At 69.4% G+C, this 111,717-nt stretch carries 112 protein-coding genes, 1 tRNA gene and 3 pseudogenes (1 of these 116 only partly in view); 66 read left to right on the forward strand and 50 right to left on the reverse strand.

The features are described 5' to 3' along the window. Window positions 1-90: 90 nt before the first annotated feature. The 7 genes from ACGFR7_RS09510 to ACGFR7_RS09540 form a co-directional block, all read right to left on the reverse strand. The gene (locus ACGFR7_RS09510) at window positions 91-288 is read right to left on the reverse strand and encodes a DUF397 domain-containing protein (RefSeq protein WP_393315387.1); all 198 of its coding nucleotides are present in this window, start codon (window positions 286-288) and stop codon (window positions 91-93) included. Between the two features lie 7 nt (window positions 289-295). Beyond that, window positions 296-1,156, reverse strand: a complete 861-nt coding sequence (locus tag ACGFR7_RS09515; protein ID WP_393315390.1) for a Scr1 family TA system antitoxin-like transcriptional regulator — start codon at window positions 1,154-1,156, stop codon at window positions 296-298. Window positions 1,157-1,240: 84 nt separating this feature from the next. Next, window positions 1,241-2,275: a hypothetical protein gene (locus ACGFR7_RS09520; protein ID WP_393315392.1), complete on the reverse strand. Its 1,035-nt coding sequence runs from the start codon at window positions 2,273-2,275 to the stop codon at window positions 1,241-1,243. A 160-nt stretch (window positions 2,276-2,435) separates the two neighbouring features. Further along, complete coding sequence (locus tag ACGFR7_RS09525; RefSeq protein ID WP_393315395.1) at window positions 2,436-5,177, reverse strand: N-6 DNA methylase; 2,742 nt, start codon at window positions 5,175-5,177, stop codon at window positions 2,436-2,438. 101 nt (window positions 5,178-5,278) lie between these two features. Beyond that, complete coding sequence (locus ACGFR7_RS09530) at window positions 5,279-6,019, reverse strand: RloB family protein (RefSeq protein ID WP_393315398.1); 741 nt, start codon at window positions 6,017-6,019, stop codon at window positions 5,279-5,281. Beyond that, window positions 6,019-7,281 carry an ATP/GTP-binding protein gene (locus ACGFR7_RS09535; protein ID WP_393315401.1) on the reverse strand — a complete coding sequence of 421 codons (1,263 nt, stop codon included), beginning with the start codon at window positions 7,279-7,281 and terminating at the stop codon, window positions 6,019-6,021. Before ACGFR7_RS09535 ends, ACGFR7_RS09530 begins: the two co-directional genes overlap by 1 nt. Window positions 7,282-7,375: 94 nt before the next feature. Further along, window positions 7,376-8,662 (reverse strand): adenylosuccinate synthase, encoded by a 1,287-nt coding sequence (locus ACGFR7_RS09540; protein ID WP_086717212.1) that lies wholly within the window; start codon window positions 8,660-8,662, stop codon window positions 7,376-7,378. A gap of 206 nt (window positions 8,663-8,868) precedes the next feature. Between ACGFR7_RS09540 and ACGFR7_RS09545 the strand changes: the two genes are divergently transcribed. Beyond that, window positions 8,869-9,840, forward strand: coding sequence for a hypothetical protein (locus ACGFR7_RS09545; protein WP_393315404.1), 972 nt, complete (start codon window positions 8,869-8,871; stop codon window positions 9,838-9,840). A gap of 85 nt (window positions 9,841-9,925) precedes the next feature. On the opposite strand, the gene ACGFR7_RS09550 is transcribed toward ACGFR7_RS09545, so the two are convergent. Then, on the reverse strand, window positions 9,926-10,495 hold the full coding sequence (locus tag ACGFR7_RS09550) for a GbsR/MarR family transcriptional regulator (RefSeq protein ID WP_393315407.1): 570 nt from the start codon (window positions 10,493-10,495) through the stop codon (window positions 9,926-9,928). Window positions 10,496-10,588: 93 nt separating this feature from the next. Between ACGFR7_RS09550 and ACGFR7_RS09555 the strand changes: the two genes are divergently transcribed. The 3 genes from ACGFR7_RS09555 to ACGFR7_RS09565 all read left to right on the forward strand — a co-directional run bounded on the left by ACGFR7_RS09555 (window position 10,589) and on the right by ACGFR7_RS09565 (window position 14,040). After that, a complete protein-coding gene (locus ACGFR7_RS09555) occupies window positions 10,589-11,545 on the forward strand; it encodes an ATP-binding cassette domain-containing protein (RefSeq protein WP_393315410.1) in 957 nt (318 codons plus the stop codon). After that, window positions 11,542-13,182, forward strand: coding sequence for an ABC transporter permease (locus ACGFR7_RS09560; RefSeq protein WP_393315413.1), 1,641 nt, complete (start codon window positions 11,542-11,544; stop codon window positions 13,180-13,182). The genes ACGFR7_RS09555 and ACGFR7_RS09560 overlap by 4 nt, the downstream gene beginning before the upstream one ends. A 393-nt stretch (window positions 13,183-13,575) precedes the next feature. Beyond that, window positions 13,576-14,040 carry a calmodulin-binding protein gene (locus ACGFR7_RS09565; RefSeq protein WP_393315416.1) on the forward strand — a complete coding sequence of 155 codons (465 nt, stop codon included), beginning with the start codon at window positions 13,576-13,578 and terminating at the stop codon, window positions 14,038-14,040. A gap of 81 nt (window positions 14,041-14,121) precedes the next feature. Here the strand turns inward: ACGFR7_RS09565 and ACGFR7_RS09570 are convergent, their stop codons facing one another. From ACGFR7_RS09570 to ACGFR7_RS09635, 14 genes are all read right to left on the reverse strand, one after another. Then, on the reverse strand, window positions 14,122-14,778 hold the full coding sequence (locus ACGFR7_RS09570) for a response regulator transcription factor (RefSeq protein ID WP_088798580.1): 657 nt from the start codon (window positions 14,776-14,778) through the stop codon (window positions 14,122-14,124). Further along, window positions 14,775-16,145: a sensor histidine kinase gene (locus ACGFR7_RS09575; protein WP_393315420.1), complete on the reverse strand. Its 1,371-nt coding sequence runs from the start codon at window positions 16,143-16,145 to the stop codon at window positions 14,775-14,777. Before ACGFR7_RS09575 ends, ACGFR7_RS09570 begins: the two co-directional genes overlap by 4 nt. A 67-nt stretch (window positions 16,146-16,212) precedes the next feature. Next, window positions 16,213-17,031, reverse strand: coding sequence for an alpha/beta hydrolase family protein (locus tag ACGFR7_RS09580; protein ID WP_393315423.1), 819 nt, complete (start codon window positions 17,029-17,031; stop codon window positions 16,213-16,215). Continuing rightward, complete coding sequence (gene kynU / locus ACGFR7_RS09585) at window positions 17,028-18,338, reverse strand: kynureninase (protein WP_393315426.1); 1,311 nt, start codon at window positions 18,336-18,338, stop codon at window positions 17,028-17,030. The genes ACGFR7_RS09580 and kynU overlap by 4 nt, the downstream gene beginning before the upstream one ends. After that, the gene (locus tag ACGFR7_RS09590; protein WP_393315428.1) at window positions 18,331-19,239 is read right to left on the reverse strand and encodes a tryptophan 2,3-dioxygenase family protein; all 909 of its coding nucleotides are present in this window, start codon (window positions 19,237-19,239) and stop codon (window positions 18,331-18,333) included. The genes kynU and ACGFR7_RS09590 overlap by 8 nt, the downstream gene beginning before the upstream one ends. A 232-nt stretch (window positions 19,240-19,471) precedes the next feature. After that, a complete protein-coding gene (locus ACGFR7_RS09595; RefSeq protein WP_393315431.1) occupies window positions 19,472-19,885 on the reverse strand; it encodes a DUF3151 domain-containing protein in 414 nt (137 codons plus the stop codon). Between the two features lie 290 nt (window positions 19,886-20,175). Further along, window positions 20,176-21,750 carry an MFS transporter gene (locus ACGFR7_RS09600; protein WP_393315434.1) on the reverse strand — a complete coding sequence of 525 codons (1,575 nt, stop codon included), beginning with the start codon at window positions 21,748-21,750 and terminating at the stop codon, window positions 20,176-20,178. A gap of 209 nt (window positions 21,751-21,959) precedes the next feature. Then, window positions 21,960-22,982 carry a class II fructose-bisphosphate aldolase gene (gene fbaA, locus ACGFR7_RS09605; protein WP_393315437.1) on the reverse strand — a complete coding sequence of 341 codons (1,023 nt, stop codon included), beginning with the start codon at window positions 22,980-22,982 and terminating at the stop codon, window positions 21,960-21,962. Between the two features lie 218 nt (window positions 22,983-23,200). Next, window positions 23,201-23,743, reverse strand: a complete 543-nt coding sequence (gene pyrE, locus ACGFR7_RS09610) for an orotate phosphoribosyltransferase (protein WP_393315440.1) — start codon at window positions 23,741-23,743, stop codon at window positions 23,201-23,203. A 144-nt stretch (window positions 23,744-23,887) separates the two neighbouring features. Next, entirely contained in the window at window positions 23,888-24,751 is an 864-nt protein-coding gene (locus ACGFR7_RS09615) for an aldose 1-epimerase (protein ID WP_393315443.1), read from the reverse strand. 95 nt (window positions 24,752-24,846) lie between these two features. Next, complete coding sequence (locus ACGFR7_RS09620; protein ID WP_393315445.1) at window positions 24,847-25,953, reverse strand: carbon monoxide dehydrogenase subunit G; 1,107 nt, start codon at window positions 25,951-25,953, stop codon at window positions 24,847-24,849. A 181-nt stretch (window positions 25,954-26,134) separates the two neighbouring features. Next, window positions 26,135-27,859, reverse strand: coding sequence for a polyamine aminopropyltransferase (locus tag ACGFR7_RS09625; RefSeq protein ID WP_393315448.1), 1,725 nt, complete (start codon window positions 27,857-27,859; stop codon window positions 26,135-26,137). A 265-nt stretch (window positions 27,860-28,124) separates the two neighbouring features. After that, window positions 28,125-28,646 carry a DUF2617 family protein gene (locus ACGFR7_RS09630; protein ID WP_393315451.1) on the reverse strand — a complete coding sequence of 174 codons (522 nt, stop codon included), beginning with the start codon at window positions 28,644-28,646 and terminating at the stop codon, window positions 28,125-28,127. Window positions 28,647-29,035: 389 nt separating this feature from the next. Beyond that, a complete protein-coding gene (locus ACGFR7_RS09635; RefSeq protein WP_393315454.1) occupies window positions 29,036-29,329 on the reverse strand; it encodes a hypothetical protein in 294 nt (97 codons plus the stop codon). A gap of 198 nt (window positions 29,330-29,527) precedes the next feature. On the opposite strand from ACGFR7_RS09635, the gene ACGFR7_RS09640 reads away from it, so the two are divergent. Next, window positions 29,528-30,706 (forward strand): pyridoxal phosphate-dependent aminotransferase, encoded by a 1,179-nt coding sequence (locus ACGFR7_RS09640; RefSeq protein WP_393315457.1) that lies wholly within the window; start codon window positions 29,528-29,530, stop codon window positions 30,704-30,706. 36 nt (window positions 30,707-30,742) lie between these two features. Here the strand turns inward: ACGFR7_RS09640 and ACGFR7_RS09645 are convergent, their stop codons facing one another. The 5 genes from ACGFR7_RS09645 to clpB all read right to left on the reverse strand — a co-directional run bounded on the left by ACGFR7_RS09645 (window position 30,743) and on the right by clpB (window position 35,425). Continuing rightward, window positions 30,743-30,892: a hypothetical protein gene (locus tag ACGFR7_RS09645; protein WP_393315460.1), complete on the reverse strand. Its 150-nt coding sequence runs from the start codon at window positions 30,890-30,892 to the stop codon at window positions 30,743-30,745. Window positions 30,893-30,976: 84 nt separating this feature from the next. Beyond that, the gene (locus tag ACGFR7_RS09650; protein WP_393315463.1) at window positions 30,977-31,339 is read right to left on the reverse strand and encodes a hypothetical protein; all 363 of its coding nucleotides are present in this window, start codon (window positions 31,337-31,339) and stop codon (window positions 30,977-30,979) included. Window positions 31,340-31,384: 45 nt separating this feature from the next. After that, complete coding sequence (locus tag ACGFR7_RS09655) at window positions 31,385-31,849, reverse strand: hypothetical protein (protein ID WP_393315466.1); 465 nt, start codon at window positions 31,847-31,849, stop codon at window positions 31,385-31,387. A gap of 241 nt (window positions 31,850-32,090) precedes the next feature. Then, a complete protein-coding gene (locus ACGFR7_RS09660; RefSeq protein ID WP_086718879.1) occupies window positions 32,091-32,627 on the reverse strand; it encodes a YbjN domain-containing protein in 537 nt (178 codons plus the stop codon). Window positions 32,628-32,794: 167 nt separating this feature from the next. Next, window positions 32,795-35,425 carry an ATP-dependent chaperone ClpB gene (gene clpB / locus ACGFR7_RS09665; RefSeq protein ID WP_393315470.1) on the reverse strand — a complete coding sequence of 877 codons (2,631 nt, stop codon included), beginning with the start codon at window positions 35,423-35,425 and terminating at the stop codon, window positions 32,795-32,797. A gap of 257 nt (window positions 35,426-35,682) precedes the next feature. On the opposite strand from clpB, the gene ACGFR7_RS09670 reads away from it, so the two are divergent. From ACGFR7_RS09670 to ACGFR7_RS09680, 3 genes are all read left to right on the forward strand, one after another. After that, entirely contained in the window at window positions 35,683-36,255 is a 573-nt protein-coding gene (locus ACGFR7_RS09670) for a Uma2 family endonuclease (RefSeq protein WP_393316506.1), read from the forward strand. A 29-nt stretch (window positions 36,256-36,284) separates the two neighbouring features. Further along, the gene (locus ACGFR7_RS09675; RefSeq protein ID WP_366580789.1) at window positions 36,285-36,689 is read left to right on the forward strand and encodes a pyridoxamine 5'-phosphate oxidase family protein; all 405 of its coding nucleotides are present in this window, start codon (window positions 36,285-36,287) and stop codon (window positions 36,687-36,689) included. Between the two features lie 443 nt (window positions 36,690-37,132). Beyond that, window positions 37,133-37,537: a hypothetical protein gene (locus ACGFR7_RS09680; protein ID WP_393315474.1), complete on the forward strand. Its 405-nt coding sequence runs from the start codon at window positions 37,133-37,135 to the stop codon at window positions 37,535-37,537. A gap of 138 nt (window positions 37,538-37,675) precedes the next feature. On the opposite strand, the gene ACGFR7_RS09685 is transcribed toward ACGFR7_RS09680, so the two are convergent. The 4 genes from ACGFR7_RS09685 to dnaK are packed head-to-tail and all read right to left on the reverse strand — an operon-like array spanning window position 37,676 to window position 41,851. Further along, window positions 37,676-38,128: a heat shock protein transcriptional repressor HspR gene (locus ACGFR7_RS09685; protein ID WP_088798603.1), complete on the reverse strand. Its 453-nt coding sequence runs from the start codon at window positions 38,126-38,128 to the stop codon at window positions 37,676-37,678. 1 nt (window position 38,129) lies between these two features. Beyond that, window positions 38,130-39,302: a molecular chaperone DnaJ gene (gene dnaJ, locus ACGFR7_RS09690; RefSeq protein WP_393315478.1), complete on the reverse strand. Its 1,173-nt coding sequence runs from the start codon at window positions 39,300-39,302 to the stop codon at window positions 38,130-38,132. Between the two features lie 45 nt (window positions 39,303-39,347). Then, window positions 39,348-39,998, reverse strand: a complete 651-nt coding sequence (gene grpE, locus ACGFR7_RS09695; RefSeq protein WP_393315481.1) for a nucleotide exchange factor GrpE — start codon at window positions 39,996-39,998, stop codon at window positions 39,348-39,350. Then, the gene (dnaK, locus tag ACGFR7_RS09700) at window positions 39,995-41,851 is read right to left on the reverse strand and encodes a molecular chaperone DnaK (protein WP_159744689.1); all 1,857 of its coding nucleotides are present in this window, start codon (window positions 41,849-41,851) and stop codon (window positions 39,995-39,997) included. The genes grpE and dnaK overlap by 4 nt, the downstream gene beginning before the upstream one ends. 288 nt (window positions 41,852-42,139) lie before the next feature. Here dnaK and ACGFR7_RS09705 point away from each other — a divergent pair, with 288 nt between their 5' ends. The 4 genes from ACGFR7_RS09705 (at window position 42,140) to ACGFR7_RS09720 (ending at window position 47,624) form a co-directional block, all read left to right on the forward strand. Further along, the gene (locus ACGFR7_RS09705; protein WP_393315485.1) at window positions 42,140-44,407 is read left to right on the forward strand and encodes a heterodisulfide reductase-related iron-sulfur binding cluster; all 2,268 of its coding nucleotides are present in this window, start codon (window positions 42,140-42,142) and stop codon (window positions 44,405-44,407) included. Window positions 44,408-44,578: 171 nt separating this feature from the next. Further along, a complete protein-coding gene (locus ACGFR7_RS09710) occupies window positions 44,579-45,901 on the forward strand; it encodes an FG-GAP repeat domain-containing protein (protein WP_393315488.1) in 1,323 nt (440 codons plus the stop codon). A gap of 72 nt (window positions 45,902-45,973) precedes the next feature. Next, a complete protein-coding gene (locus ACGFR7_RS09715) occupies window positions 45,974-46,537 on the forward strand; it encodes a GNAT family N-acetyltransferase (protein ID WP_393315491.1) in 564 nt (187 codons plus the stop codon). Between the two features lie 142 nt (window positions 46,538-46,679). Continuing rightward, window positions 46,680-47,624 (forward strand): YIP1 family protein, encoded by a 945-nt coding sequence (locus ACGFR7_RS09720; protein WP_393315493.1) that lies wholly within the window; start codon window positions 46,680-46,682, stop codon window positions 47,622-47,624. A 139-nt stretch (window positions 47,625-47,763) separates the two neighbouring features. Here the strand turns inward: ACGFR7_RS09720 and ACGFR7_RS09725 are convergent, their stop codons facing one another. Together ACGFR7_RS09725 and ACGFR7_RS09730 are read right to left on the reverse strand one after the other, a co-directional pair. Beyond that, complete coding sequence (locus ACGFR7_RS09725) at window positions 47,764-49,260, reverse strand: ricin-type beta-trefoil lectin domain protein (protein WP_393316509.1); 1,497 nt, start codon at window positions 49,258-49,260, stop codon at window positions 47,764-47,766. Between the two features lie 361 nt (window positions 49,261-49,621). Then, window positions 49,622-49,915: pseudogene (locus ACGFR7_RS09730) on the reverse strand (phosphoribosyltransferase); the annotation flags it as partial. Window positions 49,916-49,948: 33 nt separating this feature from the next. Between ACGFR7_RS09730 and ACGFR7_RS09735 the strand changes: the two are divergent. Further along, window positions 49,949-51,697, forward strand: coding sequence for a recombinase family protein (locus tag ACGFR7_RS09735; protein WP_393315496.1), 1,749 nt, complete (start codon window positions 49,949-49,951; stop codon window positions 51,695-51,697). A 55-nt stretch (window positions 51,698-51,752) separates the two neighbouring features. On the opposite strand, the gene ACGFR7_RS09740 is transcribed toward ACGFR7_RS09735, so the two are convergent. Further along, on the reverse strand, window positions 51,753-51,965 hold the full coding sequence (locus tag ACGFR7_RS09740) for a hypothetical protein (protein ID WP_393315499.1): 213 nt from the start codon (window positions 51,963-51,965) through the stop codon (window positions 51,753-51,755). 120 nt (window positions 51,966-52,085) lie between these two features. Further along, window positions 52,086-52,565 carry a helix-turn-helix domain-containing protein gene (locus ACGFR7_RS09745; RefSeq protein ID WP_393315502.1) on the reverse strand — a complete coding sequence of 160 codons (480 nt, stop codon included), beginning with the start codon at window positions 52,563-52,565 and terminating at the stop codon, window positions 52,086-52,088. A 164-nt stretch (window positions 52,566-52,729) separates the two neighbouring features. On the opposite strand from ACGFR7_RS09745, the gene ACGFR7_RS09750 reads away from it, so the two are divergent. From ACGFR7_RS09750 to ACGFR7_RS09910, 33 genes are all read left to right on the forward strand, one after another. Further along, on the forward strand, window positions 52,730-52,870 hold the full coding sequence (locus ACGFR7_RS09750; RefSeq protein ID WP_393315505.1) for a hypothetical protein: 141 nt from the start codon (window positions 52,730-52,732) through the stop codon (window positions 52,868-52,870). Window positions 52,871-52,884: 14 nt separating this feature from the next. Then, complete coding sequence (locus ACGFR7_RS09755) at window positions 52,885-53,160, forward strand: hypothetical protein (protein WP_393315508.1); 276 nt, start codon at window positions 52,885-52,887, stop codon at window positions 53,158-53,160. Between the two features lie 41 nt (window positions 53,161-53,201). Further along, on the forward strand, window positions 53,202-54,212 hold the full coding sequence (locus tag ACGFR7_RS09760; RefSeq protein WP_393315511.1) for a YqaJ viral recombinase family protein: 1,011 nt from the start codon (window positions 53,202-53,204) through the stop codon (window positions 54,210-54,212). Next, window positions 54,209-55,120 carry a recombinase RecT gene (locus ACGFR7_RS09765; RefSeq protein ID WP_393315514.1) on the forward strand — a complete coding sequence of 304 codons (912 nt, stop codon included), beginning with the start codon at window positions 54,209-54,211 and terminating at the stop codon, window positions 55,118-55,120. Before ACGFR7_RS09760 ends, ACGFR7_RS09765 begins: the two co-directional genes overlap by 4 nt. Before the next feature lie 246 nt (window positions 55,121-55,366). Beyond that, a complete protein-coding gene (locus ACGFR7_RS09770) occupies window positions 55,367-56,104 on the forward strand; it encodes a hypothetical protein (RefSeq protein ID WP_393315517.1) in 738 nt (245 codons plus the stop codon). Beyond that, on the forward strand, window positions 56,101-56,922 hold the full coding sequence (locus ACGFR7_RS09775; protein WP_393315520.1) for a hypothetical protein: 822 nt from the start codon (window positions 56,101-56,103) through the stop codon (window positions 56,920-56,922). The genes ACGFR7_RS09770 and ACGFR7_RS09775 overlap by 4 nt, the downstream gene beginning before the upstream one ends. Continuing rightward, window positions 56,919-57,164, forward strand: coding sequence for a hypothetical protein (locus tag ACGFR7_RS09780; protein ID WP_365195997.1), 246 nt, complete (start codon window positions 56,919-56,921; stop codon window positions 57,162-57,164). Before ACGFR7_RS09775 ends, ACGFR7_RS09780 begins: the two co-directional genes overlap by 4 nt. 163 nt (window positions 57,165-57,327) lie before the next feature. Then, on the forward strand, window positions 57,328-57,672 hold the full coding sequence (locus tag ACGFR7_RS09785) for a hypothetical protein (protein ID WP_393315523.1): 345 nt from the start codon (window positions 57,328-57,330) through the stop codon (window positions 57,670-57,672). Continuing rightward, complete coding sequence (locus ACGFR7_RS09790; RefSeq protein WP_393315526.1) at window positions 57,669-58,475, forward strand: hypothetical protein; 807 nt, start codon at window positions 57,669-57,671, stop codon at window positions 58,473-58,475. Before ACGFR7_RS09785 ends, ACGFR7_RS09790 begins: the two co-directional genes overlap by 4 nt. A 113-nt stretch (window positions 58,476-58,588) precedes the next feature. After that, a complete protein-coding gene (locus ACGFR7_RS09795) occupies window positions 58,589-59,035 on the forward strand; it encodes a hypothetical protein (protein ID WP_393315529.1) in 447 nt (148 codons plus the stop codon). Continuing rightward, entirely contained in the window at window positions 59,035-60,267 is a 1,233-nt protein-coding gene (locus ACGFR7_RS09800) for a PBSX family phage terminase large subunit (RefSeq protein ID WP_393315532.1), read from the forward strand. Before ACGFR7_RS09795 ends, ACGFR7_RS09800 begins: the two co-directional genes overlap by 1 nt. A 64-nt stretch (window positions 60,268-60,331) precedes the next feature. Then, window positions 60,332-60,763 (forward strand): HNH endonuclease signature motif containing protein, encoded by a 432-nt coding sequence (locus ACGFR7_RS09805; protein ID WP_277413405.1) that lies wholly within the window; start codon window positions 60,332-60,334, stop codon window positions 60,761-60,763. Then, window positions 60,750-62,225, forward strand: coding sequence for a phage portal protein (locus tag ACGFR7_RS09810; RefSeq protein ID WP_393315536.1), 1,476 nt, complete (start codon window positions 60,750-60,752; stop codon window positions 62,223-62,225). Before ACGFR7_RS09805 ends, ACGFR7_RS09810 begins: the two co-directional genes overlap by 14 nt. A gap of 16 nt (window positions 62,226-62,241) precedes the next feature. Beyond that, the gene (locus tag ACGFR7_RS09815) at window positions 62,242-64,485 is read left to right on the forward strand and encodes a phage minor capsid protein (protein WP_393315539.1); all 2,244 of its coding nucleotides are present in this window, start codon (window positions 62,242-62,244) and stop codon (window positions 64,483-64,485) included. 9 nt (window positions 64,486-64,494) lie between these two features. Further along, window positions 64,495-64,671: an Rmf/CrpP fold protein gene (locus ACGFR7_RS09820; RefSeq protein WP_393315542.1), complete on the forward strand. Its 177-nt coding sequence runs from the start codon at window positions 64,495-64,497 to the stop codon at window positions 64,669-64,671. Window positions 64,672-64,750: 79 nt separating this feature from the next. Continuing rightward, window positions 64,751-65,467, forward strand: coding sequence for a hypothetical protein (locus ACGFR7_RS09825; protein WP_393315545.1), 717 nt, complete (start codon window positions 64,751-64,753; stop codon window positions 65,465-65,467). A gap of 17 nt (window positions 65,468-65,484) precedes the next feature. Further along, window positions 65,485-66,495, forward strand: coding sequence for a major capsid protein (locus tag ACGFR7_RS09830; protein ID WP_393315548.1), 1,011 nt, complete (start codon window positions 65,485-65,487; stop codon window positions 66,493-66,495). After that, the gene (locus tag ACGFR7_RS09835) at window positions 66,495-66,722 is read left to right on the forward strand and encodes a hypothetical protein (RefSeq protein WP_393315551.1); all 228 of its coding nucleotides are present in this window, start codon (window positions 66,495-66,497) and stop codon (window positions 66,720-66,722) included. Before ACGFR7_RS09830 ends, ACGFR7_RS09835 begins: the two co-directional genes overlap by 1 nt. Before the next feature lie 2 nt (window positions 66,723-66,724). Continuing rightward, a complete protein-coding gene (locus ACGFR7_RS09840; RefSeq protein ID WP_393315554.1) occupies window positions 66,725-67,123 on the forward strand; it encodes a hypothetical protein in 399 nt (132 codons plus the stop codon). Next, window positions 67,117-67,440 (forward strand): hypothetical protein, encoded by a 324-nt coding sequence (locus tag ACGFR7_RS09845; RefSeq protein WP_393315557.1) that lies wholly within the window; start codon window positions 67,117-67,119, stop codon window positions 67,438-67,440. Before ACGFR7_RS09840 ends, ACGFR7_RS09845 begins: the two co-directional genes overlap by 7 nt. Next, window positions 67,437-67,796, forward strand: coding sequence for a hypothetical protein (locus ACGFR7_RS09850; RefSeq protein WP_393315559.1), 360 nt, complete (start codon window positions 67,437-67,439; stop codon window positions 67,794-67,796). The genes ACGFR7_RS09845 and ACGFR7_RS09850 overlap by 4 nt, the downstream gene beginning before the upstream one ends. Beyond that, window positions 67,789-68,211 (forward strand): minor capsid protein, encoded by a 423-nt coding sequence (locus tag ACGFR7_RS09855; protein WP_393315562.1) that lies wholly within the window; start codon window positions 67,789-67,791, stop codon window positions 68,209-68,211. The genes ACGFR7_RS09850 and ACGFR7_RS09855 overlap by 8 nt, the downstream gene beginning before the upstream one ends. Before the next feature lie 11 nt (window positions 68,212-68,222). Then, window positions 68,223-68,744 carry a phage tail tube protein gene (locus ACGFR7_RS09860; RefSeq protein ID WP_393315565.1) on the forward strand — a complete coding sequence of 174 codons (522 nt, stop codon included), beginning with the start codon at window positions 68,223-68,225 and terminating at the stop codon, window positions 68,742-68,744. Then, window positions 68,741-69,202, forward strand: a complete 462-nt coding sequence (locus tag ACGFR7_RS09865) for a hypothetical protein (protein WP_393315568.1) — start codon at window positions 68,741-68,743, stop codon at window positions 69,200-69,202. The genes ACGFR7_RS09860 and ACGFR7_RS09865 overlap by 4 nt, the downstream gene beginning before the upstream one ends. 251 nt (window positions 69,203-69,453) lie before the next feature. Then, entirely contained in the window at window positions 69,454-71,874 is a 2,421-nt protein-coding gene (locus ACGFR7_RS09870) for a phage tail tape measure protein (protein ID WP_393315571.1), read from the forward strand. Between the two features lie 10 nt (window positions 71,875-71,884). Further along, the gene (locus tag ACGFR7_RS09875; RefSeq protein WP_393316512.1) at window positions 71,885-73,198 is read left to right on the forward strand and encodes a phage distal tail protein; all 1,314 of its coding nucleotides are present in this window, start codon (window positions 71,885-71,887) and stop codon (window positions 73,196-73,198) included. A 14-nt stretch (window positions 73,199-73,212) separates the two neighbouring features. Then, entirely contained in the window at window positions 73,213-74,229 is a 1,017-nt protein-coding gene (locus ACGFR7_RS09880; protein WP_393315573.1) for a hypothetical protein, read from the forward strand. A gap of 12 nt (window positions 74,230-74,241) precedes the next feature. Beyond that, a complete protein-coding gene (locus ACGFR7_RS09885) occupies window positions 74,242-75,342 on the forward strand; it encodes a hypothetical protein (RefSeq protein ID WP_393315576.1) in 1,101 nt (366 codons plus the stop codon). Next, entirely contained in the window at window positions 75,342-76,070 is a 729-nt protein-coding gene (locus ACGFR7_RS09890; protein ID WP_393315579.1) for a hypothetical protein, read from the forward strand. Before ACGFR7_RS09885 ends, ACGFR7_RS09890 begins: the two co-directional genes overlap by 1 nt. A gap of 36 nt (window positions 76,071-76,106) precedes the next feature. Further along, window positions 76,107-77,693 (forward strand): phage tail protein, encoded by a 1,587-nt coding sequence (locus ACGFR7_RS09895; RefSeq protein WP_393315582.1) that lies wholly within the window; start codon window positions 76,107-76,109, stop codon window positions 77,691-77,693. Between the two features lie 74 nt (window positions 77,694-77,767). Further along, the gene (locus tag ACGFR7_RS09900) at window positions 77,768-78,562 is read left to right on the forward strand and encodes a peptidoglycan-binding protein (protein WP_393315584.1); all 795 of its coding nucleotides are present in this window, start codon (window positions 77,768-77,770) and stop codon (window positions 78,560-78,562) included. 81 nt (window positions 78,563-78,643) lie between these two features. Further along, entirely contained in the window at window positions 78,644-78,907 is a 264-nt protein-coding gene (locus ACGFR7_RS09905; RefSeq protein ID WP_393315587.1) for a hypothetical protein, read from the forward strand. Further along, a complete protein-coding gene (locus tag ACGFR7_RS09910; RefSeq protein WP_393315590.1) occupies window positions 78,904-79,242 on the forward strand; it encodes a hypothetical protein in 339 nt (112 codons plus the stop codon). Before ACGFR7_RS09905 ends, ACGFR7_RS09910 begins: the two co-directional genes overlap by 4 nt. 132 nt (window positions 79,243-79,374) lie before the next feature. Here the strand turns inward: ACGFR7_RS09910 and ACGFR7_RS09915 are convergent, their stop codons facing one another. The 3 genes from ACGFR7_RS09915 to ACGFR7_RS09925 are packed head-to-tail and all read right to left on the reverse strand — an operon-like array spanning window position 79,375 to window position 80,329. Further along, window positions 79,375-79,704 carry a hypothetical protein gene (locus tag ACGFR7_RS09915; RefSeq protein WP_393315593.1) on the reverse strand — a complete coding sequence of 110 codons (330 nt, stop codon included), beginning with the start codon at window positions 79,702-79,704 and terminating at the stop codon, window positions 79,375-79,377. Further along, a complete protein-coding gene (locus ACGFR7_RS09920) occupies window positions 79,701-79,892 on the reverse strand; it encodes a hypothetical protein (RefSeq protein ID WP_393315596.1) in 192 nt (63 codons plus the stop codon). Before ACGFR7_RS09920 ends, ACGFR7_RS09915 begins: the two co-directional genes overlap by 4 nt. After that, on the reverse strand, window positions 79,889-80,329 hold the full coding sequence (locus ACGFR7_RS09925) for an ATP-binding protein (RefSeq protein WP_393315599.1): 441 nt from the start codon (window positions 80,327-80,329) through the stop codon (window positions 79,889-79,891). Before ACGFR7_RS09925 ends, ACGFR7_RS09920 begins: the two co-directional genes overlap by 4 nt. A 250-nt stretch (window positions 80,330-80,579) precedes the next feature. Here ACGFR7_RS09925 and ACGFR7_RS09930 point away from each other — a divergent pair, with 250 nt between their 5' ends. The 8 genes from ACGFR7_RS09930 to ACGFR7_RS09965 all read left to right on the forward strand — a co-directional run bounded on the left by ACGFR7_RS09930 (window position 80,580) and on the right by ACGFR7_RS09965 (window position 85,793). Continuing rightward, on the forward strand, window positions 80,580-81,434 hold the full coding sequence (locus tag ACGFR7_RS09930; protein ID WP_393315602.1) for a helix-turn-helix domain-containing protein: 855 nt from the start codon (window positions 80,580-80,582) through the stop codon (window positions 81,432-81,434). A gap of 10 nt (window positions 81,435-81,444) precedes the next feature. Next, entirely contained in the window at window positions 81,445-81,645 is a 201-nt protein-coding gene (locus tag ACGFR7_RS09935) for a DUF397 domain-containing protein (protein ID WP_362603234.1), read from the forward strand. Between the two features lie 281 nt (window positions 81,646-81,926). Next, window positions 81,927-82,355, forward strand: a complete 429-nt coding sequence (locus ACGFR7_RS09940) for a hypothetical protein (RefSeq protein WP_393315605.1) — start codon at window positions 81,927-81,929, stop codon at window positions 82,353-82,355. Next, the gene (locus tag ACGFR7_RS09945) at window positions 82,352-83,179 is read left to right on the forward strand and encodes a hypothetical protein (RefSeq protein ID WP_393315608.1); all 828 of its coding nucleotides are present in this window, start codon (window positions 82,352-82,354) and stop codon (window positions 83,177-83,179) included. The genes ACGFR7_RS09940 and ACGFR7_RS09945 overlap by 4 nt, the downstream gene beginning before the upstream one ends. Then, window positions 83,142-84,263 (forward strand): radical SAM protein, encoded by a 1,122-nt coding sequence (locus ACGFR7_RS09950; protein WP_393315611.1) that lies wholly within the window; start codon window positions 83,142-83,144, stop codon window positions 84,261-84,263. The genes ACGFR7_RS09945 and ACGFR7_RS09950 overlap by 38 nt, the downstream gene beginning before the upstream one ends. 13 nt (window positions 84,264-84,276) lie before the next feature. Then, window positions 84,277-84,444, forward strand: coding sequence for a hypothetical protein (locus ACGFR7_RS09955; RefSeq protein WP_393315614.1), 168 nt, complete (start codon window positions 84,277-84,279; stop codon window positions 84,442-84,444). A gap of 89 nt (window positions 84,445-84,533) precedes the next feature. Continuing rightward, window positions 84,534-85,334, forward strand: coding sequence for an aminoglycoside phosphotransferase (locus ACGFR7_RS09960; protein ID WP_393316515.1), 801 nt, complete (start codon window positions 84,534-84,536; stop codon window positions 85,332-85,334). A gap of 12 nt (window positions 85,335-85,346) precedes the next feature. Then, complete coding sequence (locus tag ACGFR7_RS09965) at window positions 85,347-85,793, forward strand: hypothetical protein (RefSeq protein WP_393315617.1); 447 nt, start codon at window positions 85,347-85,349, stop codon at window positions 85,791-85,793. A gap of 63 nt (window positions 85,794-85,856) precedes the next feature. Here ACGFR7_RS09965 and ACGFR7_RS09970 read toward each other — a convergent pair whose 3' ends face one another. From ACGFR7_RS09970 to ACGFR7_RS09985, 4 genes and pseudogenes are all read right to left on the reverse strand, one after another. Continuing rightward, complete coding sequence (locus ACGFR7_RS09970; protein ID WP_393315620.1) at window positions 85,857-86,354, reverse strand: phosphoribosyltransferase; 498 nt, start codon at window positions 86,352-86,354, stop codon at window positions 85,857-85,859. Between the two features lie 212 nt (window positions 86,355-86,566). Then, a pseudogene (locus tag ACGFR7_RS09975) lies at window positions 86,567-86,791 on the reverse strand (phosphoribosyltransferase); the annotation flags it as partial. A gap of 84 nt (window positions 86,792-86,875) precedes the next feature. After that, window positions 86,876-87,451, reverse strand: a complete 576-nt coding sequence (gene dcd / locus ACGFR7_RS09980; protein ID WP_129295524.1) for a dCTP deaminase — start codon at window positions 87,449-87,451, stop codon at window positions 86,876-86,878. Window positions 87,452-87,602: 151 nt separating this feature from the next. Next, a complete protein-coding gene (locus ACGFR7_RS09985; RefSeq protein ID WP_016573140.1) occupies window positions 87,603-87,761 on the reverse strand; it encodes a hypothetical protein in 159 nt (52 codons plus the stop codon). A gap of 302 nt (window positions 87,762-88,063) precedes the next feature. On the opposite strand from ACGFR7_RS09985, the gene ACGFR7_RS09990 reads away from it, so the two are divergent. Beyond that, window positions 88,064-88,137: transfer RNA gene (locus ACGFR7_RS09990), tRNA-Gly, on the forward strand. A gap of 756 nt (window positions 88,138-88,893) precedes the next feature. Here the strand turns inward: ACGFR7_RS09990 and ACGFR7_RS09995 are convergent. Continuing rightward, a protein-coding gene (locus tag ACGFR7_RS09995) for an IS3 family transposase (protein WP_393315624.1) occupies window positions 88,894-90,056 on the reverse strand; the annotation gives its coding sequence in 2 pieces (ribosomal slippage) (window positions 88,894-89,769 and window positions 89,772-90,056; 1,161 coding nt in all). 429 nt (window positions 90,057-90,485) lie between these two features. Here ACGFR7_RS09995 and ACGFR7_RS10000 point away from each other — a divergent pair. Beyond that, the gene (locus ACGFR7_RS10000; protein WP_393315627.1) at window positions 90,486-91,250 is read left to right on the forward strand and encodes a hypothetical protein; all 765 of its coding nucleotides are present in this window, start codon (window positions 90,486-90,488) and stop codon (window positions 91,248-91,250) included. A 333-nt stretch (window positions 91,251-91,583) separates the two neighbouring features. Beyond that, on the forward strand, window positions 91,584-91,760 hold the full coding sequence (locus ACGFR7_RS10005; RefSeq protein ID WP_393316518.1) for a GNAT family N-acetyltransferase: 177 nt from the start codon (window positions 91,584-91,586) through the stop codon (window positions 91,758-91,760). 144 nt (window positions 91,761-91,904) lie between these two features. On the opposite strand, the gene ACGFR7_RS10010 is transcribed toward ACGFR7_RS10005, so the two are convergent. Genes ACGFR7_RS10010 through ACGFR7_RS10025 form a run of 4 tightly spaced genes read right to left on the reverse strand, consistent with a single transcriptional unit; the run spans window position 91,905 to window position 97,584 of the window. Next, entirely contained in the window at window positions 91,905-92,240 is a 336-nt protein-coding gene (locus tag ACGFR7_RS10010) for a hypothetical protein (RefSeq protein WP_393315629.1), read from the reverse strand. 53 nt (window positions 92,241-92,293) lie between these two features. Next, window positions 92,294-96,721: a putative T7SS-secreted protein gene (locus ACGFR7_RS10015; RefSeq protein ID WP_393315632.1), complete on the reverse strand. Its 4,428-nt coding sequence runs from the start codon at window positions 96,719-96,721 to the stop codon at window positions 92,294-92,296. A gap of 27 nt (window positions 96,722-96,748) precedes the next feature. Beyond that, window positions 96,749-97,198, reverse strand: a complete 450-nt coding sequence (locus tag ACGFR7_RS10020) for a WXG100 family type VII secretion target (protein ID WP_393315635.1) — start codon at window positions 97,196-97,198, stop codon at window positions 96,749-96,751. Next, window positions 97,198-97,584 carry an SseB family protein gene (locus tag ACGFR7_RS10025; protein ID WP_393315638.1) on the reverse strand — a complete coding sequence of 129 codons (387 nt, stop codon included), beginning with the start codon at window positions 97,582-97,584 and terminating at the stop codon, window positions 97,198-97,200. Before ACGFR7_RS10025 ends, ACGFR7_RS10020 begins: the two co-directional genes overlap by 1 nt. 712 nt (window positions 97,585-98,296) lie before the next feature. Between ACGFR7_RS10025 and ACGFR7_RS10030 the strand changes: the two genes are divergently transcribed. After that, entirely contained in the window at window positions 98,297-98,542 is a 246-nt protein-coding gene (locus ACGFR7_RS10030; RefSeq protein ID WP_393315641.1) for a hypothetical protein, read from the forward strand. A gap of 252 nt (window positions 98,543-98,794) precedes the next feature. Here ACGFR7_RS10030 and ACGFR7_RS10035 read toward each other — a convergent pair. Further along, window positions 98,795-99,149, reverse strand: a pseudogene (locus ACGFR7_RS10035) (IS5 family transposase); the annotation flags it as partial. A 513-nt stretch (window positions 99,150-99,662) separates the two neighbouring features. On the opposite strand from ACGFR7_RS10035, the gene ACGFR7_RS10040 reads away from it, so the two are divergent. The 5 genes from ACGFR7_RS10040 to ACGFR7_RS10060 all read left to right on the forward strand — a co-directional run bounded on the left by ACGFR7_RS10040 (window position 99,663) and on the right by ACGFR7_RS10060 (window position 107,013). Further along, window positions 99,663-100,397: a WXG100 family type VII secretion target gene (locus ACGFR7_RS10040; protein ID WP_393315644.1), complete on the forward strand. Its 735-nt coding sequence runs from the start codon at window positions 99,663-99,665 to the stop codon at window positions 100,395-100,397. Continuing rightward, window positions 100,394-104,239, forward strand: a complete 3,846-nt coding sequence (locus tag ACGFR7_RS10045; protein ID WP_393315647.1) for an RHS repeat-associated core domain-containing protein — start codon at window positions 100,394-100,396, stop codon at window positions 104,237-104,239. The genes ACGFR7_RS10040 and ACGFR7_RS10045 overlap by 4 nt, the downstream gene beginning before the upstream one ends. An 11-nt stretch (window positions 104,240-104,250) precedes the next feature. Further along, on the forward strand, window positions 104,251-104,808 hold the full coding sequence (locus tag ACGFR7_RS10050; protein WP_393315649.1) for a hypothetical protein: 558 nt from the start codon (window positions 104,251-104,253) through the stop codon (window positions 104,806-104,808). A gap of 2 nt (window positions 104,809-104,810) precedes the next feature. Then, on the forward strand, window positions 104,811-105,434 hold the full coding sequence (locus ACGFR7_RS10055; protein ID WP_393315652.1) for a DUF4291 domain-containing protein: 624 nt from the start codon (window positions 104,811-104,813) through the stop codon (window positions 105,432-105,434). Between the two features lie 865 nt (window positions 105,435-106,299). Further along, window positions 106,300-107,013, forward strand: coding sequence for a hypothetical protein (locus ACGFR7_RS10060; RefSeq protein ID WP_393315655.1), 714 nt, complete (start codon window positions 106,300-106,302; stop codon window positions 107,011-107,013). Between the two features lie 539 nt (window positions 107,014-107,552). On the opposite strand, the gene ACGFR7_RS10065 is transcribed toward ACGFR7_RS10060, so the two are convergent. Next, on the reverse strand, window positions 107,553-108,503 hold the full coding sequence (locus ACGFR7_RS10065; RefSeq protein ID WP_393315658.1) for a LysR family transcriptional regulator: 951 nt from the start codon (window positions 108,501-108,503) through the stop codon (window positions 107,553-107,555). Between the two features lie 136 nt (window positions 108,504-108,639). On the opposite strand from ACGFR7_RS10065, the gene ACGFR7_RS10070 reads away from it, so the two are divergent. The 3 genes from ACGFR7_RS10070 (at window position 108,640) to ACGFR7_RS10080 (ending at window position 111,131) form a co-directional block, all read left to right on the forward strand. After that, window positions 108,640-109,560 carry a zinc-binding dehydrogenase gene (locus tag ACGFR7_RS10070; RefSeq protein WP_393315661.1) on the forward strand — a complete coding sequence of 307 codons (921 nt, stop codon included), beginning with the start codon at window positions 108,640-108,642 and terminating at the stop codon, window positions 109,558-109,560. Window positions 109,561-109,702: 142 nt separating this feature from the next. Beyond that, window positions 109,703-110,140, forward strand: coding sequence for a nuclear transport factor 2 family protein (locus ACGFR7_RS10075; protein ID WP_393315664.1), 438 nt, complete (start codon window positions 109,703-109,705; stop codon window positions 110,138-110,140). Between the two features lie 295 nt (window positions 110,141-110,435). Further along, a complete protein-coding gene (locus ACGFR7_RS10080) occupies window positions 110,436-111,131 on the forward strand; it encodes a DUF4232 domain-containing protein (protein ID WP_393315667.1) in 696 nt (231 codons plus the stop codon). A 422-nt stretch (window positions 111,132-111,553) separates the two neighbouring features. Here the strand turns inward: ACGFR7_RS10080 and ACGFR7_RS10085 are convergent, their stop codons facing one another. After that, window positions 111,554-111,717 carry the 3' end of a hypothetical protein gene (locus tag ACGFR7_RS10085; RefSeq protein WP_393315669.1) on the reverse strand. The gene runs 166 nt beyond the window's last position, so the window shows 164 of its 330 coding nt (coding positions 167-330); its start codon lies off the right edge, out of view — the gene reads right to left on this strand; it ends in the stop codon at window positions 111,554-111,556.

The raw sequence follows: 111,717 nt of genomic DNA on the forward strand, positions 1-111,717 counted from the left end.
TCCCACTCCGCATTCGTCAGATCCCCACGGCCCATACAGCCAGCCTGACGCCAACACTCCACCCGCGTCAGGAGATCCGAGAAACAGTGCCTAGGTCAGGAGGCCATCGAACTCTCCGGCCTTTGCGCCTGCGAGGAAGGCCCGAAGCTTCTCCGGCGTGGTCCTGACGATCACATCGGGTATGTCGCTCTCGCGCACAAGGACCTCGCCCTTGTGCAGAGCGAGTTCCACACAGTTGTCACCCTGCTCGGAGAACGAAGACTTGCGCCACTCAATGTGCACTCTCATCACACCCTCATAGGTCCTGCATCACATCGTGAATGAAGTCCCGGGAAGAGTCCGGGCCGAGGCAACGCTCTTCCATGCGGTCCAGCACGGAACGGTAGTTCGCAAGATGAGTCTCTGCGGACAGGAAGGCCGACCCTGTAGGGATGTCCAGCTGCACGGTGTCGAGCTGACGTACCGGCCCGCTCACATAGAGCGTCGAACTTCCCGCGCTGGGAAATCCACCTGCCGCGAACGGCATCACGCGAATCGTCACGTTCTCCCGGTCGGGCTGCTTCAGCAGATGATCCAACTGACTCTTGATCATCCTCTTCTCGCCGAACCGCATGCGCAGCGCGGCCTCATGGATGAGGAAGGTGCACTCCGGCGCCCCGTGCCCGTCAAGCACCTCGCGGCGCCGCATCCGGAACGCGATCCTGCTCTCAAGCGCTTCGGGGGTCAGCGGCGGTACGGCTTCCTGGAAAACAGCGCGGGCATAGTCCTCGTGCTGCAGAAGCCCAGGCAGGTGAGTGATCTGCGCTCCACGAAGGGCAAGCGCGTGATGCTCCATCTCGGCGAGGTCCAGGGCGGTGACGGCGAGCTTGTCACGGTACGCGTCCCACCAGTTTGCAGTCGCCGTGCGCCGCTCTCTGGCGATCTGCGAGAGTGCGTCGATGTACGCGGTGTCGGGACACGAGTAGTTGGCCGCCCAGACGCGCACGCGGTCAGCGCTTACGCCGAAGCGGCCGGCCTCGATATTGCTGACGGTGGTCCGGTCTGTGCCGTGCAGCGCGGCCGCCTCGGTCAGCGACAGCCCCACATGCTCACGCATCTTGCGCAGCTCGGCTCCCAACCGGCGCTGGCGTTCGGTCGGGGGCTTCCTCACCGCCATCAGTCACCCTCTTCTCGCCTCACCGTCTGGCCCGCGTCCCGATACGGGGCCACTCACCTTCCCCGCATAGCGGAGACACCCTGCCTACGCCACTGCACCGACCCGGACCCTTCCACTGAGCAGGTCATCCGTCAGCCCTCGATGTAGCGTGCGCAGCTTGGCAAGAGCCTCAGTCTCCATGGCAATTCTCTTCTCAAACTCACCAACTACGCGCAGCAAACGTGCTTGCTCATCCAGCGCTGGTAGAGGAATGGCAATCTTCTTGAGCGAGTCGCCCGAGATCTTCACCATGCTCTCCGATGTCCCTTGCGCCAGCCCGGTGATCTGACGCCGAGCACGAGAGGACCGAAGCACCAATTCGAGAAACCCGGCATTCGTTCTCTCGCTAGGCACAACGCGCATCATGAGATCTGGGTAGATGCACGGCGTACCGATGCCCCTGTAGACCCCCACCAGCCCAACCAGGTCACGTGTATTGGCGCGGCTCATCAACAAGTCGCCATCTGCAAGTACCGCGGGGTGATCGACTGCCACTGTCACAGGTGCGTTCTTTAGCTGACGCGGGCAGAACCCCCTGGGGGTCAAGCATCCCAACCCCAGCATCTGCACACCCGTCCATGCCGCGCTCTCCACAGGAGAGAATCCATTGCGTACCGGCGCGCCCAACGCGTCCGGCAGGCGCATACCCCAGTCCATGTGCCCAAGCATGGACTCAACAGCAGCATCACGAACGGCTCCCAGCTTGGCGATTATCGCCTCGCCAGCATGCTCCGCCTCGGTAACCGCGTCCAGCACCTCAACGATGCGCCGCTGCTCCTCCACCAATGGCCACAGAAGGTTGAGGTTTTCCACCGACCTCTGAGAGATGTTTTGCATACTCCGGCTACTGCCAGAGGCCGCTACCTCGATTTGCCGCCGCACCTCGCGCCCTGCGAGGGAAATGCTAGTAAACCGGGCATCCGCTAGCTCGGGATTAATGACCAGCCGCAACGTTTTATCAGAGAGCAAGAGCCGCTCCGAAGAGGGAGTAGCGATACACGCAGAACCCACCAATTCAGGCGTATTGGCTCGCGAAAAGAGCAGGTCACCGGGAAGCACCTCAAGCCGCTCGTCAGCCATAGCAGCAGACGTCACGGACTTGTTCTCCCGGGGACGAAAACCACTTGAGTGGACAGCGCTAACCTTGAGCACGCCCCACCCACCAGGTCCGGCAGGCACATCAGGCAAGTCGGGACTACGCCCAGCGTCGATACGTAGCAACCGGCTCTTCAGGGGAGCCTCAGTCCACATAACCCAGCTCCTTGAGGTAGTCGTTCACGCGGTGCGCCACCGCCTCGCGGCAGGTCTCGATATCGCTGAACGACACGGCGTACTTGTCCTCCCAGACGCGATACGCATCGATCAGCTCACGGCGTCGCCGTACGACATGCCCCTCCAACTTCGAGGCGAGATCGTCCCGGAGGATGCCCAGCACCGTCTCGCGGCGGCCCACGTCACCCAGGTCGTCTCGGGCCCGGTACAAGCGGGGATCAGGGGTCTTTTCCTCGTCACCGCCGCTGTCCTCAGCAACGACGATGTCCAGCGCCGTCTGTGCCGCCGCCCCACCAGCACCGGCCTCCGCCGCCACCGCCCGCTTCCCCTTCGCCGCCGTCTTTTTCGGCTTGGCCGAGCGACGGCCGCTCTCCAACGGCCAGAAGTCGTCTTCGAGTTCCTTGACTGCCTTGGCGGCCGCTGTCCGGTCCCGCTTCAACTTCTTCAGCTCGGCGTCGCTGAGCAGGTTTTCCGCCACGGCCGGGTCAAGGGCAGTCGGCGCGACCGACGCCTCGTCCTCCGCCGCCGCCTCGTCCCCGTCCTCGGCAGACACCCCAGCCGCAGCCGCTGCCCGCGCCGCCTCCGCCTCCTCCGCGACCTTCAGCTTGGCATCCAGCTCCGCCTTCTTCCGGTCGGCTTCCACCAGCTCACGCAGGAAGCCCGGATCGATCTTGGCGACCACCTTGTGGTCGTACGCATGACGGCGCTCGGCGGCCGAGCGCTTGCGCGCGCCGCCCGTGCGCGGGTCCGGCTCAGGCGACAGCAGCGTTTCGACCATCTCGACCCAGCCTTCGACCACACCACGGAACCCGTTCGTGGAGAGAGCCTTCAGGTCGTTGCGGGCCTCCTGCCACCAGCCCGCCACCGCGCCCGCGAGCGCGTGCTCGTCGAGGAGGCCGACGCCGAGCAGACGGTCACGGAACGAGGTGATCAAGTCGGCGCGGAGACGGGCCAGTTGGCCGCGCTTCTCGAACTCTGTACGGTCGTCCTCGTCGTACGGGGCAAGCGCCTCGATCTGTTCGGTCTCGGACGTCCACCACTTCTCGAAGGCTTCCCAGAGCACCTGCTCCCGGGCCTCGGCCAGCTGAGCGAGCCGGTCGGCATCGGGGCGCCGGTCCTCCGGCAGAAAGTCGAGATACGCAGGGTCGTCCGCGCGCTCCGAGAAGAGATCTTCGATTCCTACCCCGTACGCATCGAGCAGCGACTTCTTCGCCTCGATCTCCGCACGCGGCACGCCGCCCACCAGATGTGCCCGCACATCCTGCGGCTCCGGCGGCGGGGTGTTGTCCACGTACCGGCGGATGTTGAGGTTGTAGTCGTTGGCGGCCAGCTCTTCCTTGCTGACCACACGGGAGAAGCGGTCGACCTCGCAAGAGTCGAACGGCAGGTGGAAGGTGGAGACGATCTTTTCCACATGCTCCGGCAGCAGGACGTTCTGTGCCCGCTCGGCGTGGCACTCGCGGTCCGCGTTGATGAAGAGGACCTTGCCGCGGCGCTCCGGTGACTTGCGTCCGGGAGCGCGCAGCACCAGCACACACGCCGGGATACCGGTTCCGTAGAAGAGGTTGGGTGCCAGGCCGATCACGGCCTCCAGCAGGTCGTGCTCGATCAGCTTCGACCGGATGGCCTGCTCGGCGCCGCCGCGGAAGAGCACGCCGTGCGGCATGACCGTGAAGACCGAGCCGCCGCGCCCGCCGACCATGTACAGCATGTGCTGCAGGAACATCAGGTCGGCCTTGCCGCGCTCGGAGGTCGCGCCGTGCGGCATCCGCTCCTCAAGCAGCTCGACATCGTCCGCCGTGTAGTCCATGGAAAACGGCGGGTTGCTCAGGACGATGTCGTACGACCTGTCCAGGTGCTGCGGGTTGCTGAGCGTGTCACCGGTCTTCAGGTTGAAGTGACGGGCGCTGTGGAAGAGCATGTTCATGGTGGCCATGACCCAGGAACCGCCGTTGGCGTCTTGGCCGGCGAGCTCCAGGTTGTCGGAGTCACCGCCATGCTCGTCGATGTACTCCTTGGCGTGGATGAGCATGCCGCCGGAGCCGACGCAAGGGTCGTAAACGTGCTGGCCGGCCTTCGGCTGTGCCAGCTCGACCATCATGCGCACGACGGCACGCGGCGTATAGAACTCACCGCCCTTGGCGCCGGCCGAGTCCGCGAAGTCCTTGAGCAGGTACTCGTAGGCCGCACCGATCATGTCCGGGAACTCGAAGTCACCGCCGCGCAGCCGCAGGCTGCCGAAGTGCTCGATCAGCGCCGCGAGACGCTTGTCGGCGAGCTTGGCAGCCGAGGCGCCGCTGCCACCGCCTCCGCCGATGCGGTTGAAGTTGACGTGGGTGAACAGGCCGCGAAGCCCCTGGTTGTGGGCCTCCAGCTCCGCGAGTGCGGGCTGCAGGTGCCGGGTGGCGACGTCGTCGACAGCGCCCGCGAGCTTGGACCAGCGAGCCTTTTCCGGGACGTACATGACCTTGCGGTACGTGTAGTTCCTGGGTTCCCCGGCCTCTTCCGCGGCTTCTTCCTCGGAGCAGCGCTGCTCCCGGGCCTCCGCGATGATCGCCTCACGCGCGGCCTCGTACTCGTCGTTGACCCGTTTGAGGAACAGGAGGACCAGGATGTAGTCGCGGTACTCTGCGGCGTCCATGGTGCCGCGCAGAATGTCGGCCGCCGCGAAGAGGTGACGCTCCAGTTGGGCGAGAGTGAGCTTGGCCACGTACGGCTCCCTGAATTCCTGGTACTGAACGAGAGGGGGCTGGGGAGGGAACCGGTAGATCCGGCTCGCTGCACGCCGTCCACACGGCGTGCCCATGCAGCCTAGTAGTCGCCGAGCAGCAGCCCTTCCTCCACGAAGCGCCACATATCGGTGTACGTATCCCAGTCGTTCGGATTCGCCCCGTCGTGCCGTTTACTCATCGCCTCGGCGAACCGCTTGGCGGTGGCATAGCGGCTGCGGCCCTGCACTTTCCCCGTGATCTGCCCCGGGTGCACGTGCTTCGACTCCTGCACGCTGACCTTCTTCACGTTCTTCCCGTATGTCTGGGCAAATCCGGGCTGCTCCCGCAGCTTGTCGTTGGCACTGTCGCAGACGCCGCCGAAGGTGCTGGTGTAATTCTTATAGTGGAGCAACCGCCACAGCTCGAAGCAGGGGTGGGAATAAGCGATCCGCACGCCGGCCTTCTTCGCCATGTCGAATGCCTCGGTAATGTCCTTGTGTGTGTCACGGTCGAAGAGGACCCAGACCTGTGGCCAGCGCCAGTCGTGCTCGTCCAAGTCGTTGCGCTCCGCGTCGCGCTCCATCTGGCGCAGCACCTTGACTGCCTGCTTCACCATGGGCAAGGGCTTACGACCGTCCCCTGCAGCCGTCGCATTCATGAAGTGGATCTCGACCTCTTCACCCGGCTTCTTCGGAATGCCTTCCTCATGGATGAGGTCGATGTATTCCTTCTCGGTGACCTTGCCCTCGGTGTAGACATACACCCGGCGTTTTTCGGTATTTCCGACCCACTTGGCAGGACGCTCGCGCTGGAGCTTGTCCCTCCCCTTGTCCCTGGCCATCAGACCTCTTCCGTCTCCATCTGCAGCGCCGCGGCCGTCCGCAAGAGCCTGCGCCCCACCTTGCCTTCGGTCATCCGTGGCACACCGCCGAAGGCGCCTTCGAGATAGGAGGTCATCAGGTCCTCCTCCTCGGCAGGTTGGAGGTCAGAGACAGGGAACAGCTCTGTGGCCCCGTGCTTGTCCTTCTCCGTCAACCAGATCTGCCCTGGGGCCAGGGAGCGCTCACCGGCGGGGCCCCTCAGCAGCGACGGATCATGCGCCGTGAAGATCAACTGCGCGCCCTTGGGGTTCACCCACGGTGCCTGGAAGAGGCGGACGACCTCGGCCGCGAAGCGGGAGTGCAGGCTGGCGTCCAGCTCGTCGATGAGCAGGACGGCGCCCGTGTCGAGGGCTAGCAGGAGCGGGCCGATCAGGGCGAACCAGGAGCGGGTGCCGAAGGATTCCGCCTCCCAGTCCAGTACGGTCTCCTCGCCGCTGCCGGCGTGGATCAGCCGGACCCTTGGGCGGCCTGCGGAGTCGCGTTCCACCTCGGCCCCCGAGATGCCCAGGTCGGCGACGCGCAGCAGCTCCTCCACCCCCCGCCGTGACTCCTCGCTCTCCAGGAGACGCTGCGCGGTGAACGCCTCGCGCTGGCGTCGCTCGGTCTCCGGGGTGACGTCCCAGAGATTCTGCTTGAACCAGTCGTAGACGGGGGTGAGCTGCGGGTGACCGTCGTTGGCCGCGCGGGTCAGCAGCAACGCGTTGGGGCGGGTCATGCGTGCCAGCAGTGTGCGGTCCTGCAGCCGATCGCCAGGAAAGTCGAATTCCTTCTCGCGGGAAGCGTCCCGATCGAACCAGACCTGCCGCCGTCCCTTGGGGTACGCGAAGAGCCATTCCGCCTCGACCCTGCGCTCGCCCAGTTCGAAGCCGTACGACCAGCGGACCCCGTCCGCCATGACGAAGTCCACCTCGTAGAGAGTGGTCTCCGCCGCTGCTTTGGGGTCGAGCGCGAACTCTTCACGCGGGATGCCCTCGTAGGACGTCCATGCCGCGTACGAGCTGAGGACGGCCTCCCGCATCTTCTTCAACGCAGCGATGACATTCGACTTGCCGGAGGCGTTGGCGCCGAAGATGCCGAGGACCGGGTAGACAGGGAGCTGCTTGCCGTCGGAGAGCGGGAGCAGCTTGGCGGCCGCGCCTTCCTCTTCTTCGGGCACGACAAACGACAACTCCTGCTCCGCACGCAGGGACCGTACGTTTGCCGTCCGGAATCTCAGCAGCATTCCGTCTCCTTCATGGAGCACAGCGTAACGATGTTGCCCCGTGCCCGCCTGCCTCTTGCGAAGCAGACGGGCACAGCGCTGGTGGGCAACGGCACTACGACAGGAACGAGTTGATCTCGATCGTCTCGTCGCGGCCGGGGCCGACGCCGATCGCGGAGATCGGGGCGCCGGACATCTCCTCCAGCGCCTTGACGTAGGCCTGGGCGTTCTTCGGCAGGTCGGAGAAGGACTTCGCCTTGGTGATGTCCTCGGACCAGCCCGGCAGCGTCTCGTAGACCGGCTTCGCGTGGTGGAAGTCGGACTGGCTGTAGGGCAGCTCCTCGACGCGCTTGCCGTCGATCTCGTAGGCCACGCAGACCGGGATCTGCTCCCAGCCGGTGAGCACGTCGAGCTTGGTCAGGAAGAAGTCGGTCAGGCCGTTGACGCGGGTGGCGTAGCGGGCGATGACCGCGTCGAACCAGCCGCAGCGGCGGTCCCGGCCGGTGGTGACACCGCGCTCGCCGCCGATCCGGCGCAGCGCCTCGCCGTCCTCGTCGAACAGCTCGGTCGGGAACGGACCGGCGCCGACGCGCGTCGTATAGGCCTTGAGGATGCCGATGACGCGGTTGATCTTCGTGGGGCCGACGCCGGCACCCGTGCAGGCGCCGCCCGCGGTCGGGTTCGAGGACGTGACGAAGGGGTACGTGCCGTGGTCGATGTCCAGGAGCGTGCCCTGGCCGCCCTCGAAGAGGACCACCTTGTCGTCGTCGAGCGCCTTGTTGAGGATCAGGGTGGTGTCGGCGACATAGCCCTTGATCTTGTCGGCGTAGCCCAGCAGCTCCTCGACGACCTGGCCGGCCTCGATGGCGCGGCGGTTGTAGAGCTTGGACAGGAGCTGGTTCTTGACCTCCAGGGCCGCCTCGACCTTCTGCATGAGGATCGACTCGTCGTAGAGGTCCTGCACCCGGATGCCCACGCGGTTGATCTTGTCGGCGTAGGTCGGGCCGATGCCGCGCCCGGTGGTGCCGATCTTCCGCTTGCCGAGGAACCGTTCCGTCACCTTGTCGACGGTGATGTTGTACGGCGTGATCAGATGCGCGTTACCGCTGAGCAGCAGCTTGGACGTGTCGACGCCGCGCTCGTTGAGTCCGCTCAGCTCGGAGAGCAGGACCGCCGGGTCGACCACGACACCGTTGCCGATGACCGGGGTGCACCCCGGGGAGAGGATTCCGGAAGGGAGAAGGTGCAGCGCGTACTTCTGGTCGCCGACGACGACCGTGTGGCCGGCGTTGTTGCCGCCCTGGTAGCGCACCACATAGTCAACGGACCCACCGAGCAGGTCGGTGGCCTTTCCCTTGCCTTCATCACCCCACTGAGCACCGAGCAGCACAAGTGCGGGCACAGGCGTACACCCCTTCCGGGCGGGGCATGTCCAACGTGCGTGGATGGCGTCGGCGTGCGTGTTCACGCGTACGTCATCGCTGGAGACGTCGGACCGGTGCCCCGGAATAGACGAAGCCCCTGGCGCAATAGCGCAAGGGGCTCTTGCACCGAGATGCTACCTGAGGAAGGACCGAGGTGTCGGCGCAGCCTTCTGGGCACTCTCCCGTGGACTCCGTTCGGGGGCACCCCCTGCTCGTGGTCATCGACCCGGTCGCCCGCAGTACGGACGGCGAGTCCGTACGGATCGCGAAGGATGTCCTGTGCGCGGGCGCGGGGGCGAAAATCTGCCTTCCGGACGGGCCGGAGGAGTTCGCGCGGATCCTGGCCCGGCGCGGTCACCGGCGGCCGGTGGTGATCGGTGACGACCGGGCACTGCTGCGCGTGGTGGGCCTGCTGCACAAGGAGCGCGAGCTGGCCGCGGTGCCGCTGTCGATGGTCCCGGTGGGCGCTCCGGCCGCCGTGGCGCTGAGCCGCGCGCTGGGCATCCCCACGGACACGGTGGCCGCCGCGCGCACCGTCCTGGACGGCGGGGAGCGGCCGCGGGATCTGCTCACGGACGACAGCGACGGCATCGTGCTCGGCGGGCTGCGGATCCCCTGCGGGAGCGCGGCGGCCCGGCAGGGCGGCGGGGTGTACGTGCCCGCGGCGGTCCCCGCGGCGGCCCCGGCGGATCCGCGGGAGGCCGTGGAGGCGCCGGACGGCCTGGCGGGCGGGCTCGACGGGCACCGGCCGTGGTGGCAGCCGGCCGCGCGGACCGCCCGTACGGCGCTGGCGCTGCTGGCGGCGCCGGCCGCCGGGCTGGGCGGGCGGCGCGCACGGGTGCCGGGGCAGCGGCTGCGGATCGAGGCGGACGGGGTGCTGCTGGCGGATCTGGACCGGCCGGTGCGCGGGGTGTCGGTGGTGCCCGGCGGACGGGCGGGGGCGGACGGGCCGCGGCCCGGGGCCGGTGACGCGCTGGCCGAGGTGGTGGTGCACTGGCCGGGCGGGGGCCGGCCGGTACGGGCCCGGGCGCGGGCGGTGACGGTGTCCGGCGCGGACTTCCACTACCGGGCGGACGCGGTGGTCGGCGGGCCGGTCAGGACCCGTACCTGGACCCTGCAGCCGGGGGCCTGGCGGCTGCAGCTGCCCCGGGGGTGAGCGCCGGCCGGCGCCGCAGCGGGCGGTGTTGCCGGTGCCTCGGCGCGCGGCGTTGTCGTACTCGGCGGGCAGTGTTCCCGGTGCCTCAGCGCGCGGCGTTGTCGTACTCGGCGCGCATCCGGTCGCGGTGCTCGCGCCAGCGCTGCAGCATCCCGGCGAGCTCTTCCTGCAGGAACTCGAAGAAGACCAGCGTCTCGCTCATCCTGCGGCCCGCCGGGGAGTTCTCGCCGAGGCTGTCGACGCCCTCGCGCAGGGTGCCCTCCCAGCGGGTGAGGACGTTGTCCCGGCGGGCCAGCGCCTCGTACCACTGGTCGCTGTGCACGCGGTAGCGGTCGCGGCGGGAGCCCGGCTCCCGCTCCCTGCTGACCATGTCGACCTGGGAGAGGTAGCGGATCGCGCCGGAGACGGCGGCGGGGCTGACCTGAAGGCGCTCACCGAGTTCGGCGGAGGTCAGTACGCCGGAGTCGGAGGCCAGCAGGCAGGCGAAGACGCGGGCGGACATCCGCTGCATGCCGGCATCGACGAGCTGGGCCGCGAACCGCTCGACGAACTGCGAGACCGCCTCGTCGTCGCGCTTGTCCTGGGCCGCGTCCGGGACCGCGTCCTGGACCGTTCGGGCGGTCCGGCCCCCGCCGTGCTGTCGCTGCTCGCTCATGTCCGCATCATCTCCCCTGATCAGAGCCACTCCCCCAACTTTATACGTTTTCTTAACTTCACAAATTTGTGAAACTAACGTAGCTTCCGAAGCATGACCAAGGCAATCTCTCCCGCCCCCGCGGTCCGGGTCGACGGTCTGGACAAGTCCTTCGGCCGCACCCGGGCACTGGACGGCCTCGACCTGCACGTCGAGGCCGGTGAGGTACACGGCTTCCTCGGACCCAACGGCGCCGGGAAGTCCACGACGATCCGCGTCCTGCTCGGCCTGCTGCGCGCCGACGGCGGCACGGCCCGGCTCCTGGGCAAGGACCCCTGGCAGGACGCCGTCGAGCTGCACCGCCGCCTCGCCTACGTCCCCGGTGATGTGACGCTGTGGCGCAATCTCTCCGGCGGCGAGGTCATCGACCTCTTCGGCCGGCTGCGCGGCGGACTGGACCGCGCCCGGCGGGCCGAGCTCCTGGAGCGGTTCGAACTCGACCCCACCAAGAAGGGGCGGACGTACTCCAAGGGCAACCGGCAGAAGGTCGCCCTGGTCGCCGCCTTCGCCTCCGACGTCGACCTGCTCGTCCTCGACGAGCCCACCTCCGGACTGGACCCGCTGATGGAGGAGGTCTTCCAGAGCTGCGTCGCCGAGGCGCGCGACCGCGGCCGTACGGTGCTGCTCTCCAGCCATGTGCTGTCGGAGGTCGAAGCGCTCTGCGACCGCATCAGCATCATCCGCAAGGGACGGACCGTCGAATCCGGCTCGCTGGGAGAGCTGCGGCATCTGACCCGCACCTCGGTCATCGCCGAACTCGCGGGACCGCCCGGGCAATTGGACTCCCTCCCCGGCGTCCACGGCCTGGCCGTCCAGCCGATCCGGGGGAGCCGGGGCCACCGCGTCGAGCTCCAGGCCGACACCGACAAGCTCGACGCCGTCCTGCGCTCGCTCACCGCCGCCGGCGTCCGCAGCCTCACCAGCACCCCGCCCACCCTGGAAGAGCTCTTCCTGCGCCACTACCAGGACGACACCCGCGACACCCGCGACGCAGCGGCGGTCGCGCGATGACCGCCGTGGCCGCGGCCCTCCCCGCGCCCGCCGCACACTCCCGTCAGCTGGCGGGCACCGGCACCCTGTTGCGCCTCGCGCTGCGCCGCGACCGGGTGATGATCCCGGTCTGGGTGCTGTCCCTCGCACTGGTCGTCGCCGCCACGGGCTCGTCCTTCGAGGCGGTGTACGGCACCGCCGCCGAGCGCGCCCGGCTGGCCGTCTCGATGAACGGCAACGGCTCGATGCGCGCGCTGTACGGGCCGGTCTTCAGCGACTCCCTCGGCGGCCTGGTCGCCTGGCGGATGGCCGGCTTCGGCGCCGTCCTCGCCGCGGTGATGAGCCTGCTGATCGTCGTCCGGCACACCCGCGAGGAGGAGGAGACGGGCCGTCAGGAGCTGCTTTCCGCCGCCATGACGGGCCGCCGCGCGCCACTGACCGCGGCCCTGCTGACGGCCCTGCTCGCCAACGCCGGGCTCACCGTGCTGATCGCGGGCGGCCTGACCGCCTCCGGCCTGCCCGCCGCCGGCTCCCTCGCGCTCGGCGCCGCCATCGGCACCGCCGGCCTGCTCTTCGCCGGTCTGGCCGCCATCGCCGCCCAGCTGACCGAGAGCGCGCGCCTCGCCAAGGGCCTGACCGGCGCGGTCCTCGGCCTCGCCTTCGCGCTGCGCGCCGCGGGCGACGCCGCGGACCCCGCGGCCGCGTCCCCGCTCACCTGGGTCTCACCGATCGGCTGGTCGCAGAACCTCCGGCCGTACGCCGGCGAGCGCTGGTGGATCGTCGCGCTCTTCCTGGCGGCGGCCGCCCTGGCCGCCCTTGCCTCTTACACGCTGACCGCCCGCCGTGACCTCGGCATGAGCTTTCTGCCGGCCCGCCCCGGACCGGCCGTCGCGCCGCGCTCCCTGAGCGGCCCCTTCGGTCTGGCCTGGCGGCTCCAGCGCGCCACCCTGCTGGGCTGGAGCCTCGGCTTCCTGTGTGCCGGCGGGATCTTCGGCGGCATCGCCGAAGGCGCCTCCGATCTGGTCGGCGGCAACCGGCAGACCCGCGAGATCGTCGAGCGGATGGGCGGTCAGCAGGGCCTGACCGATGCCTTCCTGGCCACGATGACCGGCATGCTCGGGATGGTGGCGGCGATCTACGCGGCCGGTGCGGTGCTGCGGCTGCGCGGTGAGGAGACCGGGGAGCGCGCGGAGCCGGTACTGGCCGGCGCGGTGGGGCGGCTGCGCTGGGCGGCCGGCCATCTGGCCTTCGCCTACGCGGGCACCGTCGTCATCCTGGCCGTCGGCGGCCTGGGCCTGGGCCTCACCTACGGCCTCTCGGCCGGCGACCTCGGCGGCGCACTCGGTCCGGTCCTGACCGCCGCCCTCGCCCAGGTCCCGGCTGTCTGGACGCTCACGGGCCTTGCGGCCCTCGTCTTCGGCCTGCTCCCCAGGGCCACCGGCGCCCTCTGGGTCCTGGTCGGCGGCTGCCTGGCCCTCGGCTGGATCGGCCCCTCCCTCCGGCTCCCCGGGTGGGCCATGGACCTCTCCCCGTACAGCCACCTCCCCAAGCTGCCCGGCGCGGAGGTCACCGCCGCCCCGTTCGTCTGGCTGTCGGCCCTCTCCGCCCTGCTCGCCCTCGTGGGGCTGGCGGGCCTGCGCCGGCGCGACATCGGCTGATCCCGCGGCGGCCGGCTCTTCCGCGCCGGGCCGCCCCCGCATACGTGCGCCGCCGGAGCTGTAGCGGACTCCGGCGGCGCACTTGCGTCCGCCGTGGCACCGGGCCGGCGTGCTGCATGCACGGCGCCGGGGAGGGGTTCCGCTCGTACGGCGGCCGGGCCGGCGTCTCCCGCTCGTACGGCGGCCCGGCCGGCGTCCGGCCGTGCGGCGCCACGTCGGCGCGCTCTGTCCACAGGGTGTGGACAGAGCACAGAAAGGCGCCGACATCCAGTCACTCTTCGCGATTTCACCTGCCCGCGCGTTAACCCGTAGTAACTCTGGAGCAATAAGTGACATTGCCGTTACTTTCCGCATGCACGGCCGTGACCACGGCCCGCGGCACCGGAGGGGTTCATGCCACGCATCACCACCAAGATCGGCATGCTGGCGACGGCAGTACTGCTCGCCGTCGCGGCGGCCGGGCCCGCCCAGGGCAAGCAGGCGGGCGACGCCGCACACCGCACCGGGGGCGCGTCGGAGGCCTACTTCGTGATGACCGACGTCACGCGCGAGGAATTCGTCATCAAGCTCACCGACCCCCGCAAGATCCAGCACGCCCGGGACCTGCTGAGCGGCGCGTCCCATTCGGAGCCGCATGTCATCGGCCGGATCGAGAAGCGCCCCGCCCCGTACAACTGGCGCTGGAGCTTCCATCTCCGCCCGGAGACCATCGACTTCTTCGACTTCGCCATCGAGGTCTGTGACGCCACCACGCCCTATGTCGAAGAGCATCTGGACGAGGCCGGCGGGCCGTTCCTGCCCGGGCTGGTCTGGTGTCCCTGGACGTCGAGGCTGGTGCGGGAGGTCCCCCAGCCGTAGGGCCTGAGGTGACGGGCCGCCGGCCGGGCACCGCCCGCCGGCGGCCCGCGCCGTGCGCCCCGCCACACGCCGCCGCGGGCCTCAGCCCCCCGGTGTCACCAGCCGCGCCTCGTACGCGAACACCGCCGCCTGGGTGCGGTCGCGCAGCCCCAGCTTCACCAGTATCCGGCTGACGTGCGTCTTCACCGTCGATTCGGCCACCACGAGATGCTCGGCGATCTCGCCGTTCGAGAGCCCCTGGGCCACCAGCACCAGGACCTCGGTCTCGCGCTCCGTGAGATCGGCGATGCGCTCCTGGGCGGGGGCGCGAGGGGTGCCGAGACGGGAGAACTCGGAGATCAGACGCTTGGTGACGGTGGGCGCGAGCAGCGCCTCCCCGGAGGCGACGATGCGGACGCCGTCGGCGAGCTGGCCGGCCGAGGCGTCCTTGAGCAGGAAGCCGCTGGCCCCGGACCGCAGCGCCTGGTAGACGTACTCGTCCAGGTCGAAGGTGGTCAGCACCAGGACCTTGGCGTCCGCGTCGGCGGCCACGATCTCGCGGGTCGCCTCCAGACCGTTCATCTCCGGCATCCGGATGTCCATCAGGACGACATCGGGCTTGAGGACCGCGACCTTGTGCACCGCCTGGCGGCCGTCCACCGCCTCCCCGACGACCTCGATGTCCGGCATGGCGTTGAGCAGGACGGAGAAGCCCTCACGGACCATCACCTGGTCATCGACGATCAGTACCCGGATCATGCCTTGCCCCCCACCGTGTTCTCGCCGCCCGTCGTGCGCACCACCGGGAGGAACGCCGCGACCTCGAAGCCGCCGTCCTCGGTGGGCTCGGCCGTCAGCTCGCCGCCCAGCATCTGTACCCGCTCCCGCATGCCCAGCACCCCGTGGCCCGCGCCCGGCGAGGGCTTGGCCAGGCGGCTCGGCGGACCGTTGACGATCCGTACGCCCAGCCCGCCCAGCACATAGGAGATCTCCACCCGTGCCTCGGCGCCCGGCGAGTGCCGCAGCGCATTGCTCAGCGCCTCCTGCACGATCCGGTACGCGGACAGCTCCACGCCCTGCGGCAGCGGCCGGGGCGCGCCGGTGATCACGGACTCGACGGTCAGCCCTGTGCTGCGGAGGCTGTCGAACAGCGCGTCGAGGCCGGCGAGCGTGGGCTGCGGGGCCTCCGGGTCGTGCTCGACGAAGGCGTCCGGGTCGGCGGAGCGGACCACACCGAGGATGCGGCGCAGCTCGGCGAGCGCGGCGACGGCGTTCTCCCGGATCGTCGAGAAGGACATGGCGAGCTCGGGCGGGGTGTCCTTGACGCGGTAGGGCGCCGCCTCGGCCTGGATGGCGATCACGGACATGTGGTGGGCGACCACGTCGTGCAGCTCACGGGCGATAAGGGCGCGCTCCTCCAGGAGCGTGCGCCGGGAGCGCTCCTCCGCGGTGACGGTCAGGGTCTCGACGACCTGCCGGCGCTCCTCGCGCCAGGCGCGGACCGCGGCGGCGCAGGCCAGCACCACCCCGCAGAACACCGCGACCGCCGGCAGATCGCCCAGGTCCCTCCCGAGGGCCGCCGTGATCACGGCCGCCGTGGCGAAGGTGACCAGCCACATCTCGATGGCCAGCCGGGGCCGGGTGCGCAGCACCACGAGGACCGTCACGGCGAGGTGGGTGGGGAAGGACGACTGTCCGAAGACGCTGACGAACGGGGACGAGAAGCCCGCGTAGACGAGCACCGACATCACGAACGCGCCCAGCGACAGCCAGTAGGCGCCCACCGGGCGGAAGAGCGTGAGCAGCGGGCCCGCGGCGACCACGGCGCTGAAGCCGGTGACCAGGAGGCCGCGCAGCGAGCCGCCACCGTCGGCGTCGGCGAGGGTCGCCAGGAAGACGCACACCGAGAAGAAGCCGATGGCGAAGTGCGGCAGCCAGCGCGCCCAGTGCCGCAGCCGCTCCGGGAGCCACGGCACCCAGCGGGACACCTTGGCGTCCTCCAGCGGCGGCATCGGACGGAAGGCGAAGGCGCCGACGAACAGGTCCTGGCGCAGCCGGTGCAGCGCCCCATGGGCTATCCGGGCCTCGGAACGCAGGTGGCTCTGCGTCTGGGTGGTGTCGTTCACGCTGACAACGGTAAGCAACGACGGGCCCCCGGGCGTCCCCACCAGTGGGGATCTGCCGAGGTCCGCCTCAAGTACTACAGGTTCGGTGCAATTGGGCAAAGAGTGTGTGACAGCTGGGGCTGCCGGGAGTGACGGGGCCGTAGTGGCCGACACCGGGCAGCTCGTGCAGGTCCGTGGTGCCGGGGCTGTGTGCGGCGTAGCGGCGGGAGAGGTCGAGCGGGACGTCCGGGTCATCGGTGCCGTGCAGGATCGTGACCGGGACGCCGGCGGGCGGGTGGCACGCCGGGTCGGCAGCGGCGATCCGTTCCGCGAGGCCGGGCCCGTCACCGAGCAGTTCGGCGACCGCGCCGTTGCTCAGGCCCAGCGCATGGGCGCGGGCGAGGTCGGCGACCGGTGAGACGGCGAGGACGCGGGAGACGCGGGTGCCGGGGCGGGCGGCGGCGAGCAGCGCGAGCTGGCCGCCCGCGGAGTGGCCGACCAGCACCGGGCCCCCGCCACCCGGCAGCGCGCGCACCGCCGCCGCGAGGCCCGCCGTCACGTCGTCGAAGGTCTGCGGTGCCCCGCCGCCCGCGCCGACCCTGCGGTACTCGGCGAGCGCGACCGGCAGCCCCCGCCCGGCCAGTTCGGCGGCGAGCGGCGACAGATGGCGGCGGTCGTAGGCGGCGCGCCAGAAGCCGCCGTGCAGGAGGACGACCAGCGGGGGCCCGGCCGCCTGCGCCCGTGCGCCCTCGGCCGCCCGCTCACCGCCGGTCACCCCCTCACCGCCGGCCGCCCGCGGCAGGTACAGATCGACGATCTGGTCCGGATGCGGCCCGTACGCCACCGTCCGGTCCGGCGCCACCGGGGCCAGCCCCAGCAGCGCCGCCTCCTCGTCGGCCACGCTCACCCGCCGGCCCCGGCCGCCCCGGACTCGACGTCGGGCAGCGCCCTGAGCACCTCGCCGAGCACCCACGCGGCCCGCTCCGCGTCCGCGAAGGAGGTGTAGAGCGGGGTGAACCCGAAGCGCAGCACGTCGGGCGGGCGGAAGTCGCCGACCACCCCGCGCCGGATCAGCTCCTCCATCACCTCTTCCGCCGCGGGGGAACACTCCAGCGACACCTGGCTGCCGCGCCGCTGGTGGTCGTACGGCGTGACGGAGCGGGCCCGGCCCGGTGGTACGTAGGCGTTCACGCACTCCAGGAAGAAATCCGTCAGGGCGAGGCTCTTGGTGCGTACGGCCTCGATGGACACCCCGTCCCAGACCTCCAGCGCCGCCTCCAGCGCGAGCAGCGACAGGATGTCGGGGGTGCCGACCCGGCCGCGCGCGATGCCCTCGGCGGGGACGTATGCGGGGTCCATGGCGAACGGATCGCCGTGCGAGTTCCAGCCCGGCAGCGGCGATTCGAACCGCTCCTGGAGGCTTTCGCGGATGTAGAGGTAGGCGGGCGCCCCCGGGCCGCCGTTGAGGTACTTGTACGTGCAGCCCACGGCGAGGTCGACGTGGTGCGCGTCGAGGCCGACCGGCAGCGCACCGGCGCTGTGGCACAGGTCCCAGACGGCGAGCGCGCCCGCGGAGTGCAGCGCATGGGTGATGCCGGGCAGGTCGTTGAGCCGTCCTGTGCGGTAGTCGACGTGGTTGACCAGCGCCAGCGCGGTCCGCTCGGTGACCTCGTCGGCGATCCGCGCGGGCTCGACCGGGCGCACCGCGAGGCCGGTCATCCGGGCCGCGGACCGGGCGATATAGCCGTCGGTCGGGAAGGTCGTGGCATCGACCAGGATCTCCGTACAGCCCTTGCCGGCCATCCGGACGCCGCCCACCACGGCCTTGAAGAGGTTGACGCTGGTCGAGTCGCCGACCACCACCCGGCCCGGTGCCGCTCCGATCAGCGGTGCGATCTTGTCGCCGACCCGCTCGGGCGCGGTCCACCAGCCGGACTCGGCCCAGGACCGGATGCGCAGTTCGCCCCACTCGCGGGCGATGACATCGGCGATCCGGCCGGGCACCGTACGGGGCAGCGCGCCGAGGGAGTTGCCGTCCAGGTAGACCCCGGCATCGCCGGAGGCATGATCGGGCGCGGCGTCGAGGACGAAGCGGTCGCGGATCGCGGCGAGCGGGTCGGCGGCGTCCCGCTCCGCGGCGCGCGCGGCCTGTTCACGGGCGCCGGACGGCTCCTGGAGGCCGGTGTGGTCGGGGTATTCCGGGGTCTCAGACATGGCTGCGCGCCGTCCACAGCTCCGGGAAGACATTCTTGCGGGCCCGCTTCTCCAGCCAGGCCACCCCCGCGGAGCCACCGGTGCCCATCTTCGCTCCCATGGCCCGCCGGGTCGCGACCAGGTGGTCGTTGCGCCAGCGCCAGACCAGCTCGGCCACATCGGTCAGCGCCTCGCCGAGCCGCACGAGGTCGGACTCCTGCGGCCCGGCGTAGATCCCGGCCCAGATGGCCTCGACGGCCGGGTCGGCCTCGTAGCGCAGCGCGGGGTCCCGCCGGAGCACGGCCTCGGGCACGGCGTGGCCGCGGCGGGCGAGCAGCCGCAGCACTTCGTCCCACAGGCTCGGCTCCTGGAGGGCCTTCTCCAGTTCGGCGTGCTCCCGTGCGGCGCCGCGGTGCGGCACCAGCATCGACGCGGACTTCTCGCCGAGAAGGAACTCCATCCGCCGGTACATGGCGGACTGGAAGCCGGAGCCGTCGCCGAGCGCGCTGCGGTAGGAGTTGAACTGCGCCGGGGTCAGCCGGGCGAGCGGTTTCCAGGCGGCGTTCAGCGCCTCCAGCTCGTAGGTGGAGCGGCGCAGCGCCTCCTCCGCCGTCGTCAGGTCGTCGCGGCGCAGCGCCTTGGCGGCGGTGCTCCACTCATGGACGATGACCGTGAACCACAGCTCCATGACCTGGGTGGTGACCAGGAAGACCATCTCGCCGGGGTCGTCGGAGAGCGGGTGCTGCAGGTGGGTGAGGACATCCGCCTGGACATAGTCCTCGTACGGGGTCGTACTGCTGCTGCCGATGCTGAGATCCGGGGCGAACGGCGGGTCGGGCTCGGCGGTGGCGCCCGGTGCGGGACCCGCTGCGGGTGCGGTCGACGCGCTGTCCACGGGGTCGATGGGAGACGGCTGCGACATGAGGGACTCCTCAAGTGCGAACTACCGGGTAGCGGTCCGCCCCTTCCTCGTCGGCTCGGGAGCCCCGGTCCCCTCGGGCGCGGGATCACCCGGCCCACTGGAAATCATCCGTGCTGGGCAGCGACCGCGCAAGGGCCGACCGCGATCACGCGGCCGGCCCTTTGATCTTGCCCGGCGCTCCCCGGCGGAAAGGCCCGCGCCCCTCCCTGCGGGGAGAACTGCCGGCAGCCCCTCAGCTGAGGGTTTCGGCCGCGGTCGGCGAGGAGTCCCGCAGGAAGGCCGAGCAGCGCTCGTACTCCTCCTGCTCACCGATCGTTTGGGCGGCGCGGGCGAGGGCGTGCAGCGCCCGCAGGAAGCCGCGGTTGGGCTCGTGCTCGAACGGCACCGGGCCGTGGCCCTTCCAGCCGGCCCGGCGCAGCGCGTCCAGGCCGCGGTGGTAGCCGGTGCGGGCGTAGGCGTACGACTCCACGACCCGGCCCTGCTCGAAGGCGTCATCGGCCAGCTGAGCCCAGGCCAGAGAGGAGGTCGGGTACTTCGCGGCGACATCGGACGGCGCCGTGCCCGAGGCGAGCAGTTCGCGGGGTTCCGGGTCGTCGGGCAGATGGGTCGGGGGCGGTCCCCCGAGCAGATTCTCGTGAATGGCCATGGTCCCCAGTCTGCCTGGTCGCCGGGGCGGGGCGGGCGGCGGCCGGGATCTTGCGCCCCGGGTGGCACGGCGGGACGGGGGCGGATACGGACGGGAGGCGGATACGGACGGGAAGCGGATACGGCGGCCGGAGGCCTGGGCTTACCGGCGGCCGGCGCCGGCGGCCTGGGCGGATGCCGGCCGGAGGCCCGGGTCCGGATCGGGTCCGGGTCCGGGCCCGGGTCCAGTCCGGGCCCGGGTCCGAGTCCGGGCCCGGGTCCGAGTCCGGGCCCGGGTCCGAGTCCGGGCTCCTAGGGGGTGTCTCCCTCAGCCGGCCGGCCCGGCTGTCCCCCGGTGCCCGGCAGCCGCTCCGCGCCCCGGACCGTGGTCTCGCCCGGATCCAGCGGCGGTGCGCTCACCCCGCAGTGGTAGGTCGTCTCCGCCCGGCACGGCTCCTCGGCGCCCGGTGCGGCACGCAGCACGTTGGTGCGTACGGTCAGCACGGTGATCAGCGCGCCGATCACCAGGATGCCCGCGCACAACGGCATGGCCCGCTTGAAGGCCGCGCCGAATGCGTCCGCCGAGCGGTAGGCCTCCGGGCCGATGCCCGCCAGCAGCGGCAGCGCGGCCACCGCCATCAGGCTCGCGGCCCGCGCCGCCGCATTGTTGATCCCGCTGGCCAGGCCCGCCCGGTCCACGTCCACCGACGCCAGCACGGTCGAGGTGAGCGGCGCGACCAGCGTCACCATCCCCGCGCCCAGCACCACCAGCGCGGGCAGCACATCGGCGAAGTACGAGGCGCCCCGGCCCACCCGCGTCATCAGCAGCATCCCCCCGGCGCACAGCAGCGGTCCGACGGTGAGCGGAATCCGCGGCCCGATCCGCTGCCCCAGCTGGCCCGAGCGGGCGGACAGCAGCAGCATCAGCACGGTGGTGGGCAGCAGCGCGGTACCGGCCTGCAGCGCCGAGTACCCCACCACGACCTGGAGCTGGAGCACGGCGAGGAAGAAGAAGCCGCCGAACGCGGCGTAGACGCATACCGTCACGGCGTTGACGGCCGAGAACAGCCGGATGCCGAAGATCGCCGGGGGCAGCATCGGGTCCTTCCGCCGCCGCTCGACATGGACGAAGAGCACCCCCAGCAGCACCCCGGCCACCGCCGGAACGATCACGCCGGGCCCGGCGCCCCCGCCCGGGGCGGCGATCAGCGCATAGGTCACCCCGGCCAGCGCCAGCGCCCCCAGCACCGCGCCGGACGCATCGAAGCCGCGGCGCTCGCGGGCGTCCCGCTCCCGGGTCTCGGGGACGTGCCGCAGTGCCACCGGTACACACACCGCCGCCAGCGGCACGTTCAGGAAGAACACCCAGCGCCAGCCGGCCCCGTCCACCAGCCAGCCGCCGATGAACGGGCCGACCGCCGCGGCCACGCCACCGAGCCCCGACCAGGCCCCGACCGCCCGTGCCCGGTCATCGGGGTGGAAGACGGCCTGGATCAGGGCCAGCGAGCCGGGGGTGAGCAGCGCCCCGCCGACGCCCTGCAGCGCCCGGGCCGCGACCAGCACCCCGGCGTTGGGCGCGAGCCCGCACAGCAGCGAGGCCGCCGCGAACCACACCACGCCGATCACGAACACCCGGCGCCGGCCGAAGCGGTCACCGAGGGCGCCGCCCAGCAGGATCAGCGAGGAGAGGGTGAGCATGTAGGCGGTGACGGTCCACTGGAGGACCGCCAGATCCGCGTTGAGGTCCTCGCCGATCCTGGGCAGGGCGACATTGACGACGGTGCTGTCGAGCATCGCCATGCCGGATCCCAGCACCGCCGTCGCCAGCACCCAACGGCCCTGTGTCGAGGCCAGCCGGACCCCACCGGGCGCACTCGGTTCGCTCATACCGCGAGCATGCCCGTATCCGCGCCCGCTCGCCCGCCCTGAGCACAGACAGGGCACCGGGCCCGGGCACACGGCAGGCACCGGGCCCGGAGACGGTGAAGGCACCGGGCCCGGACGCACCGAAGGCTCCGCATCACACCGAAGGCCCCGCATCACGGCGGATGCGGAGCCTTCGTGCGCAGCGGGACCGGCCGTGCGGCCGTCCGCGCTTACTTGATCTTGGTGCCGGTGGAGCGCAGGTTCTCGCAGGCCTGGGTGACGCGCTGGGCCATCCCGGCCTCGGCCAGCTTGCCCCAGCTGCGCGGGTCGTAGGCCTTCTTGTTGCCGACCTCGCCGTCAACCTTCAGCACACCGTCGTAGTTGCGGAACATGTGGTCCGCGACCGGGCGGGTGAAGGCGTACTGGGTGTCGGTGTCCAGGTTCATCTTGACCACGCCGTTCTCCAGCGCGGTGGCGATCTCCTCCGGGGTGGAGCCGGAGCCGCCGTGGAAGACGAAGTCGAACGGGGCGGTCTTGCCGTACTTGGCGCCCACGCCCTCCTGCAGGTCCTTCAGCAGCTCGGGGCGGAGCACGACGTTGCCCGGCTTGTAGACACCGTGGACATTGCCGAAGGAGGCGGCGAGCAGGTAGCGGCCCTTGTCGCCCAGGCCCAGCGCCTCGGCGGTGCGCAGCGCGTCGTCGACCGTGGTGTAGAGCTCGTCGTTGATCTCGTGGGTGACGCCGTCCTCCTCGCCACCGGTCGGGGTGATCTCGACCTCAAGGATGATCTTGGCAGCGGCGGCCTTGGCCAGCAGCTCCTGGCCGATGGCCAGGTTGTCTGCCAGGTTCTCGGCCGAGCCGTCCCACATGTGGGACTGGAACAGCGGGTTCTGGCCCTTGGCCACCCGCTCCGCGGAGATGTCCAGCAGCGGGCGGACATAGCCGTCGAGCTTGTCCTTGGGGCAGTGGTCGGTGTGCAGCGCGACGGTGACGTCGTACTTCTCTGCCACGACGTGGGCGAACTCGGCGAGCGCGACCGCGCCGGTCACCATGTCCTTGCTGTACTGGCCGCCCAGGAACTCCGCACCACCGGTGGAGATCTGGATGATGCCGTCGCTCTGCGCCTCGGCGAACCCACGCAGCGCGGCGTGCAGCGTCTGCGTCGAGGTGACGTTGATGGCCGGGTAGGCGAACTTTCCTGCCTTCGCCCGGTCAAGCATCTCGTTGTAGACCTCGGGGGTTGCGATGGGCATCTGTCCGCTCCTTCAGGTATGCGGGTGTGCTTTCTTGGCCCTGACCAGGGGGCGAGGACTTCGCCGAGCACATCTTCCCAGACTCGGCGGATTGCTCCACATCCCGCGCCCGGCCGTCCCGCAGTGTGGGCGGCCGGTTTCACGTGAAACCAGCCGCCCCTCGGTAAAGCCGCAGCTCAGCGCGGTTTTTCTGGATTTCGCACGGCCCTCGGCCGAGGTCAGCTCAGGCCGAGGTCGCCGAGCTGGTAGCCGGTGATGTAAGGGAGTCCGGCCTCCGCGATCGCGGACTCGGCACCCCGGTCGACGATCGTTGCCACCGCAACGACCTCGGCACCCGCCTCACGCGCCGCCTCGACGGCGGTCAGCGGGGAGCCGCCGGTGGTGGAGGTGTCCTCGACGACCAGAACCCGGCGGCCCTTGATGTCCGGACCCTCGATACGGCGCTGCATACCGTGCGCCTTCTGCGCCTTGCGGACCACGAACGAGTCCAGCCGGCCGCCGCGCGCGGCGGAGGCGTGCAGCATCGAGGTCGCGACCGGGTCGGCACCGAGCGTCAGCCCGCCGACGGCGTCGTAGTCGAGGTCGGCGGTGATCTCCAGCATCAGCTGTCCGACCAGCGGCGCGGCCTCGCCGTCCAGGGTGATCCGGCGCAGGTCGATGTAGTAGTCGGCCTCCTTGCCGGAGGAAAGCGTCACCTTGCCGTGCACCACGGCCTTGTCCTTGATCTGCTGCAGCAGCTCGCCGCGCACGTCGTCACTCATGCGCACGAGCTTAAGGGCTGCCCCGTCACCCCTGGCAGCCGCACACAGCCCCGCGGCGGGCACACGCAGCCCCGCGGCAGGCGCACGACGACGGCCCTCGGGCGACTGTCCCGCGCCGGCCCTCGGGCGGTGTCCCGCCGGCCCTCAGGCGGTGTCCTGCGACAGGCTCCGCCAGCGCCAGGTCGTGGAGATCTCCAGCGGGTCGATGGGCGTGACCAGGCGCGGCACGGTGTTGAGGCCGTTCGGCGGGCCGGACTGCGGCTCGACGCAGACCGCGGCCTCCTGCTCGTCGTAGACCACGACCCACTCGCCGCGGCTGCTGACCGTCAGCTCCAGCCGGTCCGGCCAGGTGAGGGTGGCCTCGACCCCTTGCGGCATCCCGAAGCAGTCGTCCCAGGGCCCCGGCTGCGGCGTGATCCGCCGGCCGGTCGGGAGGTGGTCCTCGCCCCGCTCCTCCTGCCATGCGGGCGTGAAGTCGAGCCGTGCGTCCGCACCGCCCTCACCGAGGTTCCGCAGGAACCAGGGGTGCCATCCGGCCTGCGCGGGGAAGGAGTCGTCGGTCGCCTCGACGCACAGGGTGAGGGTGAGCGAGCCACCGTCCGCGGCCAGCTCGACGAGCTGGGTCACCCGCCCCGGATACGGCCAGGGCGCCGCCGGATCGGCCAGGTCGTAGGTGAAGACCGCCTCCGTGGCGCTCGAACGCGCGGTCCGCCAGCGGAGGTTGCGGCCGGTGCCGTGGATGGCGTGCGGCGCGGCGTTGAGGGGCATCTGGTGCAGCTCGCCCCCGTTGCGGAACTGCCCGTGCGCGATCCGGCCGCACCACGGAACCATCGGGAAACAGCCGTACTTGTCGCCCTGCCGCAGCAGCTCCGTACCGCCGACCCGCAGGCCGGCGATCCGGCAGCCGTTGTCCGGCCGGACGGTCACTTCGGTGTCTCCGGCGGCCAGCCGTACGCCTGGTGACGCCTGCTCCGGCGCCGCGTTCTGCGGGGTGTTGTCGGTGCTCACGGGACCGACCCTAACGGTGCGTCGGCGCCCGGCGCGGGACGCCGGGACGGCGCGGGACACGGGGACGGCGCGCGGGCAGCCGGCGAACGACGGGGTCAGCGCCGCCGGCGCAGCACCCGGCCGACGACCACGGCGGACGCCAGCACCACGGCGGCGGCGGGCGCCGCCCAGCGCAGGGCCACCGAGGTGGCATGCGGCTCGGGCGCGGGCACCGGTGCGTACCGCCCGCGCGGCGGGGCGTGGTCGACCTCCTCCGCGCTGCGCCCGATCATCGTCCGGCGGGCGTGCGCGGCCTCGGCGGGGCCGAGGCCATCCGGATCGTGGCCGTAGGCGTGCTCGGGGTGCCCGTCGCGCGCCGCGCGGAAGGCGTCCTCGGCGTCCTCGGCATCGAGATCCCCGCCGTCCCCGGCCGCCTCACCGAGGCCCGCCGCCTCCACGGCGCCCTCGTCACGGCCCGCACCCTTGTCACGGCCCGCACCCTCGTCGCTGTCCGCGCCCTTGTCACGGCCCGCACCCTCGTCGCTGGCCGCACCCTTGTCACGGCCCGCACCCTCGTCGCTGTCCGGCTCCAGCGAAGACGGCGGCACCTCGGTGCCGAACACCCCCGGCCCGGCCGCGCCGGCGGCACCCCCGGCCGAAGGGCCGTCGCCGGTCCGCCCCGCCACCGGACGCTGCCGCAGATCGGCCGCCAGGTTCTGCGCGAAGCGGTCCAGCAGCCGGCGGCCGGCGGTCCGGGCGGACTGGTCGGTGGCCTCGGCGAGCCGGCCGTCGCCGTGGACCGTGCCCGAACAGGCCAGTGTCGTCCCCGGACCCGGTTCGGTGGCCGGGGAGAGCCGTACGGCCAGGGTCAGCGCGACCGATCCGTCGCCCCGCGTCTCGGTGCCCTTCGCCTCGACGGTGACCACGGCGGCCGCACCGCCGTCACCCGGGCCATCGTCGCGCGCCCCGCCGCCGCCCGGTCCGCCGTCGCGGGACCCGTCGTTGCCGGACCCGTCGTCCTCGGTGGCGGCACTGACCGTCAGCGTGCCGCGGTAGGTGATGGTGGAGCTCCCGATACGCAGCCGCAGCCTGCCCACCGGGGTCCGGGGGGCGGTATCGGCGTCGAGCTGGACTCCTGGGACACAGCGCGCCACCCGCTCCGGCTCGGTGAGCGCCTGCCGCACGGTCCCGACGGGAAACGGAACGTACACCTCATGCTCCATGACATGGGAGCCTACCCAGCACCCCCGCACCCCGTGCCGCCCGGACAGAACTTTCTGCGCGGCGGGCCCGGCTCCCGCGCCGCCCCCGCGTCCGCCGCGCCTTCCCCGGCCCTCACCGGCCCTCACCGGCCCCTCGCTGACCCTCACCGGTCCTTCCCGCCCCCGTACAGCGCCCGCCCGCTCAGTCGAGATACCGCGGATGCATCAGCGTTGACGCCGGCAGCCCGGGCATCCGGTCGTGGGCCTCGCCGCGCCGCCCGGCCTGCAGCTCCGCGCAGGTGAGCCCGGCCGGCGGGGGCGCATCGGGCGCCAGCCCGAGCCGTGGCCGGTGCCGCGCGGCCAGCACGAAGCCCCAGTACCGGTCCCGGCCGCCCGACGGCGCGGCGGCGGGCACCTCCGCGTCCACCGACGCCACGGGGGCGGCCGTGCGGTCCGGGCCGCCGTAGAACGACGCGGGCCGGCCGGCCAGGCGGTACGGCACGGTCGCCAGGCCCACCGACCGGACCGTCGACTCCACCGTCCAGTACAGGCGCGCGCGCTCGACCGGCGGTCCGGCATGCACCACCAGCCGCCCGTCGGGTGCCAGCAGCCGCGCCGCGAGACCGTAGAACTCCTGCGAGTAGAGCTTGGTGCTCGCGGCGATCCCGGGGTCGGGCAGGTCGGAGACGATGACGTCGTACGGCGCCTGCCGCCGGCCGCGGCCGCGCAGCCCCTGCTGCCGCAGCCACTCGAAGGCATCGGCGGTCACCACCCGCACCCGCGGATCGGCGAGCGAGTGATGGTTGAGGCGGGAGAGGCCGGGGTCGCGGCGCGCGAGCCGCAGGACACCGGGGTCGAGCTCGACGACGGTGACCGAGCGGACCGAGCGGTGGCGAAGGATCTCGCGCACCGCGAGGCCGTCGCCGCCGCCGAGGACCAGCACCCGGCGGTGCGGGCCGGCCGCCATCGCCGGATGCACCAGCGCTTCGTGGTACCGGTATTCGGTCTCCGCGCTGACCCGGAGCCGGCCGTCCAGATACAGCGCCAGCGGTCCGCCTAAACCTTTCCTCCCCCGCCCCGCACCGGCACCGTCCCCCGTACCGCCGGTCATCACCACTTCCTGGATGCCGGTCTGCACCGCGACCCGCGCCGAGGATCCGTACACCGCCTGCCGGGCGGCCCGCTCGAACGGCGCGGCCAGCAGTACGCCCGCGGCCAGCAGCGCGAGGACCAGGGCGTTGGCGGCGAGCAGCGTCCAGCGGGCGCGGGCGCTCAGATCGTCACGGAAGAGCCACAGCACCAGGACGCCGCCGGCCACCGCGTTGACCCCGCCGGTGAGCAGGGCACCGGTCAGCTGGCCGAAGCCCGGCAGCAGCAGAAAGGGAAAGGCCAGGCCCCCGACGAGCGCACCGACATAGTCCGCGGCGAAGAGGTCGGCGACCGCGCCGCCCGGGTCCTGCCGGCGCACCCGCTGGATCAGCGTCATCAGGAGCGGCACCTCGGCGCCGATCAGGATGCCGATGGCCAGGGAGAAGCCGACGAGCACGGAGCGGGACTGGCCGAACCAGGCGAAGCAGGCGTAGAGCGCCATGGCGGAGCTGCCGCCGACCAGCGCCAGGCCTGCCTCGACCGCGCCGAAGCCGACCGCCGCCCGGCAGCGCAGCCGCTTGGCGAGCAGTGCGCCGACGCCCATCGCGAAGACCATGACGGACAGCACCACCGACGCCTGGGTGACCGAGTCGCCGACCAAGTACGTGGCCATCGCGACCAGTTCGAGTTCGTAGACCAGGCCGCAGGCGGCGCAGACGAAGACGACGGCGAGGACGAGCAGCCGGCCGGGCCCGGCCGGCACGGGCAGTCGCGCCGGCGTCACGGCCTCCGGCGGCCCGGGGACGCCGGCGAGAACGGGCTCTGGCGGGTCGATCATAAAGTGAACGCTACGTGACGATTCCGTGCCTCTCCGTCACCCACAAGGGTGCAGTCTGCGGGCCGCAACCGGCAGTTGAGGAACCGCCCGCACAGGGGGCACGCGGCACCCTTCCGCACCACACCGGCCGACCGGACCGCGCACCCGGCACCGCCCGCGCCCCTCCAGGCACCGATGCCCCCGGCGCGCGGCCCGTACGCCCCTCGCGCCATCCATGACCGCACACCCTCCCGCCGACCGGACCGGTTTCTTTCGCCCACCCCGGCTAGACCGCCGCGACCGCAGCCCGTACGCCCACCCGGGTACGCGTGGCCACCAAGCGGCCCTCCTGCGGATACGCGTGCCAGGTCCGCCAGCGCACCTGCCCCTGCTCACACTGCGCCAGCATCGCCGTGAAGGCGTGCGGCGAGCCCGGGAACGTCCCGGCGAGGCCGTGCGGATGCTCGGCCACCAACGCGAGCAATTCCTGCGCACGCCCCGCGAACGAGCCGCGCGACAGCGTCTCGACGTGGGCGGCGAATTCGTATTCCCAGTCCCCGAGCCGCTTCGCCACCCCCAGCGGCAGCGGCGTGCTGCTGCCCGGCATACAGGCGACCGTTTCGGAACAGGTGCCGCGCCCCTCCTCGAGGAGCACCTGGTGAGAAGCGCCGAGCAGCCTCAACTGCAGTTGTGCGCCGTGAAGTTGGAGATCGAGTACGGCGAGGGCCGGCAGGGGTTCCCTGCCCAGCGCCCAGGCCAGGTCGGAGGCACGGGTATCGGTGTACGCCGTCTGCAAAGTGGTGAGCATGGGTCGGCTCCGCAAGCACGCAGTGGAATGGTGGGCCGGCCCGCCCGTTGAAGGCAGGGAACATCCGCATGCCTGCCGGCTCGTGCCCACGTGGAAACGGAGAACGTGGGGGATTCTCCAGGAAGAGGGAATCATGAAAGCCCCGTCACCCACAGCGCTTTTACCCATCTCCTCCGGGTTTCCATCCGCCCGGGGGCCCTGCAGTTCACCTGTTCAACAAGCAAGCGCCCGGCGGGTGTTGATGTTTTCAATCAGCACCGGCCAGGCGCATATGCGGTAAGCAACAGCCCTTTTGCGCAAGTGGAGTTGGAGAAATCGGGCATCTGACTCAGAAACAACCCGAGTCGGCTCAGAAGCAGCCGGCCGGCTCCTCAGGAGCCGCCGTCGGCTCAGGAGCCGCCGCCACCACCGCAGCCGCCACCGCCACCGCCGCCGCCACAGCCGCCACCACCGCAGGAGGAACCACCGCCACAGCCACCGTGGTGCCCGCCGCCGTGGTGCCCACCGTGGTGCCCGCCACCCAGGCTCGACCCCCCGTCACTGCCGGCCCACCAGCTGCCGCCGCCCGCCGCGGACGAACCACCCCAGCGCCGTCCGCGCCGTGGTCCGTTAACGCTCCGCGAGACCAGGGCCAGCAGGCCGATCACCACCACGCAGACCACCAGGAAATCCACGATCCCCATCTGCCTCACATTCCTTTCTTCCCCCGAAGCGAGGCACCCGCTCCGTCCGGCGCCCGGTGCGCCGCTCCGGCGCCGTCCCGCGCCGGGGCCGTCCTCGTCGACGGCCGTCACTGTCCTTCGTACGAGGCTGCTGCCCCGGCCCTCGCGATCTCAAAGCACTGTTGAGGAAATCAAGAGGTTCGACGGAGGATGGCGCCCATGGACCGACCGCTGCTGAACCGCCGCCTCGCCGAATTCGGCACCACGATCTTTGCCGAAATGTCGGCACTCGCCGTACGGACCGGCTCCATCAACCTCGGCCAGGGCTTCCCCGACGCCGACGGCCCGGAGGAAGTCAGGGAGGCGGCGGTGCGTGCCTTGCGCGACGGCCGCGGCAACCAGTACCCGCCCGGCCCCGGCATCCCCGAGCTGCGTACCGCCGTCGCCGCCCACCAACAGCGCTTCTACGGACACCTCGGCCTCTCCTGCGACCCCGACACCGAGGTCCTGGTCACCGCGGGTGCCACCGAAGCCATCGCCGCCTCGCTGCTGGCGCTGCTGGAGCCGGGCGACGAGGTCATCGCGCTGGAGCCGTACTACGACTCGTACGCGGCCTGCATCGCGCTGGCCGGCGGCCGCCGCGTCCCGGTCACCCTGCGCGCCGACCCCGAGTCCGGTTCCTACCGCCTCGACCTCGACGAACTGCGCGACGCCGTCACCGACCGCACCCGCCTGATCCTCCTCAACACCCCGCACAACCCCACCGGCACCGTGCTCTCCCGCGAGGAGCTTGCCGAGATCGCCCGTCTCGCCCGCGAGCGCGACCTCCTCGTCATCACCGACGAGGTCTACGAACACCTCGTGTTCGAGGGCGAGCACCTTCCCCTCGCCTCGTTCCCCGGGATGCGCGAACGCACCGTCACCATCGGCTCGGCCGGCAAGACCTTCTCCTTCACCGGCTGGAAGGTCGGCTGGGTCACCGCGGCCCCGGAGCTGGTCAGTGCCGTCCGCTCGGCCAAGCAGTTCCTCACCTATGTCTCCGCCGGGCCCTTCCAGTACGCCGTCGCCGAGGCGCTGGCCCTCCCCGACAGCTACTTCACCGCCCTGCGCGACGATCTGCGCGCCAAGCGCGACATCCTGGCCACCGGCCTCACGGAGGCGGGCTTCACGGTCTTCCGCCCCTCCGGCACCTACTTCATCACCACCGACATCCGCCCCCTCGGCCACGACGACGGCTTCGCCTTCTGCCGCGCCCTGCCCGAACGCGCCGGTGTCGTCGCCATCCCCAACGCCGTCTTCTACGACCACAAGGACCAGGGCGCGCCATACGTCCGCTTCGCCTTCTGCAAGCAGGAGTCGGTCCTACGGGAGGCGTCGGAGCGGCTCAGCAAACTCTGACCGAGACCCCACGGGGCGCTCCGGCGCCCCGCCCCTTCACCGCCGGTACTCCTCGATCGGCGAGAGATCGTGATTCTTCAGCGCCGCCCCACGGAAAGCGTCGTCCGCCTGAACCATGGCCTCCTCGGAGTCGAAGCGGCTGACCCATGGGCCGGTGCGCGGTGGCAGTTCGTCGCGCATTGTCATGAAACGGAGACTCCGTCCATCGAGAGTTCGAGCTGATCGGGCGTGGCCAATCTTCCCACGAGCAACCCGTGGTGCGACGGGTCGTCAAACCTCGTAGCCGGGCGGCGGGACATCATCCGGAGACTCCGGCGGCTCCTTGCGGGCGCCGTAGAAGTAGTCGTACAGATCCTGCAGGTAGGCGTACAGAAGGTCATCGCGCCAGAAGTTGACCCTGGTCAGCTCGTACCAGTCCTCTACGGCGGCAGACCTCTCACGAAGCAGGTACTCCAATGCTTCACGCAGATTCCTGGCGTCTGGCGATTTAGGGTTCCGGACGATGTACGACTTGTAAACGGGGACGTCATCGATGAACTCAATATTGAGGCAGGATCTGAAGAATTTACCAACCCCGCCCACCTCCGCGAAAAAATGCGGGATACTCGATGGATTGAAGCTTCTGGAGTGCATTCCCGCCTCACTTATTAAAGATCTTCACCGGCTGCGGGAACATGGTCACCAATGGATGACCTCTCTGATGATGTGTTTGCCGATCTCGATGGCGGCAGCCTCGGCGGCGGCAGCGATGCCGAGCGTCGCTACCGTGGCGGCGGCCGCGGCCGCCATCTCGACTGCCCTGATGACCAGTTGGGCGATGACCGCACCCTTGGCGACGACAACACCGGTGGCCGCGACCTCCAGTGCCGTGGCCAGGACGTCGCAGCAATTGGTCAGGACCGTATCGTGCTCACCGGTGACCTGATTCCAGCGGCTGAGCAGTGCGTCGCAGGAGGCACCCTCGTAGATGTCCGCGAGTCCTTTCAGCGTGGAGTCAAGCCCGCTGTGCCCCTCCGCGAGGTTCTGGCCGAATTCCCGTACGTGGCCGCCCCGGGCCCGCAGTTCGTCCTCGTCGATGCCGGGCCATTCCAGGCCCGTCAGGTCCATGATCCAGACGACTTCACCAGGCAGCTCGATGGACACCGCCGGCCTCCCCCTTGGCTCCGCGCCCGCTCAACTCCGCGTGTATGGACGAGCGATGTACCCAATACGGTTGGCGACCGAAAATGATCAAGTCGGCCGGAAGTGGAATCGCTTACAGAGCCGGAGGGCGGGCCGAGCCCCGCAGCGATTGCCCGCGTCCCCCGTCACAAGACAGACGCGGGCCCCGAAGCCTCAGAAGCTTCGGGGCCCGCGCAGCAGGGTGGGGTGGGACGGACGGGGCTCAGGCCTCGTCGTCACCCGGCTTCTCGTCGGAGTCGCCTTCGATCTCGGCTTCCAGGCCGAGCTGCTCGACGATCCACTTGTCGAATTCGATCGAGGCGCGGACCCAGCTGACCGTGCTCGACACGAAGTGTTCGAGCGAGACACCGGTGCCGATCAGCATCGATGCTTCACCGATCAGACGGACCGTGCCGTCGTCGTGGGTGTGGGTGTAGGCCTTGGGCCACAGCGTCCGGCGGTTCCAGTCGTCGATCGCCTCCAGCAGCTTCGACTTGTCGTCGATGCCGTGGGCACGGTCGTAGAACGTACGGACGGAGAAGATCTGCTGCTCCTCCTCGCCCCGGAACATGAAGTACGTGCGGAACTGCTCCCACGGAGCGGCGAGGTCACCCTCCTCGTCGACGACGTACTTCAGCTCCATCTGGTCGAGGAGCTGCTTGACCAGGTCCTGGTCAGGCACGACGGGACCCTCAGGCCCCGAGGGCTCGGGTTCGGGCTGGCCCCCGAAATTCGGAATCGAGGACGGGTCGATGCTCACCGTGGAATTCCCTTCGTATGGTCCCTGCCATCCTCCCCCACACCCGCCCCGTCCTGGCAACCCGGGACGGAGCGGATACGGGCAAGGTGTCGGTCATGGTGTCGGTCTAGGAAAGGATCACGGACGGAGCCCCGCTCCGCAGCCGTACGCCCGGATCGCGGCGCCGGTCAGGCCACGGTCCGCCCGGCCGGCTCCACCGACAGCTGGTCGCCGTCCACATCCACCCGCACGATGTCCCCGTCCAGCACCTCGCCCGCCAGGATGGCGCGGGCGAGCGGGTCGCCGATGGCCGTCTGGATCAGACGGCGCAGCGGCCGGGCACCGTAGGACAGGTCCGGGGCCGGGGCGTCGACGACCGGCTCCTGGCCCAGCCAGGCGAGCCAGGTCAGGGCACGGTCGGTGACGTCCAGCGTCAGACGGCGATCGCCGAGACGGCGCTGCAGGTGGTCGAGCTGGATCCGGGCGATCCGCTGAAGCTGATCGGTGCCGAGCGGGTGGAAGACCACCACGTCGTCGAGCCGGTTGAGGAACTCGGGGCGGAAGGAGACCCGGACCGTCTCCAGCACCTTCTCCTTCTTCTGGTCCTCCTTGAGCAGCGGGTCCATCAGGAAATTGGAGCCGAGGTTGGAGGTCAGGATGAGGATGGTGTTGCGGAAGTCGACCGTACGGCCCTGGCCGTCGGTGAGCCGGCCGTCGTCGAGGACCTGCAGCAGGATGTCGAAGACGTCGTGGTGGGCCTTCTCGACCTCGTCCAGCAGGACGACGGAGTACGGGCGGCGGCGGACGGCCTCCGTGAGCTGGCCGCCCTCCTCGTAGCCGACGTAGCCGGGCGGCGCACCGACCAGCCGCGCCACGCTGTGCTTCTCGCCGTACTCCGACATGTCGATCCGGACCATCGCCCGCTCGTCGTCGAAGAGGAAGTCCGCGAGCGCCTTGGCCAGCTCGGTCTTGCCGACACCGGTCGGGCCGAGGAAGAGGAAGGAGCCGGTGGGGCGGTCCGGGTCGGCGATGCCGGCGCGGGTGCGGCGGACGGCGTCGGAGACCGACCGTACGGCCTCGGTCTGGCCGATCAGCCGCTTGCCGAGCTCTTCCTCCATGCGCAGGAGCTTCTGGGTCTCGCCCTCCAGCAGCCGGCCGGCCGGGATGCCGGTCCAGGCGCCGACCACATCCGCGATGTCGTCGGGGCCGACCTCCTCCTTGACCATGGACTCCTTGGAGGCCTCCTGCTCGGCCTCGGCGGCGGCCGCCTCCTCCAGCGCCTGCTCGACGCCCGGGATCTCGCCGTAGAGCAGCTTGGAAGCGGTGTCGAAGTCGCCGTCGCGCTGCGCCCGCTCGGCCTGGCCGCGCAGCTCGTCGAGCTTTTCCTTGAGCGCGCCGACCCGGTTGAGGCTTTCCTTCTCCTTCTCCCAGCGGGCGGTCAGGCCGCGCAGCTCCTCCTCCTTGTCGGCGAGGTCCTTGCGCAGCTTCTCCAGCCGCTGGAGGGAGCCGGCGTCGGTCTCGTTGCGCAGCGCCAGCTCCTCCATCTTGAGACGGTCCACGGCGCGCTGGAGCTCGTCGATCTCCACCGGGGAGGAGTCGATCTCCATACGGAGCCGGGAGGCGGCCTCGTCGACCAGGTCGATGGCCTTGTCGGGCAGGAAGCGGGAGGTGATGTAGCGGTCGGAGAGGGAGGCGGCGGCGACCAGCGCGGAGTCCGCGATCTGCACCTTGTGGTGGGCCTCGTAGCGGCCCTTGAGCCCGCGCAGGATGGCCACCGTGTCCTCGACGGTCGGCTCGGTGACCAGCACCTGCTGGAAGCGCCGCTCCAGCGCCGGGTCCTTCTCGATCCGCTCGCGGTACTCGTCCAGCGTCGTCGCGCCGACCATCCGCAGCTCACCACGGGCCAGCATCGGCTTGAGCATGTTGCCGGCGTCCATGGACGAGTCGCCGCCGGCGCCCGCGCCCACGACGGTGTGCAGCTCGTCGATGAAGGTGATGATCTGGCCCTCGCTGGACTTGATCTCCGCGAGGACGGTCTTCAGCCGCTCCTCGAACTCGCCGCGGTACTTGGCGCCCGCGACCATCGCCCCCAGGTCGAGTGCGACCAGCCGCTTGTCGCGCAGCGACTCGGGCACATCGCCCTTGACGATCCGCTGTGCCAGTCCCTCGACGACGGCGGTCTTGCCGACGCCCGGCTCGCCGATCAGCACCGGGTTGTTCTTCGTCCGGCGGGAGAGCACCTGCACCACGCGCCGGATCTCGTGGTCCCGGCCGATGACCGGGTCGAGCTTGCCCTCGCGGGCGGCCGCCGTGAAGTCCGTACCGAACTTCTCCAGCGCCTTGTACGTGCCCTCCGGGTCGGCGTTGGTCACCCGCTGCCCGCCCCGGCTCGCCTCGAAGGCGGCCAGCAGCTTCTTGGCGCTCGCGCCCTGGTCGGCCAGCAGCTCACCGGTGCGCCCGCCCTTGGCGGCGATCCCGATGAGCAGGTGCTCGGTGGAGACATAGGCGTCACCGAGTTCCTTGGCGCGCTGGGTGGCGTCGGCGATGGCGGAGAGCAGGTCGCGGTCCGGCTGCGGCGGCGCGACCGTCGAGCCCTGCACGCTCGGCAGCCCGGCGAGCTGCCGTTCGGCGCCGTTGCGCAGCACGGCGGCGTCCGCCTCGACGGCGGACAGCAGGTCCATGATGTTCTCGTTGTCCTGCCCGGCCAGCAGCGCGAGCAGGAGATGCGCGGACGTCATGTCCGCGTGCCCGGCGGTGACCGCCCGCTCATTGGCGGCGCTCAGCGCCTCCCGGCTCTTGTTGGTCAGCTCGGCGTCCACGTCCTCGCGATCCTCCTCGACTCGTCCTGAACAGCCTCTGGCGGGCTCGTTCGGGCCCATTCTGCGCCTGTACGGCACCCACCCTGCTCATGCCAACGTGCGATAAGTTGAGTCTATTCCACTCAAGGTTGTTCCGGGAGCCCTGCCCACCCCACCCTCGCTCACTCGTGCGAGGGAATCGCACCCAACGCGCCGTCCGGACCCGCACCACCCGGCGACACTGGCCTTCGACCACGAGGAGGTGCAGCATGACGGCTATGGCACACGAGCCGATGCCCACGCAGGACGACATCCTCCTGGAAGGCTTTCTGGCGCTGGAGACCCCGGCAGGTTTCCGAGCCGAGCTCATCGAGGGGGAGATCGCTGTGACACCGCCGCCGGACGGCGACCACGAGGACTACCTGGGTCTCGTCTCCGAGCAAGTGATGCAGTTGTCCGCGACGGCGATGCAGTTCTCGGGACACAAAGGACTTGTCCTTCCCCACCCGGCGGGCCGGCCCGCGGACCACGTGATCCCCGACGCCACCATCGCCCCACGAGCGCTTCGTCTCTTCCGCGGCGCCCCTCCCTGGATGCCCAGCGACGGCGTCGCCATGGTCGTCGAGGTGACGTCGCGCAAGCCCCGCAAGGACCGCGTCTCCAAAGGCCATGGCTACGCCCGCTCCGGCATCCCGCTCCATCTCCTGGTCGACCGTGACAAGTCAGCGGTCACGCTGTTCAGCGAGCCGGAGGGCGAGGACTACCTCGCCACCCACATCGCCCCCTTCGGCAAACCCCTCCCCCTCCCCGCCCCCTTCTCCTTCGAGCTGGAAACCACCGACTTCCTCTGACCCCCGGGCCCCGGCCTACCCTTGCCCCCATGGCCCATGACCTCAGTGCCCTCAGCCCGGAGTACCTCGCCTTCTGGGGCGAGTACCTGATGCCGACCCTCACCACGCTGCGGACGAACGGGACGCCGCACGTCGTCCCGGTGGGCGTCACCTACGACGCCGGGCAGCGGATCGCGCGGATCATCACCCGCAAGGACAGCACCAAGGTCAAAAACGTCCTCGCCGCCGGGGCGGACGGCGCCACCGTCGCCGTGTGCCAGGTCGACAAGGGCCGCTGGGCCACCCTGGAGGGCATCGGGCGGGTGCGTACGGACAGCGAGTCGGTGGCCGACGCGGTGCGCCGGTACGCCGAGCGCTACGGCCGGACCCCCACGCCCAACCCCGATCGCGTCATGATCGAGATCGCGGTGACCAAGGCGATGGGCCGGGCCTGAGGGCCGGGCCGCCGCCCCCGCGTCCCGCTGGGCCCGTCGGCCCCCTGGCCGAAAACGGACCTTCCCGCTCCGCCGCCGGCCGTCCACCTGGTACTCAGGAGCGACGGGAACCGAACAGCTCCGTGCAATGGCGGACGGCATCGGGCCTGCCCCAGGCAAAAGACGGCAGCTGGAGGCCGCATGGCGTCGGCAGTGCGCATCGTGACGACCGCTCCGGGCCGTCCGTCCCCAAGGCGTCCGTCCCCAAGACGTCCGTCCTCCACCCGGCCGCATCCGCACGCCGAGCTCTGCCCGCGCTGCGGCGGCCAACTGGCCGTCAGCCAGGACGGCTGGAAGATCTGTCACGCCTGCGGTTACGCTTCGCCGCCCGGTACAGCCCCTCCTCCACGGGCCACCCGCGGGGGTATCGTCGCCCCCACAGTCGCCACGCCCCGGAGGGCACGATGAACTCGGTCCGAGTGACGGCGATCGCCTGCCTGATGCCGCTGTCCGAGCTGGACGAGGATCCGTTCCTGGTCGATGACCGCGGCCAGCACGACATGTGCACCCAGTGGGCGGCAGCCCGTGACTACCACCTGACCTGCCGGCTCAGCCTGCACCACCTGCGCGCCGATCACGGCGCGCTGTGGCGCGATGTCGAAGCGGGCCTGGTGGATGTGTTCGTGGCGCCCAACCGCCGGGCACTGGAGAATGCCATCGACAACGCCGCCGAGTTCACGGCACGGTGCGCCGAGGCCGGGGTGCGCCTGGAGACCACCGACTTCGACGAGCCGGTCTACACCCTGGCGATGAAGTCGCATGTGCACCGCCGGCTGTCGATGCCGACGGCGGGGTACAACGGCTGCTGAGCGGGCGCGGCCGTACGCGGGCGGACGCAGGCGGCACACCACGACGCCCCGCACCGTGCGCAAAAACGCGACAAGGGCCGGGTTTCCCCGGCCCTTTGCCACCTCACGCGCCGGGTGCCCGTGCCCCGGCCTGCCGGATCACTCCGGCCGCTTGGGCCGCCACACCACCAGCGCGCTGGTCTGCTGCACGTCGTGATACGGCACCAGATCCCGCCGGTAGGAGGCGTGCACCGCCGCTTCCCGCTGCTGCATCGCGCTGGCCGCGCCCTCCAGGGCGCCCTGCAGTTCGACGACCCGCTGCTGCAGGGCGGCGACCTGGTTCTCCAGCTCGATGATGCGCTTGATGCCGGCGAGGTTGATGCCCTCGTCCTGGGACAACTGCTGCACCGTACGGAGCAGTTCGATGTCCCGGGCCGAATAGCGGCGGCCCCGCCCGGGCGTGCGGTCGGGCGAGACCAGCCCCAGCCGGTCGTACTGCCGAAGGGTCTGCGGATGCAGTCCGGAGAGCTGAGCCGCGACGGAGATGACATACACCGGCGACTCTTCGGTCAGTTCATAGGGGTTACGACGCTGCCCGCCCCGGCTGTCCATCTCAAGCTCCCTTCGCGGCCTGGAACAGCTCTGCCCGCGGGTCCGGGCCCGCGGTCGCCTCGCGATAGGACTCCAGCGACTCCTTCGCCTTGCCGCTGAGGTCGCTCGGGACCAGCACCTCTATGGTGACCAGCAGATCACCCCGGGTGCCGTCCTTACGGGTCGCACCCTTGCCCCGGGCGCGCATGGTGCGTCCGTTGGGGGTGCCGGCCGGCAGCTTCAGCGTCACCGGCGGGCCGCCCAGCGTCGGCACCTTGACCTCACCACCGAGCGCGGCCTCCGGGAAGGTGACCGGCACCGTGACGGTGAGGTTGTCGCCCTTGCGGCCGAAGACCGGGTGGGCGTCGACATGCACGACCACGTACAGATCGCCGGCCGGGCCGCCCTGCTCGCCCGGAGCGCCCTTGCCGCGCAGCCGGATGCGCTGCCCGTCGGAGACGCCCGCGGGGATCCGGACCTGCATCGTGCGGGCACTGGTCGCCCGGCCACTGCCCTTGCAGACCTCGCAGGGGTCCTGGGCGATCAGGCCCCGGCCCTTGCAGTCGGCGCACGGGTCGGTGAGCGAGAAGCCACCGCCCGCGCCCCGGCTGACCTGGCCGGTGCCGACACAGGTCGGACAGACCCGCGGCGTACCGTTCTTGTCGCCGGTACCCGAACACGCCTTGCACGGCGCCTGGCTGGACATCCGCAGCGGGACCGTGGCCCCGTCGACCGCCTCGGTGAAGCTGAGCGTCACCTCGGACTCGATGTCCTGGCCGCGGCGCGCGTGGGTACGCGTACCGGCGCCGCCGCGGTTGAACAGGCCGCCGAAGACGTCCCCGAGCCCGCCGCCGAAGCCGCCGCCCCCGCCGCCCTGACCGGGCGTGCCCCCGAAGAGGTCACCCAGGTCGAAGTTGAAGGAGCCGCCGCCGCCCGGACCCGGGCGGTAGCCGCCGTTGCCGAACAGCGTGCGCGCCTCGTCGTACTCCTTGCGGCGCTTGGTGTCGCCCAGGACGTCGTGGGCCTCGGAGATCTCCTTGAAGCGCTCCTCGGCCTTGGCGTCGCCCTTGTTGGCGTCCGGGTGGAACTCCCGGGCGAGCTTGCGGTACGCCTTCTTGATCTCCGCTTCGGTGGCGTCCTTCGGGACGCCGAGGACCTTGTAGTAGTCCTTCTCGACGAAGTCCTTGGTGCTCATCCCCGACGTCCCTCCTCCCGCACGGATTTACTCTCTGTCCTCACGTCAGCCCTCGTCCGGGCCACCGCTCTCCTCGTCCGAAGCCTGGGGGTCCTCGTCGGAGGCGGACTTGGCGCCCTGGGCACCCGGCTGCGGCTCGGCGACGGCGACCCGCGCGGGGCGGATCGTTCGTTCACCGATGCGATACCCGGGCTGCAGGATCGCCACGCACGTCGTCTCGGTGACATCCGGTGCGTACGAATGCATCAGCGCCTCGTGGATCGTCGGGTCGAAGGGCTCACCCTCCTTGCCGAACTGCTGCAGACCCAGCTTGGCGACCACGGTCTCCATCGATTCGGCCACCGACTTGAAGCCGCCGACCAGTTCACCGTGCTCACGGGCACGGCCGATGTCGTCGAGGGTGGGAAGGAGCTCGGACAGGAGGTTCGCCGCGGCGATCTCCTTGACCGTGACCCGGTCCCGTTCCACCCGACGGCGGTAGTTCTGGTACTCCGCCTGGAGCCGCTGGAGGTCCGCCGTGCGCTCGTTGAGCGCCGTACGTACCTGGTCCAGCTGCGCCTGGAGCGCTACGTCCGTTACGTCCCCGGCCGGGGCCGAGCCCGCCTTGTCGGCGGACTCGGCCTGCGCCGCGTCTTCGGGAGCGGCGTCGGAAGGGACGTCGGGCTTCTCGTCGAAGCCCGGGGTCTCCTCCGTCACGCGGCACCGTCCTTCTTGGGCTTCTCGTCGTCGACGATCTCGGCGTCCACGACGTCGTCCTCGGCCTTGGCCTGCTCGGCGCCCTCGGCACCGGCAGCGCCCTCGGCACCGGCCGCACCCTGGGCGTCGGCGTACATGGCCTGGCCCAGCTTCTGGGAGACGGCCGCGACCTTCTCGGTGGCGGTCCGGATCTCGGCGGTGTCCTCGCCCTTGAGCTTTTCCTTCAGCTCGGTGAGGGCTTCCTCGACCTCGGTCTTGACCTCGCCGGGGACCTTCTCCTCGTTGTCCTTGAGGAACTTCTCGGTCTGGTAGACGAGCTGTTCGGCCTGGTTGCGGGTCTCGGCGGCCTCGCGGCGCTTGGTGTCCTCGTCCGCGTACTGCTCGGCCTCCTGGCGCATCCGGTCGACCTCGTCCTTCGGCAGCGAGGAGCCGCCGGTGACGGTCATCTTCTGCTCCTTGCCCGTGCCCAGGTCCTTCGCGGTCACGTGCATGATGCCGTTGGCGTCGATGTCGAAGGAGACCTCGATCTGCGGGACCCCGCGGGGGGCCGGCGGCAGACCGGTCAGCTCGAACATCCCGAGCTTCTTGTTGTACGCCGCGATCTCGCGCTCGCCCTGGTAGACCTGGATCTGCACGGACGGCTGGTTGTCCTCGGCCGTCGTGAAGATCTCGGACCGCTTGGTCGGGATCGTGGTGTTGCGCTCGATGAGCTTGGTCATGATGCCGCCCTTGGTCTCGATACCGAGGGACAGCGGGGTGACGTCCAGCAGGAGGACGTCCTTGACCTCACCCTTGAGCACACCGGCCTGGAGGGTGGCGCCGATGGCGACGACCTCGTCCGGGTTGACGCCCTTGTTGGCGTCCTTGCCGCCGGTCAGCTCCTTGACGAGCTCGGCGACGGCGGGCATACGGGTGGAGCCGCCGACCAGGACCACGTGGTCGATCTCGGACAGGTTGATACCCGCGTCCTTGATCACGTTGTGGAACGGTGTCTTGCAGCGGTCCAGGAGGTCCGAGGTGAGCTGCTGGAACTGCGAGCGCGTGAGCTTCTCGTCCAGGTGCAGCGGGCCCTCGGCGGAGGCGGTGATGTAGGGAAGGTTGATCGTCGTCTCGGTGGAGGACGACAGCTCGATCTTCGCCTTCTCGGCGGCCTCGCGCAGACGCTGCAGCGCCATCTTGTCCTTGGCCAGGTCGACGCCGTGGCCGTTCTGGAACTGCTTGACCAGGTAGTCGACGACGCGCTGGTCCCAGTCGTCACCACCGAGGTGGTTGTCACCGTTGGTGGCCTTCACCTCGACGACGCCGTCGCCGATCTCCAGGAGCGAGACGTCGAAGGTGCCGCCACCGAGGTCGAAGACCAGAATGGTCTGGTCGTCCTTCTCCAGGCCGTAGGCCAGGGCCGCCGCGGTGGGCTCGTTGACGATCCGCAGGACGTTGAGGCCCGCGATCTCACCGGCCTCCTTGGTGGCCTGGCGCTCGGAGTCGTTGAAGTAGGCCGGAACGGTGATGACCGCGTCGACGACCTTCTCCCCGAGGTACGACTCGGCGTCGCGCTTGAGCTTCTGCAGGATGAAGGCGCTCATCTGCTGCGGGTTGAAGCCCTTGCCGTCGATGTCGATCTTCCAGTCGGTGCCCATGTGGCGCTTGACCGACCGGATGGTCCTGTCGACGTTGGTGACCGCCTGACGCTTGGCGACCTCGCCGACCAGCACCTCGCCGTTCTTGGCGAAGGCGACAACGGACGGCGTGGTCCTGGCGCCCTCGGCGTTGGTGATGACGGTGGGCTCACCGCCTTCGAGAACACTGACGACGGAGTTCGTCGTGCCCAGGTCGATGCCGACCGCACGTGCCATTTCAATTCCTCCAGCTGACTTGAGTGGAACAGGCTCAAGAGTGCAGTACCGAAGAAAACCTGTCAACAGACATGAGTCCCATGGGCTCAAGTTTTATATTGCCCTTATCGTCACCAGGCCTCAGCGGCCAAGACGCCGGGGGTGTACACAGGGTTGCCTTCGCGACGCAGATCACCGGCCGGGCGGCTTCATGGCACGGGGGAGAATGGGTAACCTCAGCGACAGACCAAAAAAGTTACCGCTTAGTAGTTACTCCGTTTCCGCTCTCGCAGGTACGAGGAGCCTCCCATGCAACTCGCCGCGATCATCGTGTCGCTGGTGCTCATCGCGGTCGCCGTGGCGCTGTTCGGCCGCGCCCTCCTGCAGATCTACCGCCAGCTGCGACTGGGCCAGCCGGTGCCCGCCGGCACCCGGACCGACGCCCCCGCCCAGCGGACCGTGACGGTGGCCAGGGAGTTCGTCGGCCACACTCGCATGAACCGCTGGGGCGTCGTCGGCGTCGCGCACTGGTTCGTGGCGGTGGGCTTCCTCACCCTGCTGCTGACGATCGTCAACGCCATCGGCCAGCTCTTCCGGGCCGACTGGCTGATCCCGGTCATCGGCGACTGGCTGCCGTGGGAGATGTACGTCGAGGCGATGGGCACGCTGACGACCGTGGGCATCATCGTCCTGATCGTCATCCGCCAGCTGAGCCGCCCCGGCAACGCGGGCCGCAAGTCCCGCTTCGCGGGCTCCAACACCGGCCAGGCGTACTTCGTCGAGGCCGTCATCCTCATCGTCGGCATCTGCATCGTGACGCTGCACGCCCTGGAGGGCGCCCAGCACGGCGTCGACCACTACGAGCCGGCGTACTTCCTGTCGTACCCGCTGGTCGCGGCCTTCAAGGGGATGAGCCTCGGCACCCTGCAGAACCTCACCTACTTCTTCGCCGGCCTCAAGATCGCGACGTCCTTCATCTGGATGATCACGGTCTCGCTGAAGACGGACATGGGTGTCGCCTGGCACCGCTTCCTGGCCTTCCCCAACATCTGGTTCAAGCGCGAGGCGGACGGCGCCGTCGCGCTCGGCGCGCTGCAGCCGATGACCAGCGCGGGCAAGCCGATCGACTTCGAGGACCCGGGCGAGGACGACCAGTTCGGCGTCTCCCAGGTCGAGCACTTCTCCTGGAAGGGCCTGCTCGACTTCTCCACCTGCACCGAGTGCGGCCGCTGCCAGTCGCAGTGCCCCGCCTGGAACACCGGCAAGCCGCTCTCCCCCAAGCTCCTGATCATGTCGCTGCGCGACCATGCGCACGCCAAGGCGCCGTACCTGCTCGCGGGCGGCGGCAAGGACGAAGAGGGCAACGAGAAGGCGAGTGCCGAGCAGCTGGCCGGCGTGCCCGCGGCGGCGCTGGCCGAGGCCGAGCGCCCGCTGATCGGCACCGCCGAGGAGAACGGCGTCATCGACCCCGACGTCCTGTGGTCCTGCACCACCTGCGGCGCCTGTGTCGAGCAGTGCCCGGTCGACATCGAGCACATCGACCACATCGTCGACATGCGCCGCTACCAGGTCATGATCGAGTCCTCGTTCCCGTCCGAGGCGGGCACGATGCTCAAGAACCTGGAGAAGAAGGGCAACCCCTGGGGCCTGGCCAAGAAGCAGCGGCTGGCCTGGACCAAGGAGGTCGACTTCGAGGTCCCGATCGTCGGCCAGGACATCGAGGACCTGACCGAGGTCGAGTACCTCTACTGGGTCGGCTGCGCCGGTGCCCTGGAGGACCGCGCCAAGAAGACCACCAAGGCCTTCGCGGAGCTGCTGCACATCGCGGGCGTGAAGTTCGCGATCATGGGCGGCGACGAGAAGTGCACCGGTGACTCCCCGCGCCGTCTGGGCAACGAATTCCTCTTCCAGCAGCTCGGCGCGGAGAACGTCGCCACGCTGAACGCCGCCTTCGGCGAGGACGACGAGGACGAGTCGACCAAGAAGCCGAAGGCGTCGAAGAAGATCGTCGCGACCTGCCCGCACTGCTTCAACACCATCGCGAACGAGTACCCGCAGCTGGGCGGCGAGTACGAGGTCATCCACCACACCCAGCTGCTCCAGCACCTGGTGGACGAAGGCAAGCTCATCCCCGTCACCCCGGTCGAGGGTCTGATCACCTACCACGACCCCTGCTACCTGGGCCGCCACAACAAGGTCTACACCCCGCCGCGCGAGATCATCGCCAAGGTGCCGGGCCTGCGGAACGAGGAGATGCACCGCCACAAGGAGCGCGGCTTCTGCTGTGGCGCCGGCGGTGCCCGCATGTGGATGGAAGAGCGCATCGGCAAGCGCATCAACAACGAGCGCGTCGACGAGGCCCTCTCGCTCAACCCCGACATCGTCTCGACGGCCTGCCCGTTCTGCCTGGTCATGCTCACCGACTCGGTCAACGGCAAGAAGAACGACGGCAAGGCGAAGGAATCCATCCAGGTCGTCGACGTGGCCCAGCTGCTGCTGGACTCCGTCAAGACCCCCGTCGACCCGGCGGGCGACGAGGAGAGTGCGGACGCGCCGGAGCCGGAACCGGTGAAGTAACGGCGCGCACCAGCGCGTTGACCGACGGCCGGCCCCCTGCTCTGCACGGGGCCGGCCGTCGGCGGTTGGGTACCGCGGGTGCGGACGGGCAGGGCAGGACGGCGGCACCCGGGCCACGGACGACGACACGACACGACACGACAACAGCGGTACGGGCGGGGTGGGGACGGAATGCGCAGACGGATCGCCACGGCAGCGGGGCTCGGGCTGGCCCTTCTTCTCGGCTCCTGCGGCCTGCTCTCCCCCTCCGGCGACACGCGCCGCGCCGCCCCCCACCGCGCCTCGTCGCTGCCGGCCGCGCGCCCCGTCCCGGCCGGCCGGGGGAGCAAGGCCACCGGCGACTTCAACGGCGACGGCCACCCCGACCTGGTCCTCGACAGCCTGCTCGCCCCCGCCCGCGGCCGCGACGACGACCCGGGCATCGGCATCCTCTACGGCTCCGCGCACGGACTCGCCCCCGCCACCCGGGAATTGCTCACCCCGGCCCGGAACGCCGCCCGCACCGGCCCGGCCGTCCCCGCCGCCTTCGACGCCGAGACCGTCTGCGACCTCGACCGGGACGGCTTCAGTGATCTCGTCGTCACCACCGACCCGCCCTACGACGGCGTGGGCCGCCCGCCCGTCCCCGTCCAGCTGCTGTTCGGCTCGCCCCGGGGCCTCGGCGCCGCCCGGGCGGTGACACTCCGCATCCCCGACCGGGCGCGGTTCGGCAACGAATGGCCCGACCAGCCGGTCTGCGGCGACTTCGACGGCGATGGCGCACCCGACCTGGCCGTCACCGCCTCCGGCCCCCGGATCAGCTACCTGAAGGGGCCTTTCACCCGCACCGGCGCCCCCGCGGCGGCCGGCGCCCCGCTCCCCGTCCCCGGCACCGCCCTGGCCGCTCCGGGGCCCCTCGCGCCGTCTCCCGACATCAATCACGACGGCGCCGACGACCTCCTCGTACGCTCCGCCGCCCCCGGCCGCCGCGCCCGCAGCCGCCTCGCCCTCGGCGGCCCCCGGGGCCCGCTCAGGGCTGGCCCGGCCGCCTACCCACCCGGCTACGCCACGGCCTTCGGGCGCTTCGCCGGGGCCGGGCGGGGGGTGACCTCCGTCACCGCCGACACCGGCGGTGAGCTGTCCGTCGGCGGCCGCCCCGGCCGGATCCGTACGGGCACGGGCGGGGTTCCCACCCTCGCCGCCGCCGACGCGGACCACGACGGCCACCCGGATCTTGTGATCGGCGGCACCCGCCCCGCCCTGCTGAGCGGCACCGCGAACGGGCTCTCCGCCACCGTCCGCCGCCTCCCCGTGCCCCGCCTCCCCGGTGCCGGGCGCCCGTACTCCACGGTTCTCGCCCTCACCGACTTCGACGGCGACCACCGCGCCGACCTCGTCCTGTTCACCCGGCGCGGCCGCACCCACGACAGAGTGACGGTCCTCCCCGGCGGCCCGTCAGGCCTCACCGCGCGCCCCGTCCTCTCCTTCACCACGGCGGACTTCACAGCTTCCTGACGGTCCGCCAGCAGATTGTGGCCCGTGGCTAATACACTTGCCCGGCGCCGGGACGCATCCGAGCATGACGCCATGAACACAGACACGGGCAGGGACACGGCTGACGATCCGGGCGCCTGGACGCGCCCCGCACCAGGGGAGACGCCGCCCGCCCCGCCCGTCACGGTCCGGCTCGCCCTCCCGACCGACGCCCCCGCGATCGCCGCCGTCCACCAGGCGTCACGGCAGGCCACCATGCCCTACCTGCCGCCCCAGCGCCGTACCCACGACGAGGTCACCCGCTGGATCCGGGAGATCGTGCTGCCGCAGTGTCACACCTTGGTCGCCACCCGTGGCCCCGAGCTCCTGGGCTACGCGGCCGTACAGGGCGACCTGCTCGACCAGCTCTACCTCCGCCCGGACGTCCGGCGGCGCGGCATCGGCACCCTCCTCCTCGCCGCGGCGCGGCGGCACCGCCCCGACGGCCTGTACCTGCACGTCTTCCAACTCAACACCGGGGCAAGGGCGTTCTACGCCCACCACGGCTTCCGGGTCGTGGCCGTCGACGACGGCAGCGCCAACATGGAGAATCTGCCGGACCTCACCCTCCGCTGGACCCCGGTCCCGGGCCCGCGGCTCCCTCGGGGAACCCCTTAGGGGATGCCGCCCGGCCCGCGGAGAGCGGGGAGGCGCCCCTTAGGGGATGTCACAGGTCAGATGCAAACCCGCGCCCGATCCCCCTGCCCGGCCACCCCGCCCCCGCAGACCAGGTACTTTCGACTATGTGGCTGGATTCAGGATGGGTCGCGGACGGGACACCCGCCCCGCGCAGAACGGACAGCAGGGGCACCAGGGGCAGCAGACGCCGTACGGGCAGCAAGCACCGTACGGGCAGCAGCCCCCGCCGCCGCACGGGCAGTGGCAGCAGGCACCGCAGCAGTACGGCGGGCCGCAGGGGCAGCCACAACCGCACGGGCGGCACGGTGAGCCCGAGTACTTCGGCGACGGGGGCTACCAGCCCCCGCAGCAGGCCTACGCGCCGTACTCGAACGACAACAACCCCGGCCACACCCAGCAGTTCAGCGTCGGTGACACCCCGGATGCCTACGGCCCGCCTCCGGGCGGGTACGACGACGGCGCCGACGGTGCGTACGCGGACGGCGGCACCTACCGCGCCGGCCAGACCACCGCGCCGCCGGCCGGCCCCCGGCTGGACTGGAAGCAGCTGCTGTCCGGCATCGTGCTGCGCCCCGATGCCACGTTCTGGCAGATGCGTGACCACGCGGTGTGGGCCCCGGCACTGATCGTCACCTTCGTCTACGGCCTGCTCGCGGTCTTCGGCTTCGACAAGGCCCGCGAGGATGTGCTGAACGCCACCCTCTCCAACAGCATCCCGTGGGTGGGGATCACCGCCGTGATGTTCATCATCGGCAGCCTGATCCTGGGTGCGGTCACCCACACCCTGGCCCGCCAGCTCGGCGGCGACGGCCCCTGGCAGCCGACCATCGGCCTGGCCATGCTGATCATGACGATCTCGGACGCGCCCCGGCTGCTCTTCGCGATGTTCCTCGGCGGTGACAGCACCCTGGTCCAGGTCCTGGGCTGGCTGACCTGGCTCGCCGGCGGCTATCTGCTGACCTCCATGGTCAGCAAGACGCACGATCTGCCGTGGCCCAAGGCCCTCGGCGCCGCGTCGATCCAGCTGGTCGCGCTGCTCGCCCTGCTGAAGCTCGGCACCCTGTAAAGCCGTACCGGCCACGGCAAGGGGCCCGCCCCGGAGCACCGACTCCGGGGCGGGCCCCTTGCCGTACGGCCGGTGCCGCGGCCAGGTCCCTCAGGCCTCCTCCGGCCTCCTCCGCCTCCTCAAGTTCCCTCAGGCTCCCTCAGGCTCCCTCTGCGAACCGCTGCCCCGCCGAGCCGTCGCACCCCTGCAGCCGCAGCGCTTCCTTCGCCGCGCCCAGCGTCAGGCAGAGCGACGGCGCGGCAGCGGGCCGGATCGTGCCGCCACCGTCCCGTACGAACTGCTGGTTGGCCGCGCCCGAGCAGTTCCACAGCACCAGGCCGGCCCCGGCACGGTACTGCGCGCCCGGCACGTCCAGGCACCGGTCCTGCGTCAGTCCCACGTGCACCGACCGCTGCTCCCCGTCGTACCACCAGTCCTGGTTGCGCTGGCCGTGGCAGTCCCAGCCGCCGACCGCCGTCCCGTTACGGCTCGATGCCCCGGTCGCGTCCACGCAGCTCCCCGTACCGGCGTTCCGCAGCGGCCGGTACATCTCGTCCCAGGTCCCCGCGTACAGCTTCGGCTGCCCGGTGCTCGCGGGATCGGCGCAGGAGGCCTCGCGCAGCCCCGTGTCGTACAGCTGGGTCAGACACGACGCGAACGCGCGGTGCCCGCGGGCGTTGGGATGGAACGACTGCCGCACCGAATTCGAGTCCGGCGGGATGGGGTTGCCGAGATTCACATACAGCCCCCGGGCCCAGGTGTCCTCCATGCACACCTCGTGCCCGTGGAACAGCCGCGAGGCGTCGAGGTAGCTCGCCCCCGCCTCCCGTGCGGCCTTCCGCATCCCCTTCTCGAAGGCCGGCACGGCGGCATTGCGCCCCCAGCCCGCGTCGGAGGTGTAGCCCGTGCACCCGCCCAGCAGCTTCCCGGGGTAGTGCGGGTTGTCCTCGACATCCGGCCCGATCGGACTCGGATACGACATCACCACGAGCCGGTAGTCCCCGTCCGCGTAGCCCGCGTCCCGCATCACGGTCCGCAGATCGCCGACCGTCCGCTCGACCTTGGGCACCAGCCCGTCGACCCGCGCCTGCCAGCCCGGCTGGTACTTCGGCTCACAGGTGCCCTGCAGCAGGAACCAGCGCACCACGCAGTCCGTCATCACCGGCCCGAACTGCAGATCGTCATTGGCGCCGGCGACCAGCAGCACCATCTTCAGCCGGGTGTTACGGGCCGCGATGGCGAGCGCGTCGCTCTGCACCAGCTCATCGGCGTACTGCTTGCTGCCGCCGATCACGATGTTGCCGGTGCCCGCGCCCGAGCAGGCGGCGTTGTACGTCACATCCGCCGCGATACCGGTCCGGTGGATCGCCGAGTCCGGCGACCGGTGACACCAGTTCGCCGGCCCGTCCGTGCCCGGCTCATACGTCCCGACACCCTCCCCCGAGATCTCACTGTCCCCCAGCGAGATCAACGAGGTCTTCCGCTCCCCGAGGGGCCGCACGGCCGGATCCCCGTAGAGGGTGGCCGCCTCCCGCGCCCGGATCTTCTCCAGCTCCGGCGCCAACGGCTTGGCGGCCGGGGCCGCGACCACCGCCGGGTGCGGTGCGGTGCCGGTGGCGGTGGCGGCACTCGCCCCGCCCACGGCCCCCGAGAACATCACGGCCCACGCCGCGACCGAGACCGTCACGCCGCCCCTCAGCCGCCGCCCGCGTAACGCCCACTGGCCGCGTAACGCCGCCTGCCCGCGTAACGCCCACCGCCTACGTCTCGCACGCACCATGGGGCCTCCCCTCCGGTCTGCTGTTACCGCGGGTTGTACTCGCAGGTAGACAGCGGCGGAACACCCGGAACGGGATTGGCCGAAACCAGCGCAGGGCAGCGCATCCGGCCCACCGGACCCACCCGGCCGCCAACTCCCTTACCAGGGAGGGCGATCGGCGAGCGGCGAGCGGCGAGCGGCGAGCGGTCCGGGTCGACCGGGTCGGGTCGACCGGGTCAACCGGGTCGGGCCCGGCGCCTCAGGCGTCGAGAACCTGGCCCTCGCGCCGCACCACCGGCGGCTCGACGCTCCACGGGAAGTTGATCCAGTCGTCCGTGCGCTTCCACACGTACTCGCACTTCACCAGCGACTGCGACTTCTCATAGATCACCGCGCTGCGGACCTCCGCCACGGTCCCCTGGCAGAAGTCGTGCACCAGCTTCAGCGTCTTGCCGGTGTCGGCGACGTCATCGGCGATCAGCACCTTCTTCTCCGAGAAGTCGATCGCGTTAGGCACCGGCGCCAGCATGACCGGCATCTCCAGCGTAGTCCCGCGCAAGGCATAGTCTTGGTGCTGGAGGGCTACATGACGACGTCTGTTGTTGCAGCTCGGAGCGAGGTTCCTCGCTCCCATGTCCTTACCGGTGATCGGGGCGAGGGTCCTCGCTCGTTCACTGGTTTGCGCGGTGGCAGGTACGCACGTAAAAGCGCGTACCGCGGCAAGAGCGCGCGCCGAGGGTTCTCGGTGCGCGAGCAGCTCGACGCCTCGCAGGCTGACGCCGACCGCCTCGGCGTGGGCATCGTCGAAGACTTCGTAGACGATGACCGCTCGGCTTCTCGCTTCCGCGACCGCGAGCGCGAAGAGTTCGAGCGAATGATCGAGTGGATCGAGGGTGGAAAGCTCGACATCGTGTTCGCGTGGGCGGCGACTCGCCTACAGCGCGAGCTCGATGTGTATACGCGGCTGCGTGCTGCTTGTGCGAAGCACGGCGTTCTGTGGTGCTACGGCGGCAAGGTCTATGACCTGTCGAACAAGGATGACCGTTTCCGCACGGGCCTCGACGCGCTGATTGGCGAGCGCGAGGTCGACGAGCTGCGCGACAACGTCAAGCGGACGTTGCGCGCGAACGCCGCCTCGGGCCGGCCGCACGGCATCACTCCGTACGGATACCGCCGCGTGTACGACCCCCTGACGGGCGCATTCATCAGGGTTGAGAAAGACCCGGAGCAGGCACCCATCGTCAAGGAGATTTGCAAGCGTGTCGCGAACGGTGAGCCGTACAAGGCCATCGCTGCCGACTTGAATAAGAGGCGCATTCCAGCTCCCGCGCTGCGCTGGACTAAGGGCATGGTCGTGCGCCTGTCACACCATGAGCCGAGCGAGCCCGAGTACCTGCCGCTGTGGCGTGAGACCGTTGGGCGGCTCGCCCTTGGCGAGGACCAACTCGCTATCGCTCGCGATTACAACGAGCGGTGCGAGCCGCTGATCGCTGCAATCTGGCACGGCGCGACGATCAAGGATTACGCGACCGACATTCGGTACACCGGCGCTCGCACTCACCATGGGCAGGTGACGAAAGAGGAGGCGTGGCCCGAGATTGTGCCGAAGCGCATTTTCGTCAAGTGTCAGTCGGTCATCGCCTCGCGTGGCAGCAAGTCGACCAATTCCCGCCCGGGGATGGCGCGGTATCTGCTCTCGGGAATCATGGGGTGCGCCTCGTGCCGCGTGCCGGTCGTGTCCAACCCGACGGACTACGGCATGAACTATCAGTGCAAGCAACCCGGGAAGAACGGCGAGAAGGGCTATCACGTCAGCGGGAAGCAGGCCCCGATCGACGAGTACGTGCGCGGCGAGTTGTTCGACTGGATCGCCTCGCCGGCGTTCGTCGAGGCATACACCAAGGGTGACGAGGAGTTGCAGAAGAAGATCGCCGAGGCCGAGGCCGAGGCGGCGCTGCTCAAGGGGCGGTTGCAGGAGTTCCGCGACAAGGCCATCGCCGGCGAGTTGTCTGCGGATAGCCTCGCCGCGGTCGAGGCCGGCCTGACCCCGAAGATCAACGACGCCGAGAAGGTCGCGAAGTCATTGCGCGCTCCGGACGTCGTCGCGGACCTCGCCAGCGCGGCCTCGCGCAAGGAGATCGAAGCGGCATGGGAGCAACTGACCGTCGCGCAGCAGCGCTTGATCGTCGAGTCGCTGCTAGAGGTCACCCTGCATTCCGTGGGCAAGGGTCGGCACAGCCGTGCCGGTGTGGCGATCTCGACGTACGTCACGGTGGTTCGTAAGTCACTGCGACCGACGGTCACCGAGCAGAAGCAGCTCGCCAAGGCAGCGTGACCCCTGGACGCCAGAAGGGCCGCACAGCGTGTGCTGTGCGGCCCTCGTCGTCGTTCTAGCGGTCGCTCTCGCCCCCGGTGGGGCGTGAGTCTCTCGTTTCGTTGTCACGGCCCGAGTGGGGGGCGAGGCCGTTCAATGCTTGCTGCAGGCCGGCCGCCCCTGTGGGGGAGATGTGGCGCCGGTCCATGTCGATGCTCAGTCCGTCCTCGGTCGCGCGGACGACTGCGATTGCTCCTGTGTCGAGGTCGGTGCGGGTGACGCGGATCAAGTGTTGCCCCCTTGTGGCCATGACGGGACCTCCGCTCGAACATATGCGCGAGGCAAAGGCCCGGACCACCATACTCCGGTAAACACCGCAGGTCACGCCCCTTAGACAGCGGGTGATCTACTAGCTAGAGGGACGCTCACCACCCTCGGAAAGTTCCTCGGGCAGCTCGCCGGCGGCGTACCGCCTGAGTAGCTGCTCGACCTTGGGCATGTCCTCGCGCTTCATGCCCGGAGCGTGCACGACGACGACTGTCGCATCTTCGCTGCTCGCCTCGAACACGTCATCAGCGATGAGTCCGCAGTATTGCTGCGACGCCGCGATGCGCACCTGTCGCTCAGGCTTGCCGATGGCTGCTGCGACGGCGCCAACGACACCGGGTTCGAGCATGATCGACTTGTCTTGCGCGATCCGATGCAACGTCGTGTAACCCACCTCTACCCCCGTGGTTGGGTCGACCGCGCGCTCTGCGAGCTTGCGATACGAGAGCCCGGTCTCTGCTTTGGCGGCACGTAGAAGGTCCCCAAAGGGGGTGCCGTAGGGGGTGCCGGTCTCCGACACGCTGTCACTCCTGTTCTTGTTGCAAAACTCGAACAGTCTCATCTAATCGCACATCACCCCGCGTGGCCACGCCACCAATCGCGTTGACGTGCGCTTTCGCGCCTCGTACGGTTGCCGTGTTCGATATCTGCAACAGCCTGTCGGGGGCTATGCCTTGCTTTGCGCCCTTGGCTGTTCGATTTGTGGAACAGAACGGAGGGGGAGCCGTGACCGACCACGAGGCACAGACCAAGCCGCGCGAGGACAGCGAGCCGAGCGTCGAGCAGATCGACTTGATTCGGCGAGTCCTCGCCCCTCACATCCACCGGGCGCGTGCCGAGCGCACCGAGCGCCAGTCCGCAGCGTGAGGAGAGAGCAGCACGTGAGCACCGTCGAGTTTGTCGGCCCGCCGCCCAAGCAGCGCAACACCAAGCACACCCGGATCGCCGGCGAGCTGCGCGCGCACCCGAACGTGTGGGGTGTGGTGCGCAAGCCCACGAGCATGACCCGCGCAGCATCCGCGGCGCAGGCCATCCGAAACGCACGCCTCGCCGCTTACGCCCCTGCCGGATCGTTCGAGGCTGTTGCCCGCACGGTCACCGAGGGCGGCGTCGCCGAGTACCGCGTCTACGCCCGGTACGTCGGGACGAGCAAGTGATCAGCACGCCGGCACAGCCGGCCACTGTGTCCCCTACTGGCGTGGTTGTTGCCCCGCCGAACCTTGATCGCGAGGCGTGGCTCACTGTACGCCGCACGGGAGTTGGCGGCTCGGAAGTCGCCGCGGTACTCGGCATGAGCAAGTACACCTCGGCGCACGAGGTCTACCTCGACAAGCGGGGCGAGCTGCCGCTCGACCGTCCCCAGCACCCGGACCTCGCCGAGGCTGCGTTCTGGGGACTGGCACACGAGCCGACCATCGCCCGCGTGTTCTCCGAGCGCTCCGGCCTCGCCGTCGTCGATGGCCCGGGGACGCTCGCGCACGTCGAGCGCCGTTGGATGCTCGCTAACGTCGACCGGTACGTGCTCGACGAGGACGCGCAGCCGTCCAGCCTCTTGGAGATCAAGACGCGCTCGGCCTATCAGCTCGACGAGTGGCTCGACAGCGTGCCGGACGGGCCGGCCCTTCAAACTCACTGGTACCTCGCCGTCACCGGCTACTCGCACGCGCACGTCGCCGCGCTGCTCGGCGGTAACCGACTGCTGATTCACCGAGTCGAGCGCGACGAGGCCCTCGTCGAGCACCTCGTCGCCCTCGTCGGCGAGTTCTGGCAGGGAGTGCTCGACGGCACCCCGCCCCCGGTCGATGGGTCTGAGGCGACCGAGGAACTGCTCGGCCACCTCTACAAGGTCAAGGCCGAGTCTGTGACCGTCGCCGACCCGTCCGAGGTCGGGCCGCTGCTGGAACGCCGGCGCGAGCTCAAGGCCCGCGAGGCGAGGACCGCCGACGAGCTGCGCGAGGTCGACAACCGCTTGAAGGCGGTCGCCGGCGAGGCCGAGATCGTCAAGACGCAGGGCGCCGTCGCCTTCACGTGGAAGCAGAACGGCCCGCTCTCGACGAAGCGGTTCGCCGCCGCGCACCCGGACCTCGCACAGCAGTACACGCACCGCGTCGACGCGCTCGATACCAAGCGCCTCGCCGCCGAGCACCCCGACGAGTTCCGGGCGCACCGCGCCCGACGTCTCGTCGTCCCGAAGGAGTCCGCAGCGTGAGCACCAATCTTGCCGAGCGCGTCGCCAACAAGCGCACCCGGTCGCACTCCCCCGCCGTTCAGCCCAACCGCCCTGCGCAGCCGGCGACGCTCGTGCAGTTCGTGCAGCAGATGCGCCCGGAGATCGAGCGTGCGCTGCCCGCGCACCTCGGCGGCGCCGACCGTATCGCGCGCATCGCGCTTACCGAGCTGCGCAGGGTCGAGCACCTCGCCGAGTGCACGCAAGAGTCGTTCGCCGGCGCGCTGATGACCTGCTCGGCGCTCGGCCTCGAACCGGGCGGCGTGTCCGGCGAGGCGTACCTGCTGCCGTTCTGGAACAAGAAGGTTCGGGCGTACGAGGTACAGCTCGTCATCGGCTATCAGGGCATGATCAAGCTGTTTTGGCAGCACCCGCTCGCCGCTGGCCTCGACGCCCACACCGTGTACGAGGGCGACGAGTTCGAGTACGAGTACGGGCTCGAACCGAAGTTGACGCACCGGCCGGCGCGCGGCTCGGCCAAGGGCCGGCCGACGGACTACTACGCCGTTGCGCGCCTGTCGAACGGCGGTAGCGCGTTCGTCGTGCTCGACGTCGACGACATCGAGACGATTCGAAAGCGCAGCAAGGCCAAGGACTTTGGGCCGTGGTCGACGGACTACGACGCGATGGCCCGCAAGACCGCCATTCGCCAACTCTTCAAGATCATTCCGAAGAGTGCCGAGCTCGCTCGGGCGGTCGCGCACGACGAGACCGTGCGGCGTGATGCGTCACCCGAGGGGCTCGACGTGCCCGGGGACTACATCGAGGGTGAGACCGTGCCGCAGCCGGCCCCGCAGGGCGCCGAGCAGGCCACGGTCGAGGACGTGCCCTCGCAGTTCTCCGGATGGCCCGAGGCCGCCGAGCCAGCCGCGGCCGACGCCGCGCAGTGAGCCACGGGCCCGCCGTCCCGACCCGTTGCGGGCATTGGGACGGCGCCGCCGGCCGCCACTGTCGCGCCGTCGACGGCGTGCGCCACTACCTCACCGGCCACCGCTGCCCCGCCCATACTCCCGCCGCCCTCGCCGGCCGCCCCGAGGCCCCCGGCTCACCAACACCCGTAAGGAGAAGGACAGTTGAGCCGCGCCGCGACGGATTGGGTATGGGACCACGCCACCGCCCGAGGTACCGCTCGAACAGTGCTGCTCGCAATCGCTGACAGGGCGAACGCTGACGCCATCGCCTACGCCGGTACGGCGATGCTCGTGCAGCGCACCCGCGCCGCCCGTTCGACCGTGCGGGACGCCGTCGACGCACTGCTCGACTCGGGCGAGCTCGCCGTCGTCGAGGACGTCACCGGGCCCCGCGGGGAGACCGTTTACCATCTGCCGCTCGTCGACGCGCAGGGGGCCGGAAATCGGCCCGGGCCGGATTCCGACCCGGGCCGAGGATCGGCCCCCCGGGGACCGGAATCCGGTACGGAGGGGGGCCGGAATCCGGCCCGAGGGGGAGCGGAAACCGGCCCCCAGAACAAGAAGAACAAGAGAGAACAGGAAGCACAGCAGCAGCCGCGCGCGAACACCCCCGCCCGGTCCCCGCTGATTCCCGAACTGCACCCGCTCGGCGACGCGCTCGCCGCCGCCGGCGTTGCCGTCCGCTGGACACTCGGGCTCGGCGAGCAGCGCGACGTCTGGCGCCTCGTCCAGCAGCACGGCGTCGAGGCCCTCGTCGAGCTCGCCGCCCGCCGCACCCAACCGGGCACCGAGCCGAAACCGGCCCGCTACTGGCTGCGCGTGTGGGGCGACCTCGACCGCGCACCGTCCGCTCGCCCCGGCCCCAACGTCGTGCCCCTGCGCTCGCCGGCGCCCGCCGCCTACACGGACAACCTCGCCGCCGGCCTCGCCCTGCTGAAAGCCCAAAAGGAGGGCACCCCGTGATCGACGAACACATCGCCGCCCTACTCGCCTACGCCGGCCGGCTCGACTCCCGCGTGCGCCGCGCCCTCGCCGACCCGCAGCAGTCCGCCCGCACCATCGCCGATTGGACGGCCGCCCTCGCCGAGGTCCCCGCCACCCTGCCCGACACCGGTTGGGATGCCTCGCAGGCCGTGCGCCGCTACTACGAGCAGCGCGCCGGTGACCGGTCCGCGCAGTTCCGCGCTGTCGAGCCGCACGACGTGCTCGCCGCATGGGCACCGCACCGCGGCGAGCTCATGAACCGGCACACCGACCCCGTACCGGCCGCGGACCCCGACGACCCGCAGGCATGGCGCGAGGAACTGCTCGGCACCCGAGCCGCGGTCGCCCATGGGCACACCCCGCCGTCGCAGTACCGCGCCGAGATCAACTCGACAGGGCAGAAACGTCTCGCCGCCCTCATGTCGGGAGTCGGCGACGGTCCGCGCCGCTACATGCCCGAGCACGTCGCCCGCGACCTCGCCCCCTACCGGCCGGCCCGGGCCCACCGCGAGGCGATCGTCGCCGAGGGCATCCCCGACCCGCTCGGCGTCCGCTGCCCGCACTGCCACGCACAGCCCGACCAGCCGTGCCAGAGCGGATACCGGCGTAACGGCAAGGGTCGCCGCGCACTGTCTGGCGTTCACCCCTCGCGCATCGAGGCCCTGATCGCACAACTCGACCCCACCGACGACGAGCAGGCCGAGGCCGAGCAGGTCCGCCTCGCCCGCCTCATGTGCCAGCCACCCGCCCCGCGCGAGAGCCGCGCCCGCCACACCTCGGGAGCACACCGCCGATGACTCCCGCAGCCGCGCGCGCAGTGATCGCCGCCCACTTGACCGACGCCCTCGACGTGCACCCCCACCTCGCCACGCTCACCGCGGCCGAGCTGCTCGACCGCCTCGCCATCGAGGGATGGGAGATCAACACCACCCGGCACGCGCGACCGGTCGCGCCTCGCGCGCGGGAGACCCGCGGCGCTCGGCGCCTCGTCGCTCGCCTGACTCGCCGTACCCGTACGAACGGAGAACCGACCCCGTGAACGCCCAACTCGTCGCCGCGCTCGTCGTCGCCTCGGGCGTACCGCTCGGCCGGCTCGCCTGTCGACGAGACCCCGGGCCGTTGCGACGACACCCGGCTGATACCCGCGGCGCCTGCCCGCCGCACTGCACCACCTGCACCGCACTGAACGAGGGGGAAGCACGATGAACACCCGTACCCGCACCGATTCCCGTCGAGGCCGCCGCGAGCAGCGCGAGGTCGAGCGCGACGCCCGCCGCTCTCGTCTGCGCGTGCTGCTCGCCCGTGCCGACCGGGGCGTTCTCACTCCCGAGGAATCCGCCCTACTGCGCAGCGACGTCGAGGCCGAGATCACCGAGTGCGACAAGCACCGCCGTAGCGCCGGCGGACAGCAGGCAGCAGCGATGCGCCTGCACAGCCGGATCGAGGCCGCCGAGCAGTGCATCGCCGAGACCGAGGCCGAGCGCGACCGGTACGCCGCCGAGGCCGAGGCCCTGCGCCCGCACGCCGCCGAGGAGGGGCGCCGATGAACTACGCCACCGCCGTACACGAGACCGTCGCCGCCCTGCGTTCCATCCGCGAGCAGTGGGCCGCGCTGCTGCTCGCCATCGAGACCCCGCCCGCGGACGTCTGGCCCCCGCGGCAGCTCGCGCACACGATGCGGGCCGTCGACGACGAGCAGCTCGTCGTCGAGGACCGGGCGCCGCTCGTGCTGCGCGAGCACCCCGCACCGGCCAACCTCGACGCGCTCGACGCCGGCCTCGCCATCGAGCGGCAGGTGTTCGCCCTCGCCGACACCCTCGCCGCCGCTGTCCAGCACGCGAGCCACGGCGACCCGCGCCGATGGGACTACCAACACCCGGGCGCAGCAGACGCACGGGGCGCGGCCGGCTCGCGTGCGCATGGCCTGCACTTCGCGTGCGTGTGGGTCGAGGGGCGCGTGCTCGACGAGGACACCGAGCCCGAGCAGCAGCTCGACGGCGCCCTCGCCGCACCGCCGTTCGCCCCTCTGCCCCCGCATCTGCTGCACGAGGCACGGCGTACCGCGCGCGTCGCCGAGGACCGGCTGCTGCGAACTCTCGGCCTCGACCAGCGCACCACGCCCGTGCCCGACCGGCCGTGCCCGTGGTGCGGCGGCGAGCTCACCCTGCACACCGACCCGGACGAGGCGCCGAGGGTGACCTGCTCGACCGGCGAGGACTGCACGGCGCCCGTGCCGCTCGACGACCGCGGGCGGCGCGTGTGGGGGTGGGGCGATCTCGTCGCCCTCGTCGGCGCGCTCGCCGCCGCCGAGCAAGCATCCGAACAGGCTTGCGCCGTTATCGGTTCGTGACCTAATGTTGGGGGCGCCTCCGGCGTGCCCGGAAACTTCGGCCCCCTCACTCGTCCGCCCCGCCACATCCCCCCCGTGGCGGGGCGGACGCATGTCCGCCGGGAGGTGAGCGCATGGCCGAGCCGATCACCGCCCGCGACCGCAAGGCCGTGCGCCGCCTGCACGCCGAGGGCAAGTCGCGTAACCACATCGCGAGGACGATCGGGCGCAGCGCCGCCACAGTGAGCAAGATCGCCCGCACCGAGGGACTCACGTTCTCCGGTGGCGCTCGCGTCGCAGCAGCCACCGAGGCACGACGAGCAGACGCCGCCGCACGGCGCGAGCAGCTCGCCGACGAGGCCCTCGACGGCGCCCTCGGCCAAGTCGTCAAGACCACCGGCGCCGAGTCCGCACGCGATGCCCGCGACCACGCCACCGCCGCCCGCGCCCTCACCGAGGTACACGCCCGAGTCGCCGAGCTCGCCCGCCAGACCGGCACCGGGAGCAGCGGCGGCGCGATGCTCGACCGCCTCGCCGACGTCCTACTCGGACCGACCGGGGGTGACGGACAGGGGGTGTGATGGCCGCGCCTCTCCCCCTGTCCGACAAGCAGCTCGCATCCATCCGCGGCGCCACGGCCCGTATCAACATCTGGCACGGCAGCGTGCGGTCGGGAAAGACGATCGCGAGCCTTGTCTGCTTCCTGCTCATGGTCCGCAGGGCGCCGGCCTCGGGCCTAATCGTCATCGTCGGGCGCAGCCTGCAAACGATCGAACGCAACTGCCTCGACGTCCTGCAAGACCCGACCCTGTTCGGCGACCTCGCCGCCGAGGTACGCCACACCCGCGGCGCCACAACCGCCGTGATCCTCGGGCGCGTTGTTCACCTCGTCGGAGCAGCAGACGCACGAGCCGAGGGCCGACTGCGCGGCATGACGGCCGCCCTCGCCTACGCCGACGAGGTCACGCTGCTGCCCGCGGCGTTCTTCCGTCAGTTGCTCGCCCGCCTGTCTGTGCCCGGGGCGAAACTGATCGGCACCACGAACCCCGACTCGCCCCGGCATTGGCTGCGGACCGACTACCTCGACCGAGCCGACGAGCTCGACCTCGCCGAGTTTCACTTTCAGCTCGCGGACAACCCGAGCCTTTCCGAGGCGTACGTCGCCGCCCTCGCCGCAGAGTTCACCGGCCTGTGGCGCCGGCGCATGATCCTGGGCGAGTGGGTTGTCGCCGAGGGCGCGATCTACGACGCGTACGACGAGCAGCGGCACGTCGTCGACGAGCTACCGGCGATGCGCCGCTACTGGCTCGGCGTCGACTACGGCACGAGCAACCCGTTCTCGGCGATCCTGCTCGGCCTCGGCGACGACGGCCGCCTGTACGCAGTGAACGAGTGGCGCCACGACTCCCGCGCGGCCCATCGGCAGATGACCGACGCCGAGTACAGCCGTGCCGTGCGCGGGTGGCTCGACGAGCTCGACGTCGTCCCCGAGTGGACGTTCATCGACCCGAGCGCGGCGAGCTACTCCACACAGCTTTGGGCCGACGGACACCCGGGCGTGACACGCGCCGTGAACGAGGTGATCGACGGTATCCGTAGCGTCTCGGTCGCCCTCGACTCTGGGCTGCTGCGCATCCATCGCTCGTGCGTCGGTCTGCTCTCCGAGATCCCCAATTACGTGTGGTCCGAAGAGGCCGCCGCCCGCGGTGAGGACAAGCCCGTAAAGAAGAACGATCACTCGGTCGACGCGCTGCGCTACGTGATCCATTCGACCGCGCACGAGTGGCGAGGACTGCTCGCCCAAAGCGCATAGCTCCCCAACTACCGCCCCGCCGCCGCCTGTTGGCCTCGGGGCCTCGTCATGTGAGGGGGCGCCCGTGCACTGGTCCGACAGATTCCTCGCGAGCACCGAGGCCGGCCCGGGCGGTTGCTGGCAGTGGACCGGCTACCTCATGCCGAACGGATACGCCCGCATCAGCGTCGACGGCGAGCGGCAGTACGCGCACCGCGTCGCGTACGAGGCGTTCGTCGCCCCCATCCCCGCCGGCCTCGTCATCGACCATCTGTGCCGCAACCGCGGATGCGTGAACCCCGACCACCTCGACGCCGTGACGCAGCGCGTCAACGTACTGCGCGGTGAATCGCACGCCGCCGCTCGCGCCCGTCAGGTCGCGTGCATCCGAGGCCACCGGTTCGACCACGCCAACACCTACCGGGCCACCAACGGCACCCGGAAGTGCCGCAGGTGCCGAGCAAACGCGCGCAGCCGCGCCCGCAGCAGACAGGGGGTGACCTGTGCCGCTGCCTGACAGCAACGCCCCGTGGCCGCCGCCGCAGCTCGCCCCGCTATACCGCGAGCTGCACGTCGACGATGCTTGGTACTCCGGCGACCGAAAGAAGCTCGCCGAGGTCTACCAGCACCAGCAGCGACGCGAGGACGGCCGGCGCCGCCTGTGGTCCCGCCACCGCCACCCGCAGCCCGGCAAGCGCGACACCCGCGTGCACATCCCGCTCGCCGGCGACATCGCCACCACGAGCGCCGATCTCCTATTCTCCGAACCGCCCACCTTCACCGTGCCCGACACCGGCGCGCAGGACCGCCTCGCCGAGCTCGTCGAGGCCGGCGGCATCGAGAACACCCTGCTCGAAGCGGCCGAGGTCGCCGCCGCACTCGGCGGCGTCTTCCTGCGGATCACGTGGGATACCTCGCTTGCACCCCGCCCCCTGCTCACCGTCGTGCACGCCGACGCCGCCGTACCGCGCTTTCGCTGGGGGCAGTTGACCGACGTCACGTTCTGGCGCGAGCTCGCCTCGGACGGCTCGACCGTATGGCGCCACCTCGAACACCACGAGCCCGGGCGCATCCTGCACGGACTGTACGAGGGGACCGTCGACCGCCTCGGCCGGCGCGTGCCGCTCACCGAGCACCCCGAGGTCGCCGGCCTCGCTGGTTCCCTCGGCCCCGAGGGCGACGCGATCGAGACCGGCATACCCGAGCTCACCGCGGCGTACGTCCCCAACATCCGACCCAACCGCCGCCACCGCGGGAGCCCGTTCGGACGCTCGGACTACGCCGCGCCCCTGCATGACCTCATGGACGCACTCGACGAGACATGGTCGTCATGGCTGCGCGACATCAGGCTCGGCAGGGCGCGGCTGATCATCCCCGACGGATACCTACGCGATCACGGACCGGGCAGGGGCGCCTCGTTCGACGACGACCGCGAAATCTGGCAGGGCCTGAACATCCCGCCCACCGAGGGCGGAGGAATCACCCTGTCGCAGTTCGCGATCAGGGTCGCCGAGCACCAGTCGACCGCCGACTCGCTCGTGCAGCAGGCCGTACGCTCCGCCGGCTACTCCGCGCAGAGCTTCGGACTCGGCGACCAGGGCGCCGCCGTCACCGCAACCGAGGTCACCGCCCGCGAGCGCCGCTCGATGATCACGCGTGACAAGAAGTCGCGTTACTGGCGCCCGGCCCTCGCGCACATCCTGCTCGTCATGCTGCGACTCGACCGGGCGCTGTTCACCCCGGGCCTTGTCGTCGACCGGCCGCGCGTCACCTTCGGCGACGGCGTGAGCGAGGACCCGCAATCGGTCGCACAGACCCTGTCGCTTCTCCAGCAGGCACAGGCCGTGAGCACCGACACGAAGGTGCGCGCGCTGCACCCCGATTGGGACGACACCGCCGTGCAGGCCGAGGTCGACCGCATCTTGACCGAGACCGGCGCAGCAGTGCCCGACCCGATGCAGGCCGGCGCCCTCGACTGATTCACGAGGGGGCGCCGTGCCGATCCACCCCGGAATGGTCGAGGACCTCTCGGCCGGCGTCCGTGATCTGTACGCGGACGCCGAGCAGCGGCTGCTCGGCATCGTGGCGCGGCAGCTCGCCGACGGGTTCGAGGCCCCGGGGTGGGCAACCAACAAGCTGCGCGACATACAGGCCCTGCGCCGCGGCGCGCAGGGAGTCGTCGACGCCCTCGGCTCAGCGATGCAACTCGACGTATTCGACGTCGTCGCCGAGGCGTACAACACCGGGGCCCGCGCCGGACTGGCCGAGCTCGGCGCACTGCACGACAACGATCTGCGCCGCATCGCCGACACCACACCCAACACCCGCGCCGTTGACCGCCTCGCGCAGGAAACCGTCGACCTCGTCACCGCCACGCACCGCGGCATCCTCCGCGGTGTCGAGGACGGATACCGGCAAGTGATCGCCGAGGTTGCGGCAACGCCACTGCTCGGCATCGACACCCGCCGGCAAGCGACACAGCGGGCAATGGAACGGTTCGCCGACCGCGGACTGCGCACGTTCGTCGACCGGGGCGGGCGCGCGTGGCAGATGACGAGCTATGCCGAGATGGCCGTACGCACGGCGACCGGCCGCGCCGCGGTCGAGGCGCACGGCGACAAGCTGCGCGCCGCCGGCCTCGACCTCGTCATCGTCAGCAACGCCCCGCACGAGTGCCCCATCTGCGCCCCCTACGAGGGCAAGGTGCTCTCGCTCGACGGCCCGGGCGGCGCCCACACCATCGAGACCGAGCACGCCACCGAGGACGACCGCACCGTGCGCGTGCACATCGCTGGCAGCGTCGACGAAGCGCGGCAGCACGGATTCCAGCACCCCAATTGCCGGCACAGCCTGTCTGCGTACCTGCCCGGGGTGACCCGCGCACCGGTCGAGGCGTCCGAGGACCCCGACGGATACGAGGCCACACAGAAGCAGCGCGCCATCGAGCGCGGCATACGCAAGTGGAAGAACCGCGCCGCCTCGGCCGTGACACCCGAGGCCAAACGGTCCGCCGAGGCCAAGGTGCGCCAGTGGCAGGCCAAGCAGCGCGAGCACCTGCGCCAACACCCCGAGCTCATCCGCCGGCGCGAGCGCGAGCAGCCCGGCGCAAGCAACCTCCCCCCAACGAGCGGTACCGCGGGCCGCCCCGGTACGCCGGGTGGCCCGGGGTCGGACCCGTTCGAGGCCGCGCGCGTCCGCTCGGGAGACGAGCGCACGCTGCCCGAGATGACCGACGAGCAGCTCGGCGTCGCGATCCGGCCCGGCGTGCTCGACGAGCGCGACCTCGACCGCATCCGCGGCGAGGGCGACCGGCGCGACGAGCAGGCCCTGCTCGACCGCATCCGGCCGAACGGCCGGCTCGTCGACAACCTCTCCGAGTTCAGCGATGACGAGCTCGCCCGCGTCTCTACTCACCTCGGCGACGACGACATGCTGCGCGTCATGGCCGAGGCCGACCGGCGCGACCTCGACGCCGCCCTGCCCGGGGCACGACGCGACCTCGTCGGCATGTCCGAGCAGGACCTCGCCGCCCGCGCTCGGCACGTCGAGGACGACCGGCCGGCGATCGGCGCGGAGATCCACCGCCGGCGACTGCTCGCCGAGGTGTTCCCCGGCGGTCGCCTCGCCCGCGATCTGTCCGGCGTCGGCGACGACGTGCTCGGGTGGGCCGTGCGCTACGCATCCCCCGAGGATGCGGCGCGCATCGCCGACGAGCTCGACGCCCGGTACCCGCCCGCCCCGATGCCGGAAGCAGCCGGCGCGCACACCGTCGAGGGACAGCTCGCCGACCGCGCCGCCGTCGACGAGGCCCTCGAACCGGCCGCCCCGCCGGACGCGTGGAACGGCCTTGCCGTCGACTGGTACGCCGGCATGTCCAGCACCGAGCGATGGATCGCCGAGCGCGAGTACGCCGACATGCAGCAGCGCACCGCCTACACACGCGAGCAGCTCCGCGACATGTACCGCGAACACACATGGGCGCAGTACATGGACGCCGAGGACGCGACCAACGGCTATCTCCTCTCCCGCGAGGCCCGGGCCGCCGGCGTCGACCCGGGAACGCTGTTCAGCGGCCCCGCGCACGTCGCCTACGCCCGCGCCTCGGAGGAGCTCAAGAGGTATTGGGCCGACAACCCGCGCATGACGTTCGTGGAGTACGAGGAAATGGTCACCGGGCAGCGCAGCGCCGCCGCCGAGACCGCCCGCGCCTCTCGCAACACCCAGAACAACCGGCTCTAGGGGGTGGCTGTGGGACATCGAGGCGACCTCGTTCGCGCACTGCGCGCCGGCATCGACGCCGGCCGCGCCGCTTCCCCCGTGAGTGCGTGCCCGTACCCCCGCGGCGATCTGCGCCGCTCGGCATGGGTGCGCGGCTACGCCAAGGCCCGAGCGCTCCCCGCCGCCGCGGACACCGGCAGCGAGTAGACCGCTCTCCTTCCTCTCCCATCGGGCCCGCCATCGGTGGGCCCTTCCCCTTTCCGCACCATCCCGGAGGCACGCCCGTATGCCCGAGCACTCCCCCGACGAGACCCTGCCGACCCACCCGCGAACCGGCGAGCTCGCCCTCGGCATCCGCCGCGACGGACGCCCGATCTGGCCCATCAAGGGCGGCTCGGGCGAGGGCGGCGACCCGGCCCCGGCCGGCGACCCGAACACCCCACCGGCGGGCGACCCGTCCCCCGCCCCGAACACCGACCCGGGCACCCCGCCGGCCCCGGACCCGGCCGCCGCGCAGCAGCTCGCCGAGGCCACAACCCGCGCCGAGCAGGCCGCCACCGAACGCGACGAGCTGCGCGCCGCGCTCGACGCCGTGAACAAGGCACTCAACCCCGACGCCGAGGGCGAGCAGGACCCGACCAAGCTCGCCGCCGCGGTCGCCGACCGCGACAAGCAGCTCGCCGAATCGGCCACGGAACTACGCACGGCACGCGTCGAGCTCGCCGCCTACAAGGCCGCCGGCGAGCTCGGAGCGCGCGCCGACCGACTGCTGAACAGCCGCGCATTCGTCTCTGCCGTGGCCGCCCTCGACCCGGCCGACGCCACGTTCGGCGAGCAGCTCACCGCCGCCATCAAGAGCGCCGTAGACGCCGACCCCGACCTGTACCGCACCGCCCCGAACGGCCCGCCGCGCGGCGGCGCCGAGTTCAACGGCGCCCCCTCGGGCGAGCGCCGCGCCGCCTCGCTGCACGACGCCGTCGCCGCCCGCTTGAGCGGCGCCTAACCCCCAGGAGAAACGCTTTGCCTACCTCTCTCGCCGAGGCGCGCAACAACGCGCAGGACGACGTCGACGTGCAGGTGATCGACGAGTTCCGCAAGTCCTCGGACATCCTCGACCGCCTCACGTTCGACAACGTCGTGAGCCCCACCGGCGGCGACACCCTCACCTATGGGTACCGCCGCCTGATCTCGCAGCGCTCGGCCGACTTCCGCGCGCTGAACACCGAGTACACCCCCGCCGAGGTCCAGACGCAGCGGTACACCGTCGACCTCGTCCCGCTCGGCGGTAGCTTCTCCGTCGACCGCGTCATCGCCCGTATCGGGCCGGCCGCCTCGGGCGCCGTGACGCTGAACATGCAGCAGCTCATCAAGGCGAGCCGCGCCAAGTTCGCCGATGCCGTGATCAACGGCGATAAGGCGGTCGAGACGAACGGGTTCGACGGCCTGTCGAAGATCCTCACTGGCAGCTCGACCGAGTACCTGCCGCTGAACAACGGCGTCGCCGCGGGGTTCGTCGACTGGACGGCGATCAACGACAAGGCCGCGGCCCTCGCCGCGCAGACCCACATCGACAACTGGCTCGCCGCCATGGATGACGCCCCGAACGTCATCTACGGCAACCGCAAGACGCTCGCGCTGTTCAAGCGCATCGCTGCATGGTGCGAGCAGCTCGACCGTACGACCGACGCGTTCGGCCGACCGGTCACCGCGTACAACGGAATCCCGCTCGTCGACCTTAAGACCAAGGCCGGCAGCAACACGGACGTGATCGGCCTCGTCACGCGCGACCCCGACGGCGCCGCTACGGGGGGCAACGTGACCGGCCTCGGCGACCTCTACGCCGTCCGGTACGGGCTCGACGGATTCCACGGCGCCTCGGTCGGGGGCGGCTCGCCGCTCGTGAACACCTGGCTCCCGGAGTTCGACCGCTCGGGCGCCGTCAAGGTCGGCGAGGTCGAGATGGGCCCGGTTGCTCCGGTCCTCAAGGCCACCAAGTCCGCCGCCGTGTTCCGCAACATCAAGAGCGCGTGATGCCCATGCGCGCCGTACGGATCACTGCCCCCGTCGAGGACTTCACCGGGGAAGGCCCGGGCGGACTGGCGTTCACCGACGGGACCGCCATCACCAGCGACCGGGCGATCATCAGCTACTGCCAAGGCGCCGGCTACCTCGTCGAGCCACTCGACGAGGGCGCCTCGGACGGCCCGACCGACAACAAGTCGGCGGGCCGTTCTGCTGCCCGCAGCAAGAGGGGGTGATCGTGGCCCGCCAGCCCTACGCGACCCCCGAAGCCCTCACCGCATGGACCGGGCAACCGGCCCCCGCAGACGCAGAGCGGCTGCTCGCCCGGGCCGGCGAGGACATCGACTCAGCGCTGCTCACCGCTGTGTACGCCGTCGACGAGGACGGCGACCCGACCGACCCGGACGTGCGCGCCGCACTCAGCGACGCCACCTGTGCACAGGTCGAGTACCAACTCGCCGCCGGCGACGACGGAACGGGCGCCGGCGGACAGTGGAACTCGGTCAGCATCGGCCCCGTTTCCCTGTCTGGACGCAGCACGGCCACCGCGACGACGTCCGGCGTCGACCTCGCCCCGCGCGCCGACCGCGCACTGCGCCGCGCCGGCCTCACCCCGGGGCGGGTGATCGCATGGTGACCCGCGTCCCCGAGGTCCTGCTGCGCCACCGCGTCCGCATCGAGCCGTACCTCGCCGATACCGCGTACGGGCCCACCTACGGGCCCGCAGTCGAGGCCGTGCCCGCGCTCGTCGACCCCTCACCGCGCATGGCCCGGGCGCCGGACGGGCGGGAGTTCACCGCGGCGGCGACGTTCATCGCCGCCCCCGATCTCGACTGCCCGCTCGGCTCGCGCATCACCCTGCCCGACGGACGCACCGCGACCGCGACGACCGTCGCCCGCCACACCGCCCCGGGCCTACCGGTCCCCGCCTGTACGGAGGTGACGACCGAATGAGCCGCGCCGCCCGGGCCCGCGTCCGCTGGAACGGCGAGCAGGTCCTCGGCCGCGCCCGGCAAGGCGCGCTGCGTGGACTGCTGCTCGGCGCCGAGCACCTGCTCACCGAGTCCCGCAAAGAGGTACCGATCGCCGAGGGCACCCTCGAACGGAGCGGCGCCACCAGCGTGGACGCGGCGAACCTCGTCGCCGGCGTCACCTACGACACCCCGTACGCCGCGCGCGTGCACGAGGACATGTCCGCCCGACACAGCCCCGGGCGTAAGGCCAAGTTCCTTGAAGACCCCGCCAACCGCGAGGCCGATGCGATCGGCGAACTGATCGCCGCGCAGGTTCGGCGGACGCTGCGTGGCTGACCTACTCGACGGCGTCGCCCGATACCTCGACGAGCAGCACCTGCTCGTCTACGACCCGACCGGCACCGCCGGCGACACGTTCATCGAGACCCTGCCGCCCGAGCCGGCCGAGGCCGTAGGGCTGTGGCTGTACGGGGCCGCCGAGCAAGACTCGCGCAACGGCTACGACGTCCGCTCGCTACAGGTGCGCGTACGCGGAACGGCCGACCCTCGGGTTTCCCGCCGCCGCGCCGAGGCCCTGTACGGCGCCCTGCACGGGCTCGCTGGCCTCGAACTGCCCGATGGCACATGGCTTGTACTCGCCGTCGCGCAGCAGACCCCCGCCCCGATCGGCACCGACGCCTCGGGCCGGCACGAGCACACGGTGAACGTCCGCCTCGACGTGGCCAACCCCACCCCACACCGCCCCGACTAGGAGGTGCACCCATGGCCGCGAACAGTCGGCCCATTGACGCCCGCGGTTGGCTGTTCGAGGTCCTCGACGCCACCGTGACCGGCACCGAGACATGGCTGCCCATCGCCGGCCTGACCTCGTTCACCCACAACCCGGGCGAGAACGAAGAGACAGCCGAGACGACCGCGTTCGACAGCGACGGCTATTACGAGCAGGACGTCATGCAGCGCGGCGCCACCCTCGAAATCGAGGGTCTGTACCGTATCGACCCGACCACCAAGGCGCAGGACGCCGGACAGGCGTACGTCGACAAGGTATGGGCCTACCGGCTCGGCATCGACTCGAACAACAAGGTCCGGTGGCGCCACAAGTCGCAGACGACATGGGTCGTTTGGGATTCCACGATGACCCCGGGCGAGCAGGGCGGCGAGACCAACGACAAAACGTCGTGGTCCGCCACGATCACCCGCTCGGGCAAGCCGACCACCGCGCCCGTTGCCGGCGGACAGACGCTCGCCGCCAAGACCGTAGGCAAGTCGGGCGGTGACGCGTGAGCGAGTCCCCCGAGCAGCCGCTCGTCGAGACCGCCGACTTTGACGCGTTCTTCGCCGAGCAGACCCCCGGCCGGCCCCGGGCCGCGCTCACCCTCTACGAGCGCGAGTACGTGCTGCCCGACTCCCTACCGCTACTGTTCACGCTCCAGATGGAGCGCGTACAGGACAGCTCGGACCCTGACGACGTGCGCCGGATGCTTGCGACGCTGTTCGGCGAGGGTGCCCTCGACACGTGGGCCGAGCGCGGCATGACCGACCGGCAGCTCGCCATCGTCCTTATCTACTCGGCCGCCAACATCCGCACGCCCGGCTCTCTGTCCATGCAGCGCGCCGCCGAGCTGCACGACGAGCAAGACGCCACCAAGGCGGGAAAAGCATCGCCGGCGAATCGGGCGCAGCGTCGGGCCGGCACGAAGAAGAAGGGGAAGGGCAAGGCGCGTTCTGGCGCGCGGTCCTGACCCACTGGGGCGCCGTCGAGTCTGACCTCGCCCGCGAGTACCACCTCGGCGCCGAGCAGGTCGCCGCCCTCTCAACTCGCCGATTCCTCGCCCTTGTTGCAGGACTGCCCGGCGAGGCGCGGTTCGCCCGCGCCTGGACACGCACCCCGCGCGAGGTCGACGACCCCGCGGAAATCGCAGCAATCACCGGCCTGCCGGCCGGCTGAACGACCGGCGCTCGCGCCGGATGACCCCCGATAGGAGGTGATCCGGTGGCGCTCACCGTCGCCGAGCTGCTCGCGACGATCGATGTCGACGACGCCCCCGCCGCTTCCGGCCTCGCCCGGGCCGAGCAGCGCGTCGTCGCCGCAGCCGAGAACATCACCGCCGAGGCCGCCCGCGCCGGCGACGCCGCCGGACAGCGGCTCGGCGAAGGAGTCGCCGACGGCGCCGAGGACGGCGCGCAGGAAGCCGGCGGACGGCTGCGCGACAAGCTCGGCGCGTTCGGTTGGGCCGCGGTCGGCGCGAGCGTCGGCGCCGCGGTCCTCGCCGGCGTCGGCGAGGCCATGCAGCAGCAGAAAGACAACTCGCTGCTTGCCGCGCAGCTCGGCGCCGACCCCGCGCAGGCGAAGCGGCTCGGCAAGGCCGCCGGCTCCCTCTACAGCCAGGGGTACACAGACTCGGTCGCCGACGCGAACGAGGCTCTCAAGTCCCTGTGGCAGCAGGGTCTCGTACCCGCGGACGCCACGCAGAAAGAGCTCGAAAAGGTCGGCGGGCGCCTCTCGCAGGTCGCGCAGATCATGGGCGAGGAAGTCGGCCCGACAAGCGTCGCGGTCGGCCAGATGCTCAAAACAGGAATGGCAAAGAATGCCGACGAGGCATTCGACATTCTCACCCGAGGAACGCAGCTCGGAATCAATAAAGCCGAGGACCTGCTCGACACCTACAACGAGTACGGAACTCAGTTCCGAGACCTCGGCATAAACGGCAAGGAAGCCTTGGGCATCATGCACCAAGGCTTGCAGGCCGGCGCCCGCGATGCGGACATCGTCGCGGACGCAATGAAAGAGCTGAACATCCGCGTCAAGGACGGCTCGGCCGCCGACGGATTGAAAGCTCTTGGGCTGAACGCCGACCAAATGGCGAGCGCGTTCGCCTCGGGCGGACCGAAAGCGCAGGCAGCACTCGACACCATCACCGACCGACTGCGCGCGGTAAAGGACCCGACCGAGCGTTTCCGCCTCTCGCAGCAACTGCTCGGGACGCAGAGCGAGGACCTGTCCAAGGCCCTCATGGCGATTGACCCGAGCAAGGCTGTTGCCTCGCTCGGCAAGGTCGACGGCGCCGCCAAGCGCGCCGGCGACACGATGCGCGACAACGCCTCGACCAAGGTCACGCAGTTCACGCGCTCCCTGCAACAGGGGTTCGTCGAGGTCCTCGGGAATCAGGTCCTGCCCGTACTCACCACCGCGGGCGGGTACCTCGTCGACTTCGGCGCCGGCATTGCGACGGCCGCCGGTTTCGTCGAGCAGCACGGCACGGCCTTTAGCGTGGTCGCCGGCCTTATCACGCTGGTCATGCTGCCCGCGCTGATACAGCTCGGCACCCGCGCCACCATCACCACGGGGCAGGTTGTCGCCGGCTGGATCACCCAAGGGGCGGCCGGCATCACCGCGGCGGCGAAGTTCGTCGCCACGAACGCTCTGATCGTCGCCGGCTGGATCGCGCAGGGCGCCGCCGCGGCCGGAACCGCGCTGCGCGTGGTCGGCGCGTGGGTCCTCATGGGCACGCAGTCGCTACTACAGGCGGCGCGCATGGCCGCGGCATGGCTGATCGCCATGGGCCCCGTGGCGCTGATCATCGCCGCGGTAATCGGCCTCGTCGCGCTGATCGTCGCCAACTGGGACACGATCAAGAACGCGACGCTCGCCGTCTGGAACTGGATTTGGGAAAAGATCAAGTGGGTTGGAAACAAGCTCGTCGAGTTTTTTCTCAACTTCACCTTGGTTGGCCTCATAATCAAGCACTGGGATTCCATCAAATCCGGAACGGTGCGCGTCTGGAACGCCATCGTCGATTGGGTCAAGGGACTCCCGCAGAAGCTGATTAGCTTCTTTCTTAACTGGACTTTGCCGGGCCTGATCATCAAGCATTGGCAGTCCATCAAGGACGGCTCGGTTCGCAAGGCAACCGAACTCGTCAATTGGGTGCGCGGACTACCGGGCCGGATCGGTTCCGCGGTCGGAAATCTCGGCCGGCTCCTGTACGACAAGGGAACCGACGTCGTCCGCGGCTTGTGGAACGGCATTAAATCCATGGGCAGTTGGCTGCGCTCGACGCTGATCTCGTGGGCGAAAAATCTCATTCCTGGCCCTATCGCAAAGGCGTTGGGCATTAACAGCCCAAGTCGCGTGATGGCAAGGGATGTTGGCCGTTGGATTCCTGCCGGCGTCGTCAAGGGCATCCGCGCAGGGCAGGGCGCCGTCGCGCGCACCATGCGCACGCTCGTGCCCTCCCCGAGCCTGCCCACCGTCGGCGCCCTGTCGGCGGGCGCCGGATACGGCGCGGCCGGCCCGTTCGGCTCGGCCGCGGGCGCCGGCCCGTCCGTGCACATCGAGCACTGGCACGGCGGCGACCAATCCCCCGAAGAGAACGCCGCCGCCTTGCAGTGGCGCATGAAGGCAAGGGGGTGACGCCGTGGCGATGGGCGACCGCGTCACCGCGCCCGGGCACGTGCAGCTCGGCGAACTGCTGCTCGGGCGCGGCACCCCCTACCGGTGGCGCTCCCTGTCCGGATGGGAAGACCTTCCCGCCCTCGACTCGGGCAGTGTCAACCGGGCGGACGGGCACGGCGCGATACTCGGACGGCTGCTCGCGCAGCCCCGCGTCGTCACCCTCGACGGCATCGTGATTCGCGCCCGCCCGGACGAAATCGGCGGCGTCGTGCAGCAGCTCGGCACCGCCACGGGCGTCATGGACGGCGAGCAGTCCCTCGTCGTCCAGATCGACGAGCGCGGACCGCTGCTCGCATGGGTGCGCGTGACCAACCGCGCCGTACCCGTCGAGCTCGGGTACCGGGTCGGCACCATCACCGGCGCCGCCCTACAGCTCACCGCATCCGACCCGCGCCGGTATGAGCTGCTCGAACGCAGCGCGCGGGCAACCCTTCCCATCGCCGAGCCTGGCCTCGACTGGCACGCCGAGCCCTCGCAACAGCAGTTCCCCGACGAGCAGGCTGCCGGCCGCGCCTCGGCCGCCTCGTCGTTCTGGGCCATGTCCGGCATGACGTTGGGCAACAGCGCCGGCGCCCTTACCGCCACGATCACCGCGGCGCAGGCCGGCCTCGCCTGGACCATCGGCCCGGGCCTGTTCTCCGGATTCCCGATCGACGCAGGGCAGCGCGCGACGTTCCTCGCCGACGCCCCGCCGGCCGGCTCCATCTGCCTGTTCCACTGGCTCGACGACGCCGGCGCCTACGTGTCCGGCACCACGGGCACCCGCGGGCAGGTCACCGGCACGGCACCGGCCGGTGCCACACAGGTACGACCGGTCATGCAGTGGGCGACCGTGCCCTCGCCAGCAACCGCCACGATCGGCCCCTCTCGGCTGCTCATACCGGGACTCGGCGCCGAGGGACTCGCCGAGCCGTACGACTTCGGCCCGCCCGGCAGTACCGGCGCCCTCACCGCAACCAACAGAGGCGGCGCCCCCGCGCACCCCGTGATCGAGTTCCGCGGCCCCGTATCCATGCCGAGCCTGACCAACGTCACGAGCGGCGACGTCCTCGAATACGACCTCGACCTCGCCGAGGGCGACGTGCTCACCGTCGACACCGCCGAGGGCACGGTGACGCTCAACGCGACGACGTCCCGCCTCTACACCGCCACCGCCCGCAGCGTGCCCGAGCAGTCGTTCGCGCTCTGGCCCGGAACCGCGGATATGGCGTACCGGGCCGCGCCCGGATCATCCGACCCCGCCGCATCCGTCACCGTCCGGTGGCGCTCGGCCTACTGGTAAGGAGGGGCGCCAACTTGACCGTGCGCGCCGCGTGGCTGCTCACCGGACCACCCAACGGGCAGACCCGCACCGACACCCGACTCGCCCCGCTCGGCACGATGGCACCCGACGGCGAACTGACGACCCGCGACGGCGTGATCGCCGGAGGCGCCCCGCTCATGGCAACCGGCGCCGGCGCCATGCAAGTGCAGCTCGGCGTCGGCCGCGCCCTGGTGCAGGGCACCACCGCACAGGGCGCCTATCCGGTCGCCGTGACCGTGCCCGAGACGCTCACCGTCACCGACGGCGACGCGCAGAACCCCCGTATCGACTCCATCGTGCTGCGCGTGCGCGACGGCCTGTTCGATCCGACCGCGCCCGGGCAGACAACCATCTCGGTAGAGCTTCTCACCGGGACGCCGGCGCCCTCGCCCACCGAGCCGACCCTGCCCCTGGCGACCCTGCGCGTGTGGTCCATCACGGTTCCCGCCGGCGCATCGGCCGGAACGGGCGGGATCAACTGGACAAGCGCGCTCGCCGACCGCCGACGCTTCACAAGCTCGTACGGCGGAATCATCCCGCGCGGCTGGGGGACCTCGTTCGCCGGCAGCTATGACGGGCAGTACCGCGACGTCGACGGCACCCTCGAACGCTGGAACGCAAGCGCCGCCCGGTGGGAGACCTACCGCCCGCCCCTCGCCGTCGAGACCTCGACCGCCGGTTTCAGCGTAGGGAGCGGCTACACCCTGAACACCTACACCGCACGCCGCAACGGCGCCGCGGGTATCTGTTCGTTCCTCGTCGAGGTGACCCGCAAGGGGGCGCAGCTCGACGTACTGGCCGCCGGCAACATCAACGACGAGGTAATCGGCACCCTTCCCACGGGGTGGCGCCCCGCCATCGACGCCGAACTGTCCGTATCCGATGGATTCGGCGAGGGCGCCGCCCGACTGTCCAACGCCGGCGTGATCACGCTGCGGACGTGGTCGGGCAATGGCGCGCTCAAGAACGACCGGAACCTACGCACGTCGGGGACCTTCATCCTTGGCTGATGGGGGGTGCGCATGATCTCTCCCCCATACCGACTGCTGTTGTGTGACCTGCGCAGCGACCAAGTCCTCGACGCGCTACCCGTGCAGCAAGTCAGCCTCGACGATTACATCGGCAAGGCCGGCTCGATGTCCGGCACCGTGCCCATACCGAACGCTGCGATCGCCGCCCGTGCCCGAGCCAGCATCGTGCCCGGGCGCACCGCGGTATGGCTCGAACGTGGACGCGATATCTGGTGGGGCGGCGTGCTGTGGACCGCCTCTCTCACCTCCGACGCCCGCGGGTTTCTCGCCGTACAGATACAGGCCGGAACCTGGGACACCTACCTATCGCACCGACTGCTGTACGACACGCTCACCTCGACCGGCACCGATCAGTACGACATCGCCCGAGGCTTGATCGACTACGTGCAGAACACCCCCGGCGGCGACATCGGCATCGAGTACGGCACGGAAGTCTCGGGAGCACTCCGCGACCGCACATACAGCCGTTACGACCTGCCCGCCGTCCGAGACCTGCTCGACCAACTCGGCAGCGTCGAGGGCGGTTTCGAGTGGCGCATCGCTTCGTACCGCAACGGCGACGGCCGCCGCGTCAAGCGGCTGCAACTTGGCTCCCCACAGATCAGGACCGGGCACAGCGAGATCGTCCTCGACCACCCGGGGCCGATCCTTTCGTACACGTGGCCCGTCGACGCCACGGTGCGCGCGAACGCATGGCAGAGCCGCGGCTCGACCGACAATGCGAACCAAGCCGCGGACAGCGTCCCCCTGATGAGCGCGCTACAGCTCGCCGAGCAGGACATCGACGACGGATGGCCACGCCTCGACGGCAGCAGCGATTACTCGACCGTCATCGATCAGGCCACCCTCGATGCACACGCCGCGGCCGATCTCGCCGCCGCCCGGGCGGGAACCACGATCCCCGAGGTCACCGTCGACATGTCCCGCGCGCTGGTCTCGCCTGCCCTGCTCGGCTCGACCGTGCGTCTACGCATCCGTGACCTATGGCACCCCGACACGCTCAACGCCCGGTATCGCGTGGTCGGACTGGCCATATCCCCGCCCGAGCGCGGCCGATCAGAGTCGGCTCGCCTGTATTTGGAGGCCGCTTAGTGGCTGCTGTACCGCAGGACCTGCTCGACCGCGTCCGCGCGCTTGAGCGGCAGGTGCGCGAGCTCACCGGCCGCGCACAAATGAGACCGGCCCTCGACAAGATCCTGCACGGTGACATCGTCATCGGCGAGGGTGGCCGCATCATCGCGCAGGCCCCCAACGGGAACCGAATCTTCCTGACCGGCCAGACGCCCGAGGGCGATTGGGCCGTGGGCATGGCTCGGGAGAACGGCACGGCTGCTCTGACCGTCGGCGACGACGTCGACACTGGTGGACAGATGGTGCGCATGTTCAACCGCGCCGGCGAGGTCATCGTCATGGATGACGGTTTCGCCGATGGGCACCTCGGCCGCCCGTGGGTGCCGATCCCCTGCGCCCCGTTCATCCAGTTCACCAACGACGACGAATTCGCCCTCTACTCGGGGCAGATGCTCACGCAACACAAGGTGTTGCGCGTCAACCTGCAATTGGCCGGCCCATCGGGCACGGCCGCGCAGGTAGTGATGAAGATCGGGAACGTCCAGTACGGGCCAACGTGGACACTCAGCAGCTCGGCCACGGTCAAGGACGTAAACGAGCGCGTCGTGCTACCGGCCGCCGACTTTCCTTACGGCCGCGATGTGTCGGTCGTGATGTGGGCGCAGCGAACCGCGGGTACCGGCGTCTGCTCCCTGCGTGTCCGCGCGCTGTGGGGCGTCAACACCATCACCCAATCCGAAGCCAACTAGGAGCGCTCGCACGTGCTGCCCGAGTCCATCCCTACCGTGACTGTGCGCGGCAGGTTCCTCTCACCGGATGGCCGGCCGCTCTCCGGATCGGTCACCTTCCGCGCGCCGGCGCAGATCACCTTTCCTGACGCCGACGTAATCCTCGGCGGTCCCGTTGTCGCGCAGCTCGACGCACAGGGGCAGATCAGCGCGACCCTTCCCGCGTCGGACGCTCCGAGCATGGACCCGTCGGGGTGGTCGTACACCGTCGCGGAACAACTCGCCGGCATCCCGACCGGCCGTTCGTACAACATCCTGCTACCCGCCGCGCAGCCGCAGGTCGACCTCGCCGACATCGCCCCCACCGACCCGAGCAAACCGAACTACATACCCGTTGTCGGACCAGAGGGACCGCGCGGCCCTGCGGGCGCGAGCGCGTACGAGGTCGCCATCGCCGACGGATTCAGCGGCACCCCCGCCGACTGGCTCGCATCACTCGTCGGACCCCGGGGGGCGACCGGTGCCACGGGCGCGCAGGGCGTGCAGGGAGTGCCTGGCAAAGATGGGAAGGACGGCGCCCCTGGTGCGCCCGGGGCCCCTGGCCTCGTGCAGTCGGTCAACAGCAAGAGCGCTGCCTCGATCACGCTCACCGCGGCCGACGTCGGCGCCCTCGCCACCACCGCGGCCGGCGCCGTCAACGGCGTTGCCACCCTCGGCGCCGACGGCAAGATTCCCGCCGCGCAGCTCCCGACGAGCTCGGGCGGAGGCGCCGTCGACTCGGTCAACGGCAAGACGGGCGCGGTGGTACTCACCGCCGCCGACGTCGGCGCGCTCGACCAGAGCGCCGGAGATGCACGGTACGTCCAGCCGGCCGGCATCCCCGTGCAGTCCGTCGCGGGCAAGACCGGCGCCGTAACGCTCGTCGCCGGCGACGTTGGCGCCGAGGTCGCCGGTACCGCGGTGCTGCTGACCGGAACGCAGACCGTCGCGGGCAGCAAGACGTTTTCGAGTGTCCCCTCGTCGACTGGCGCCCCAACCGCCGACAACCACCTCGCCCGGAAAAGCTACGTGGACGCCCTCGGGGGCGGCGAGTGGTTGCCCACCGATCACGGATTGCTCACGTGGGCATTCGACCCGGCCCTCGGCCAGTCCACCGCCCTCTACCCCGGTAGTGGCCCCATACGGGTAACCGCTGTCATCCTGCGCACCCCCGCCACGATCAACCGCATCGTCTGGTTCGCCACCGGATACGCCGGCGGGCTCACCACCGGCTCATGGGCAGCGATCTACAACTCGACCGGTGCCCGAGTAGCGACGACGGGCGACATGTCCACCGCTACGTACGAACCGGCCGAGGTCCATACCGCGGGCGGGGCGACGATCAACTCGCCCCTTACCTCGGCGTACTCGGCCACAGCCGGCGTGTACTACGTGGCGTGGCGCTTGCAGTACAACACCACGACCGGCGACGGCCCGCTGCTGCTCGCCTCGGAGTCTGGAGCAGGCGCACCGCCCAACTTCTTCGGGTACACAGCCGTACGCCGCTTCGGCGTCTACTCGGCCGGCGCCGCCTCGGCCCCCGCATCGATCGCGCTCGCCTCGATGGAGAACGGCGCTAACCGATTCTGGGCCGCGCTCGCGTAGATCGCGCCGCCCGCACCACATCACGCCCCGTGCCCACTGGCCGGGGCGTTTCTCATGCCCGAGGAGGGCCACCCTTGCAGTTCGTTTCCCGCTCCCAGTGGGGCGCCCGACCGTCCCGTTACGCGCTCGCCTACATCGGCAGCACGCGCGGCGTGAAGATCCATTACGAGGGCACGCCCGTACCGGCGAGCCTCGCAAAGGCCGAGAATCACAGGCTGTGCGCCAGCCGCGTCCGCGACATTCAGGCGAGCCACCTCGCCAACCGCCAGGAGGATTACAGCGACATCGCGTACAACGCGATGGTTTGCCCGCACGGCTACGTCTACGAGGGCCGCGGCGCCCACCGCAAGACCGGCGCTAACGGGAACCAGACACTCAACGTCGGTCACTACTCCGTGTGCGCCATGGTCGGCGACTCGGGCCTGACCGAGCCAACTGAGGCCCAACTCAACGGACTTCGCGACGCGATCGAGTGGCTGCGCAAGAGCGGCGGCGCCGGCTCGGAGATCAAGGGCCATCGCGACGGATACGCGACCGCCTGCCCCGGCGGGCCGCTGTACGCATGGGTGACCAAGGGCGCCCCGCGCCCGGGCGGCAGCACCACGCCGCCCAAGCCCCCGAAGTACGAGCCGTTCCCCGGTGTCGACTGGTTCAAGAAGAACCCGCGCTCGGCGATCGTCACGGCCATGGGCCGGCGCCTCGTCGCCGAGGGTTGCTCGGCCTACCGCGAGGGCCCCGGCCCGCAGTGGACCAGCGCCGACCGCGAGAGCTTCCGGAAGTGGCAGCGCAAGCTCGGCGACGCCCCGCAGTTCTGCGACGGGTGGCCCGGCCGCAAGCAGTGGGACGCGCTCAAGGTCCCCAAGGTCTGACCCAACCCCCGCGCCCGCCCGCACTCCCGCGGGCAGGCGGGCGCCCCCCTGTCCCCACCCTGTGGAAAGAGGTACTGCCCCATGACCGACGCCGCCCGCCGCACGATCCGCACCGTTGTGCAGACCGTGCTCGGCCTTGCCGCCGGACTCCCCCTGATCATCGACGCCGCAGGCATCCCGCAGACCGCGGCCGGCGTAGGTGTCGCCCTCGCCGTCGCTGGCGGACTCACACGAGTCATGGCGCTGCCTGTCGTCGAGAACCTGCTGCCCGCGTGGCTGCGCGCCGAGCCGAGCACCGACGACGAGCTGCTCGCCCTGTACCGGAAGGATGACCGCACCGAGTGATCACAGCGACGACCGGCGTCGACCCGATCGACGCTCTTGTGATCTGGTGCGGCGCCGCCGTCGCGATCTCGGGCGCGCTCGCCCTAACATGGCGCGCCACCCGAACCTTTCGCCGCATCGGCGGGAAGGTCGAGGACTTCGTCGACGACTGGCAGGGCACCGACCCGCGCCCCGGCGTCCCCGCGCGTCCCGGCGTCATGAGCCGACTCGGCGCCATCGAGGAACGCCTCGCTCGCGTCGAGCACGAGCTGCACCCCAACAGCGGCAGCAGCCTGCGCGACGCCGTCGACCGCGTCGACGAGCGCACGCGCCAACTCACCGACGACACCCCCTGACGCAATGCGCCCCCGCTACCGGCCTCGTGCCGGTAGCGGGGGCGCCTTTGTCGTTGCAGGGCATACGAGAGGACCCTCGACGGCCGCAGAGTCGCCGAGGGCCCTCTCTAGGGGATCACCGTGCACGCATGCTCAAACAGCCGCGGGCATGGGAACTGCCTTCCCCTTCCGTCCGCCGTCCGCCCTCGCGTTGGGAGACGAGTTCGGGCGGATGCGGTGGTACAGCGGGGCCCGTGCGCGGCGCGCATGCTTGGCGCGGGGCGGGGGCTCGGCAAGGATCGTGACGCGTACGGTGTCCTGCCAGCAGTAGCAGGAGTAGGTGAACCCGTCCCGATCGAGGGGCGGCGGCGTGAACCCGCGGTGCGGATTCGGGAGCAGGGCCCACATGACCAGCAGCGCAAGCAGTAAGGCGCTTACGGCGAGGGTCAAAACACCCCAGAACACACGGTCGGTGGGGATCATTCGGCTACCTCCCCGAGCAACTCGGGATCGTAGGCGCGTAAGCCGAGGACCTCGGCAAGATCGAACACCAAGTGCCGCGCCTGTGTGGTGGACAGTTCTTCAAAGCTCTTGAGCCCCTGGAAGTGGAGCCAGATCGGCAGCTCTCCGCCGACGCGCGATACCGAGACTTTCGGTCGTTCGTCACTCATGCGGCGACCTCGATTCGGCGCTCGTCGAGCGCGAACCAAACCCTCTTACGCAGTTGATTCGAATCGTGGGGCCAGGTGACGCCCCATGCAGACGACAGTTTCTCGACGAGGTGCAGCCCTCGTCCCTGTTCGTCCTCGTCGCTAGTGCTGCACGGGCGGGGGCGCGTGTGCGGCTTGTTGTCCCAGACGGCCACCGAGACGTGAGCCGGTGCGACCGAGACGTCAATGTGAATGATGAGAGTGGTGGTGTGGTCGTGCACATTGGTCACGACCTCGCTAACCAGGATTCGCGCCGTATCAGCGGCAATCGAGTGCCCAGTCAGAACGAGCAGATAAGCGACCATGTCGCGGGCGATCTTTGGGGCCGAAAGGCCATTCGGGACGCTAATGCGGAATGACTCTCGGGCAGCCAGCCTTTCGGCTTCAACCGTGCTCATGTCGTGTGTCTCCCAACGCGGACGTGAGCGCCGCCGCTGCTGCCGTCCGTGTCCGTGGCCGCTACCCGTGTCGCCCCAACGGGCTTACGGACGGCTGCACTTCGGGTCTTCCCGGCATGCTGCGCGGTGCTGCCAGGACCATAGGGGGCATGTATGCCCCGTGGCAAGGTAGGCCCCTAGACCTAGCTCTGCTGGGTGGACCCGTGGCACCGTTACGCGCGACACTGTGCGCAGACAGGGGAAGGGACACATGCCGCCGAGGGATAACCCAACGGCCCGCCAAGCTCGGCTTGGGGGCGAGCTGCGCAAACTGCGCGAACGCGCCGGGAAGACCGCCCGCGAGGCGGCAGGGATGGTTTCGACCGATCAAGCCAAGATCAGTCACATCGAGGCAGGTCGCATCGGGGTCAGCGAGGACCGTATCCGCAAGCTCGCTGTCTTCTACGCCTGCGATGACGACGCCCTGATCGAGGCACTCTGCGCCATCGCCCGCGAGCACCGGGGCCAACACTGGTGGGACAGCTATCGAGGCGTGCTCGCGCCCGGCTTCTTGGACATCGCCGAGCTTGAGCACCACGCAACGCACCTACGGTGCCTGCAACCCGTAACTTTCCCCGGCATCCTCCAGACCGAGGACTACGCACACGCGCTGTTCGCCGGAGTGATCCCACCCCTCCCGGACGACGAGGTGCAGGCCCGGGTCGAGCACCGCATGAAGCGGCGCAACCTCCTGGAGCGCGACGCCCCGCCACAGTTCGAGGCGATCGTGCACGAGGCCGCTCTGCGCATGAGAGTGGGCGGGCGAAAGGTCGCTCGCGATCAGCTCGAATACCTGTTGTCAGTGTCCGAGCGGCCCGGCCTTACCCTGCGCGTCATCCCGTTCACGAGCGAGGACTTCATCGAAGTCACGCAAACCGTGATGTACGCGCGCGGAGCCGTACCGCAGCTCGACACTGTTCATATCGACACCCCGTTCGGCGGCGGGTTCCTTGATGCAGCCGCAGACCTGGATCGATACCGCACTCTGCTCGATCTTGCCGAGCAAGCAGCACTTACCCCCGAAGAGTCGCGAAGTTTTATTCACCACGTCGCAAGAGAACTGTGAGAGTCAAGGAATGAACAGCGAAATCAAGTGGCAGAAGTCGAGCTTCTCCGGTGGCGGCGGTGAGCAGTGCCTCGAATTGGCCGAGGTCGCCGGCGAGATCCTCCTCCGCGAAAGCGACGACCCCGACGTCATCGTGAACACCACGCCGGCGAAGCTGCGGGCGTTCATCCTCGGCGCGAAGAACGGCGAGTTCGACCACTTCGTCAGCTAACAACCCCCAGGGCCCAACCGTGCCCCTCGTCCGATCCGGGCGGGGGGCACTTGCATATGCCAATCCGCATGTATGCCCCGGGGCACACTTGCCGCCTCGCCAGGCGTAGCGCTACGGTCGCGTTGCGTCGCCGTCACGGGTCGATCCCTCGGCAAGGCCGTGCCCAACGGCGCGCAACTCTCCCTGCTTGAACACCTGTTGGGAGATACCCCCGAGGTTGCCCCTGTCTGCCTGCCCTGACAGGCAGGGGCAATCATGGCGCTACGGGCAGGAGAGCGGCTATGCAGAACCGCCAGTCGGGCGCAACCTCACCCGGGGCAACCTTGCTGCCCTGGGCCCCGGCCGTCGAGGCGTCCGTCGAGCACGGCTTTCTCGTCACGGTCCTGTGGCGCAGCTCGGCCAGTCACCACGACGGGGAACGCCCGAAGATCGCAGCAGCGCCGTACATAGCGCCGACCCCTCATGCAGCGATCCGCGCGATCCGCGTCAGCCTGCGTACGCACCACGTATTCGGCATGACCCCGCGCGAGCAGCGACGCGCGGTCGAGTGGTCCGAGTCCGGTTGGGTGCAAGCACTCGCCGCTCTCCGGAGCGGCGAGCCCTGCGCGTTCACCGTCGTACTCAACAGCGGCGGAGTAGCGGAGTGGTCCGCGAGACCGCTCACGTACCTCTGCCTGACCAACTGCCCGCATGAGGGGACGAGCGCGTGAGTGCAACGATCAACACCGACCACCTCGGGTGGGATGAGACACCGGCCGGCGAGCCCGTGCGGCTCGTCGAGCACAACGGCGTTGCATGGGTGGCACGTTGGTCCGACGAGACCCTCGTCATGCGCCCGACGGACCCCGCCCGCATGGACGCGCCACCCGTCGCCTACACGTCACCGGTCCGCCTGCCCTACGAGGACGAAACGCAGCCGCTCGTCGATGAGTTGATGCGGTTGGGCACAGTCCAACGGCTCACGAATCCTTCGCTGTGGGACGCGATCACAACCGCCCTGCTGCGACAAGGCACCCCCGTCACACGAGCGCGGAAGACGCACCGGGCCTACTACAGCGCATACGGCCGAACCGTCGACACGTTCGCCGGCCCGATGTCCCTCGTGCCGACCCCCGAGCGCTGCCTCGCCGTATCCGACGAGGGATTCGCAGCCGTGGGGGCCGCCGCTGCTCGCGACGCCCTGCGCTCGGCCGCCGAGGCTTACCGCTCGTGCGCCGAACAATGGCAGCAGCTCGCCCCCGAGCCCCTCGTGCAACATCTCGCCGGCGTCCGCGGCATTGACACCACCACAGCGGCAGTAGCAGCCGCCGACTTCACGAACGATCACTCGATCTACCCGCACGGCGACCTCGCCCTGCGCACGTGGGCGAGCCGCGCAGCGCCTGCTCTACGTTTCCCGAGCGCCGACCGCGAGTTCGAGGCTCTGTGGCGTCGATGGGCCCCCGACCGCCTCGCCCTGCACACCCTGACTCTGTTCACGCTGACATGGGGGAACCATGCACGCGCCCACGCGCACGCACGATCTGATCGTTAGTCCGTTTCTCGACGAGCACCTCGTGTTGCGCCCGGGCGACTCCAGCGGCGTGAAGATCAAGGGGCATCACTACTTGGAGTTGCAGCAACGCGCGGGTACCGGGGCGCCCTTACCTGCCTGGCTTCACAGCGCCGCCCGCCGCCGATGGGGACTCGACCTCGCCGACCGTCCAGCGCGCGAGTCGCTGCTGATACGCGACCCCTCGCCGTACGGACACGGCCGCGCCTCGTACGAAGTGAACAACGGGTGCAACTGGGCGTGCGATCACTGCGTGTACGGCGCCAAGCGGCACGAGGGCCTCGCGTGGCCGGCTCGCGCGCGGCTGCTGCGCATCCTGCGTGACGCCGGCGTTCTCTGGGTCGAGCTCGGCGGCGGCGAGGCCACCATCGACAGGCACTTTCCCGAGACGTACGCGCTCGCCTACGACCTCGGCATGATGGTGGAGATCCTCACGAACGGGTCGACTCTGTTCCGCCCGCACATGCTCGACCTGCTCACCACCCGGCGCCCCTACCGCGTGACGCTCAGCGTCTACGGCGCGACCGAGGAGACGTTCGACCGGTTCACGAATCGGCGCGGCGCCTTCAAGAAATTCATGCGCGGGTTGGCCGCAGCGCGCGAGGCCAGCCTGCCCCTATCTCTCAGCGTGGTCATCACTGAGAAGAACGCGCACGAGGCACCCGCCATGCGAGCACTCGCCGAACGATTCGCCTCCCGCGTCCGCGAGTACACCCACATGTCGCCCACCTTCACCGGCGACTCGGAACCGCTCGCGCAGCAGGCACCCGAGTACCTGCACAACCGAACACCCTTCACCGGATGCGACGCCGGCCACACGTCCTTGAACGTGAATCCCTTCGGTCTGGCGACCGTCTGCAAAGTCTCCCGCGACCATCCGATTCCACTCCTGAAAGAGGGGGTCGCGGGTCTCGCCCGGCTCGGGGGCATCTCCGACCGAGCGCTACAGCGTCACAGCGGATGCAGTGGCTGCGCTCTACAGAAGACGTGCACCACCTGTATGCCGCTCGTGAACCTGTACCGCAAGGCCGGCTCGTCCCTGGACCGGTACTGCCAACACGCATGAGAAGGAGACCGCCATGGCACCGCCCGTAGCGACCGCGCCCGCCGCCGTCGCGAACAAGCCCGTCCCCGTGCAGATCATCGGCAGGCCCGAGGTCGACGACGAGATCGAGCTCGTCGATGACCTCGACAGCCTCGCCGGCAACGAGGTGATGCGCGGCTGCGGCAACGACAACCCGTACTAAGCCAGCCTGCGCAGTGCGACACCGAGGCCGCCCGCCGCGTGCGGGCGGCCTCGCCCATTTCCGAGCCCTACACTCCCGCCGTGGTGACCATGAGAATGCACTGGGATGACCTTCCGACCGCTACCCGCGATGCCGTCGCCGCACGGACCGGCCCCATCTACGCGACCACCAGCACCGACAAGGGGTTGAACAGCGAGCTCGCCGCCACCCTCGATACGAGCGCCGGCCGCGTCTTCGTCAAGGGACTGCGCTGCGACCACCCGCGCGTGTGGACTCAGCAGCGCGAGGCCACCATCAACCCCTACGTCGCCCCGCTCGCTCCGCGCCTGCTGTGGACCATCAACGATGGCGAGTGGCATCTGCTCGGATTCGAGCACCTCGACGGCCGCCCCGCGGACTACACCCCGGGCAGCGACGACCTTCCTCTCGTCGCCGAGGCAATCATCACGCTCGCCAGCGTCCGCGCCCCCGCCGACGTCGAGCTGAAACAGATCGAGCAGCGGTTCGCCGACTACGTCGACCACCCAGACGACGCCGCACTGCTGCGCGGCGACACCGTCCTGCATACCGACTGGACACCCGACAACGTCCTGATCGTGGACAACGTCGCACGCATCGTCGATTGGGCATGGCCGACGCGCGGAGCGGCATGGATCGACGCCGCCTGTTGGGTGGTCTGGCTCGTCTCCGCCGGACATACCCCGGAAGACGCCGAGCTATGGGCCGCCAAGACTCCGGCATGGTCCACCGCTCCCACGCGCGCTCTCGACGTGTTCGCCGCCGCGCAGCAACGGCTCTGGGCGGGCATCGCCGCGGACTCCCCGGAGGTCGCGTGGAAACGGACACTGGCCGACGCCGCGCAGCAGTGGCTCGCCTACCGCCAAGCCTGACGAGGGGGCACGATGCCGACCGACCCAACCATTCACCCGTACGAGACACTCACCACTCCCGCCGGCGAGCGCGTCCAGATCGACGAGGGAATGGCGCCCATCGTCCGTGATCTCTGGCGCCTCGGCTACGCGACGAGCGCCTGCTGCCAGGATGTAGGAGAGGCGACCGCCGGCGTCCGAGAGAAGCGCACGAGCACGCTCGGATACGGGGGTGATCCGTTCATCGAGTACCACCGCGGATGGGCGCTGCTTAAAGTCCCGATTCCGGATGCCATGCGCTTTGTGGCGATGCTCGCCGAGACACCAGAGTTCGGCGAACGCATCCGCCACCCATGGCGCCCTGGATCATGGCGAATGAACGTACCGCTCGAACCGGACGGATTCAGCGACGCCGCACTGCTGCACTTTCCGAAACAGCAGATTCCCGAGCTTGCCGAGATCCTACAGAAGCAGCAGTAGGGACCGCTCCAAAACGGCGCCCGCCGGCCCTCGTAATCAAGGGCCGGCGGGCGCCATCGCGTCTTAGGCGTCGAGCACCTGCCCGTCGCGACGCACGACGGGCGGTTGAACTGACCACGGAAAATTAATCCAATCATCCGTGCGCTTCCACACATACTCGCACTTAACAAGGCTGTGCGACTTCTCATAAATCACGGCGGATCGAACCTCGGCCACTGCATCGAGGCAAAAGTCGTGTACCAGCTTCAGCGTTTTACCCGTGTCGGCGACGTCGTCCGCGATCAAGACTTTCTTATTCGAGAAATCAATCACGTTCGGGACCGGAGCCAACATAACGGGCATTTCGAGAGTCTCGCCAATTCCCGTGTAAAACTCGACATTCACAAGGTGAATGTTCTTGCAGTCGAGCGCGTACGCCAGACCGCCGGCGACGAACACGCCGCCTCGCGCAATGCTCAGCACGACATCAGGCTCGAACCCATCGTCGGCAATGGTCTGGGCGAGCTCGCGCACTGCGGCGCCGAACTTCTCGTAGGTCAGGTTCTCGCGCACATCGCTCATGGGTGCCCCTCGCAGGTCTCAGTCGGTGGGAGTCAGATACGGCCGCAGGTGCGCCCGCGGGCGCCGCCTCGGACGGCTACCGCCGCACGGCACCGGACCCCCGGGCGAGAGATCGAGCGAGACTTACGGCTAGGCGCCACGCACTGTGATTTACTCGGCACCACGAACGTCATCCCGAGCGAGTCCCGGTGATGGCTACACCGCCCCTTGCGCGGGACAACCAGAGTGGTCCCCACCCCGGTGTAGAACTCCACATTCACCAGGTGGATGTTCTTGCAGTCCAGCGCGTACGCCAGACCTCCCGCGACAAAGACCCCGCCACGGGCGATCGACAGCACGACATCGGGCTCGTACCCGTCATCGGCGATCGTCTGCGCCAGCTCGCGGATCGCCCCGCCGAACCGCTCGTACGTCAGGTTCTCCCGCACGTCACTCACGTATCTCTCTCAGACCTTCCGTGTGCCCACCCTCTGCCACGCGCCCGCCCTGTCGAGCGCGCCCCCCACACCGGAGCGGCTGTGTCATACCTGCGTCCGGTGAAAGTTCTTGAACGACCGGGACGGCGTCGGCCCGCGCTGCCCCTGGTAGCGGGAGCCGTACTTCTCGCTGCCGTACGGGTGCTCGGCCGGCGAGGTCAGCCGGAACATACACAGCTGCCCGATCTTCATCCCCGGCCACAGCTTGATCGGCAGCGTGGCGACATTGCTCAGCTCCAGCGTCACATGCCCGCTGAAGCCCGGGTCGATGAACCCGGCGGTCGAATGCGTCAGCAGCCCCAGCCGCCCCAGCGAGCTCTTGCCCTCAAGCCGGGACGCCAGGTCATCGGGCAGCGTGATGACCTCGTACGTCGAGGCCAGCACGAACTCACCCGGGTGCAGGATGAACGCCTCATCGCCCTCGGGCACGACCTCTCGCGTCAGGTCGGTCTGCTCGATGGCGGGGTCGATGTGCGGATAGCGGTGGTTCTCGAACACCCGGAAATAGCGGTCGAGCCGCACGTCGATGCTGGACGGCTGCACCATCGACTCTTCATAGGGGTCGATGCGCACCCGACCAGCGTCGATCTCGGCCCGGATGTCCTTGTCTGAGAGAAGCACGCAGATGAGGATACGCGCCCGCCCGGCCGCCCTCGCACGACGAGGGCCCGGCTCCCCACCTGGGAAGCCGGGCCCTGCCCACTCCTCGTCGTGCTTGCTCTGCCGCCGCCCCGCGCACGGGGCGGCGCAGCTCTTCCTGTCTTCTTGATCGCTACCGCTTGGCGTGCTCGACGGGCACCGAGTGCCGCAGCCGAGCACAGCGCGGGCAGCGCAACAGCCGTCCGGGGCCGAGCCGGTCGGTGGTCTGCATGGGGAACGAAGCGGTGCTGAACACGTGGCCCTCGGCACAACGTACGACGGTGCGCTCCATCAAGTCCCTCTCCCAACTGCGTGGACAACAAAAGCCACATTAGGGGATGAACTGGGCGCCCTCACACGCGGCACTCCGAGGCCCCACCGTACGCCCCAACTCCCGCACCGGGCACCCGCATCCCCCCGGCCGGACACCCGCACCCCACCCGGGAAACACCCACACCTCACACCCGCCACACCGACCCCCACGCCCCCACCGACCACCCCGCACACCGCGTCCGGGCACGCCAAATGCACCGCGAGGCGGCAATGGGGTAGAGTGTGCGACGATGTTCCGCCCTCAAGCCGAGGCGGAATTGCGCGGGTGTAGTTTAATGGTAGAACATGAGCTTCCCAAGCTCAGAGCGCGGGTTCGATTCCCGTCACCCGCTCCATACGGAAGCCCCAGGTCATCGGCCTGGGGCTTAGTTGTTGCCTAGACCATTTCGGGGTCGGCCAGCCCTCCACCAGCCCTATCCGCTGACTGGGGCGTGAATTACGCGTACTCCCGCACCGCGCCGGGCACCTTGAGGGTCAGCCTTCTCGAATAGCGAGACGTAATTTCTGTGACTTGGGTCACTTACGCCTGAGGTGTCGTGAGATTGCGGATGCAAAATGCGCTCTTGACAAGGGAGTTCGTCCGACCCCCTGCCCGCGCTACGGACGGCGAACGCCACTCCGTCGAGAACACAGCTGTCTGATCCCGCTGGAGGCTGCGCTGCTCCGTGGCCGTCACCAGCGCGGTGAAGGATCGGCTGCGCGAAAGGGCCACGGTTGGTCAGATCTACCGTGCGTCTTCGGCGACCGCCCAGGCTCACAACTGCGCACCGTATGAAGTCGCAGCAGTACGCAAGATCCAGTTGCCCTGTGCAGACCCAACTGTCGTCGGACAAAAGAACGTCAGTGGGTTGGTCACGAGAAGTGTCAGCGCGTGACGCCCCCAGCGCGGGATTGCGCCGGGGGTTGTGCTTGTGGCTACACGGCCGTCGGAGGAGATACGCCCGAAGGTGCGCCTTGGCTTGGGCCACGGCAGTGGACTCGGCCGCGGAGGCGGCCAGGGCCTCGACCAGTTCCTCCCGCGTGGCTTGTAGCATCTGAGCACCGCCATACAAGGGGGACGGGTCTGGTGCAGGTTTGGGTGACAGGTTCGGTCACCCGACCTGGGAGGCCGGTGTGGTCATGACGGTCTCGAATTCGACGGGGGTCAGCCGGCCGAGCGAGGTTTGTCTGCGGCGCCGGTGGTAGGTCCTCTCGATCCAGGTCACGATAGCGATTCGCAGTTCCTGGCGGGTGGCCCAGGATCGACGGTCGAGCACGTTCTTCTGGAGCAGGCTGAAGAAGGACTCCATGGCCGCGTTGTCGCCTGCCGCCCCGACCCTTCCTATCGATCCGCTCGTCCCGTGGCCCTCGTGTGACCGGACGAACTTCCGTGACCGGAACTGCGATCCGCGATCGCTGTGCAGAATGCACCCGGCGACGTGTCCACGCCGGGCAACAGCGTTGTTCAGGGCTGTGACGGCCAGGCGGGACTTCATCCGCGTGTCGATCGAGTAGCCGACGATCCTCTTGCTGAAGACGTCCTTGATCGCGCACAGATACAACTTGCCTTCGCTGGTGGCGTGTTCGGTGATGTCGGTGAGCCACAGCCGTTTCGGGCCGGTCGCGGTGAAGTCACGGCAGACGAGGTCGTCGTACACCGGCGGGCCGGCCTTCTTGATACTGCCGCGCTTCTTGCCGAACACGCTCCACCAGCTGTTGTCACGGCAGATCCGCCACGCGTTCCGGTCGGCCATGACCGCCCCCGCGTCGCGGGCTTCATCGGCAAGGAAGCGGTAACCGAACTCCGGATCCTCACGATGGGCGTCGAACAGTGCGTTCGCGCGGTAAGCCTCCTCCAGTACGGCAGTGGTCACCGGCCGGTCGAGCCAGCGGTAGTAGGGCTGTCTGGCGAGCTTCAGGACCCTGCACGTGACCGTGACGGGAACTCCGCCGGCGGCCAGCTCCTTCACGAGCGGGTAGATCCTTTTCCCGGCAGATGTGCCTGCGACAGGTAGGCCGCGGCCCCGCGCAGAACCTCGTTCTCCTGCGCCAGCAGCTTGATCCGCCGACGCGCTTCCCGTAGTTCCGCGTTGTCCTGGCTGGTCGTTCCGGGCTTTGTCCCGTCGTCGATGTCCGCGCGGCGCATCCATTTCCACAGCGTCATCGCGTGCACTCCGAAGTCGGCGGCCACCTGCTCGACCGTCACGCCCGGGCCGCGGTTCCTCGCGACCCGTACGACATCCTGGCGGAACTCTTCCGGATAAGGCTTGGGCACAGCGACATCCTTCCCACCCGCCCCACAGGGCAAGCCAGTTCAGATGTCACCCGATCGTGCAGCAGGCCCGTTCGGGAAGTTCTGGGTGGGCGAGCAGGGAAGCAGCAGCCGGGGCCGAAGTATCCCGGTACCCCCGTGTTCGTTCCTCCCGGTGCGGGTGGCTGTGCGACCTCGCGATCCGCGATTTCTGAGCCGGGCACCGGAGCTCGCCGCCACCGTGGCGAGTGCGGTGGACGATGGGCGCGATGTGTTCAGAGATCTCCCACAGGACTGGAAGGCAGTCCGCGCATGGGCGAAACAGCTCCTGGCATGACGGCACCTCCACGCGAGGCAACAGACCTTCTGGCTGAGCGGTTCGGCTCTCCTGTGACTGCAGAGCTGCTCAGTGACCGACGCGGTTCCAGAGCCTGGAAGGTGACCACGCCGCACATGCGTCTGGCGCTGAAGGTCAACGCACCCGGCCGCGACTGTGCCTGGGACAAGGTCGCGGAAATGGAACAGGAAAACCGCCACCTCATCCACCTGACGAAGGCCGATGCCATCGACTCCGCCTACCGCGTCGACGCCGGCCCATGGGAGAGCGGCCAGTGGCTTGCCGTGCGGTGGGTCGACGGTATCCCCCTGTGGCGAGCCCTGGCCCTGGCACGCGGTCCGGAAGGAAACCGCCCCTCCGCGCATCCCTGGCTGCTGGGCATCGCCCGAACCTGGGCCCACCGCCTGCACGCCCTGCACGCTGCCGGATGGGCACACGCCGACGTGCAGCCCACCAACACCCTCGTCGATTCGGGCGAAGTGCACATGATCGACTACGCGCTGGCATGCGGCCCCGAAGAAACCGGACGGCTGCCGTACCGGGGCGCGCTCACCCACACCACCGCCCCCGAAGTCGCCGACGCCATCTTGTCCACCAGCGATGACACGCACATCCACGTCCAGCCGCCGGCCGACATCTGGGGCCTGGGAGCCTCACTGTTCTGGGGCTGGACCGGGCGGCGCCCCGTTGCGTACGAGAACGAAGCAGACCGAATGGCCAAGCTCCAGGCCATCGCGCAAGGCCACACCGTCCCGCTGGAAGAGGCCCGGCCGTGGCCCTTCCCCACGTTCGAGATACTCATCACCGCATGCCTGGCCCCTGACCCCGACCGGCGACCTTCCGCCGAGGTGGCCGCCGTACTCGCCGAGGCCGGACAGTGATCGAACTGCGAAACCTCTCACCTCGGACGATGCCCCGGCCGTCCAGCGGATCTACAGCGGCGCCTCGGTGGCCTTCACCCGCCCCCAGGGCATGACCGCTGAGGAGGCGGCAGCCTACGTCGAAACTGCCATCGCCCACGCCCGCACGATTCCCGTGAGCGCTGGTGCTTCGCCATCACGGCCGACGATGATGTCACCGGTCTGGTGAAATTCCGCGAGCGCGGGCAGAGGCACGCCACCATGAGCTACGTCCTGCGCGAGGACACCTGGGGCAACGGCTAGGCAACGGAAGCCGTCAAGCAGACCGTTGCTTACGCCTTCACCAATGCGGGGATCACCCGCTTCAGTGCCAAACACCACCCTGACAACCCGGCCTCCGGCCGGGTCTTGATCAAGGCCGGATTCGTCCTGACCGGCACCACGCCCACCGGCCCCGCACTCGGCCGATCCGGGGTCGACTTCCTGGTGTACGAAATCCGCCGGCCACAAGATCCTGACAACCGGACATAGCCGAGTACGGACTCGGGCATGGGGCAACCGGGGGCGGGCAATAACAGCCACCGTCTCTGAGACCCTGGACGAGGAGCTGCGTGATCTCAAGAGCCGCGGGTGTGCTGATGCCAGAGAGCCGCCCGGTCCACCTTTGACCGCTGATCACTTACCGCGGCAGAACATGCTCACATCATCCAATCCGTCTCCCGCAGCTCCTGCGGTACGTTCGTCTTTGAGCAGTGCCTGGATCGCCGTAATTACTGGGGACGATACAGAGCCATGCAGTCTGGCCAGGTGCCCTAGGGCGACTGCAGCTGTCTTCCTGACACCTACATCAGGGTGTTGAGAAAGGAGGACGATCCATCGCTCTACCCATTCTCGGTCTTCGCTGTTCAGTGCCGCAGCGATGAGCGTCTCGCTGATCGCTGGCGGGTCCCCCTCGGTGAAGACTCGCTCTGATTCTTCCTTGGGCAACGGTACAGGGGACTTGTATTCCATCTTCTCTGAGCTTTCCTTGGAATGTTCTTCCGGATTTCATTCAAGAGTATCGGCTAATCGGAAGGCGGGAGGATCTTTCCCTTCTTGTTGACCAGTCCGGCTTTCCTCAAGGCTGATTGCTGAGCCGGGCTCAACTCATCCCATGTTCGCATATGGCCGTGATAAATTCCCGTCCCGTTATGGGTTTCATCGAATAGGGCAAATTCGCCAGTTTCGTGATTCGCGGCAACCCGGCGTGTGGTATTGGGGTTGAAGGGTATTGATTGCTGCAGGGTGCCCTCGGGGTCTTTTGGCTCGGGTGCGGCGTTGCCGCGCTGTGTTTTGCCGTGCTTGGGGCTCGGCTCAAACCGGATGCCATCGGGCTTATCGCCGTCGCACTTTTTCAGCCCCAGGGCATCAAACCATCGCGACGTGTTGGGTACGAAGGCGTGATGGTTGGGGCCGGCCTCGAGACCCAGGCGGTCCGGGCTGATGTAACGGGCTGTCTGCGGGTCGTAGTAACGCTGGTTGTTGTAGTGGAGGCCGGTCTCGTCATCCGCGTACTGGCCGGGGAAGCGCAGAGGACACGTGGTGGCATCGGCTCCCGTGGGCACGGAACGGGGTACGCCCCAGACGGTGGTGCGGGATTGCCAGGCGAGTTCGCCCTCGACAGTGAGGAGCTCGGTGGGCGTGCCGACCAGGTCGGCGACTATGGCGTAGAACCGAGTGTCGTAGTCGGATTCCGGTACGTCGCCACCGTTGCGCCACTGTGTTCGGGGGTCCGTAGGCCGGGGCCGGCGTTCGGTTTGGGTGAGGGGACGGTGAGTGTCTGGAGCGTAGTCCCACGTCAAGGTGGCGGTGTTGGTGGTTTGCTCGGCGAGACGAGTGGCATCCCAGGAGAAGTCGGTCTGGGAAATGACCGCGCCGTCTTCGGTGACATGTTGCTTTGCGATGCGGCGACCGAGTGGGTCATACAGGTAGTGCCAGCGTGCGCCATCAGGCGTGATGACGTCGGTAAGCTTGTCCTGGGCGTCCCAAGTATAGGTACAAGTGCGCTTTTGGCCGTTGAGAAGACGCCGGGTGGTGCGTATCAGGCGGCCTTGCGCGTCGTGTTCGTAAGTGTCTCGTCCGACGTTTCGTATGAGGGTACCGATGAATTCGCGGTCGCCGGGATCGGCTAGTCCCGGAGCGGTTCCGTGGGTGAGGTTGTCGGCGCCGTCATAGGCGTAGCGTTCGCACCAGTCTGTGGCTCGGACACTTGTGACGCGGCCGATACGATCCAGGTCGAAGCGGCGGGTTCCGTTTGCCAGGTCGTGGATTTCGGTGAGATAGCCATCCGCGCGGTAAGCGTAGCGGCGTTGTTGCAGCAGTTGGTTAGCTGCTTCGGGGTGAGTGGTCGATACTTCCTGCGCGGTGAGGCGATCGGCGCTGTCCCAGGCTTGCGTGAGGATGCTGTGGTCACCGAACCGGCGCTGGACTTCGCGGCCGGCCTCGTCGTAGGCGAAGGTGAGATCGCCTGCCGACGAACGGAGCTGTGTGGGACTGCCTGCGGCGTTGTAGCTCCAGGTAGAGATGTGGCCGCTGGGGGTGGTGCGCGAGGTGCGGCGGCCCACTGCGTCATAGGTGTAGCGGGTGGTACGGCCATTGACTGTCTCTGCAGCCACGCGTCCTAGGCCATCGCGTTCGTACGTCACCGCAACATCGATGTTGGCCATGGCTGTGAGGTGACCGTCCGGGTCGTACGCGAAGGTCGTAGGGGAGCCTGAGGACGGGCATTGCTCGGTGGTACGACCTCTGACGTCGCGCGTGAACGTTACTGTTTCGCCGGCGCCGTTCGTGCGGGCGACCAGCCGACCGGCGGCGTCGTGGCTGTACGTGAGAGTTCGGCCGTTGAAATCTGTTTCGGCGGTGAGGCGGCCCGCCGGATCGTATTCGTATGTCCAGGCCAGGCCCTGAGGATTAGTGACGCGGGTGAGCCTGAGTTCGGTGTCATACGAGAAAGTGTGGGTTTGCCCCTCAGCGTCCGTGCGCGTCGCGCGCTCGTCGAAGTGTGTATGGGTGTAGCGGGTCGCGTTCCCGGCCGGGTCGGTGTGGGCGACGAGATTGCCCTCGGCATCCCATTCCCAGCTCTCGCAGGTGCCGTCTGGGGCTTTGAGCCACGCCGGCTTTCCCTCCGGGGTCCAAGTCATGAAGGTGGTGCGCCCAAGTGGAGCGAAAATCGCTGTGGGTCGGCCGAACGTATCGCGCTTCACGGTGGTGGCTTGACCGAGTGCGTCGGTCACCGTGGACGGCAGGCCAGCGGCGTTGTTCTGGATCCAGCGCGTGTTCCCGAGTGCATCCGTGACACCTGTCAAGTGGCCCTGAGCGTCGTATGTGTAGCGCGTCTGGGCACCCATGGGATCGGTGACGGTGAGCCGGTTTCCGTATGGGCCGTACGTGTGTTGCCAGACGGCGCCACTCGGCTCGGTGATCCGCACGGGCTGGCCGTAGTGATCGTAGGCCGCGAAGGCGACAGAGCCGTCGGGGAGGGTGATACGGGTGACGTTGCCCTGCTCGTCGTGCTCGTAATGAGTGGTGTGGCCGAGCGGGTCGGTGACGGCTGCAATGGCGCCGCTTGTTATGTCGTAAGTGGTGTGAGTGGTGTGGCCCAATGAGTCAGACTCGGCGATGACCTTGGACACCTGGTTGTAACGGTAAGTCGTCTTGTGTCCGAGGGAGTCGGTGTAGACGGTGATGCGTTCGGCTTCGTCGTAGTGGAAGCTGCCGGACAGGATGCCGTTGTCCGGGCCGACGGTGTGCTTGACGCGGCCGCGGTGGTCGTAGAGGTAGCCGAAGCTGGTGCCATTGCGGTCAGTCCAGGACGTGATCCGGTCGGCCTCGTCATAGGTGAACTTCATGGGCAGACCCGAGGAGTTGCTGGCCACCGTGAGGTTGCCCGTCTCGTCGTAGCCGTACGACATCACCAGCGTGCCTGGGGCTTGCGGGTCGGCCGGGTCCACGACGCGGAGGGCGGTGATGCGCGGCATCTCGGGGTGCGTTTCAAGAACTACCCGGTAGCCGCCGTGGTGGTGAATCTCGGTGGGTCGGCCGGTGCCCGAGTCGTAGAGAAAGTCGATGTGACGGCCAGCCCGGTCCTCAATCGCGACCAGAGGCATACCCGTCTCGTCGTCGTGGCCAGGACGCGGCGCGAAGGTAAGCGTGCGGCCGGTGGGCAGGTCGGTGGTGATGGCGTAGGTGCCCTCGGCCGGATCATGGGTCAGAGGCCAGCGCGGTCCTGCCTGCGGGTGTGCCACGGTGCCGGGCTCGGGGTGGGGGTAGGCCAGCAGAATGCCGTCCTCGCCGGCGAACACAACGCCCTCTTCGTCGATTTCCAGGTGCTGGTCGAGGGTGGCGGCCCAACTCGGACCGAACCAGCCGCCCGCGGTGTAGGCAGACAGGTGCGTGCGTTCCAGGACCAGGGGGAGAGAGCCGGGCAGGGTGAGGTCGGTCTCGGGGAGCATCATCTCGCCGTTGACTGGGTTCACTGGCTCACCACACGTGGGCCGCTTTTTTACCGGCTCGCCGTTCTCATCCAGACGGCTGGCGACCTTCTTACGTCCCGCCAAGCCGTCACGAAGCCGGGAAAGCCAGCGAGCGGCCCGGCTGCCCTTCCCGCCAGCGGCGGCGGCACCACCACCCCCGGTGAGCAGGTCCAGCACGATGTCGGGAGCAAGCTGGCCGGCAGCGCGGGCAGGCTGCTGGGCCCACATATCCCAGTTCACCAGCCCCTTGGCGAACTCCTTGGGGTGCTGAACGCCGTAGCCGATGCCATCCAGGGTGGTAGCGATGGTCATCGCGTTCTTCTCGATGTTCCACGGCTGGGTGACCACAGAGGCAAGGTCCATCATGGCGTCGGCACCTTCGTAGACGCCCTGGAGGAACTCACGGCCCTTGTTGAACAGGTTCTCGAAGAAGCCCGGCTCATCCGGTGCTGCGTCGGCCGCGTCCCGCAACTTGCGTGCACAGTCACGCGCAGCCTCGGCGACCTCTTCGCGAAGGTGATTGAGGCGCTCCACGCAGTGGTTCATCGCCGTAGCGCCGGGATCGGTTTCCGGCGGTCGTTGCGGAAGTTGTTCGGCTTCGGCGTCGACGGCCTTGTTGTAGTCGTCGACCTGATGCTGGTATCTGCGGGAAGCTACGCGCGCCTCGGCCGCATCCTCGATGATCGGTCCGGCCTTGGCTTGTGCGAAGCGCAGGATGTCGGCGTAGTAGGCCAAAGCGTGGGCGGCTTTACCGAATTCCTCGTGTGCGGAGGCCAGAGTGGTGGGCAGTTTCCTGACGGCCTTGCGGAATTCGATGGCCGCGGTGCCGCTCCACTCGGCTTCGTCGACCTTCTTCAGGTTCCGTTGCGAGTCCCCGAACGCCTGAGCGTAGGTGTTCAGAATGTGGACAAGATCGGCCACCGCCTCCGGATCACCCGGGATCAGGTCCTTCTTACTCGCATCTGCCGATATGCCGCTCATGCCTGTGCTCCCCCGAGGATTCCCACGTTATCCAAATGCCGAGTCTTCGAAGCCCTGTTGGGCGTCATCGATGCCGTTGGGCCCGTCTGAGGGCGGCTTGTCTCCGCGCATCCGTTGCTGACCTTGGAAGAGCTTTCTTCCCAGACCCTCGCTCGGCATCATCGACAGATTGTCTTCGCTCGGTTTGAAGCCCTTGATGCCGTACTGCTCCGCCGTCTCGTACGCTTCGATCGTCTGGTTCAGCTTCGTCACGATCTCCTCGGCGTACTGCGCCAGCTGACCCATGCCATAGCCCCACTGCTCCAGGAAAGTCTGGCCGCTGTCGCGCACATCTTCCGCGCCTGGGTCTTTGAGGTATGCCTGAAGTTCGTCCTTCTCGTCTTTGATGCGCGTGGCCGCTGCCACCGAGTCAGTCAGCGGGACAAGCACTCGCGCCAAGGAATCGATCTCAACCTTGTAGTCGGCGCCGTCGCTCATCAGGTCCCCTGTTGGTCATCGTGTGGAGCTGCCGGTGCGGGGTCGAAGAACTGAGGGTGCGGCCCCAGCGCGTCCAATATGAACCGGTATCCGGCAGGCGCCAGCTCGGCCAGATCTGCGCCCGGTGCGGAAGCCCATGCGCACACACCCGCATAACGGGCCAACTCCATAAGAGAGGAGAAGACCGGAATCACGCCGCCGTCGCCCCCAGCGGGATCTGCGACAGTGAGAAAGCCTGGCCTCTCGGGCCGCTGGAAGAACAGTTCAGCCCGTGAGAACGCCGCGGCGAACTCTGCACTCGTACACTCCCCGGCAGCGAACTCAGCTGCCGTCTCCGGCAAAGATGCGCTGGTCGCGCTAAGTTTTCCGCCCCCGCCTTCATGCATGATCTGGACCCTTACACAGGATGAGAGCAGCGTGCAACATGCATCTCAGACAGCTGCTGACCGTCCCTGCTATCGAAGCCCCGGCTGCTACGGGCAACAGAAGGCAACACCGACAGAGTGACCACCTGCTGCTGCCAGACCTGCGATGCCTTCTCGTAGGTCACCGTGCCGAAGTGCCAGGTCAGCTACCCCGCCATGCGTGAGCGATGCGTGAGCGATGCGTGAGCGGACGCCCCTGGGAGAGGCGTCCCCAGCTGGATCACGGAGCATGACCGCCTCGGCCGAACGGGTGGGAAACGGGCGACGAAGCAGCAGTCATCAAACCCGTCATGCTCTACCCAGGACTTTCAATCCAGTAGCCCACCACATTCGCGCATGCACACCTACCGCCGGCACAGACGCACCCCTCCACACCCAGATCAGGCCCACGCGAGTCACCTCCCCCTCCCATCACAGGCCAGCCCTGCCCCAGCCCTTTAGCGCGGTACACCAGGGTCAGCAGCGGTCAAAACGACCGCCTCCGACAAGCAGCCCAGGCACAAATAATCGCAGTTCAGGGCGCCTTTGAACCCCGAGGCGCCATTGATTCCCAAGCTCAGAGCGCGGGTTCGATTCCCGTCACCCGCTCCATAACGAAGGCCCAGGTCAGCGACCTTGGCCAACCTATCTGGACTTCGAGGTGACGGTGGGGCAGGGAGCCGACGTCCAGGGAATGGCCACCATCCCCGTGGAGGAGTGCGGCTGCATCACTCTTATCGGCGTCTCGCCAGGCGAGGCCGCGCCTCTCGCGAAATGGCTGCGCGACGAGTTCAGCCCCTCCCCCGAACTCATCCGGTTCAGTAGCGAGGGGGCGATGGAAATCGGTGACGAGACCCATTGGGGGCTACCGGCCACTGGAAGTCAGGAAGAGATCGAGGAGGATCTCCGGGCGCATATCGCCTACATCGAAAGCCTCTGAATCCGCAGAGGCAAGACCATCACTTAGGCCCTGTTTCTCGGATCACGTTCGGAGCCAGATGGCGAGGGCTGCGAGTGACCGTACCGAGGTAGATGTAGGCGCGTTTCTCGGTGACGAGGTGGATCTTGGTGGTGAACCCGCCGCGGGAACGTCCCGGACACTCGCCGATCTGACCACCTCCTCCAGACGGACGGCCAGTCTCCGCCGTACCGGTCGACCCGGTTCGTCCCCCGCCCGGCCCCCCTTTGAGGAACGGCGGCCGGGGGCGTTTTCCTCGCGCCGGCGGCGTGCTGGTGGGCTCGCACGGCTGTCGAGTCCACCGACACCTCCCCGTCGATGCCGCCCCCGGCATCCTCGGCTGTCTGAATGCGGGACAGCAGCATCTGCCAGGTTCCCTCGGCTGACCAGCGGCGATGTCGTTTGTAGACCGTTTCCCACGGCCCGAACCGCTCGGGTAGGTCCCGCCACTGGACACCGGTCCGCACTCGGTACAGAACCCCGTTGATCACCGACGGTGATCGCTCCACCGACCACCACGCACACCACCAGGAGGTAAGAACGACTCCAGCCGATCCCACTCCGCATTCGTCAGATCCCCACGGCCCATACAGCCAGCCTGACGCCAACACTCCACCCGCGTCAGGAGATCCGAGAAACAGTGCATAGTGCACCACCAGACGCTCAAGGGGAGCTTCGCAGCGACTCCGGGCAATCAGTCGAACCGTAGACACTCCAGCGGTACCGGCCGGACGACTTCCCCGCTCGGGGCCGCCGCGAGCATCACGGGATTGGCCTGGTTGTGCGGCCGATGTCCGGCGAGGGCTATGCCGCCTTCGGTCCGCCACCCCCCGCAAGCACCAGCGTACGCGCGCATGCCGCCCAGGCCCTGTGGCACCTGGGTGGCATGCCGCCGCTTCACATGTGCCGTTCCGATGCTCCGGTTACGGTGCCGGGGACCCTCACCGGCGGCAGGGGCAGGAGACAGGCGAGCGGATACGAGAGGCTCCCTTGCTGCCGTGCGCACTGATGACGGTTCTTGGGGCATTTATTTGCCCATGCATTGTCCATCTACTGAACGTCGTCTGATGAGCTGGGCAGGGATGCGATCGGGGGGATCAGTATGGCGATCGAGCTGCCTGGTCAGGTGGTGTCGTTCCTGCAGTTCATCGGGGTGAACTGGCCGGACATCAACGAGGACAAGGTCCGCGAATTCGGTTCCCACGTACGGGATTTTGCGCAGAAGGTGGATGACACCCACAAGGACTCCACTGCCACGATCAAGCAGCTGGAAGACGTGTATCAGGGCGCATCGTACGAGGCGCTGCTGGCCAAGTGGGGCCAGATGTCCGACAGCCACATGACGGACCTGGTCAACGCCTGTCACACAGTCGCCGACGCACTGGACGTCGCAGCCGACACGATCGTGGCAATGAAGCTGGAAGCCATCACCGAACTCACCGTGCTGGCCATCACGTTCATCGCCGACCAGGCCGCCGCGGTCGCCACGCTCGGGATCGCGGAAGCGGCCGAAGCGCTGGTCATCGAAGCCGCCGAAAAGCTCATGGACTACCTCGTCCAGCAGCTGGAGCAGTACATCATCGGCCAGGTCATCGAGGCGGCCATCGATCCCCTCGTCGAGACGGTCGGCAAAGCGGTGGGCGGCCTGGTCTTCCAGGCTGCCGAGTCCGCTCTCGGCGTCCCTGCCGGCGGGGCAGGGGGACGAGCCGGCGAGAGCTTCTCCATCCATCCGGAGGCGATGCACGCGCGCGCGGAAAAGCTGCACGCACACGCACGGACGGTGGCCGGGCACGCCGCCGAATTCGAAACGAAGGCTGCGGGGGCGAGCTTCGTATGACCAATCCCATCGTCAAGGCGCTGGAGCACGGCGCGGCGAAGCTCGGCAAAGCTCTCGGCAAGGACGCGGGCAAGGCGGTCCAGGACCTGTATCACGGAACAGGTCACCGGATGAAGCAGGTCGCCACCAACCACGCCGAGAATGACGCCAAGCACGCCGCGGAACTCGGCAAGCTCATTAAGGGCGGCGAGAAAGACCTCAAGGCGCCCCACACGGGTCCCGGCCCATCCCTCAACTCCTCTGGAAGCAAAGGAGCCAAGGGACCAGGCCGTGAGCAGACGGACAGCAGCCATCCGAACAACTCCACACGCCCGCCCGACACGGTCAACTCCGGGCAGAGCGACCCGGTGGACATGGCCAGCGGCAGGATGTTTCTGCCTCAGCAGGACATCGCGCTGGAGGGAACTCTGCCCCTGGACTTCACCCGCCGTGTGGAGTCGGGCTATCGAGCCGGACACTGGTTCGGCCCGTCATGGTCGTCGACAGCAGACCAGCGTCTGGAGATCGACGACCAGGGCATCATCTTCGTCGCCGAAGACGGCCTTCTCCTGTCCTACCCGCACCCCGAAGCTGGTGAGGAGGTACTGCCCTTCCACGGGCCGCAATGGCCCCTGACGCTGACCGAGCAGGGCGACTGGGCGCTGCAGCGGCCAGACACCGGCCACACGCGGTACTTCCTCCCGGCTGCACACGACGCCGGACTCGCCCTGCTGGACGAAATCAGCGACCGCAACGGCAACCGGATCACGTTCGACTACGACGACCGGACCGGAGCACCGGTCGCCATTCGTCACGGAGCCGGCCATCGTCTCTTCCTCACCACGGAGGACGACCGGATCACCGCCCTCCATCTCGCAGGTGCGGCACCTGATGGCGGCGACCAGCTGATCAGGCAGTACCAGTACACCGATGGCCACCTCACCACCGTCACCGGCGCTGACGGACAGCCGCTGAGCTTCGGATACGACGCCCGGGGCCGCGTCACCTCGTGGACGGACAGCAACCTGCGCCGTTACGAGTACCAGTACGACGATCAAGACCGCTGCCTCGCCGAAGGCGGCGAGGACGGACACGTCAGCCTTCGCTTCACCTACGGTGCCGCCGATCTCACCACCGGGCTTCGCGTCACCACCGCCACCGACGCCGAGGGCAACGCCACCCGCTACACGGTCAACGAACGGCTCCAGATCGTCGCCGAGACCGATCCGCTCGGCAACACGATCCGCACCGAGCACGACAGCCACGACCGGATCACGGCCGTGACGGACGCCCTCGGCCGACGGACCACGTTCGACCATGACGAGCACGGACGAACGACGGCCATACACCGGCCGGACGGCACCCGGACCACTGTTGCCTACTCCGACCTGCACCTACCCGTAGAGGTCACAGCGCCGGACGGAACGGTGTGGCGGCAGGAGTACGACGCACGCGGCAACCGCACCGCGGTCGTGGACCCCGCCGGCGCCACCACGCGGTACGCCTATGACAGCCTTGGCCACCTCGCCTCGGTCACCGACGCGCTGGGCCAGGTCACTCAGCTGACCTGTGACGCAGCGGGCCGGGTCCTCAGCAGCGTTGATCCGACCGGCGCTCGGACAAGCTGTCGGCGCGATCCCTTCGGGCGCGTCACCTCCCTCACTGATCCCCTGGGCGCCACCACGCGGCTGGCATGGACGACGAACGGCAGGCTGGCGGCACGAGTCCACCCGGACGCGACCGAGGAGACCTGGACGTATGACGGCGAGGACAACTGCACGAGCTACACGGATCAAGCAGGCCACACGACTCGATACGAGTGGACCCACTTCGACGTCCTGGCCGCCCGCATCGCTCCCGACGGAGCCCGCTACACCTACACCCATGACGCGCACCTGCGACTGACCGACGTCACCGACCCCCGCGGGCTGCGCTGGACGTATGACTACGACCCGGCCGGACGCCTCATCGGGGAAACCGACTTCGACGGTCGCACCCTGCGGTACGCCCACGACGCCGCCGGACAGCTCGTCTCACGCTCCAACGGCCTGGGCCAGATGACCAACTTCGAGCGTGATGCCCTCGGCAGGATCACGCTGAAACACACCGAGGACGAGGCCGTCGAGTTCCGCTACGACCCGGCCGGTCATCTGCTGAGGGCCGCCGGCCGGGATTCGACGGTGACCTACGAGCGTGACCTGCTAGGCCGAGTCGTGGCGGAGGAATGCGACGGTCGCACCGTCTCCTCCGCGTACGACGCCCTGGGGCGCCGCATTCGACGCACCACCCCTTCCGGAGCGGTGAGCACCTGGACGTACGACGCCGCCGGCAACCGCACAGCCATGGCCGCTTCCGGGCATGCGTTCACCTTCGACTTCGATCACGCGGGCCAGGAGACGGCACGGCACTTCGGTGACGCGATCACCCTCACCCAAGGGTGGGACGCACGGGGCCGCATGACCGGGCAGACCCTCACGGGACGCGGTCGGCAGCTCCAGACGCGTACGTACACCTACCGTGCTGATGACCATCTCACCGCGGTCACCGACCAGTTGAACGGCGACCGCGCCTACGAGCTGGATGCCGGCGGACGGGTGGTCGCCGTACAGGCGCAGGGGTGGTCGGAGCGGTATGCCTACGACGAAGCGGGAAACCAGACCGCGGGACAGTGGCCGGACCGGCACCCAGGCAAGGACGCGCAGGGTGAACGGACCTATGACCGCAACCGGCTGATCACGGCCGGGCGCATCCGCTACTCCTATGACGCCCAGGGCCGCGTCACCACCCGCGTCAAGACCCGGCTGTCCCGCAAGCCCGATGTCTGGTCCTACGAGTGGGACGCCCAGGACCGGCTCACCTCGGTGGTCACTCCCGACGGGGCTCGCTGGCGCTACTGCTACGACCCGCTGGGCCGCCGAACTGCCAAGGAACGGCTGGGCGCCGACAGCTGCACCGTTCTCCAGCGAACGGTTTTCACCTGGGACGGTTCCACCCTCGTCGAAGAGACCCAACATCTCGCCGGCCGCCCCGAGACCGTCACTCTGACCTGGGATTACGACGGCCAGGGCCCGATAGCACAGAGCGAACACAAGTCGCCGGCCGACACCGCACCCCAAGAGGAGATCGATCGGCGTTTCTACGCCATCGTCACCGACCTGGTCGGCGCGCCCCGGGAACTCGTCGACGAGACGGGCGACATCGCCTGGCGTGCCAGGTCCACCCTCTGGGGCGCCACCACGTGGCGCAACGAGGACACCGCCTACACGCCGATCCGCTTCCCCGGCCAGTACTTCGACGCGGAGACCCAGCTCCACTACAACCTGCACCGTTATTACGACCCCGAGACCGCGCGGTACACCGCGCCTGATCCGCTGGGCCTCGCACCGGCACCCAACCCCGCCACCTACGTGCACAATCCGCACACCTGGGCGGATCCCCTCGGCCTCTCCCCCGACTACATCACCGTCTACCGGAAGCAAACCGATCACCCCGGGAGCCAGCGGATCAAGGTCGGCCCGAACGGCGAGGTCAGCCTGCAGGGCAAGCAGTCGCTGTACGTGAACATGAGTGACGACATCAAGCACACCACGGAATATCGGAGTGGACAATCAAGGCCCGACGAAATCGTTGCCTTCGATATGCCCAAATCCTATCTTGAAAAAGTGCGCGAAACCGCCGTTCCGCAGGGCGCCCCGGAGGACTGGGAAGGCACCAAGCAAGACTGGAAGAAGTTCAAGAGCGACAGGCCAGAGATATCAGACCCGACCAAGGGGCCCGATCTGTATGGAATTCCCGCCAGGCTGCTTGACGATTTTATGGCGAATATCAAACCCAACTCTGGTAGGATGATCAAGGCTATGTAATGGGAGTGTGGATGCTTCACGAGATTGACGACCTGCGGCAGGAACGGCAGCGAGTGGAGGCCCGACCCCCGACCGAGGGAGCTCCACCCGTACTCACCGTCTTCGATGTCGATCCAGCGGTCGGCCCGCAGGACTACATCCGTCGGGTACGGACGGTACTGTCTGCCGTGCTCGATCTCGCCATTACCGAGTCCTTCGAGGATGACGACCTGCCGACCGAGGGCATTCCCGACTGGTTCGCGGCGGTGAGCGGTGCCACCGGGAGTGAGGTCACGGAGTTCTCCCGTCGCGGTATGGATCGCTACCACGCGGCAGTCAACGAAAAATCCTGGGACCTCCAGTGGTGGCTTTTCGAATTCGATCCCGACAGCGAGTTCCGAGGCTGGGCTTGGTGGGATGCCACACAGTCGAGGGACGGGCGGGTGCGTGTATGGACCGATAGCTGGGGCGAATCGTTCTTCGCCTGTGACGAACTGCGCTGGCTCCTGTACACGGCCGGCGCGGAGGAGGTATCGGGCCCCTTTCTGGCGGACACTCCGGAATGGGCGCAGGAAATCGCTGGGCAGTGAGGATGGGATCAACAGAGCAGCCCGTGCAAGTTGTTGGCAGCCGCTTTGTCCGCGCCCAGTACACGGCAGAGACAATCACCGTGTACCAGGCGTACCCTCCGGAGATCGCACTGCCGGCAGTCACCGCCGGTAAGTTCGTGGCACCCTTCAAACGCGACCGCATGACCTGGATCAAGCCCTCATTTCGGTGGATGATGTACCGCTCCGGCTGGGCAACCAAACCTGGCCAGGAACGAGTTCTGGCGATGCAGATCAGCCGGGCCGGGTTCGAATGGGCCCTGCGCCATGCCTGTCTGAGTCACTTCGAACCGGGCGTGCACGACAGTGAATCCGCCTGGCGGTCTCTGAAGTCAACGAGCCCGGTACGAGTGCAATGGGACCCTGAACGCGCCACCGACCTCTCGCCTCTGGCCGACCGCGCGATCCAAGTGGGATTGTCCGGCGAGGCCGTCGATCTGTATGTGGACCGATGGATCGTCGAACTCCGCGACATCACACCCCTGGTGCACGCCATCCACGAGGACGTGCGGGCCGGAAGACGGGACAGAGCCGACGCCACAATTCCTGCAGAGGTGCACTACCCCCTTCCCCCGGACCTTCGTCGCCGACTGGGCTCCTCTGGGTGAGGGCTGGCAAACTGCCCCCGGCGCGGGCGCGGAGGCCACCATCGGCCACTGATCGTGGTGGCGCCGCCCAGGAGCCGGGCCTCCAACTGGCCGACGCACGCCGCCCTGTTGATCGGAGTTCAGCGGCCGTCACGCCCACCGTCCGCATCGAGGGGGCGCAACGCCCCCGGGGGCCGGCCGCGGGCCGCCCGGAGACGGAACGCCGGACCGGCTTGCCCCGCTCGGTTCGGCAGGTGCGGACACCGGGTGCGGTGATCTCGTCGAGGGGCAGGCCCTCCAACCCGCGAGGACGCCCCGGCGACGCCGCCCCCGCCCGGCCCGGGCAGCTCGCTCCCCTTTGATTGCGCCGTTCCTGTCCTCCACTGGGCACTTGCCGCCAATTCATCGCTCCGGCGCCCCCCGACGACAGGGGTGGATCTTGCGAGATCATGCGACCCGCGTCCGAGACCAGGGGCCGAGGAGGAAGGCCGCGCCGCCTTGGCGCTCACTAGCTTGCAGTGCATGACTCTTGCTGTGTAAGGTACCGGGCATGGAAGAGACCTCCACCCCCCGTGCCCAGTGGCTGCGAGGAGTGCCGGACATGTGCCTGCCGGCCTTGATGGCGGAGTCTACGGATACGAGATGACCGTCCCGCTCGCCGAGGTCGGGCCCGATGTCGCCGACGGCTCGATCCACCCGGCGCCGGCGCGTCTGCGCAAACGCGGACTGGTCGAGATCGAACGCCGCAGCGGGGGCAGGGCCCCGCCCGTACCTACTACAGCCCCAGCGAGGCGGGCATGCGGATGCTCCGGGCGTGGGGCCGCGGCTGGGGCGAGTTCGCCACGAGCATCGGGTCCATCATCGGCCCACCTGCGCGGGAGGAATCATGACACTGACCGTCGATGACGCGATACACCAGGCCACGGAGACGTGGCGCCGCCTCGGTGTCGCACAGGACACTGCCGAGGAGATGGCTGCGGAGCTGGCCGCGGACCTGGCTGCCGCCTCCTCGGACGGCCGGTCGGTCACCGACTACCTCGGCAGGGACATCGAGGCGCTGGCCACCTCCTGGGCGGTCGAACGCGGTCTGCTGCCGGTGCGCCGTCATCTGAAGGAGACCGCCGTCGCGGCGGCCCAGGGCGCCGCCCTGCCCGCCCTTGCCGCCCTCGCCTTCTGGTATGTGTGCTGGTCCCATCTCCTGGACCCCAGCGGCGAATCCATGACCACCACGGCTGACGGCCATGTGGCACTGGAGGTGCGCAAGTTCGCCAATCCCGGCGTTCCTTTGATGTGGGTGGGCTTGCCCGTGTGCGTGCTTGCCGCCTTCTTCCTGATCCGGCGTGCCGTGCGCATGACGCTCCAGTACCACCACGCCGCTGCGATCGAAGCGACCGTGCCGGCCCTGGCCAAGGCGCTTCCCTTCATTCTCGCGGCAGCGGCCGGGCTGGGCGTCGCCATCGGCTTCTTCGGGTCCGCGGTGGTCGGGTACTTCCAGCTCCTGTTCACCATCCCCGTCGCGCTGGCCGGGATGACCGGCGCCGCCGCGGCCGGCGCCGCCTGGGTCCGCCACCGCACCTGCCCGCCGGCGGCCGCCGGTTGAAGCACTGACCGCAGGCCACCTGACCGTTCCCCGCACTCCTCGGGCACGGTCGCGTCGAATGGCCGGGCCGACGGCCACCGCATGACAGCAACCGCGAACGGTCGGGCCCCCACCGTGCCCTTCCGCCCGGTCAACAACGGTCCCCAGCGGTGTCTCAGCACACCGTCAGCGAACCTGACTTCATGGCATTCCCGCAGGTCAAGCGGGATTGTGTGAAGCAAGCCCCGTTGCTTCCCGTTCCCGAGCTCAGAGCGCGGGTTCGACTCCCGTCATCCGCTCCATAGCGTGAGCCCCAGGTCAGTGGCCTGGGGCTTGGTTTTTGCCTGAGGGCCCTCTGGGAAACCATGGCGTCGTCGGCACTCCGGATGAAGTGCGGTCCGCTGGATCATCAGCCGGCGATCGGATCATTCGCTGACGGAGGTGAGCGGGCGGCTTCTCCGGCGCCAAGCCCGCAGCAGCACCTCCGTGGCCCTGCCGGAGACAGGGAGCCTCGTCGGGGTTGCCGGAGCAACCTCGCGCGCTGCCAGGTCACACCGAAGCTAACGGACCGCGAGTTTCGGATGGTCGGTGTCGGGGAGCCAGTCGCGCTGCGGGTTGAACTCCAACCAGCGCCGGCTACGGCCGGCTTCGGTGAAGCCACGCAGCAAGGTGCCGAGCAGGGGGTGGCGGGACGACTCCCGCCAGGCCAGCGACCACGCGTACAGCGGTGTCGGCTCGACGAGCGGGATGCAGCGCAGGCCCGCGTGGTCCGGCAACGGCATGTCGGCGGGAAAGACGGTGAATCCCTCTGGATCGGTGCAAAGGTGCTGGATGAGGTGGTCCAGGCCCAGATTGGGACCGTCATGCCGCCGCGTGATCCGGAATTCGTCGGCGAAGCGGCGCAGGAAGTCCAAGCGGTTCAGTTCGGCCGGGCACCACAGGACGCTGTCGCGCAGCTCGGCCGGGCGCAGTGCGTCGGCGTCGGCCAGCGGGTGAGACGGGCTGACCACCACGTCGACGGGTTCCAGCCGCACCAGCCGCTGGGTGAGTCCCGCATCCCGGCCGTCGGGCAGCGGGTGTACCCGGCCGAATCCCAGGTCCGTGTCGCCGCGCAGCAGGGCTCCCGCGACCGACGGCCAGTCACGCCCCGGGCCCGGCTCCCACCGCACCGCACCGAGAGCCGGTACCGCGTCGGCGACCGTGCGCATCGGCGCGTACAGATGGCCCCAGGTGTCGATCCGTACGACCGGTGCGGCACCCGTCGCCGCCGCGATCGCCCGCTCGCCCGCCACCAGCGCCTCGCACGCGGCCGGCAGGAACCGCTCTCCCGCCTCGCTCAGTCGGATACCGCCCCGGCGCTCGAACAGCCGCACGCCCAGCAGTTCCTCCAGCCTCGCGACGCGCTTGGACAGCGCTTGCTGACTGGTGTTCAGCTCTTCGGCAGCCCGCCCGAAGTGCAGTGTCCCGGCGGTCGCGACAAAGGCGCGGACCAGGACGAGGTCGAGGTCCATGCCGCTGACCTTATGCGACAACCCCGCGTTGTCGCCCTGGCGGCTTGGTTGTTGGCCGGGCCGCCGCTCCCCGCGGTCGGATGGTCCCCGAAGCCACACCGAGGGGCGGCCCGAGGCCACCGAGGAGACGACCACGATGAAAGCCTTCGTACCGACCGGAGACCCCGCTGAGCCGGTCGTGCTCGCCGACGTCGCCGAGCCGACGCCACGCCCCGATGAGGCGCTGGTGAAGGTCGAGGCGTTCTCGGTCAACCGGGGCGAGATGTTCAAGTTGGAGAAGCCCGCGCCCGGCGAGCGCCCTGGCAAGGACATCTCAGGCCTGGTGGTGCAGCCGGCCGCCGACGGCAGCGGACCGTCCGGGATCACGCGGGTCGTCGGCCACCCCATGGCAGGCGGCTGGGCGGAGTACGTGGCGGTGCCGACCGACGCGCTCACCGAGCTCCCGGACAGCGTCTCCATGCTCCAGGGTGCGGCGCTGCCACTGGCCGGGCTCACAGCGCTGCGACTGCTGCGCGCTGCCGGACCGGTGCTGGGCCGGCGGGTACTGCTGACCGGTGCCTCCGGAGGCGTGGGCCACTTCGTCACCGAACTCGCGGCCGCCGCGGGGGCTCAGGTCACCGCTGTGGCCAGGAACGCCGAACGCGGTGCCCGGCTTGCCGAACTCGGCGCCGCCGGGACCGTCCACGACCTCGCCGACGCCCGAGGCCCCTACGACGTCGTGCTGGAGTCGACCGGCGGCAAGGCCCTCTCCCTCGCGCTCACCCGGCTCGCCAGGCGCGGCAGGCTCATCTGGTTCGGGCAGGCCAGCCGCACCGCGGCGACGCTCGACTTCTTCGACTTCTTCACCGGGCCCGAATCGGCTGTCATCCGCCACTTCCACTACCTCGACGCCGACACCCGCCTCGACGACGACCTGGCGACGCTGGTCCGGCTGACCGCCGAAGGCCGCCTGCACCCCGAGATCGGCCGCGTCACGGACTGGGCCGACACCGCGACCACCCTCACCGACCTGCGCGACCGCCGCATCCGCGGCAAGGCCGTCCTCACCTTGTCCTGAACCGCCCCTGCCTGCCCCGAACTGACCACTGCCTGTCCCGAACTGCCCACTGCCTGTCCCGAACTGCCCCTTGTCCTGAACCACCCCAGTCCTGAACCGCGCCGGAACGACCGGACGCACGAACGACCGAAGGAGCACGACCATGACCACCACCGCCGACCCCAGGGCCGTCGTCATCCGCTACGTCGAGGCCGTACGCGACGGCAACGCCGACGTCATCCAGGACAGCTTCGCCGCGGACGCAACCTGGCACTACCCGGGCGACCTGCCGGTCTCCAAGGTGTGGCACGGGCGGGACGAGATCATCAACGAGTTCCTCGGCAACATGGGAACGGTCTTCGTCCCCGGCACCGTGGAGATCGGGCTGGTCAGCACGATCGCCGAGGGCGACCGCGTCGTGGCCGAGTGGACCTCCAAGGCCACGACCGTGTACGGCGGCACCTACGACAATCGCTGCATCGGCATCTACACGGTCCGCGACGGCAAGATCACCTCCGTCGTCGAGTACGCCGACACCCAGCACGTGGCCGCGACCCTCTTCCCGGACCATGACTCCCGCCGGCCCGCCGGTACCGAGTGAGGCGCTTCCCGGACCTCCAGGCCGTGCCCTCCGCGTGCCCCAACTACCGGCACAGCCCACGACGGGCAGGCTGCTGACGAGGTGTTCGCGCCAGGCAGGCACGGACGCCTCGCATATCGAGACGCAGCTTCTCTGACCTGTGCCATCAGGTGGCTCGGCCTCATCCGTTCGCGCGGTGTGTTTGCGGGACGTGAGTGAGGCGTTTCCGGAACGTCAGTGGACCCGGGAAAAGTGGTGTGCACACCGCGGGAACGACCAAAAAAGCTCCCGCACGAAGGCAGGGGGAACCCCAATCATGCGTACTTCCCGGATTCGTACCGCCACCCTGGCCGCCGTCACCGCCGCACTGGCGCTGGGCCTGACCGCCTGCGGCGGCGCCGACGGCGGCTCGAAGGCGGCGGGCGGCGACAACGCCGCCGGTACCGCGCAGAGCCGGTCCGCGTCCGGCGGGGACGGCAAGGGCGGTGCGGAGCAGGCGAACGGCGGCGGTGGCGGCAAGGAGAGTGCGCGTTCGACGACCTCTTCGGGCGGGTCGGACGAGGTCGCGGGCAAGGGCACGACGGCCGGCGCCCAGCAGTGCCACGGCGACGAGATGCTGCTCACCGCGGTGCACCGGTTCGCCGGGAAGCAGGGCGACCACCTGCTGGTCACCGCGTCGAACAAGGGCAGCAAGCCGTGCTGGGTCACCTCGTACCCGGCCGTGAAGCTCGGTGACGTCGACAGCGCCGCACTGCCGCACTCGAAGAAGGACAACCCGGGCGGCGGCAAGCAGATCACGCTCCAGCCCGGCGGCACGGCCTACAGCGCGGTGAACCTCTTCGACTACGGCTCGAAGAACCACACGGCGCAGTCGTTCTCCCTCGCGCTGCGAGGCGCGGACGGTCACGACGGCCCCTCCTACTCCGTCGCCCTCAAGGGCGACAAGCCGCAGTTCAGCTGGAACGAGGCCGACGTGCTGAACTGGAGCACCGAGAAGCCGTACGACTTCTGACGGGCCGTTCGGGGCCACCGGCCGGCACTCGCAGCGCTCACCGGCCCGACGACGCTGATCCGCTCGGCGGCGTCCTCCAGGCAGAACGAGACATGGCGCGCGGACGCTACGCAGGTCCGGCCGTCACCGTGATCACGGCCGGCCGGTTGTCCGCAGGGCGCTCCCGTTTTCACCCGCCCCGCCGGTTCGGTCCGTGGCACGACGCCGGTGGACCGCCCACGTCACCGGGGGCGGAGCGACACCGCGTCGCCCCTGAAGATCAAGATCTGAGGCCCAGGTCGGCGACCTGGGCCTTGTTCGTCGTCCGGGCCGGTTCAGGGTCCCCCTCCATCCGAGACGTCCTCTTCGGCCTTCGCTGTCAGCCGGTTACGACGATGGGGCCGCTCGGTCTTCCCACCACCTGCCCTTGTGCGAGCTCGCCGTCAGACCGCGCAACGGGCGAAAGCCTGCACCCTGCCGGATTCGTTCGCGTCGTTCTGGAATCGGATCCTCCACTGTCTCTCGCCCACCGCACGGTTGCCCGTCACGTCGATGCTGGAGGAGGACACGAGCCAGCCACCGCTGAGGGCAAAGGTCCCCCTGGGGC

Source organism: Streptomyces sp. NPDC048516 (assembly GCF_043199875.1).
Taxonomy (GTDB): Bacteria; Actinomycetota; Actinomycetes; order Streptomycetales; family Streptomycetaceae; genus Streptomyces.

Excerpts from the sequence above, each read along its gene's own strand:
- ACGFR7_RS09510 (WP_393315387.1), bottom strand. The coding sequence starts at position 288 with ATGAGAGTGCACATTGAGTGGCGCAAGTCTTCGTTCTCCGAGCAGGGT.
- ACGFR7_RS09515 (WP_393315390.1), bottom strand. The coding sequence starts at position 1,156 with ATGGCGGTGAGGAAGCCCCCGACCGAACGCCAGCGCCGGTTGGGAGCC.
- ACGFR7_RS09520 (WP_393315392.1), bottom strand. The coding sequence starts at position 2,275 with ATGGCTGACGAGCGGCTTGAGGTGCTTCCCGGTGACCTGCTCTTTTCG.
- ACGFR7_RS09530 (WP_393315398.1), bottom strand. The coding sequence starts at position 6,019 with ATGGCCAGGGACAAGGGGAGGGACAAGCTCCAGCGCGAGCGTCCTGCC.
- ACGFR7_RS09535 (WP_393315401.1), bottom strand. The coding sequence starts at position 7,281 with ATGCTGCTGAGATTCCGGACGGCAAACGTACGGTCCCTGCGTGCGGAG.
- ACGFR7_RS09550 (WP_393315407.1), bottom strand. The coding sequence starts at position 10,495 with ATGAGCGAGCAGCGACAGCACGGCGGGGGCCGGACCGCCCGAACGGTC.
- ACGFR7_RS09555 (WP_393315410.1), top strand. The coding sequence starts at position 10,589 with ATGACCAAGGCAATCTCTCCCGCCCCCGCGGTCCGGGTCGACGGTCTG.
- ACGFR7_RS09560 (WP_393315413.1), top strand. The coding sequence starts at position 11,542 with ATGACCGCCGTGGCCGCGGCCCTCCCCGCGCCCGCCGCACACTCCCGT.
- ACGFR7_RS09565 (WP_393315416.1), top strand. The coding sequence starts at position 13,576 with ATGCCACGCATCACCACCAAGATCGGCATGCTGGCGACGGCAGTACTG.
- ACGFR7_RS09570 (WP_088798580.1), bottom strand. The coding sequence starts at position 14,778 with ATGATCCGGGTACTGATCGTCGATGACCAGGTGATGGTCCGTGAGGGC.
- kynU (WP_393315426.1), bottom strand. The coding sequence starts at position 18,338 with ATGTCTGAGACCCCGGAATACCCCGACCACACCGGCCTCCAGGAGCCG.
- ACGFR7_RS09590 (WP_393315428.1), bottom strand. The coding sequence starts at position 19,239 with ATGTCGCAGCCGTCTCCCATCGACCCCGTGGACAGCGCGTCGACCGCA.
- ACGFR7_RS09595 (WP_393315431.1), bottom strand. The coding sequence starts at position 19,885 with ATGGCCATTCACGAGAATCTGCTCGGGGGACCGCCCCCGACCCATCTG.
- ACGFR7_RS09600 (WP_393315434.1), bottom strand. The coding sequence starts at position 21,750 with ATGAGCGAACCGAGTGCGCCCGGTGGGGTCCGGCTGGCCTCGACACAG.
- fbaA (WP_393315437.1), bottom strand. The coding sequence starts at position 22,982 with ATGCCCATCGCAACCCCCGAGGTCTACAACGAGATGCTTGACCGGGCG.
- pyrE (WP_393315440.1), bottom strand. The coding sequence starts at position 23,743 with ATGAGTGACGACGTGCGCGGCGAGCTGCTGCAGCAGATCAAGGACAAG.
- ACGFR7_RS09620 (WP_393315445.1), bottom strand. The coding sequence starts at position 25,953 with ATGGAGCATGAGGTGTACGTTCCGTTTCCCGTCGGGACCGTGCGGCAG.
- ACGFR7_RS09625 (WP_393315448.1), bottom strand. The coding sequence starts at position 27,859 with ATGATCGACCCGCCAGAGCCCGTTCTCGCCGGCGTCCCCGGGCCGCCG.
- ACGFR7_RS09630 (WP_393315451.1), bottom strand. The coding sequence starts at position 28,646 with ATGCTCACCACTTTGCAGACGGCGTACACCGATACCCGTGCCTCCGAC.
- ACGFR7_RS09635 (WP_393315454.1), bottom strand. The coding sequence starts at position 29,329 with ATGGGGATCGTGGATTTCCTGGTGGTCTGCGTGGTGGTGATCGGCCTG.
- ACGFR7_RS09640 (WP_393315457.1), top strand. The coding sequence starts at position 29,528 with ATGGACCGACCGCTGCTGAACCGCCGCCTCGCCGAATTCGGCACCACG.
- ACGFR7_RS09645 (WP_393315460.1), bottom strand. The coding sequence starts at position 30,892 with ATGACAATGCGCGACGAACTGCCACCGCGCACCGGCCCATGGGTCAGC.
- ACGFR7_RS09650 (WP_393315463.1), bottom strand. The coding sequence starts at position 31,339 with ATGCACTCCAGAAGCTTCAATCCATCGAGTATCCCGCATTTTTTCGCG.
- ACGFR7_RS09670 (WP_393316506.1), top strand. The coding sequence starts at position 35,683 with ATGGCACACGAGCCGATGCCCACGCAGGACGACATCCTCCTGGAAGGC.
- ACGFR7_RS09675 (WP_366580789.1), top strand. The coding sequence starts at position 36,285 with ATGGCCCATGACCTCAGTGCCCTCAGCCCGGAGTACCTCGCCTTCTGG.
- ACGFR7_RS09680 (WP_393315474.1), top strand. The coding sequence starts at position 37,133 with ATGAACTCGGTCCGAGTGACGGCGATCGCCTGCCTGATGCCGCTGTCC.
- ACGFR7_RS09685 (WP_088798603.1), bottom strand. The coding sequence starts at position 38,128 with ATGGACAGCCGGGGCGGGCAGCGTCGTAACCCCTATGAACTGACCGAA.
- dnaJ (WP_393315478.1), bottom strand. The coding sequence starts at position 39,302 with ATGAGCACCAAGGACTTCGTCGAGAAGGACTACTACAAGGTCCTCGGC.
- dnaK (WP_159744689.1), bottom strand. The coding sequence starts at position 41,851 with ATGGCACGTGCGGTCGGCATCGACCTGGGCACGACGAACTCCGTCGTC.
- ACGFR7_RS09705 (WP_393315485.1), top strand. The coding sequence starts at position 42,140 with ATGCAACTCGCCGCGATCATCGTGTCGCTGGTGCTCATCGCGGTCGCC.
- ACGFR7_RS09710 (WP_393315488.1), top strand. The coding sequence starts at position 44,579 with ATGCGCAGACGGATCGCCACGGCAGCGGGGCTCGGGCTGGCCCTTCTT.
- ACGFR7_RS09715 (WP_393315491.1), top strand. The coding sequence starts at position 45,974 with ATGAACACAGACACGGGCAGGGACACGGCTGACGATCCGGGCGCCTGG.
- ACGFR7_RS09720 (WP_393315493.1), top strand. The coding sequence starts at position 46,680 with ATGGGTCGCGGACGGGACACCCGCCCCGCGCAGAACGGACAGCAGGGG.
- ACGFR7_RS09725 (WP_393316509.1), bottom strand. The coding sequence starts at position 49,260 with ATGTTCTCGGGGGCCGTGGGCGGGGCGAGTGCCGCCACCGCCACCGGC.
- ACGFR7_RS09735 (WP_393315496.1), top strand. The coding sequence starts at position 49,949 with ATGACGACGTCTGTTGTTGCAGCTCGGAGCGAGGTTCCTCGCTCCCAT.
- ACGFR7_RS09745 (WP_393315502.1), bottom strand. The coding sequence starts at position 52,565 with ATGAGACTGTTCGAGTTTTGCAACAAGAACAGGAGTGACAGCGTGTCG.
- ACGFR7_RS09780 (WP_365195997.1), top strand. The coding sequence starts at position 56,919 with ATGACTCCCGCAGCCGCGCGCGCAGTGATCGCCGCCCACTTGACCGAC.
- ACGFR7_RS09785 (WP_393315523.1), top strand. The coding sequence starts at position 57,328 with ATGAACACCCGTACCCGCACCGATTCCCGTCGAGGCCGCCGCGAGCAG.
- ACGFR7_RS09790 (WP_393315526.1), top strand. The coding sequence starts at position 57,669 with ATGAACTACGCCACCGCCGTACACGAGACCGTCGCCGCCCTGCGTTCC.
- ACGFR7_RS09795 (WP_393315529.1), top strand. The coding sequence starts at position 58,589 with ATGGCCGAGCCGATCACCGCCCGCGACCGCAAGGCCGTGCGCCGCCTG.
- ACGFR7_RS09800 (WP_393315532.1), top strand. The coding sequence starts at position 59,035 with ATGGCCGCGCCTCTCCCCCTGTCCGACAAGCAGCTCGCATCCATCCGC.
- ACGFR7_RS09825 (WP_393315545.1), top strand. The coding sequence starts at position 64,751 with ATGCCCGAGCACTCCCCCGACGAGACCCTGCCGACCCACCCGCGAACC.
- ACGFR7_RS09835 (WP_393315551.1), top strand. The coding sequence starts at position 66,495 with ATGCCCATGCGCGCCGTACGGATCACTGCCCCCGTCGAGGACTTCACC.
- ACGFR7_RS09845 (WP_393315557.1), top strand. The coding sequence starts at position 67,117 with ATGGTGACCCGCGTCCCCGAGGTCCTGCTGCGCCACCGCGTCCGCATC.
- ACGFR7_RS09850 (WP_393315559.1), top strand. The coding sequence starts at position 67,437 with ATGAGCCGCGCCGCCCGGGCCCGCGTCCGCTGGAACGGCGAGCAGGTC.
- ACGFR7_RS09860 (WP_393315565.1), top strand. The coding sequence starts at position 68,223 with ATGGCCGCGAACAGTCGGCCCATTGACGCCCGCGGTTGGCTGTTCGAG.
- ACGFR7_RS09875 (WP_393316512.1), top strand. The coding sequence starts at position 71,885 with ATGGGCGACCGCGTCACCGCGCCCGGGCACGTGCAGCTCGGCGAACTG.
- ACGFR7_RS09885 (WP_393315576.1), top strand. The coding sequence starts at position 74,242 with ATGATCTCTCCCCCATACCGACTGCTGTTGTGTGACCTGCGCAGCGAC.
- ACGFR7_RS09905 (WP_393315587.1), top strand. The coding sequence starts at position 78,644 with ATGACCGACGCCGCCCGCCGCACGATCCGCACCGTTGTGCAGACCGTG.
- ACGFR7_RS09915 (WP_393315593.1), bottom strand. The coding sequence starts at position 79,704 with ATGATCCCCACCGACCGTGTGTTCTGGGGTGTTTTGACCCTCGCCGTA.
- ACGFR7_RS09920 (WP_393315596.1), bottom strand. The coding sequence starts at position 79,892 with ATGAGTGACGAACGACCGAAAGTCTCGGTATCGCGCGTCGGCGGAGAG.
- ACGFR7_RS09925 (WP_393315599.1), bottom strand. The coding sequence starts at position 80,329 with ATGAGCACGGTTGAAGCCGAAAGGCTGGCTGCCCGAGAGTCATTCCGC.
- ACGFR7_RS09930 (WP_393315602.1), top strand. The coding sequence starts at position 80,580 with ATGCCGCCGAGGGATAACCCAACGGCCCGCCAAGCTCGGCTTGGGGGC.
- ACGFR7_RS09935 (WP_362603234.1), top strand. The coding sequence starts at position 81,445 with ATGAACAGCGAAATCAAGTGGCAGAAGTCGAGCTTCTCCGGTGGCGGC.
- ACGFR7_RS09940 (WP_393315605.1), top strand. The coding sequence starts at position 81,927 with ATGCAGAACCGCCAGTCGGGCGCAACCTCACCCGGGGCAACCTTGCTG.
- ACGFR7_RS09950 (WP_393315611.1), top strand. The coding sequence starts at position 83,142 with ATGCACGCGCCCACGCGCACGCACGATCTGATCGTTAGTCCGTTTCTC.
- ACGFR7_RS09955 (WP_393315614.1), top strand. The coding sequence starts at position 84,277 with ATGGCACCGCCCGTAGCGACCGCGCCCGCCGCCGTCGCGAACAAGCCC.
- ACGFR7_RS09960 (WP_393316515.1), top strand. The coding sequence starts at position 84,534 with ATGAGAATGCACTGGGATGACCTTCCGACCGCTACCCGCGATGCCGTC.
- ACGFR7_RS09965 (WP_393315617.1), top strand. The coding sequence starts at position 85,347 with ATGCCGACCGACCCAACCATTCACCCGTACGAGACACTCACCACTCCC.
- ACGFR7_RS09970 (WP_393315620.1), bottom strand. The coding sequence starts at position 86,354 with ATGAGCGATGTGCGCGAGAACCTGACCTACGAGAAGTTCGGCGCCGCA.
- ACGFR7_RS09985 (WP_016573140.1), bottom strand. The coding sequence starts at position 87,761 with ATGGAGCGCACCGTCGTACGTTGTGCCGAGGGCCACGTGTTCAGCACC.
- ACGFR7_RS10000 (WP_393315627.1), top strand. The coding sequence starts at position 90,486 with ATGCGTCTGGCGCTGAAGGTCAACGCACCCGGCCGCGACTGTGCCTGG.
- ACGFR7_RS10010 (WP_393315629.1), bottom strand. The coding sequence starts at position 92,240 with ATGGAATACAAGTCCCCTGTACCGTTGCCCAAGGAAGAATCAGAGCGA.
- ACGFR7_RS10015 (WP_393315632.1), bottom strand. The coding sequence starts at position 96,721 with ATGAGCGGCATATCGGCAGATGCGAGTAAGAAGGACCTGATCCCGGGT.
- ACGFR7_RS10020 (WP_393315635.1), bottom strand. The coding sequence starts at position 97,198 with ATGAGCGACGGCGCCGACTACAAGGTTGAGATCGATTCCTTGGCGCGA.
- ACGFR7_RS10025 (WP_393315638.1), bottom strand. The coding sequence starts at position 97,584 with ATGCATGAAGGCGGGGGCGGAAAACTTAGCGCGACCAGCGCATCTTTG.
- ACGFR7_RS10030 (WP_393315641.1), top strand. The coding sequence starts at position 98,297 with ATGGCCACCATCCCCGTGGAGGAGTGCGGCTGCATCACTCTTATCGGC.
- ACGFR7_RS10040 (WP_393315644.1), top strand. The coding sequence starts at position 99,663 with ATGGCGATCGAGCTGCCTGGTCAGGTGGTGTCGTTCCTGCAGTTCATC.
- ACGFR7_RS10045 (WP_393315647.1), top strand. The coding sequence starts at position 100,394 with ATGACCAATCCCATCGTCAAGGCGCTGGAGCACGGCGCGGCGAAGCTC.
- ACGFR7_RS10050 (WP_393315649.1), top strand. The coding sequence starts at position 104,251 with ATGCTTCACGAGATTGACGACCTGCGGCAGGAACGGCAGCGAGTGGAG.
- ACGFR7_RS10055 (WP_393315652.1), top strand. The coding sequence starts at position 104,811 with ATGGGATCAACAGAGCAGCCCGTGCAAGTTGTTGGCAGCCGCTTTGTC.
- ACGFR7_RS10060 (WP_393315655.1), top strand. The coding sequence starts at position 106,300 with ATGACACTGACCGTCGATGACGCGATACACCAGGCCACGGAGACGTGG.
- ACGFR7_RS10065 (WP_393315658.1), bottom strand. The coding sequence starts at position 108,503 with ATGGACCTCGACCTCGTCCTGGTCCGCGCCTTTGTCGCGACCGCCGGG.
- ACGFR7_RS10070 (WP_393315661.1), top strand. The coding sequence starts at position 108,640 with ATGAAAGCCTTCGTACCGACCGGAGACCCCGCTGAGCCGGTCGTGCTC.
- ACGFR7_RS10075 (WP_393315664.1), top strand. The coding sequence starts at position 109,703 with ATGACCACCACCGCCGACCCCAGGGCCGTCGTCATCCGCTACGTCGAG.
- ACGFR7_RS10080 (WP_393315667.1), top strand. The coding sequence starts at position 110,436 with ATGCGTACTTCCCGGATTCGTACCGCCACCCTGGCCGCCGTCACCGCC.